The sequence below is a fragment of the Streptomyces sp. NPDC090045 genome, from assembly GCF_044747975.1.
In the GTDB taxonomy this organism is placed as follows: Bacteria; Actinomycetota; Actinomycetes; order Streptomycetales; family Streptomycetaceae; genus Streptomyces.
Genome location: NZ_JBIVFA010000001.1, coordinates 686774 through 800644, shown reverse-complemented (window position 1 = coordinate 800644; position 113871 = coordinate 686774). Strand labels below are relative to the sequence as shown.

Annotated in this window: 96 protein-coding genes (1 of these 96 running past the window's edge); 56 read left to right on the top strand and 40 right to left on the bottom strand. The window is 72.5% G+C overall.

Going from position 1 to position 113871, the window contains the following annotated elements:
• The 6 genes from ACIPYQ_RS03660 to ACIPYQ_RS03635 form a co-directional block, all read left to right on the top strand.
• Window positions 1-981 carry the 3' portion of a leucyl aminopeptidase gene (locus tag ACIPYQ_RS03660; RefSeq protein ID WP_361769589.1) on the top strand. It extends 555 nt beyond the left edge of the window, so only the last 981 of its 1536 coding nucleotides appear in the window; its start codon lies off the left edge, out of view; the stop codon is at window positions 979-981.
• Window positions 982-1276: 295 nt separating this feature from the next.
• Window positions 1277-2665: a dihydrolipoyl dehydrogenase gene (gene lpdA / locus ACIPYQ_RS03655; protein ID WP_361769587.1), complete on the top strand. Its 1389-nt coding sequence runs from the start codon at window positions 1277-1279 to the stop codon at window positions 2663-2665.
• Between the two features lie 53 nt (window positions 2666-2718).
• Window positions 2719-4497, top strand: coding sequence for a 2-oxoglutarate dehydrogenase, E2 component, dihydrolipoamide succinyltransferase (sucB, locus tag ACIPYQ_RS03650; protein WP_401245740.1), 1779 nt, complete (start codon window positions 2719-2721; stop codon window positions 4495-4497).
• Window positions 4498-4716: 219 nt separating this feature from the next.
• A complete protein-coding gene (locus ACIPYQ_RS03645) occupies window positions 4717-5340 on the top strand; it encodes a GntR family transcriptional regulator (RefSeq protein ID WP_319725692.1) in 624 nt (207 codons plus the stop codon).
• A gap of 230 nt (window positions 5341-5570) precedes the next feature.
• The gene (gene aceE, locus ACIPYQ_RS03640; protein ID WP_401245738.1) at window positions 5571-8255 is read left to right on the top strand and encodes a pyruvate dehydrogenase (acetyl-transferring), homodimeric type; all 2685 of its coding nucleotides are present in this window, start codon (window positions 5571-5573) and stop codon (window positions 8253-8255) included.
• Between the two features lie 113 nt (window positions 8256-8368).
• A complete protein-coding gene (locus ACIPYQ_RS03635; protein WP_327413589.1) occupies window positions 8369-8887 on the top strand; it encodes a DUF4240 domain-containing protein in 519 nt (172 codons plus the stop codon).
• Window positions 8888-8897: 10 nt separating this feature from the next.
• Here ACIPYQ_RS03635 and ACIPYQ_RS03630 read toward each other — a convergent pair whose 3' ends face one another.
• Window positions 8898-9668 carry an SDR family oxidoreductase gene (locus ACIPYQ_RS03630; RefSeq protein WP_361770821.1) on the bottom strand — a complete coding sequence of 257 codons (771 nt, stop codon included), beginning with the start codon at window positions 9666-9668 and terminating at the stop codon, window positions 8898-8900.
• Between the two features lie 86 nt (window positions 9669-9754).
• Here ACIPYQ_RS03630 and ACIPYQ_RS03625 point away from each other — a divergent pair, with 86 nt between their 5' ends.
• The gene (locus tag ACIPYQ_RS03625; RefSeq protein WP_401245735.1) at window positions 9755-10408 is read left to right on the top strand and encodes a TetR/AcrR family transcriptional regulator; all 654 of its coding nucleotides are present in this window, start codon (window positions 9755-9757) and stop codon (window positions 10406-10408) included.
• 57 nt (window positions 10409-10465) lie between these two features.
• Here ACIPYQ_RS03625 and ACIPYQ_RS03620 read toward each other — a convergent pair whose 3' ends face one another.
• Complete coding sequence (locus tag ACIPYQ_RS03620; protein ID WP_401245733.1) at window positions 10466-11026, bottom strand: hypothetical protein; 561 nt, start codon at window positions 11024-11026, stop codon at window positions 10466-10468.
• Between the two features lie 190 nt (window positions 11027-11216).
• The gene (gene glnA, locus ACIPYQ_RS03615) at window positions 11217-12626 is read right to left on the bottom strand and encodes a type I glutamate--ammonia ligase (RefSeq protein WP_401245731.1); all 1410 of its coding nucleotides are present in this window, start codon (window positions 12624-12626) and stop codon (window positions 11217-11219) included.
• Between the two features lie 184 nt (window positions 12627-12810).
• Here glnA and ACIPYQ_RS03610 point away from each other — a divergent pair, with 184 nt between their 5' ends.
• Window positions 12811-13278 (top strand): RDD family protein, encoded by a 468-nt coding sequence (locus tag ACIPYQ_RS03610; RefSeq protein WP_401245729.1) that lies wholly within the window; start codon window positions 12811-12813, stop codon window positions 13276-13278.
• A gap of 227 nt (window positions 13279-13505) precedes the next feature.
• On the opposite strand, the gene ACIPYQ_RS03605 is transcribed toward ACIPYQ_RS03610, so the two are convergent.
• From ACIPYQ_RS03605 to ACIPYQ_RS03585, 5 genes are all read right to left on the bottom strand, one after another.
• Entirely contained in the window at window positions 13506-14204 is a 699-nt protein-coding gene (locus ACIPYQ_RS03605) for a DUF4191 domain-containing protein (RefSeq protein WP_361763839.1), read from the bottom strand.
• 9 nt (window positions 14205-14213) lie between these two features.
• Window positions 14214-14411, bottom strand: a complete 198-nt coding sequence (locus ACIPYQ_RS03600) for a hypothetical protein (RefSeq protein ID WP_215013833.1) — start codon at window positions 14409-14411, stop codon at window positions 14214-14216.
• Window positions 14412-14654: 243 nt separating this feature from the next.
• Window positions 14655-15605: a lipoyl synthase gene (gene lipA / locus ACIPYQ_RS03595; RefSeq protein ID WP_401245727.1), complete on the bottom strand. Its 951-nt coding sequence runs from the start codon at window positions 15603-15605 to the stop codon at window positions 14655-14657.
• 110 nt (window positions 15606-15715) lie between these two features.
• The gene (gene lipB / locus ACIPYQ_RS03590; RefSeq protein WP_362242210.1) at window positions 15716-16516 is read right to left on the bottom strand and encodes a lipoyl(octanoyl) transferase LipB; all 801 of its coding nucleotides are present in this window, start codon (window positions 16514-16516) and stop codon (window positions 15716-15718) included.
• A 123-nt stretch (window positions 16517-16639) separates the two neighbouring features.
• On the bottom strand, window positions 16640-16948 hold the full coding sequence (locus ACIPYQ_RS03585; RefSeq protein WP_401245725.1) for a hypothetical protein: 309 nt from the start codon (window positions 16946-16948) through the stop codon (window positions 16640-16642).
• A gap of 173 nt (window positions 16949-17121) precedes the next feature.
• On the opposite strand from ACIPYQ_RS03585, the gene ACIPYQ_RS03580 reads away from it, so the two are divergent.
• Window positions 17122-18561, top strand: coding sequence for a regulator (locus ACIPYQ_RS03580; protein ID WP_361763827.1), 1440 nt, complete (start codon window positions 17122-17124; stop codon window positions 18559-18561).
• Between the two features lie 52 nt (window positions 18562-18613).
• On the opposite strand, the gene ACIPYQ_RS03575 is transcribed toward ACIPYQ_RS03580, so the two are convergent.
• From ACIPYQ_RS03575 to ACIPYQ_RS03565, 3 genes are all read right to left on the bottom strand, one after another.
• Window positions 18614-19885 carry an NAD(P)/FAD-dependent oxidoreductase gene (locus ACIPYQ_RS03575; protein ID WP_401245723.1) on the bottom strand — a complete coding sequence of 424 codons (1272 nt, stop codon included), beginning with the start codon at window positions 19883-19885 and terminating at the stop codon, window positions 18614-18616.
• A gap of 173 nt (window positions 19886-20058) precedes the next feature.
• Window positions 20059-20946 (bottom strand): TIGR01777 family oxidoreductase, encoded by an 888-nt coding sequence (locus tag ACIPYQ_RS03570; protein ID WP_361763822.1) that lies wholly within the window; start codon window positions 20944-20946, stop codon window positions 20059-20061.
• Between the two features lie 329 nt (window positions 20947-21275).
• Window positions 21276-22028 carry a VIT family protein gene (locus ACIPYQ_RS03565; protein WP_401245721.1) on the bottom strand — a complete coding sequence of 251 codons (753 nt, stop codon included), beginning with the start codon at window positions 22026-22028 and terminating at the stop codon, window positions 21276-21278.
• An 89-nt stretch (window positions 22029-22117) separates the two neighbouring features.
• Between ACIPYQ_RS03565 and ACIPYQ_RS03560 the strand changes: the two genes are divergently transcribed.
• Window positions 22118-23200 carry a PP2C family protein-serine/threonine phosphatase gene (locus ACIPYQ_RS03560; protein ID WP_401245719.1) on the top strand — a complete coding sequence of 361 codons (1083 nt, stop codon included), beginning with the start codon at window positions 22118-22120 and terminating at the stop codon, window positions 23198-23200.
• A gap of 23 nt (window positions 23201-23223) precedes the next feature.
• Here ACIPYQ_RS03560 and ACIPYQ_RS03555 read toward each other — a convergent pair whose 3' ends face one another.
• A complete protein-coding gene (locus tag ACIPYQ_RS03555) occupies window positions 23224-23475 on the bottom strand; it encodes a hypothetical protein (RefSeq protein ID WP_030707561.1) in 252 nt (83 codons plus the stop codon).
• Between the two features lie 107 nt (window positions 23476-23582).
• On the opposite strand from ACIPYQ_RS03555, the gene ACIPYQ_RS03550 reads away from it, so the two are divergent.
• Entirely contained in the window at window positions 23583-23954 is a 372-nt protein-coding gene (locus ACIPYQ_RS03550; RefSeq protein WP_361763815.1) for an ArsC/Spx/MgsR family protein, read from the top strand.
• A 24-nt stretch (window positions 23955-23978) separates the two neighbouring features.
• On the opposite strand, the gene ACIPYQ_RS03545 is transcribed toward ACIPYQ_RS03550, so the two are convergent.
• Entirely contained in the window at window positions 23979-24839 is an 861-nt protein-coding gene (locus tag ACIPYQ_RS03545; protein ID WP_401245717.1) for an alpha/beta fold hydrolase, read from the bottom strand.
• 64 nt (window positions 24840-24903) lie between these two features.
• On the opposite strand from ACIPYQ_RS03545, the gene ACIPYQ_RS03540 reads away from it, so the two are divergent.
• Window positions 24904-25410, top strand: a complete 507-nt coding sequence (locus tag ACIPYQ_RS03540; RefSeq protein WP_401245715.1) for a MarR family winged helix-turn-helix transcriptional regulator — start codon at window positions 24904-24906, stop codon at window positions 25408-25410.
• 47 nt (window positions 25411-25457) lie between these two features.
• The gene (locus ACIPYQ_RS03535) at window positions 25458-25991 is read left to right on the top strand and encodes a hypothetical protein (protein WP_401245713.1); all 534 of its coding nucleotides are present in this window, start codon (window positions 25458-25460) and stop codon (window positions 25989-25991) included.
• On the opposite strand, the gene ACIPYQ_RS03530 is transcribed toward ACIPYQ_RS03535, so the two are convergent.
• Window positions 25984-26922 (bottom strand): Gfo/Idh/MocA family protein, encoded by a 939-nt coding sequence (locus ACIPYQ_RS03530; protein WP_401246108.1) that lies wholly within the window; start codon window positions 26920-26922, stop codon window positions 25984-25986. The genes ACIPYQ_RS03535 and ACIPYQ_RS03530 overlap by 8 nt on opposite strands.
• A gap of 212 nt (window positions 26923-27134) precedes the next feature.
• Between ACIPYQ_RS03530 and glnII the strand changes: the two genes are divergently transcribed.
• The 3 genes from glnII to ACIPYQ_RS03515 all read left to right on the top strand — a co-directional run bounded on the left by glnII (window position 27135) and on the right by ACIPYQ_RS03515 (window position 29820).
• On the top strand, window positions 27135-28154 hold the full coding sequence (gene glnII / locus ACIPYQ_RS03525) for a glutamine synthetase (RefSeq protein ID WP_361763803.1): 1020 nt from the start codon (window positions 27135-27137) through the stop codon (window positions 28152-28154).
• Between the two features lie 88 nt (window positions 28155-28242).
• A complete protein-coding gene (locus tag ACIPYQ_RS03520) occupies window positions 28243-28881 on the top strand; it encodes a DUF6891 domain-containing protein (RefSeq protein WP_401245710.1) in 639 nt (212 codons plus the stop codon).
• A gap of 339 nt (window positions 28882-29220) precedes the next feature.
• Entirely contained in the window at window positions 29221-29820 is a 600-nt protein-coding gene (locus ACIPYQ_RS03515) for a winged helix-turn-helix domain-containing protein (protein ID WP_401245708.1), read from the top strand.
• 87 nt (window positions 29821-29907) lie between these two features.
• Here the strand turns inward: ACIPYQ_RS03515 and ACIPYQ_RS03510 are convergent, their stop codons facing one another.
• Together ACIPYQ_RS03510 and ACIPYQ_RS03505 are read right to left on the bottom strand one after the other, a co-directional pair.
• On the bottom strand, window positions 29908-31365 hold the full coding sequence (locus ACIPYQ_RS03510) for a PepSY-associated TM helix domain-containing protein (RefSeq protein ID WP_401245706.1): 1458 nt from the start codon (window positions 31363-31365) through the stop codon (window positions 29908-29910).
• A 78-nt stretch (window positions 31366-31443) separates the two neighbouring features.
• A complete protein-coding gene (locus ACIPYQ_RS03505) occupies window positions 31444-32244 on the bottom strand; it encodes a hypothetical protein (RefSeq protein ID WP_401245704.1) in 801 nt (266 codons plus the stop codon).
• A gap of 65 nt (window positions 32245-32309) precedes the next feature.
• Here ACIPYQ_RS03505 and ACIPYQ_RS03500 point away from each other — a divergent pair, with 65 nt between their 5' ends.
• The 8 genes from ACIPYQ_RS03500 to ACIPYQ_RS03465 all read left to right on the top strand — a co-directional run bounded on the left by ACIPYQ_RS03500 (window position 32310) and on the right by ACIPYQ_RS03465 (window position 40762).
• Window positions 32310-32897 (top strand): rhomboid-like protein, encoded by a 588-nt coding sequence (locus ACIPYQ_RS03500; protein WP_401245702.1) that lies wholly within the window; start codon window positions 32310-32312, stop codon window positions 32895-32897.
• Window positions 32898-32931: 34 nt separating this feature from the next.
• Entirely contained in the window at window positions 32932-33729 is a 798-nt protein-coding gene (locus tag ACIPYQ_RS03495; RefSeq protein WP_361763788.1) for a tyrosine-protein phosphatase, read from the top strand.
• Between the two features lie 79 nt (window positions 33730-33808).
• Window positions 33809-35749 carry a hypothetical protein gene (locus ACIPYQ_RS03490; RefSeq protein ID WP_401245699.1) on the top strand — a complete coding sequence of 647 codons (1941 nt, stop codon included), beginning with the start codon at window positions 33809-33811 and terminating at the stop codon, window positions 35747-35749.
• 205 nt (window positions 35750-35954) lie between these two features.
• Window positions 35955-37391 carry a hypothetical protein gene (locus ACIPYQ_RS03485; RefSeq protein ID WP_401245697.1) on the top strand — a complete coding sequence of 479 codons (1437 nt, stop codon included), beginning with the start codon at window positions 35955-35957 and terminating at the stop codon, window positions 37389-37391.
• 135 nt (window positions 37392-37526) lie between these two features.
• Complete coding sequence (locus ACIPYQ_RS03480) at window positions 37527-38423, top strand: metal-dependent hydrolase (protein WP_401245695.1); 897 nt, start codon at window positions 37527-37529, stop codon at window positions 38421-38423.
• Window positions 38420-39466: a PDR/VanB family oxidoreductase gene (locus tag ACIPYQ_RS03475; RefSeq protein WP_401245693.1), complete on the top strand. Its 1047-nt coding sequence runs from the start codon at window positions 38420-38422 to the stop codon at window positions 39464-39466. The genes ACIPYQ_RS03480 and ACIPYQ_RS03475 overlap by 4 nt, the downstream gene beginning before the upstream one ends.
• Before the next feature lie 23 nt (window positions 39467-39489).
• Window positions 39490-40191: a TetR/AcrR family transcriptional regulator gene (locus ACIPYQ_RS03470; RefSeq protein WP_401245691.1), complete on the top strand. Its 702-nt coding sequence runs from the start codon at window positions 39490-39492 to the stop codon at window positions 40189-40191.
• A gap of 34 nt (window positions 40192-40225) precedes the next feature.
• A complete protein-coding gene (locus ACIPYQ_RS03465) occupies window positions 40226-40762 on the top strand; it encodes a GNAT family N-acetyltransferase (RefSeq protein ID WP_361763770.1) in 537 nt (178 codons plus the stop codon).
• On the opposite strand, the gene pulA is transcribed toward ACIPYQ_RS03465, so the two are convergent.
• Entirely contained in the window at window positions 40749-46097 is a 5349-nt protein-coding gene (gene pulA / locus ACIPYQ_RS03460) for a pullulanase-type alpha-1,6-glucosidase (RefSeq protein ID WP_401245689.1), read from the bottom strand. The two genes, ACIPYQ_RS03465 and pulA, sit on opposite strands and share 14 nt — an antisense overlap.
• 96 nt (window positions 46098-46193) lie before the next feature.
• Complete coding sequence (locus ACIPYQ_RS03455; protein ID WP_401245687.1) at window positions 46194-47891, bottom strand: carbohydrate-binding module family 20 domain-containing protein; 1698 nt, start codon at window positions 47889-47891, stop codon at window positions 46194-46196.
• 436 nt (window positions 47892-48327) lie between these two features.
• Here ACIPYQ_RS03455 and ACIPYQ_RS03450 point away from each other — a divergent pair, with 436 nt between their 5' ends.
• Complete coding sequence (locus tag ACIPYQ_RS03450) at window positions 48328-50151, top strand: multicopper oxidase family protein (protein ID WP_401245685.1); 1824 nt, start codon at window positions 48328-48330, stop codon at window positions 50149-50151.
• 65 nt (window positions 50152-50216) lie between these two features.
• On the opposite strand, the gene ACIPYQ_RS03445 is transcribed toward ACIPYQ_RS03450, so the two are convergent.
• Genes ACIPYQ_RS03445 through ACIPYQ_RS03425 form a run of 5 tightly spaced genes read right to left on the bottom strand, consistent with a single transcriptional unit; the run spans window position 50217 to window position 56076 of the window.
• Window positions 50217-51218 (bottom strand): LacI family DNA-binding transcriptional regulator, encoded by a 1002-nt coding sequence (locus tag ACIPYQ_RS03445; protein WP_361763758.1) that lies wholly within the window; start codon window positions 51216-51218, stop codon window positions 50217-50219.
• Window positions 51215-52864, bottom strand: a complete 1650-nt coding sequence (locus ACIPYQ_RS03440; protein WP_401245683.1) for a glycoside hydrolase family 13 protein — start codon at window positions 52862-52864, stop codon at window positions 51215-51217. The genes ACIPYQ_RS03445 and ACIPYQ_RS03440 overlap by 4 nt, the downstream gene beginning before the upstream one ends.
• A gap of 47 nt (window positions 52865-52911) precedes the next feature.
• Window positions 52912-53754: a carbohydrate ABC transporter permease gene (locus ACIPYQ_RS03435; protein ID WP_361763752.1), complete on the bottom strand. Its 843-nt coding sequence runs from the start codon at window positions 53752-53754 to the stop codon at window positions 52912-52914.
• A 2-nt stretch (window positions 53755-53756) separates the two neighbouring features.
• Window positions 53757-54797 carry a sugar ABC transporter permease gene (locus ACIPYQ_RS03430; RefSeq protein ID WP_361763749.1) on the bottom strand — a complete coding sequence of 347 codons (1041 nt, stop codon included), beginning with the start codon at window positions 54795-54797 and terminating at the stop codon, window positions 53757-53759.
• Window positions 54798-54804: 7 nt separating this feature from the next.
• A complete protein-coding gene (locus ACIPYQ_RS03425; RefSeq protein ID WP_361763746.1) occupies window positions 54805-56076 on the bottom strand; it encodes an extracellular solute-binding protein in 1272 nt (423 codons plus the stop codon).
• Between the two features lie 222 nt (window positions 56077-56298).
• On the opposite strand from ACIPYQ_RS03425, the gene ACIPYQ_RS03420 reads away from it, so the two are divergent.
• From ACIPYQ_RS03420 to ACIPYQ_RS03410, 3 genes are all read left to right on the top strand, one after another.
• Window positions 56299-58485: an alpha-amylase family glycosyl hydrolase gene (locus ACIPYQ_RS03420; RefSeq protein WP_401245680.1), complete on the top strand. Its 2187-nt coding sequence runs from the start codon at window positions 56299-56301 to the stop codon at window positions 58483-58485.
• 26 nt (window positions 58486-58511) lie between these two features.
• The gene (locus ACIPYQ_RS03415; protein ID WP_361763740.1) at window positions 58512-59552 is read left to right on the top strand and encodes a LacI family DNA-binding transcriptional regulator; all 1041 of its coding nucleotides are present in this window, start codon (window positions 58512-58514) and stop codon (window positions 59550-59552) included.
• Between the two features lie 74 nt (window positions 59553-59626).
• Window positions 59627-60544 (top strand): phosphatase PAP2 family protein, encoded by a 918-nt coding sequence (locus tag ACIPYQ_RS03410; RefSeq protein ID WP_401245678.1) that lies wholly within the window; start codon window positions 59627-59629, stop codon window positions 60542-60544.
• 47 nt (window positions 60545-60591) lie between these two features.
• Here the strand turns inward: ACIPYQ_RS03410 and ACIPYQ_RS03405 are convergent, their stop codons facing one another.
• Window positions 60592-61755, bottom strand: a complete 1164-nt coding sequence (locus ACIPYQ_RS03405) for a hypothetical protein (RefSeq protein WP_401245676.1) — start codon at window positions 61753-61755, stop codon at window positions 60592-60594.
• Between the two features lie 190 nt (window positions 61756-61945).
• Window positions 61946-62497: a DUF3291 domain-containing protein gene (locus tag ACIPYQ_RS03400; protein ID WP_401245675.1), complete on the bottom strand. Its 552-nt coding sequence runs from the start codon at window positions 62495-62497 to the stop codon at window positions 61946-61948.
• A 263-nt stretch (window positions 62498-62760) separates the two neighbouring features.
• Between ACIPYQ_RS03400 and ACIPYQ_RS03395 the strand changes: the two genes are divergently transcribed.
• Both ACIPYQ_RS03395 and ACIPYQ_RS03390 read left to right on the top strand, forming a co-directional pair.
• Entirely contained in the window at window positions 62761-63213 is a 453-nt protein-coding gene (locus tag ACIPYQ_RS03395) for a hypothetical protein (RefSeq protein ID WP_401245673.1), read from the top strand.
• The gene (locus ACIPYQ_RS03390; RefSeq protein WP_401245671.1) at window positions 63213-63515 is read left to right on the top strand and encodes a winged helix-turn-helix domain-containing protein; all 303 of its coding nucleotides are present in this window, start codon (window positions 63213-63215) and stop codon (window positions 63513-63515) included. The genes ACIPYQ_RS03395 and ACIPYQ_RS03390 overlap by 1 nt, the downstream gene beginning before the upstream one ends.
• A gap of 287 nt (window positions 63516-63802) precedes the next feature.
• Here the strand turns inward: ACIPYQ_RS03390 and ACIPYQ_RS03385 are convergent, their stop codons facing one another.
• Window positions 63803-64471, bottom strand: a complete 669-nt coding sequence (locus ACIPYQ_RS03385) for a hypothetical protein (protein ID WP_401245669.1) — start codon at window positions 64469-64471, stop codon at window positions 63803-63805.
• Between the two features lie 171 nt (window positions 64472-64642).
• Here ACIPYQ_RS03385 and merB point away from each other — a divergent pair, with 171 nt between their 5' ends.
• Both merB and ACIPYQ_RS03375 read left to right on the top strand, forming a co-directional pair.
• Window positions 64643-65266: an organomercurial lyase gene (gene merB / locus ACIPYQ_RS03380; protein ID WP_401245667.1), complete on the top strand. Its 624-nt coding sequence runs from the start codon at window positions 64643-64645 to the stop codon at window positions 65264-65266.
• Window positions 65267-65738: 472 nt separating this feature from the next.
• Window positions 65739-66503 carry a CAP domain-containing protein gene (locus tag ACIPYQ_RS03375; RefSeq protein ID WP_361763719.1) on the top strand — a complete coding sequence of 255 codons (765 nt, stop codon included), beginning with the start codon at window positions 65739-65741 and terminating at the stop codon, window positions 66501-66503.
• A gap of 279 nt (window positions 66504-66782) precedes the next feature.
• Here ACIPYQ_RS03375 and ACIPYQ_RS03370 read toward each other — a convergent pair whose 3' ends face one another.
• The gene (locus ACIPYQ_RS03370; protein ID WP_401245665.1) at window positions 66783-69770 is read right to left on the bottom strand and encodes a bifunctional [glutamine synthetase] adenylyltransferase/[glutamine synthetase]-adenylyl-L-tyrosine phosphorylase; all 2988 of its coding nucleotides are present in this window, start codon (window positions 69768-69770) and stop codon (window positions 66783-66785) included.
• Between the two features lie 176 nt (window positions 69771-69946).
• Between ACIPYQ_RS03370 and ACIPYQ_RS03365 the strand changes: the two genes are divergently transcribed.
• From ACIPYQ_RS03365 to ACIPYQ_RS03355, 3 genes are all read left to right on the top strand, one after another.
• Complete coding sequence (locus ACIPYQ_RS03365) at window positions 69947-73609, top strand: PIG-L family deacetylase (protein WP_401245663.1); 3663 nt, start codon at window positions 69947-69949, stop codon at window positions 73607-73609.
• Window positions 73610-73899: 290 nt separating this feature from the next.
• On the top strand, window positions 73900-75960 hold the full coding sequence (locus tag ACIPYQ_RS03360; protein WP_401245661.1) for a PIG-L family deacetylase: 2061 nt from the start codon (window positions 73900-73902) through the stop codon (window positions 75958-75960).
• A gap of 379 nt (window positions 75961-76339) precedes the next feature.
• Window positions 76340-77263 carry a hypothetical protein gene (locus ACIPYQ_RS03355; RefSeq protein WP_401245659.1) on the top strand — a complete coding sequence of 308 codons (924 nt, stop codon included), beginning with the start codon at window positions 76340-76342 and terminating at the stop codon, window positions 77261-77263.
• A gap of 69 nt (window positions 77264-77332) precedes the next feature.
• On the opposite strand, the gene ACIPYQ_RS03350 is transcribed toward ACIPYQ_RS03355, so the two are convergent.
• Window positions 77333-78694 carry a glutamine synthetase family protein gene (locus ACIPYQ_RS03350; RefSeq protein WP_030717411.1) on the bottom strand — a complete coding sequence of 454 codons (1362 nt, stop codon included), beginning with the start codon at window positions 78692-78694 and terminating at the stop codon, window positions 77333-77335.
• A gap of 172 nt (window positions 78695-78866) precedes the next feature.
• On the opposite strand from ACIPYQ_RS03350, the gene ACIPYQ_RS03345 reads away from it, so the two are divergent.
• From ACIPYQ_RS03345 to ACIPYQ_RS03330, 4 genes are all read left to right on the top strand, one after another.
• A complete protein-coding gene (locus ACIPYQ_RS03345) occupies window positions 78867-79310 on the top strand; it encodes a hypothetical protein (RefSeq protein ID WP_401245656.1) in 444 nt (147 codons plus the stop codon).
• 53 nt (window positions 79311-79363) lie between these two features.
• Window positions 79364-80065 (top strand): DUF3105 domain-containing protein, encoded by a 702-nt coding sequence (locus tag ACIPYQ_RS03340; RefSeq protein WP_401245654.1) that lies wholly within the window; start codon window positions 79364-79366, stop codon window positions 80063-80065.
• Window positions 80062-80742, top strand: a complete 681-nt coding sequence (locus tag ACIPYQ_RS03335; RefSeq protein ID WP_401245652.1) for a DUF305 domain-containing protein — start codon at window positions 80062-80064, stop codon at window positions 80740-80742. The genes ACIPYQ_RS03340 and ACIPYQ_RS03335 overlap by 4 nt, the downstream gene beginning before the upstream one ends.
• 200 nt (window positions 80743-80942) lie before the next feature.
• Window positions 80943-81362, top strand: coding sequence for a CBS domain-containing protein (locus ACIPYQ_RS03330; protein WP_361769649.1), 420 nt, complete (start codon window positions 80943-80945; stop codon window positions 81360-81362).
• On the opposite strand, the gene ACIPYQ_RS03325 is transcribed toward ACIPYQ_RS03330, so the two are convergent.
• Both ACIPYQ_RS03325 and ACIPYQ_RS03320 read right to left on the bottom strand, forming a co-directional pair.
• Complete coding sequence (locus ACIPYQ_RS03325; RefSeq protein ID WP_401246105.1) at window positions 81347-82249, bottom strand: alpha/beta fold hydrolase; 903 nt, start codon at window positions 82247-82249, stop codon at window positions 81347-81349. The two genes, ACIPYQ_RS03330 and ACIPYQ_RS03325, sit on opposite strands and share 16 nt — an antisense overlap.
• Before the next feature lie 8 nt (window positions 82250-82257).
• Window positions 82258-82959 carry a DUF998 domain-containing protein gene (locus ACIPYQ_RS03320; protein ID WP_401245650.1) on the bottom strand — a complete coding sequence of 234 codons (702 nt, stop codon included), beginning with the start codon at window positions 82957-82959 and terminating at the stop codon, window positions 82258-82260.
• A 73-nt stretch (window positions 82960-83032) separates the two neighbouring features.
• On the opposite strand from ACIPYQ_RS03320, the gene ACIPYQ_RS03315 reads away from it, so the two are divergent.
• The 4 genes from ACIPYQ_RS03315 to ACIPYQ_RS03300 all read left to right on the top strand — a co-directional run bounded on the left by ACIPYQ_RS03315 (window position 83033) and on the right by ACIPYQ_RS03300 (window position 88759).
• Window positions 83033-83527, top strand: a complete 495-nt coding sequence (locus ACIPYQ_RS03315; protein ID WP_401245648.1) for a hypothetical protein — start codon at window positions 83033-83035, stop codon at window positions 83525-83527.
• Between the two features lie 259 nt (window positions 83528-83786).
• Complete coding sequence (locus ACIPYQ_RS03310) at window positions 83787-85394, top strand: multicopper oxidase family protein (RefSeq protein WP_401245646.1); 1608 nt, start codon at window positions 83787-83789, stop codon at window positions 85392-85394.
• A gap of 172 nt (window positions 85395-85566) precedes the next feature.
• Window positions 85567-86931, top strand: coding sequence for a DUF4190 domain-containing protein (locus tag ACIPYQ_RS03305; protein ID WP_401245644.1), 1365 nt, complete (start codon window positions 85567-85569; stop codon window positions 86929-86931).
• Window positions 86932-87004: 73 nt separating this feature from the next.
• Complete coding sequence (locus ACIPYQ_RS03300; RefSeq protein ID WP_401245642.1) at window positions 87005-88759, top strand: NAD+ synthase; 1755 nt, start codon at window positions 87005-87007, stop codon at window positions 88757-88759.
• A gap of 51 nt (window positions 88760-88810) precedes the next feature.
• Here ACIPYQ_RS03300 and ACIPYQ_RS03295 read toward each other — a convergent pair whose 3' ends face one another.
• A complete protein-coding gene (locus ACIPYQ_RS03295) occupies window positions 88811-89839 on the bottom strand; it encodes an endonuclease/exonuclease/phosphatase family protein (protein ID WP_401245640.1) in 1029 nt (342 codons plus the stop codon).
• Window positions 89840-90125: 286 nt separating this feature from the next.
• Here ACIPYQ_RS03295 and panB point away from each other — a divergent pair, with 286 nt between their 5' ends.
• The 3 genes from panB (at window position 90126) to ACIPYQ_RS03280 (ending at window position 93020) form a co-directional block, all read left to right on the top strand.
• On the top strand, window positions 90126-91004 hold the full coding sequence (gene panB, locus ACIPYQ_RS03290) for a 3-methyl-2-oxobutanoate hydroxymethyltransferase (protein ID WP_401245638.1): 879 nt from the start codon (window positions 90126-90128) through the stop codon (window positions 91002-91004).
• A gap of 145 nt (window positions 91005-91149) precedes the next feature.
• Window positions 91150-92172: an ATP-binding cassette domain-containing protein gene (locus ACIPYQ_RS03285; RefSeq protein ID WP_401245636.1), complete on the top strand. Its 1023-nt coding sequence runs from the start codon at window positions 91150-91152 to the stop codon at window positions 92170-92172.
• Window positions 92169-93020, top strand: coding sequence for an ABC transporter permease (locus ACIPYQ_RS03280; RefSeq protein ID WP_401245634.1), 852 nt, complete (start codon window positions 92169-92171; stop codon window positions 93018-93020). The genes ACIPYQ_RS03285 and ACIPYQ_RS03280 overlap by 4 nt, the downstream gene beginning before the upstream one ends.
• Before the next feature lie 56 nt (window positions 93021-93076).
• Here the strand turns inward: ACIPYQ_RS03280 and ACIPYQ_RS03275 are convergent, their stop codons facing one another.
• A complete protein-coding gene (locus tag ACIPYQ_RS03275; protein WP_401245632.1) occupies window positions 93077-96583 on the bottom strand; it encodes an AfsR/SARP family transcriptional regulator in 3507 nt (1168 codons plus the stop codon).
• A 73-nt stretch (window positions 96584-96656) separates the two neighbouring features.
• On the opposite strand from ACIPYQ_RS03275, the gene ACIPYQ_RS03270 reads away from it, so the two are divergent.
• On the top strand, window positions 96657-97451 hold the full coding sequence (locus ACIPYQ_RS03270) for a site-2 protease family protein (RefSeq protein ID WP_401245630.1): 795 nt from the start codon (window positions 96657-96659) through the stop codon (window positions 97449-97451).
• Window positions 97452-97470: 19 nt separating this feature from the next.
• On the opposite strand, the gene ACIPYQ_RS03265 is transcribed toward ACIPYQ_RS03270, so the two are convergent.
• Together ACIPYQ_RS03265 and npdG are read right to left on the bottom strand one after the other, a co-directional pair.
• Entirely contained in the window at window positions 97471-97653 is a 183-nt protein-coding gene (locus ACIPYQ_RS03265) for a hypothetical protein (protein ID WP_030723453.1), read from the bottom strand.
• A gap of 98 nt (window positions 97654-97751) precedes the next feature.
• Window positions 97752-98456, bottom strand: coding sequence for an NADPH-dependent F420 reductase (npdG, locus tag ACIPYQ_RS03260; protein WP_401245628.1), 705 nt, complete (start codon window positions 98454-98456; stop codon window positions 97752-97754).
• Between the two features lie 96 nt (window positions 98457-98552).
• On the opposite strand from npdG, the gene ACIPYQ_RS03255 reads away from it, so the two are divergent.
• A complete protein-coding gene (locus ACIPYQ_RS03255) occupies window positions 98553-99158 on the top strand; it encodes a hypothetical protein (RefSeq protein ID WP_361751723.1) in 606 nt (201 codons plus the stop codon).
• Between the two features lie 59 nt (window positions 99159-99217).
• Here ACIPYQ_RS03255 and ACIPYQ_RS03250 read toward each other — a convergent pair whose 3' ends face one another.
• Window positions 99218-99454, bottom strand: a complete 237-nt coding sequence (locus tag ACIPYQ_RS03250) for a hypothetical protein (RefSeq protein ID WP_327413666.1) — start codon at window positions 99452-99454, stop codon at window positions 99218-99220.
• Between the two features lie 72 nt (window positions 99455-99526).
• Between ACIPYQ_RS03250 and map the strand changes: the two genes are divergently transcribed.
• Together map and ACIPYQ_RS03240 are read left to right on the top strand one after the other, a co-directional pair.
• Window positions 99527-100384: a type I methionyl aminopeptidase gene (map, locus tag ACIPYQ_RS03245; protein ID WP_401245625.1), complete on the top strand. Its 858-nt coding sequence runs from the start codon at window positions 99527-99529 to the stop codon at window positions 100382-100384.
• A gap of 140 nt (window positions 100385-100524) precedes the next feature.
• Window positions 100525-101172 (top strand): heme oxygenase (biliverdin-producing), encoded by a 648-nt coding sequence (locus ACIPYQ_RS03240; RefSeq protein WP_401245623.1) that lies wholly within the window; start codon window positions 100525-100527, stop codon window positions 101170-101172.
• 24 nt (window positions 101173-101196) lie between these two features.
• Here the strand turns inward: ACIPYQ_RS03240 and ACIPYQ_RS03235 are convergent, their stop codons facing one another.
• The 4 genes from ACIPYQ_RS03235 to ACIPYQ_RS03220 are packed head-to-tail and all read right to left on the bottom strand — an operon-like array spanning window position 101197 to window position 105853.
• Window positions 101197-102309 (bottom strand): hypothetical protein, encoded by a 1113-nt coding sequence (locus ACIPYQ_RS03235; RefSeq protein WP_401245621.1) that lies wholly within the window; start codon window positions 102307-102309, stop codon window positions 101197-101199.
• Between the two features lie 24 nt (window positions 102310-102333).
• On the bottom strand, window positions 102334-103011 hold the full coding sequence (locus ACIPYQ_RS03230) for a PhzF family phenazine biosynthesis protein (RefSeq protein WP_401245619.1): 678 nt from the start codon (window positions 103009-103011) through the stop codon (window positions 102334-102336).
• Window positions 103012-103030: 19 nt separating this feature from the next.
• Window positions 103031-104440, bottom strand: a complete 1410-nt coding sequence (locus tag ACIPYQ_RS03225) for an HtaA domain-containing protein (protein WP_401245617.1) — start codon at window positions 104438-104440, stop codon at window positions 103031-103033.
• A 39-nt stretch (window positions 104441-104479) separates the two neighbouring features.
• On the bottom strand, window positions 104480-105853 hold the full coding sequence (locus ACIPYQ_RS03220) for an HtaA domain-containing protein (RefSeq protein WP_401245615.1): 1374 nt from the start codon (window positions 105851-105853) through the stop codon (window positions 104480-104482).
• Between the two features lie 116 nt (window positions 105854-105969).
• On the opposite strand from ACIPYQ_RS03220, the gene ACIPYQ_RS03215 reads away from it, so the two are divergent.
• The 6 genes from ACIPYQ_RS03215 (at window position 105970) to efeU (ending at window position 112771) form a co-directional block, all read left to right on the top strand.
• Window positions 105970-106986, top strand: coding sequence for a hemin ABC transporter substrate-binding protein (locus ACIPYQ_RS03215; protein ID WP_401245613.1), 1017 nt, complete (start codon window positions 105970-105972; stop codon window positions 106984-106986).
• Window positions 106987-107206: 220 nt separating this feature from the next.
• Window positions 107207-108319, top strand: a complete 1113-nt coding sequence (locus ACIPYQ_RS03210) for a FecCD family ABC transporter permease (RefSeq protein WP_401246103.1) — start codon at window positions 107207-107209, stop codon at window positions 108317-108319.
• Window positions 108316-109191 carry a heme ABC transporter ATP-binding protein gene (locus ACIPYQ_RS03205; RefSeq protein WP_401245611.1) on the top strand — a complete coding sequence of 292 codons (876 nt, stop codon included), beginning with the start codon at window positions 108316-108318 and terminating at the stop codon, window positions 109189-109191. Before ACIPYQ_RS03210 ends, ACIPYQ_RS03205 begins: the two co-directional genes overlap by 4 nt.
• Window positions 109192-109401: 210 nt before the next feature.
• Window positions 109402-110556 carry an iron uptake system protein EfeO gene (gene efeO, locus ACIPYQ_RS03200; RefSeq protein WP_361751745.1) on the top strand — a complete coding sequence of 385 codons (1155 nt, stop codon included), beginning with the start codon at window positions 109402-109404 and terminating at the stop codon, window positions 110554-110556.
• Between the two features lie 37 nt (window positions 110557-110593).
• The gene (gene efeB, locus ACIPYQ_RS03195) at window positions 110594-111880 is read left to right on the top strand and encodes an iron uptake transporter deferrochelatase/peroxidase subunit (RefSeq protein ID WP_361751747.1); all 1287 of its coding nucleotides are present in this window, start codon (window positions 110594-110596) and stop codon (window positions 111878-111880) included.
• A gap of 42 nt (window positions 111881-111922) precedes the next feature.
• Window positions 111923-112771 (top strand): iron uptake transporter permease EfeU, encoded by an 849-nt coding sequence (gene efeU, locus ACIPYQ_RS03190; RefSeq protein ID WP_401245608.1) that lies wholly within the window; start codon window positions 111923-111925, stop codon window positions 112769-112771.
• A gap of 4 nt (window positions 112772-112775) precedes the next feature.
• Here efeU and ACIPYQ_RS03185 read toward each other — a convergent pair whose 3' ends face one another.
• Window positions 112776-113345, bottom strand: a complete 570-nt coding sequence (locus ACIPYQ_RS03185) for a GNAT family N-acetyltransferase (protein ID WP_401245606.1) — start codon at window positions 113343-113345, stop codon at window positions 112776-112778.
• Between the last annotated feature and the right edge of the window lie 526 nt (window positions 113346-113871).

Genomic DNA, 113871 nt, shown 5'->3' with positions numbered 1-113871 from the left:
GTCGTCGCGGCCGAGGTCAACGTCGCCCGTGACCTGGTGAACACCCCGCCGAACGACCTGACCCCCGAGGCCTTCGCCGCGGTCGCCTCCGCAGCCGCGAAGGAGAACGGCGTCAAGGTCCAGGTGCTGGACGAAAAGGCCCTGGTCAAGGGCGGCTTCGGCGGCATCATGGGCGTCGGCAAGGGCTCCGAGAACCTGCCGCGCCTGGTGAAGCTCAGCTACACGCACCCGAAGGCGGAGAAGACCCTGGCCTTCGTCGGCAAGGGCATCACCTACGACTCGGGCGGCATCTCCCTGAAGCCGGCCGGCCACAACGAGACGATGAAGTGCGACATGGCCGGCGCCGCCGCCGTCTTCGCCGCCGTCGTCGCGGTCGCGAAGCTGGGCCTGCGGGTCAACGTCACCGGCTGGCTCGCGCTCGCCGAGAACATGCCGTCGGGCTCCGCCACCAAGCCGGGTGACGTCCTGCGCATGTACAGCGGCAAGACCGTCGAGGTCCTCAACACGGACGCCGAGGGCCGCCTGGTCCTCGGTGACGCGCTGACCAGGGCCTCCGAGGACGCCCCGGACGCGATCGTCGACGTCGCCACCCTGACCGGCGCCATGGTGCTCGCCCTCGGCGACCGCACCTTCGGGATCATGTCGAACGACGACGCCTTCCGCACGTCGATCCACGAGATCGCCGAGGAGGTCGGCGAGGCCTCCTGGCCGATGCCGCTCCCCGCGGAGCTGCGCAAGACCATGGACTCCCCCACCGCCGACATCGCCAACATGGGTGTCCGCATGGGCGGCGGCCTGGTGGCCGGCCTCTTCCTGCAGGAGTTCGTCGGCGAGGGCATCACCTGGGCCCACCTCGACATCGCCGGCCCCGCCTTCCACGAGGGCGCGCCGCACGGCTACACCCCCAAGGGCGGCACCGGCTCGGCCGTGCGCACCCTGGTCCGGCTGGCCGAGCGCACCGCCACGGGCGACCTGGGCTGACGGCCCGGATGTGAGACGTGACGCACCCCGGGCGCCGGTCAGGGCCCGGGGTGCGTTCGGCTTATGGCGAAACATCGGGGAACCGTACGTTTCTACGCATCGGTAACCCTCGCCTCTGACGGAAGCTCCGTCCACAGTGCGGGCCCGGCGTCCCGCGTTCCCCCGACAAATGCGAAGATGGGTTCTCGGCAGGACAGGGCCCCCACCACAGGGCCGAAGAAACAAGCGGCCGATTACCAGCCGCCGCCCGGTCACAGAGGACCGGTGCCCGGCGCACATGCATGGAGGACGTGACGTGGCGAACGACGCCAGCACCGTTTTCGACCTAGTGATCCTCGGCGGTGGCAGTGGCGGTTACGCCGCGGCGCTGCGCGCATCCCAGCTGGGTCTGGACGTTGCCCTGATCGAGAAGAACAAGCTCGGTGGCACCTGCCTGCACAACGGCTGCATCCCCACGAAGGCTCTGCTGCACGCGGGCGAGATCGCGGACCAGGCTCGTGAAGCCGCCCAGTTCGGTGTCAAGGCCTCCTTCGAGGGCATCGACATCGCGGGGGTCCAGAAGTACAAGGACGAGGTCATCTCGGGCCTTTACAAGGGCCTCCAGGGCCTGGTCGCCTCCCGCAAGGTGACCTACATCGAGGGAGAGGGCCGCCTCTCCTCCCCGACTTCCGTCGACGTGAACGGCCAGCGCATCCAGGGCCGCCACATCCTGCTGGCGACCGGCTCCGTGCCGAAGTCGCTGCCGGGTCTGGACATCGACGGCAACCGCATCATCTCCTCGGACCACGCGCTGGTCCTGGACCGCGTGCCCGAGTCCGCGATCGTCCTGGGCGGCGGCGTCATCGGCGTCGAGTTCGCCTCGGCGTGGAAGTCCTTCGGCTCCGACATCACCGTCATCGAGGGCCTCAAGCACCTCGTGCCGGTCGAGGACGAGAACAGCTCCAAGCTGCTGGAGCGCGCCTTCCGCAAGCGCGGCATCAAGTTCAACCTCGGCACCTTCTTCGACAAGGCCGAGTACACGGAGAACGGCGTCCGCGTGACGCTGGCCGACGGCAAGACCTTCGAGGCCGAGGTGCTCCTGGTCGCGGTCGGCCGCGGACCGGTCTCGCAGGGCCTGGGCTACGAGGAGCAGGGCGTCGCGATGGACCGCGGCTACGTCCTGGTCGACGAGTACATGCAGACCAACGTGCCGACCATCTCGGCCGTCGGTGACCTCGTCCCGACCCTCCAGCTCGCGCACGTCGGCTTCGCCGAGGGCATCCTGGTCGCGGAGCGTCTGGCCGGTCTCAAGACCGTCCCGATCGACTACGACGGTGTCCCGCGCGTCACCTACTGCCACCCCGAGGTCGCTTCCGTCGGCATCACCGAGGCCAAGGCCAAGGAGATCTACGGCGCGGACAAGGTCGTGGCCCTGAAGTACAACCTGGCGGGCAACGGCAAGAGCAAGATCCTGAAGACCGCGGGCGAGATCAAGCTCGTCCAGGTCAAGGACGGTGCCGTGGTCGGCGTCCACATGGTCGGTGACCGGATGGGCGAGCAGGTCGGCGAGGCCCAGCTGATCTACAACTGGGAGGCTCTGCCGGCCGAGGTCGCGCAGCTCATCCACGCGCACCCGACCCAGAACGAGGCGCTCGGCGAGGCCCACCTGGCCCTGGCCGGCAAGCCGCTTCACTCCCACGACTAATCGTCACGGGCGCGACGACCACTTCCGCACATTCGTTAGGAGCAACTGAAACCATGTCGGTTTCCGTAACCCTTCCGGCGCTCGGTGAGAGCGTCACCGAGGGCACTGTCACCCGCTGGCTGAAGGCCGAGGGCGAGCGCGTCGAGGCCGACGAGCCGCTGCTCGAGGTGTCGACCGACAAGGTCGACACCGAGATCCCGTCGCCCGTCTCCGGCATCCTGGCCTCCATCAAGGTCGCCGAGGACGAGACCGTCGAGGTCGGCGCCGAGCTGGCCGTCATCGACGACGGCTCCGGCGCCCCGGCCGCCGCCGCGGCTCCGGCTGCCGAGCCGGCCGCCGCCCCCGCCCCGGTCGCCGCTCCGGCCCCCGTCGCCGAGGCCCCCGCGGCCCCGGCTCCGGTCGCCGAGGCCCCCGCCGCCGCTGCCCCGGCCGCGTCCGGCACCGATGTCGTGCTCCCCGCCCTGGGCGAGTCCGTCACCGAGGGCACCGTCACCCGCTGGCTGAAGCAGGTCGGCGAGTCCGTCGAGGCCGACGAGCCGCTGCTCGAGGTCTCCACGGACAAGGTCGACACCGAGATCCCCGCCCCGGTCTCCGGCACGCTGCTGGAGATCCGGATCGGCGAGGACGAGACCGCCGAGGTCGGCGCCGTTCTGGCCGTCATCGGCGCCGCCGGTGCCGCCCCCGCGGCCGCCCCGGCCGCCGCCCCGGCTCCGGTCGCTACCCCGGCTGCCGCCGCACCGGCTGTCGCTGCCCCGGCTCCGGTCGTGGCCGCCCCCGCCGCTGCCGCCCCGGTCGCCGCTCCGGCCCCCGTGGCCGCGCCGGCTCCCGTGGCTGCCCCGGCTCCGGTCGCCGCTCCGGCTCCGGTTGCCGCTCCGGCTCCGGCCGCCGCGGTCTCCGCCGGTGACGAGGGCGCGTACGTGACCCCGCTGGTGCGCAAGCTCGCCTCGGAGTCCGGCGTCAACCTGTCCACGGTCTCGGGCACCGGTGTCGGTGGCCGCATCCGCAAGCAGGACGTCCTGGCCGCCGCCGAGGCCGCCAAGGCCGCCGCTGCCGCCCCGGCTCCGGCCGCTGCCGCTCCCGCCGCGAAGGCCCCGGCCGCCGTGGTCTCCGAGCTGCGCGGTCAGACCGTCAAGATGACCCGCATGCGCAAGGTCATCGGCGACAACATGATGAAGGCCCTGCACTCGCAGGCTCAGCTCAGCTCCGTGGTCGAGGTGGACATCACCAAGATCATGAAGCTGCGCGAGAAGGCCAAGGGCGCGTTCCTGGCCCGTGAGGGCGTCAAGCTCTCGCCGATGCCGTTCTTCGTCAAGGCCGCTGCCCAGGCGCTGAAGGCCCACGCGGTCGTCAACGCCCGGATCAACGAGGACGAGGGCACCATCACCTACTTCGACTCGGAGAACATCGGCATCGCCGTGGACTCCGAGAAGGGCCTGATGACCCCGGTCATCAAGGGTGCCGGTGACCTCAACCTGGCGGGCATCTCCAAGGCGACCGCCGACCTGGCCGCCAAGGTCCGCGGCAACAAGATCACGCCGGACGAGCTGTCGGGCGCGACCTTCACCATCAGCAACACCGGCTCGCGCGGTGCGCTGTTCGACACGGTCATCGTGCCCCCGAACCAGGTCGCCATCCTGGGCATCGGTGCCACGGTGAAGCGCCCGGTGGTCATCGAGACCGCCGAGGGCACCAACATCGGCATCCGCGACATGACGTACCTGACCCTGTCCTACGACCACCGCCTGGTGGACGGCGCGGACGCGGCCCGGTACCTCTCGGCCGTCAAGGCGATCCTCGAGGCCGGCGAGTTCGAGGTCGAGCTCGGCCTGTAAGGCTCACCGCACGGCACCAGCTGTCGCACCACGGCGCCCCCGCCCGGAACTTCCTCCGGGCGGGGGCGCCGTCGTCCTCCCGCCTCGGCGGTTTCCTGTAACCAGCCTCACCCGGCGTCCCTGACCGGGAACGCATCGCGTCGGCCTACTCCGCCGTATTGTCTACGCATCAGCCCCGGACCACCCCTGCACCCGCACCCAGGAGATGAACCGCCGATGATCACCCCACCCGTCGTGCACTCGCTGCGCGAGCAGATCCGCGAGCACATCGTGGAGGGGATCGTCAGCGGGCGCTGGAAGCCCGGGGAGCGGATCGTCGAGCGGCGGATCGCCGTGGAGCTGGAGGTCAGCCAGACGCCCGTACGGGAGGCCCTGCGCGAGCTGGAGACCCTGCGGCTGATCGAGTCGGCGCCGAACAAGGGCGTGCGCGTACGGAACCTCTCCGCGGCCGATCTGGAGGAGATCTACCCCGTCCGGGCCGGTCTGGAGCAGATCGCGGCCGAGCTGGCCGCGCCGCGGCTGGCGGCGGACTGCTCGGCGCTGGAGCCGCACGTGGCGGCCCTGTGGGAGGCCGACCGCACCGAGGACGGGACCGCGCAGGTGCGGCACACCGTCGGGTTCCACCGGGAGATGGTCCGGGCGGCCGGGAACAGCGTGCTGCTGCACACCTGGGAGAGCCTGGGCATCGAGGTGTTCACGGCCCTGTCGATCCGCTGGCTGGGAACCGTCCAGAAGTCGTACGCCGAGGAGCACGAGGCCCTCGTCGAGGCCTTCCGGAGTCAGGATCCGGACATCGGCCTGCTGGTGAAGCGGCACGTCCTGGGGTGCGCTCCGAGGGCGTGATCCCCAGACGATCGGCCCGTTTCACCCCCATTTGACCGGCACCGCGTGCCTTTCCGGCTGGCACGCGGTGCCGACTTTCGTCAGATGGACGTTTCTTTGTCACTTTTATTTGATCGATCATCGATCAGCGATTTACAGTCGTCGCGGACCTCAACCAGGTCCGCCAACCCTGTCCTGCCCGTCAGGGATTTTTCACCACCTCTCCATTACCCGGAAGGCGGCGCACAGCGATGTCCGACCCCGTAGGAAAGCTTCCGAGCGAGCTCGACCAGCTCCCGGACCGCGACACCGAGGAGACCGCCGAGTGGGCGGCCTCCCTCGACGCCGTCGCCAAGGCCGCCGGTACACGCCGGGCCGAATACCTGCTGCGTCGCACCCTCCAGCACGCCGAGGCCGCCGGCCTCGCGCTCCCCAAGCTGCTGGAGACGGACTACGTCAACACCATCCCCACCGCCGCGGAGCCCGAGTTCCCCGGTGACGAGGAGATGGAAGCCAAGATCACCGCGTGGAACCGCTGGAACGCGGCCGCCATGGTGACCCGCGGCTCCAAGTACGGCGTCGGCGGCCACATCGCCACCTTCGCCTCCGCCGCGTGGCTGTACGAGACCGGCTTCCAGCACTTCTTCCGCGGGAAGGAGGCCGACGGATCGGGCGACCAGCTCTACATCCAGGGCCACGCCTCCCCCGGCATCTACGCCCGCGCCTTCCTCGACGGGCGCATCTCCGAGCAGCAGCTCGACAACTTCCGCCAGGAGTCCGGCGGCAACGGCCTGCCGTCCTACCCGCACCCGCGGCGCCTGCCGTGGCTGTGGGAGTTCCCCACGGTCTCCATGGGCCTCGGCCCGCTCTCCGCGATCTACCAGGCGCGCTTCAACCGCTACCTGCAGAACCGGAGCATCAAGGACACCGCCAACTCGCACGTCTGGGCCTTCCTGGGCGACGGCGAGATGGACGAGCCCGAGTCGACCGCCGCCCTGGCCCTCGCCTCCCGCGAGCAGCTCGACAACCTGACCTTCGTCATCAACTGCAACCTGCAGCGCCTCGACGGTCCGGTTCGCGCCAACTTCCGCGTGGTCCAGGAGCTGGAGGCCCAGTTCCGCGGCGCCGGCTGGAACGTCATCAAGTCGCTGTGGGGCTCCGCCTGGGACGAGCTGTTCCAGCTCGACACCACGGGTGCCCTGGTACGCCGCCTGCGCGAGGTACCGGACGCGCAGTTCCAGACGTACGCGACCCGCGACGTGGCCTACATCCGCCAGCACTTCTTCGGCGCCAACGCCGAGCTCGTGCAGCTGGCCGGCGTGCTCTCCGACGCGAAGATCGCCGAGTGCTTCCACAGCTCCCGCGGCGGCCACGAGCCCCGCAAGGTCTACGCCGCGTACAAGGCCGCCCTGGAGCACAAGGGTGCGCCGACGGTGATCCTGGCGCAGACCGTCAAGGGCTACACGCTGGGTGCCGGGTTCGAGTCGAAGAACGCGAACCACCAGATGAAGAAGCTGACGATCGACGAGTTCAAGGACATGCGCGACCTCCTTGGCCTCCCGATCCCGGACAGCGCCTTCGCCGACGGCGTCGTGCCCTACGGCCACCCGGGCGCGAACAGCCCCGAGGTCCAGTACCTCAACGAGCGCCGCGCGGCGCTCGGCGGCCCGGCCCCGGCCCGCAAGGTCAAGCAGGTCGCCCTGCCGGCTCCGGCCGACCGTTCCTTCGCCCCGCTACTCAAGGGTTCCGGCAAGCAGGAGATGGCCACCACCATGGCCTTCGTCCGCCTCGTCAAGGACCTGATGCGGGACAAGGAGACCGGCAAGCGCTGGGTGCCGATCGTCCCCGACGAGGCCCGCACCTTCGGCATGGAGTCCCTCTTCCCGTCGGCCGGCATCTACTCGCCGCTGGGCCAGACGTACGAGCCGGTCGACCGCGACCAGCTCATGTACTACAAGGAAGCCAAGGACGGCCAGATCCTCAACGAGGGGATCACCGAGGCCGGCGCCATGGCCGACTTCATCGCCGCCTGCACGTCGTACGCGACGCACGGCGAGCCGATGATCCCCTTCTACATCTTCTACTCGATGTTCGGCTGGCAGCGCACCGCCGACCAGATGTGGCAGCTCGCCGACCAGCTCGGCAAGGGCTTCATCGTCGGCGCCACCGCCGGCCGCACCACCCTGACCGGTGAGGGCCTGCAGCACGCGGACGGCCACTCGCACCTGATCGCGTCCACGAACCCGGCGTCGCTCAACTACGACCCGGCCTTCGCGTACGAGATCGCGGTGATCGTCAAGGACGGTCTGCGCCGGATGTACGGCGAGCAGCCCGAGGACGTCTTCTATTACCTGACGGTCTACAACGAGCCGAAGGTGCAGCCCGCGATGCCCGAGGGCGTCGAGGAAGGCATCCTCAAGGGCCTGTACCGCTTCAACACGGCGGCGGACCTGGCGGAGGCGGCCCCGGCCGCGGACGCCCCGAAGGTCCAGCTGATGGCCTCGGGTACGGCGATCCACTGGATCCTGGAGGCGCAGAAGCTGCTCGCCGCCGACTGGAACGTGTCGGCCGACGTCTGGTCCGCCACCTCCTGGGGCGAGCTGCGCCGCGACGCGCTGGAGTGCGACGAGGCGCTGCTGCGCGGCGAGGTGCGCACCCCGTTCGTCACCCGCGCGCTGGAAGGCGCCCAGGGCCCGGTCCTCGCCGTCTCCGACTGGATGCGTCAGGTCCCGGACCAGATCAGCCAGTGGGTGGAGCAGGACTACACCTCGCTGGGCACGGACGGCTTCGGCCTGTCCGACACCCGTGAGGGCGCCCGCCGCCACTTCGGTGTCGACGCCCAGTCGATCGTGGTGGCCGCGCTGGCCCAGCTCGCCCGCCGCGGCGAGGTGCCGGCGTCCGCCGTCAAGGAGGCCCGGGAGCGCTACGGCCTCTGAGGCTCCGCGTGACGTGCGAAAGGCCGGTGTCCACCCCCGCGGGGGTCGGACACCGGCCTTTCGCCGTACGAGCGGTGGCGGCGCGGGGGCGCACCCGTGATGCTGGAGCGGTGATGGACGAGACGGAGTTCTGGGAGATCGTGGACCGTACCCGCGAGGCCGCCGACGGCGACCCCGAGGAACACGCCGAGCTGCTCGTGGAGCGGCTGGCCCAGCTCGACCCGGATTCCGTCCTCGACTTCGCCCGGCACTTCGAGTCGCGCTACAACCGGGCGTACACGTGGGACCTGTGGGGTGCGGCCTGGGTGCTGCTCGACGGGGCGAGCGACGACGCCTTCGACTACTTCCGCTGCTGGCTGATCGGGCAGGGGCGGGAGGTCTTCGAGGGCGGGGTGCACGATCCGGACCATCTGGCGGAGCTGCTGGGCGAGTTCGACGAGGAGATCGACGGGGACGGCGAGGAGCTGGGGTACGCGGCCGACGAGGCGTACGAGCAGCTGACCGGGGCGGTGGCACCCGACCTGGGCATCCCGCTGCAGGCGGCGGAGCCGGAGGGCGCCCCGCTGGACTTCGAGAACGAAGCCGTGCTCGCGGAGCGCTTCCCCCGGCTGTGGGACCGGTTCCGCGCTTGATCGCTCTCGATCAGTAGTGCGTGCCGCCGTCGATGCGGATCTCCGTACCCGTGATGAAGGCGCCGTCCTCGGAGCCGAGCATCGCGACGACGCCGGCCACGGTGTCGGGACCGGCGAAGCCCTGGCCGAGGGCCGGGGCGAGCTTGGCGAACAGGCTCCAGTCGGTGTCCTCGGGCAGGCCCGGGCCGTTGCCGGTGGTCATGCCGGACTCGATGGAACCGGGCGCGACGGAGACGAAGCGCAGGCCCTGCTTGCTGTACTCGGCGGCCAGCGCGTGGGTCATGGACTGGATGCCGCCCTTGCTGGCCGCGTAGGCGGACATGTAGGGGTGCGCGAAGGACGCCGAGGTGGAGCTGAAGTTCACGACGGCCGGCCGGTCGCCCGCCAGCAGGGCCGGCAGCGACTCGCGGATCATCAGGAAGGTGCCGGTCAGGTTGACCCCGATGACCTGGTTCCAGAGGTCGAGCGTGGTCTGGTGGGTGTGCGCGGAGCGCAGGATGCCCGCGGCGTTGACGAGCACGTCGATGCCGCCGAGGGCGAGCGTCGCGGCGGCCACGCCCTCCTTGACCGCGTTCTCGTCGGATATGTCCAGCACGGCGGTGGTGAGCCGGTCCTGGTGGCCGTCGGCTGCGGCGCGGTCGGCGGTGGCCTTCAGGCCGGCCTCGCTGACGTCCACGGTGTGGACCCGGCCGCCCTCGGCGAGGATGCGGTGGACGGTGGCCCGGCCGATGCCGGAGCCGCCGCCGGTGATGAGGACACGACGTCCTTCGTAACGGTTCATGGCGCGAGCGTACCGAGAGGTGGCATGTTTTGCCATGCTGTCATCACATGTCATGACCGGGGCGCGCGGGAGGTACGCTTCACCCCGTGAGATCCCCTCGCCCGTACTCCCCCCAGGCCGGCCCCGGAGCCCAGTCGCTGACCGAGCGCCGCAAAGCGGCCACCCAGCTCGACATCGCTCGCGCGGCCTGCGAACTCTTCGCCGAACACGGCCCCGACGGCACCACCGCCGAGGACATCGCCCATCGCGCCGGGGTGGCACTGCGCACGTTCTACCGCTACTTCCGCAACAAGCAGGAGGCGGTGGCACCGCTGCTCGCGGGCGGCGGTGACGCCTGGCGCGCGCTGCTCGCCGAGGAGGACCCCGGCACGCCCCTCGCCGAGGCGCTGGAGCGCGCCGTCACCCGGTCCCTGACCGAGATGCAGGCGGTGGAGGAGGGCCTGGAGGTGACCCGCGGCCTGCTGCGCGCGGCGGCGGGCGACCAGGCCCTGCGGGCCGTCTGGTACCGCGTGAACCAGGACTCCGAGGAGCACCTGGTCCCGGTCATCTCCCGGCTGGCCGGGCCGGACGCCGATCCGCTGGAGGTCCGCCTGCTCGCCGCGGCGGCCACGGACGCGATCCGTGTCGCGCTGGAGCTGTGGTCGACCACCGACGCCCCGGTCTCGGGCCCCGGCTCCCCCGCCGAGCTCGCGCTCCGGTGCCTGCGCGACCTCACCGGCGCGATGCCCCTGCTGCGCTGAGTCCAGCGCGGCAGGGACATCGGCCCGGACCCACGGCCCTACGGGGTCTGATCGGCTTCAGCGGCCACCACCCCAGCCGCCGCCGTCGCCCCCACCGCCGCCGTTGCCGCCGCCACCGCCCCAGCCACCGCCGTCGCCGCCGTTGCCGCCGCCACCGCCACCCCAGTCACCATTGCCGCCGCCACCGCCGCCGCCCCAGTCACCGTTGCCGCCACCGCCGCCGCCCCAGTCGCCATTGCCGTTGCCACCGCGGCCGTTGCCCCAGTCGCCGTTGCCGCCGCGACCGTTGCCCCAGTCGTTCCAGTTGCCGTTGCCGCCGCGACCGGAGTCGTTCCAGTTCGCGTCGTGCCAGTTGTTGTGGCGCCAGTCGGAGTCGTTCCAGTTGCTGTCGCGCCAGTAGCCGCGATCGCCGCCGACGCCTGCGTTGTCCCAGCACCAGCTGGGCCGGTCGCGCCAGTCGCGGTTGCAGCAGTAGTCCCACCGGGCGTCGGAGCGGTTCGAGGGGTACCGGTAGCAGTCGTAGCCGCCGTTCCCGCCGCCGCCACCACCGGTGACGACCGAGGCCGAGGCACTGGCGACGGGCAGCAGACCGATGGCGATTCCTGCGGCTCCGGTCATGGCTGCCGCAACGATCCTACGGCGCATTCTCATGCACCTCCGAACATGTCTCGCTTATTAGGCCTTTAGGTCATTTCCACCCTTACTCCGCCCGGGCGGCCTGTCAAAGGGAAAGGCCCCCCGCCGCTCTCCGTGGAGAGTGGCGGGGGGCCTCCCATCAGGCATGACGCTCGTTCCGAGCGATCGCGGCCTAGAGGTCGAAGTACAGCTCGAACTCGTGCGGGTGCGGACGCAGCGCGATCGGGGCGATCTCGTGCGTGCGCTTGTAGTCGATCCACGTCTCGATCAGGTCCGGGGTGAAGACACCGCCGGCCAAGAGGTACTCGTGGTCGGCCTCCAGGGCCTTGAGGACGTCCTCGAGGCTGGTCGGGACCTGCGGGACGCTCGCGTGCTCGTCGGGCGAGAGCTCGTAGAGGTCCTTGTCGATCGGCTCCATCGGCTCGATCTTGTTCTTGATGCCGTCGAGGCCCGCGAGGAGCAGCGCCGAGAAGGCGAGGTACGGGTTCGAGGACGGGTCCGGCGCGCGGAACTCGACGCGCTTGGCCTTCGGGTTCGAGCCCGTGATCGGGATGCGCATGGCGGCGGAGCGGTTGCGCTGCGAGTACACCATGTTGACCGGCGCCTCGAAGCCCGGCACCAGGCGGTGGTAGGAGTTCACCGTCGGGTTGGTGAACGCCAGCAGCGACGGGGCGTGCTTGAGGATGCCGCCGATGTAGTAGCGGGCGGTGTCCGACAGGCCCGCGTAGCCGGCCTCGTCGTAGAACAGCGGGTCGCCGTTGGCCCACAGCGACTGGTGCACGTGCATGCCCGAGCCGTTGTCACCGAAGATCGGCTTCGGCATGAAGGTCGCGGTCTTGCCGTTGCGCCAGGCGACGTTCTTCACGATGTACTTGAAGAGCATCAGGTCGTCGGCCGCGGCGAGCAGCGTGTTGAACTTGTAGTTGATCTCGGCCTGGCCGCCGGTGCCGACCTCGTGGTGCTGACGCTCGACCTGGAGGCCCTGGGCGTCCAGCTCGAGGGAGATCTCGGCGCGCAGGTCGGCGAAGTGGTCGACCGGGGCTACGGGGAAGTAACCACCCTTGTAGCGGACCTTGTAACCACGGTTGTTCTCCTCGGAGCCCGTGTTCCAGGCGCCGGCCTCGGAGTCGATGTGGTAGAAGCCCTCGTTCGCGGAGGTCGCGAAGCGCACGCTGTCGAACACGTAGAACTCGGCCTCGGGGCCGAAGAACGCGGTGTCGGCGATGCCGGTGGAGGCGAGGTACGCCTCGGCCTTCTTCGCGATGTTGCGCGGGTCGCGGCTGTAGGCCTCACCCGTGATCGGGTCGTGGATGAAGAAGTTGATGTTGAGCGTCTTGTCCTTGCGGAACGGGTCCAGGCGCGCGGTGGTGATGTCGGCGCGCAGCGCCATGTCGGACTCGTGGATCGCCTGGAAGCCACGGATCGAGGAGCCGTCGAAGGCGAGCTCCTCGGCCGGGTCGAACGCCCGCGCCGGGATGGTGAAGTGCTGCATCACACCAGGCAGGTCGCAGAAGCGGACGTCGACGAACTTGACGTCGTTCTCCTCGATGTACTGCTTCACTTCGTCGGCGTTCTGGAACATCCAACTCCTCCTACTCCCGGCCCCGGGGCAGGGCGGGCTTTATAGCTCGTGGTGCGTCAGTGCGGTGCCGCACGCTGACCCGACCATAAGCACAAGGGATTTCTCAAGCATGACCCATTTGTTTCGCACAAGTTAACCAGGGTCCCGCCGGAGTGCCGTGCGACGCCACCGGTACCGTGGTCGGGTGGACAACAGACAGGCAATCGGATCCTGGCTCTCCGGCCCCCGCGCGGCCGCCGAGGATATGGGTGTCGACTTCGGCTATCCGGGTCAGCGGCTGGGCCTGCCCCAGCAGGGGCCCGGCTCGGTGGCACGTTTCGGGCGCCGGCTCGGCGCCGTCGCGATCGACTGGATCGGCTGCCAGGTCATTGCGTACGGGCTCATCACGGGCGGCAACCTGGGCGCCGCGGGCAGCTGGACCCTCTGGCTCTTCCTGACCCTGAGCGTCCTGACGATCGGCACCGTGGGCTTCACCCCCGGTAAGCGGATCCTCGGCCTCCGGGTGATCTCGGAGAACGGCGGCCGCCTGGGCATCGTCCGGGTACTCCTGCGCACGGCCCTGCTGGCCCTGTTCATCCCCGCGCTGATCTGGGACCGCGACGGCCGCGGCCTGCACGACCGGCTGGCGCGCGCCGTCCAGGTCCGGATCTAGCGGCAGCGGGACGCGCAGCACGCGACACCACGTGACACAGGGGCGCCCCCCGGGCCGGCCCGCGCGGGGGGGGGCCCCGGGGGCGGGAGCGAAAAGACCGGGGGCGGGGGGCGGGGGTGGGGGCCGGCGGCCCCGCCGCCCCCCCCCCCGGCCGCCCCGCGGCCCCCCCCCCCCCCGCCGGCGCCGGGGGGCGCCCCTGTGTCGTATACGAAAATCAGGTGAGCGGGTCAGCGCATCTTTCCGCCGCGCGGCATCTTCATGCCCTTGGGCATGGGGCCCTTCGGCAGCGGCATGTTGCTCATGAGGTCGCCCATGGCACGCAGCTTGTCGTTGATCTCGGTGATCTGCGGACCGGCCAGCACGCGCGGCAGCTTGAGCAGGGTGGTGCGCACCTTCTTGAGCGGCACCTCGCCCTCGCCCGTACCCACGATGAAGTCGTGCACCGGCACGTCCGGCATGATCCGGGCCAGCTTCTTCTTCTCGTTCGCGAGCAGCGGCTTCACCCGGTTGGGGTTGCCCTCCGCGATCAGCACGACACCGGCCTTGCCGACGGCCCGGTGGACGATGTCCTGCTGCCGGGTCATCGCGACGGCCGGGGTGGTCGTCCAGCCACGGCCGACGTTGTCCAGTACGGCCGCGGCCGCGCCCGGCTGTCCCTCCATCTGCCCGAAGGCAGCCCGCTCGGCCCGTCGTCCGAAGACGATCGCCATCGCGAGGAACGCCACGAGGAAGCCCAGGATGCCCAGGTAGAGCTCGTGCCCGATCAGGAAGCCGATCGCAAGAAGGACACCGAAGGTGACAATTCCCACGCCCGCGACGATCAGACCGACCTTCGGGTCGGCCTTGCGCGTCATCTTGTACGTGAGGGCGATCTGCTTCAGTCGCCCAGTGTTCGCAGCAGTCTCTGCGTTTGACTTCCTCGCCATACAGCGAGTTTACGTGGCCTGCGGGGTTCGGGTAGCCGCGGCCTCAAGTACATGTTCGGTTTCGACCCGGTCCTTGGCCCTGCGGCGGTCCTCGAGCACCGCCGTCCAGGCGTTCCGGCGGGCCCCGCTCATCAGCAGGGACTCGATGCCCCGGAAGGCGTCGGAGAGGGACGGGATGGCGATGGCGCGTACGGGCGCGGCCTGCATGATGTCGATCCCTTTCACGGAACTCGCGTCGGGCAGTGCGGGGAGCGTGCGTGCGTCCTGCGGTATCTGCGTACTGCGGTGTGTGCGGTGTGTGGATCCAGCGTCACTGATTGGTGTTACCAGCGCATGACCTGTCGGTCAAACGTGACGAAACATTGACGCGGCCCGCCGGGCTCTTCCTGAAAAGAGCCTAGGGGCCGCGTCGACGCGGTGTTACCGACTAGTAAGCTTTTGTGCGCGAGTTCACACGTTCGCGGCGCGCTTCTCCATCGCCTGGTTGTAGAGACGCCCGGCCCGGTAGGAAGAGCGGACCAGCGGGCCCGACATCACACCGGAGAAGCCGATCTCCTCGGCCTCCTTCGCCAGCTCCACGAACTCGGCCGGCTTCACCCAGCGCTCGACGGGGTGGTGCCGCGGCGAGGGACGCAGGTACTGGGTGATGGTGATGAGCTCGCAGCCGGCCTCGTGCAGCTCCTTGAGGGCCTGCGAGACCTCCTCGCGCTCCTCGCCCATGCCCAGGATGAGGTTCGACTTGGTGACCAGGCCGTAGGCGCGGGCCTGCCGGATCACGTCGAGCGAGCGCTCGTAGCGGAAGCCGGGGCGGATCCGCTTGAAGATCCGCGGCACGGTCTCGACGTTGTGCGCGAAGACCTCGGGGCGGGAGGCGAAGACCTCCTCCAGCAGCTCCGGGACCGCGTTGAAGTCGGGGGCCAGCAGCTCGACCTTGGTGTGCCCGCTCTCGCGGCCCGCCGTCTGCTGGTGGATCTGGCGCACGGTCTCCGCGTACAGCCAGGCGCCGCCGTCGGCCAGGTCGTCGCGCGCGACGCCGGTGATGGTGGCGTAGTTCAGGTCCATGGTGACCACGGACTCGCCGACACGGCGCGGCTCGTCCCGGTCCAGGGCCTCGGGCTTGCCCGTGTCGATCTGGCAGAAGTCACAGCGCCGGGTGCACTGGTCGCCACCGATGAGGAAGGTGGCCTCGCGGTCCTCCCAGCATTCGTAGATGTTCGGACAGCCGGCTTCCTGGCACACCGTGTGCAGTCCTTCGCCCTTCACCAGGGCCTGCATCTTGGTGTACTCGGGACCCATCTTCGCCCGGGTCTTGATCCACTCGGGCTTGCGCTCGATGGGCGTCTGGGCGTTACGGACCTCAAGGCGCAGCATCTTGCGTCCGTCGGGTGCGACTGCGGACACGACCGGCTCCCTGTGACTTCGATTGTTCGGGCGCCCACCAGGGTACGCCCGTAATTTCGTACGCTCTTACGTCGGCCAACCTGCGAGGGTCCGGCCGCATTCCCGGGGTGTCAGGCCCCCGCTGCCGGCTCTATTTCCCGGGGCCGCAGCTCCGCCTGCTCCAGTACGTCCTTCAGGTGCCGTTCGACCACGGGCAGCACCTCGGCGATGGTGATCTCGCGGCCCAGCTCGTAGGAGAGCGAGGTCACACCGGCGTCCCGGATGCCGCAGGGCACGATCCGGTCGAACCAGGTGTTGTCCGGGTTCACGTTGATCGCGAAGCCGTGCATGGTGACGCCCTTCGCGACCCTGATGCCGATCGCGGCGAGCTTGCGGTCCTCGCGGCGCTGTCCGGCGTTGGACGGCGCGTACTCGGGGCCGTTGAGCCGGGCGTCGAACTCCTCGTCGTGCAGCCGCGGGTCGAGGTCGAGGGAGAGCCCGCCGATCATGGGGCGGTCCTCGACCGGGTCCCCGAGCACCCAGACGCCGCTGCGGCCCTCGACCCGGGTGGTCTCCAGGCCGAACTCGGCGGCGGTGCGGATCAGCGCCTCCTCCAGGCGGCGGACGTGGGCGACCACGTCGACCGGGCGGGGCAGCTTCATGATCGGGTAGCCGACCAGCTGGCCCGGGCCGTGCCAGGTGATCTTGCCGCCGCGGTCCACGTCGACGACGGGCGTGCCGTCGAGCGGGCGCTCACTGGGGTCGGTGCGCCGGCCCGCCGTGTAGACCGGCAGGTGCTCCAGCAGCAGGCAGGTGTCCTCGACCTCGTCCGCGAAGCGGGCGGCGTGCACCCTGCGCTGCTCTTCCCAGGCCCGGGTGTACTCGACGGATTCCGGTCCGAAGCCCAGATGGACAAACCCAAGCTCAGCCACCGCAGCGCCTCCTCATTGAACCTGCTGTGTGCACGTACTTCACTGAGCAAGGGTACGGCGACCCGCGCGGGCCCCTTCAGGGCCCCGGGCCGGGCTCCGGTTCGGGCCCCGCGGCGGGCCACATCAGGGCCTCGGCGGGGGCTCCGGCGCGGGCTCCAGGCCGGGCGGCGGCGGGGGCCACGGCAGCTGCTTCGGCCGGCGCCGGCCCTTCGGCGGCCGGTCCGGGTCCTCGTCGGCGCGCGGCAGCCGCCGGTGCCCCTCCGAGTGGTCGTTGACCCACCCGCACACCCCGCACGCGTACCGGCCGTCGAGCCCCGCGATGTAGGTGCCGCAGCGCCGGCACTCCGCCTCGGTCAGCTCGGGCGGGGGCAGCGGTGCGGTGGATTCGGTTCGCTCCTCGGGGAGGTGCGCCCCGTGGGGCCGAGGGGTCATGGCCCGCAGCCTATGCGTGCGGAGGGGGCCGGTCCGTAAAGAGCCCTCCGCATTCTGCACACGATCGGATGAATGTGGGGCAGAGAGGGCGGCATGAGGGAAGTTCGCCGCTACATTCACGCCGTTCACAGGGCCGGGACCCCGGTCCGTCACGTCAGGAGACCGTGGAGCCGATGACGGAACGACCTGCCCAGCGCGTCCCCAACCGGCAGCTCGCGGCGCTGATCGCGGAAGCCGGGTTCTCCAACGCCGGGCTCGCCCGCCGCGTCGATCAGCTCGGCCTGGAACACGGTCTCGATCTGCGGTACGACAAGACCTCCGTGACCCGATGGCTGCGCGGGCAGCAGCCGCGCGGGACCACCCCCGCGCTGATCGCCGAGGTCTTCACCCGGCGCCTGGGGCGGCGGCTGTCCGCGCAGGACCTGGGGCTGGACGCCTGCGCGCCCGTGTACGCGGGGCTGGAGTTCGCGGCCACCCCGGAGGAGGCCGTGGACATCGCGAGCGGGCTGTGGCGCAAGGACTCCGGTTCGCACGCCGAGCTGCGGAAGATCGCCTTCACCCCGGCCGGGCTGGTCGTGCCGAGCCGGGACTGGCTCATCGGGCGGGCCGACGAGCGGGTGGGCCGGGGCGCGGAGCAGGCGGCGGCCCGCGTCCCGGTGCAGGGGCGCGCCACGGTGCCCCGGCAGCGGCAGATCGACCGGGGCCCCGGGCAGCGGGTGACCGGCGGGGACATCGCCGCGCTGAGATCGGTGAGCGAACTGTTCCGGACCCTGGACCAGGCCTACGGCGGCGGGCACGCCCGGCAGGCGCTGGTGCGCTACCTGGAGCACGAGGCCGAGCCGATGCTCCGGGGCACCTACGGGGAGACCACCGGGCGGCGGCTGTTCTCGGCCGCCGCCGATCTGACCCGGCTCGCGGGCTGGACCTCGTACGACATCGCCGCGCACGGACTCGCCCAGCGGTACTTCGTGCAGGCCCTGCGGCTCGCGCAGGCGGCCGCCGACCGCCCCTACGGCTCGTACGTGCTGGTCACCATGAGCCGGCAGGCGGTCTACCTCGGCCACGGCCGGGAGGCGGTGCAGCTGGCCCGGGTGGCCCAGCAGGGCGTGGGCTCCGGCCCGCCGCCGGTGGTGCAGGCGCTGCTGCACTCGGCGGAGGCGCGGGGGCACGCCGTGCTCGGCGAGGTCCGGGCGTCGACGGCCTCACTGGTGCGGGCCGAGCGCGCGCTGGGCGCGGCCCGGCCCGGGGACGACGTACCGCACTGGGCGCGCTTCTACGACGAGGCACAGCTCGCGGACGAGTTCGGGCACTGCCACCGGGACCTCCAGCAGTACCGGGCGTCGGCCCAGCACGCGGAGCGGTCCCTGCAGCTGAGGGCTCCGGCGTACGCGCGCTCCCGGCTGTTCTGCCGGGTGGTGCTGGCCACGGCCCGGCTGGGGCTGGGCGAGCTGGACCAGGCGTGCGCGCTGGGCGCGGAGGCGGCGCAGCAGGCGTCGGAGATGCGGTCGGTGCGCGCGGTGGAGTACGTACGGGACTTCGAGCGGCGGCTGGAGCCGTACCGGGACGCGTCGGCGGTGCGGACCTACCGGGACCGGGTGGCGGCGTTGTCGTGACGCTGTGCGGGCCCGGCCCCCCGAGGGGGACCGGGCCCGGGCCGAGTGGTTCTCAGGCCGCCACCGGAAGTGCGGGCTCCGGGGCGGCCGGGAGCGGGATGCCGAAGTCGCGCAGGAGGGCGCCGGTGGCCCGGCGGGCCGAGCGCAGGGCGCCCTGGACGGTGTTGGTGTCGCGGTGGTCGCCGCACACGTACAGCCCGGCCAGTACCCGTACCGGGCGTCGCAGGTCGTGGGGCGGGGGCATGGCGGGGACGGCCTCCAGGGTGTGGTGGACGGCCAGCAGCTCCCACTCCCGGGTGGCGGTGTCGTAGAGCCGGGCGAGGCGCGAGGCGACCGTGCGCACGGGCGGCGGCGGCCCGAGCACGGTCGTGGTGACCAGGCTCCGGCCGGCCGGAGCCCGCGCCGGGTCGACCGCGCTCATCACGGCGGTGTGCGAGACGGGCCAGTCGGGGTCCCCGTCCAGGAGCAGCGAGCCGTCCCGGGGCAGGGGGGTGGCGGTGGCGTGGTGCAGGACGGTGACCTCGTGGAAGGCGGGCACGCGCAGGCCGGGCAGCAGCTCGGCGGCGGCGCGGGCGCCGGTGGCGAGGAGGACGGAGCGGCAGCCGAAGTCGCCGTGCTCCTCGGTGGTGACCAGGTTCGTCGCCACCGACCGGACCCGGACCCCGGTCCGGACGGTTCCGGGCGGCAGGGCGGCGGCGAGCAGGTCGGGCAGGGTCGCCGCGCCTCCCTCGGGCACCGCGAGGCGGCCGCGGGCGAAGGTGCGCAGGGCGAGGTCCGCGACCCGGCTGGAGGTGGTGAGGTGCGGATCGCGGAGCAGGGCGGCGAGCAGGGGCCGGAGCACCCCGTTGAGGGTGCGCGGCGGCAGCCCGCGCGAGCGCAGGGCGGTGTGCGCGGTGCGTTCGGGACGGGCGAGCAGCTTGTCCTCGGGCAGGGCGGCGAGCCGGCCGAGCGCGGCGCTGAGCCGGGCCTGGTCGAGGGAGCCGCTGGCCAGGGCCCGGGCCGGGGTGAGCGCCCCGGCCCGCAGCTGTTTGCCGTCGGTGTGGGCCAGGACCCCGGGCACGAAGGGGCGCAGGGTCAGGGCCTGCAGGCCGGGGGTGCGTTCGAGCTCCGTGTACGAGGTGTTGAGCAGCTGGCCGATCCGGTCCAGCCGGAACCCGTCGGCCGACTCGGTGGCCATCCGGCCGCCCGGGTCGTCCGCGGCCTCCAGGACGGTGACCGTGACTCCCGCTGCGATGAGGTGCTGCGCTGCCGCGAGTCCTGAGACTCCGGCTCCTACGATGACGACGTCCGCATGGTGCGCGGCATGGTGTGCGCTGCTGAGCACGTGCCCCTCCCCGAGGTCGGCGCGGCTGTGTGGGGATCCTCCTTCCCCCAACCGGCTCCATGGGAACCCGAGTTCGGCCGGGTATTACGGTCAACTCCGGTCGCACGACGGTCGCATCCGGGTCACAAACGGTCGCACGGCGGTCGCACGCGGCGGGGTCCCGGGCCCGTGGCTCAGAGGGCGGCGCGAATGGCCTGCTCGATGCCGGGGTCGCGGAAGACGAATCCGGACTCCAGCAGCCGGGCGGGGCGGGCCCGCTGACTGCCCAGCACGTCCCCGGAGAACTCCCCGAGCACGATGCGCAGGGCCGGCGCGGGTACGGACAGCAGCGTGGGCCGGCGCAGCACCCGGCCCATGGCCTCGGTGACCTGACGGTTGGTCAGCGGCTCGGGGGCCGTGAGGTTGACGGGGCCTTCGATGCCGGGGGTGTCGATGATGTGGCGCAGGGCCGCGACCTCGTCCCGGAGGGAGATGTACGACCAGTACTGGCGGCCGTTGCCGAGCCGGCCGCCGAGACCGGCACGGAAGAGGGGGAACATCCGGCCCCAGGCCCCGCCCTCGCGGGCGACGACCAGGCCGGTACGGGCGAACGCGGTCCGGATCCCGGCGTCCCGGGCGGGCGCGGCGGCCGCCTCCCACTCCACGCAGACCGAGGGCAGGAAGCCCTGCCCGGCGGGGGCGTCCTCGTCCACGGCCCGGTCGCCGGTGTCCCCGTAGTAGCCGACGGCGGAACCGCTGACGAGCACGGCGGGCGGCTCGTCGAGCGCGGCCGCGGCGCGGGCGATCGCGGCGGTCCCGAGCACCCGGCTGTCGCGGATCTCCTTCTTGTACGCGGCCGTCCACCGGTGGTCCCCGACCCCGGCCCCGGCCAGGTGCACGACGGCCCCGCAGCCGGCCAGGCCCGCGGGGTCGACGTCGCCGCGCGCCGGATCCCACCGCGCCTCGTCCGCGCCGACCGGCTCCCGCCGCACGAACCGCACCACTTCGTGCCCGTCTGCCCGGAGGGAGCGGACGAGTGCACTGCCGATGAGCCCGGTCGCGCCGGTGACTGCGATACGCATGCGGTCATTCTCCCTGGCGGGTGGCCGAGCGGACCAAGTGCCGTTCGCGGGCGCGGCGCGTGCCCTTCCGCCCGCCACCCCACGGCGCTCCGCGCCCGCGCCTCAAACGCCGGCGGGGCTGGAATATCCAGCCCCGCCACACCATCCAGCCTCGCGGGCGTTTGAGGAGCCGGGCACGGGGCGGAGCCCGGATCTTTCAGCCTCGCCGCACCATCCAGCCCCTCCGGCGTTTGAGGAGCGGGGTCCGGGGCGGAGCCCCGATCTTTCAGCCCCTCCGGCGTTTGAGGAGCGGGGTGCGGGGCGGAGCCCCGGGGGCGGACGGAGCACGGTCAGATCGTGCCTAGCCAGGTGCCCACCGCGTAGGTGACGGCCATGGCCAGGGCGCCCCCGGCCACGTTCCGCAGGACCGCGCGGAGCGGCGGCGCCCCGCCGAGCCGCGCGCTGAGCACCCCGCACAGCGTGAGCGCCGCCAGCACCGCGACCACCGTCACCGGCACCCGCGCCGACGCCACCGGCAGGACGATCGCCAGCAGCGGGAGCAGCGCCCCCACCGTGAACGCGACGAGACTGGCGAAGGCCGCGTGCCACGGGTTGGCCAGCTCGTCGGGGTTGATCCCGAGTTCCACCCGGGCGTGGGCCCGCAGCGCGTCCCGTTCCGTCAGCTGCTCGGCCGCCTCCCGCGCCACGTCCCGGCTGAGCCCCCGCTCGGCCAGCAGGTCGGTCAGCTCTTCGAGCTCCGCCTCCGGCTCCTCGGCCAGCTCCCGCCGTTCCAGGTCCAGCGCGGCCCGTTCCGAGTCCCGCTGCGAGCTGACGGAGACGTACTCCCCCGCCGCCATCGACAGCGAGCCCGCCAGCAGCCCGGCGACGCCCGCCGCCAGGATCGCGGAGCGGGAGGTGGTGGCCCCGGCCACACCGACGACCAGGCCCGCGGTGGAGATGATCCCGTCGTTGGCGCCGAGCACTCCCGCCCGCAGCCAGTTGAGCCGCGTACTGATCTCCGCGCTCTGCGCCCCGTCGCCCGTGCCGTGTGCCTCGATGTGTGCCTGGGTGGGCGCCTTGCCCCGGCCCTCGCTGTCTGTCACGCCACCACTGTCGTGGCACCGGCCGTACGAGGCCACCCGGCGGGCCGGTCCGGGGTGCGCGGGTCCGGCCCGGGTACCAGGGTGGAAGGGTGAAACGCGGACGCGAGGAGCCGGGCAGGCTGCGCGGGGAGCCGCCGCCGCGCTGGGCCCGGATCGCGCCCGCGGCGGCCCTGGTGGCGCTCGTGCTCGCGCAGGCGCTCACCCCGGACGCGGAGCTGGGGTTCTTCCTGGCGGGCCTGCCCCCGGTGGCGGCCTTCGCGTACGGGGCGGCCGGGACGGCGGTCTTCGCGGCCGTCGTCCTCCTGCTGCTGGGGTTGCCGGCCCTCGGCGTCGGCCATGCCCGCGGCACTGACCTGGCGACGGTGGCCGTCGTCGGGGTGCTCAGCGTGGTGATCGCCTGGGTCCGGCAGCGCCGGGACGCCCAGCTGGTGAGCGTGCGGACGGTGGCGGAGGCGGCCCAGCTGGCGGTGCTCCCGCCGGTGCCGGAGCGGGTGGGTGCGGTGCGCTGCTCGGGCCTCTACCGGGCGGCGCAGCGCGGCACCCTGGTCGGCGGTGACCTGTACGACGTACGGGCCGGGCCGCACGGCGTGCGGGCGCTGGTCGGGGACGTGCAGGGGCACGGCCTGGCGGCGGTGGGCACCGTGGCGGCGCTGCTCGGGGCCTTCCGCGAGGGCGTGATCGACGACGCCGGGCTGGCGGCGGTCGCGGGCCGGCTGGACCGGCGGCTGGTGGCGGACGCGAGGGCCGCGTCCGTCGAGCACCCGGAGCTGTTCGCGACGGCGGTGCTGCTGGAGTTCCCGCCCGGGCTGGACCTCGTGAGGATCGTGTCGTGCGGGCATCCGCCCGCCCTGCGGCTGCGCGGGGCGGCGGTGGAGGAGCTGGTGGTGGAGCCGGGCCCGCCGCTGGGCCTGGGTTTCGCGGGACCGGCGCTGCCGGCGGTGGCGGAGCTGCCGCTGCGGCCCGGGGACCAGCTGCTGCTGCACACCGACGGCGTGACGGAGGCCCGGGACGCGGCGGGGCACTTCTACCCCCTGGCCGCCCGGGTCCCCGTACTGGCACGGGACCCGGGGGGCCTGGTCGGGGCGGTGTGGCGGGACCTCGCGGCCTTCACGGACGGCGGTCCGCGCGACGACGTGGCCCTGCTGCTGCTCTCCCTGGACGGGCCGGGATGACCCGGCGGGCCGGCACCGCTCCTTTACGACTCCTTGATGAACGCGCGCACCATCTTGCAGGTGACATTGGACGGGCGGTGGATCCCCGTCCGGACGGCCATCGTCCGGATCTTCCGGTTGGTGGCGCGCCGAGGGTCGTACGTCCCCGAGTCGAGCAGGGATATCGCCAGCCGCATCGCCTTCAGACGGCGGTTGTGGCTCTCGTACCACTCGCGGGGCAGGCCCGCCGGCAGCGGCTTCTTCTTGACGGGCTGGACGGTGGTGGCAGTGGCCATCTACAGCCTCCCAAACGGTAGTTGGCTTCCTGTCGTTCTCCCTCGATTTTACCGGGGACCACTGACAAAAGCCCCTGGCCAGACAGGCCCTGGGTAGGGTTGACGGCATGGAGATCTGGATCAATCCCGCCTGTTCCAAGTGCCGCAGCGCACTGACCCTGCTGGACGCCGAGGGCGCCGACTACACGGTGCGCCGGTACCTGGAGGACGTGCCCTCCGAGGACGAGATCCGCGAGGTGCTCGGCCGGCTCGGGCTAGAGCCGTGGGACATCACGCGCACGTCGGACCCGCTGGCCAAGGAGACCGGCGTACGGGAGCTGCCGCGCGAGGAGACCGACGCGGCGCGCGGGCAGTGGATCGCCCACCTGGCCGCGCACCCGAAGCTGATCCAGCGCCCGATCATCACCGCCGAGGACGGCACGGCCGTGGTAGCCCGCTCCGAGGACGCCGTCCGCGAGGCCCTCTCCCGCAAGGCCTAGTCCGCGCCGGCCCGGCGGCGCGGACTAGGCCGCGAGCCGGCGGGCGAGCTCCCCGGCCGCCGTCAGCGGCAGTGCGTGGTGCGCGAGGCCCGGCAGGACCTCGACGCGCGCGCCCGGCAGCGCCTCGCGGGCGGCCCGGGCCGCGCGGCCGGCGTCGTGGCAGCGGGCGTGCTCCGCGAACAGGACGTCGACCCGCGCGCCCGGCCGTTGCCCGAGCGCGCCCAGGTCCGGGCGCGGCCCGGTGACCGGGCGTACGGAGGGGAAGCGGGCGGTCTCGTCCTGCAGCCGCAGCCAGGCCGGGTCGAGGGCGGCGCCGCGGGTCTCCCAGCCGAGGAAGGAGCGGATCCGCTCCGGGGTGGGCCGCACCAGTACGGGCAGCGCGCGCAGCACGTACCCGGGGCGGAGCCCGGCGAAGACCTGGGTCGGGTCGAGCAGCACGAGGCGGCCGAGCCGGGCCGGGCGCGCGGCGGCGTAGTGGGCGGCGATCCACGCCCCGTACGAGTGCCCGCCGAGCGCGACCGGCCCGCGCTGGCCGGTCGGGCCGTCCGGGCCGAGCGCGTCGAGGACCGCGTCGAGCCAGCCGACCAGGTCCGCGACGGACCGGAGCGCCCGCCCCGGCGCCGGGACGCTGAGCCCGGGGTCGCCCATCAAGTCCACGGCGTGCATCCGGTGCGTGCGGGCCGCCCCGGCGGCGGCGCAGGCACCCCACACGGTGGAGGTGGACCCGCCGCCGGGCAGCAGCACGAGCGGCGGGGCGCCGGCCGGGCCGCAGCTGTTGACGCGGGTGACCCCGTACGGGGTGGGCAGGTCGGCGGTCTCGACGGGCCCGGGCCACTGGCCGAGCACCTCGTCGTAGGCGGCGCGGAAGGAGGAGGTCCGGGACATGACGGGCTCCGATGTCTCGCTGGGCGATAATCTCGCTCAGCGAGAGATCCTAGACGGAGGCGATGTGGACGACAACCAGGCAGCTGACAACCAGGCACCCGACAACCTGCAGCTGGTGCACCTCCTGCGGGCGGTGACCGTCGAGTTCGGCCTGCGCCAGGCGGAGTTCGCCGCCCGCAACGGCATGCACGCCACCGACGTGCGGGCCCTGATCTGCCTGCTCGACGCGGCCCGCGCGGGCGAACCGGCCACGGCCGGCCTGCTCGGCGCCCGGCTCGGGCTCAATTCGGCGGGCACCACCTCCGTGATCGACCGGCTGGAACGGCTCGGCCACGTGGCCCGGATCCGCGACGAGCACGACCGGCGGCGGATCCTGCTGCGCGTGGAGCCGGCGGCGATCCGCCTGGGCCGGGAGTTCTTCGGCCCCCTGATCGACGGGGTGCTCCAGGTGCTCGACGACTTCGACCCGGCCGAACGGGCCACCGTACGCCGCTTCCTGACGGCCACCCACACCGTCTTCGCGGGGGCTGGCGCGACGGCCTTCATCTCGCCCCCACCTCGCACCTCGTAGGGTGGCATCCGTACCAAAGAGGGACGAAGCACACCAAAGGAACCGTCGTGAGCGAGCAGCAGCAGCCGCAGACCAGCCCCGGCGTACCTCCGGTCGCGCCGCGGCGGCGGGGGGCCGACTGGATGTTCGGCGGGGTGTACGGGACGGTCCTGGCCAGCGGGCTGCTGGCCGCGCTGGACCAGAAGGGCGGGGACTTCACCCCGTACTACGACGCCAGCTGGGTGCTCGTCACGGCGGCCACGGCTGCGCTCGCGCACGGCTACGCGCACCACATGGCCTCCCACCAGCAGGACTCCGCCTCGCACCGGTGGCGGCTGCTGGTCCTGGCGCTGTGGCACGAGTGGCCGATGATCGCGGCCACCCTCCCCACGGTCCTGCTGCTGGTCGCCTCGGGGATCGCCGACTGGGACTCGTACGGGGTGACCGCCGTCGGCCTCGGCCTGAACACCGCGCTGCTGTTCGCGTGGGGTTCGGTCGTGGCGCTCCGCGTGGGCTACGGGATGACCTCCGCCCTGCTGATCGGCTTGGCCGACGCCACCATCGGCCTGGCCATCATCGTGGCGAACGCGGTCATCAAGTAGCGCGGCCTCCGCGCCACCCGGGGAGCTGCGCCTCCGCCTCCGCGAGGATCTCCGTCAGCCGGGCCCCGAACTCCGCTCCGCGCGGATCGGGCACGCCCGTGCGGGCCGCGGTGAGCAGCGCGTCCAGGGCGCGGCCGTAGGCGCCCGGCACGTCGCTCCAGCCGGGCAGCTCGTACACGCCCTCGGTGCCGCGCAGTTCCAGGCCCACGCCGGCGGCGGCGCGCGGCGCGCCCAGGCTGAGGACGGCGGTGCTGGCCGCGCCGGAGGCGTGCCGCAGGGCCAGCTGGACCACGTCGGAGGGGCCGCGGGTGGCGCTGACCCCGGTGACGTCGCCGAGGACCGGGATCAGCACGGAGAGGGCGTGCGGGCCGACGTCCCACAGCCCGCCCTTGGCCTTGCGCCAGGGCGAGTCGGCGTACGCGCTGGGCGTGCCGTCGGGCGGGAAGACGGCGCCGAGCCAGTGCGCGGCCGCGGTGAACCAGCCGGAGCGCCCGGCCTGTTCCGCGACCCAGCCGGCGGTGGGCTCGGCGAAGCGCAGGGTGAGGAAGACGACGGAGGCGACGCCGTGGCGGGTGGCGGCGTCGGCGACGGCCCTGGCCTCCTCGACCGTCGTCGCGACGGGCTTGTCGAGCAGCAGGTGGCAGCCGGCGGCGGCCGCGCGCACGGCGAGCGGGGCCTGGACGTCGGGCGGCAGGGCGAAGGCCACGGCGTCACACTCGGCGAACAGCTCGTCGGGGTCTTCGTACACCTTCACGTCGTACGCGCGGGCCAGTTCGGCCGCGGCTTCGGGCCGGCGGCCCCACACTCCGACGAAGTCGGAGCCGGGGTGCGCGGCGAGGGCGGGCGCATGGGTGCGGTGGGCCCAGGGGCCCGTGCCCAGCAGCCCGACCCGCGGTCGGGGGTCTCCGGTGGGGTTCAAATCAGACGAAATGCTCACGCGTTCAGTCTGCCCCACCCGGACGGGCGCTCCGCCACCAACCCGCTCGCGCCCCGCACAACCCACCCGACCTGCGGCGTAAACCTCGGTAACACGGGGTTCACACGCGGGCAACGGAAGAGAAATCGCGGGCGGGCACGCTGCGGTCATCACCGCAGCGATGAAGCAGCGACCAGCAGCACCCGCAGAGTCTGAGGATGGGGCCCGTGAGCTACAAGGCTGAGTACATCTGGATCGACGGCACCGAGCCGACGGCGAAGCTTCGCTCCAAGACGAAGATCCTGGCGGACGGCGACGCGCTGCCGATCTGGGGCTTCGACGGATCGAGCACCAACCAGGCCGAGGGCCACGCCTCCGACCGCGTGCTCAACCCGGTCTTCTCCTGCCCGGACCCGATCCGCGGCGGGGACAACGTCCTCGTGCTGTGCGAGGTCCTGAACATCGACATGACCCCGCACGAGTCGAACACCCGCGCGCTGCTGCGTCCGATCGCCGAGAAGTTCGCCGCTCAGGAGCCGATCTTCGGCATCGAGCAGGAGTACACGTTCTTCGACGGCACCCGCCCGCTCGGCTTCCCGGTCAACGGCTTCCCGGCGGCCCAGGGCGGCTACTACTGCGGCGTCGGCTCGGACGAGATCTTCGGCCGCGACATCGTCGAGAAGCACCTGGACCACTGCCTCGCGGCGGGCCTGAGCATCTCCGGCATCAACGCCGAGGTCATGCCCGGCCAGTGGGAGTTCCAGGTCGGCCCCGTCGGCCCGCTGGAGGTCTCCGACCAGCTGTGGATCGCGCGCTGGCTGCTCTACCGCACCGCCGAGGACTTCAACGTCTCCGCGACGCTGAACCCGAAGCCGGTCAAGGGCGACTGGAACGGCGCGGGTGCGCACACCAACTTCTCCACGAAGGCGATGCGCGAGGACTACCGCGCGATCATCTCCGCGTGCGAGGCCCTGGGCGAGGGCAGCAAGCCGCTCGACCACGTGAAGAACTACGGCGCCGGCATCGACGAGCGCCTGACGGGCCTGCACGAGACCGCCCCCTGGAACGAGTTCAGCTACGGCGTCTCGGACCGCGGTGCCTCGGTGCGCATCCCGTGGCAGGTGGAGAAGGACGGCAAGGGCTACATCGAGGACCGCCGCCCGAACGCGAACGTGGACCCGTACGTCGTGACCCGCCTCATCACGGACACCTGCTGCACCGGCCTGGAGAAGGACAACCTGGTCTGACCACCCGGTCCCCCGATCCCACCCCAACGCCCGCCGAGCCCCCACAGGCCCGGCGGGCGTTGTCAGTGCCGCGTGCCACGGTGTGCGCATGACGGCGATCAGCATGCAGACGGAACGCGGCGGGCCCCACGAGCGGCCCGCGTCCGGCGGGGAGGTGGCGCCGCTCGCGCCCGAGGTGGAGCGGGAGCTGGCGGAGGCGGTGCGCGGCTGGCTGCGCTGCGGCTACGACGGGCGGGACCTGCTCGCCGAGTCCGCCGAGGAGTACCTCGTCGACGGCGACGTCCGGCCGGTCTCCCCCGCCCAGGCGGAGCTGCTGGTGGACCGGCTCTGGCGGGAGCGGGTGGCGGAGCAGGCCGGCTGGGTGGGCGAGACCGATCCGGAGCGCATCACCCGCGCGTTCACCGCGCTGGAGGGGGCGGGCATCACGGCGCGGGAGAACTTCACCTGCTGCCGCGGCTGCGGGCTCGCGGAGATCTGGGCGGACGGCGCCGAGGACGCACGCGGGTTCGTGTTCTTCCACTCCCAGTGCACCGAGGGGGCGGTGGCGGGCCACGACCTGTTCCTGCTGTACGGGGGGTTCGAGCCCGATGAGGCGCTCACGGCCTCGGTCGGGCGGGAGGTCGTCGCGGCGCTGGAGGCCGAGGGGCTCACATGGGCGTGGGACGGTTCTGCCCACGATGCGATACGGGTGGTCGGGCTGGACTGGCGGAAGCGGCTGGGGGGTTGATGGATTGTCCTGGTTTGGTGGGCGCTTGGTGTGGAATATGAGATTCCGATCCATGATATGAGACGTGGCCTGCCCGGGAGGGAGGACATCTGCTTGAATGGGGCCATGGCCAGCCATTCGCACACCTCGTCAGGTCGCAGCGACCTCGAGCCGTTCTGGCCCTCCCGTCAGGATCACGACTACGACCGGGAGTGTTGCCGCGCGAAGAACGCGCCGGCCCTCTAAAGCCTCCGGGATCTCCTTCCGACCTTCCCCCAGGCCTTCGGTCTGCGCGGTGCGACATCGATGACGTACGTACGTCTCCCTGCCGACCTCTCCGCGTGAAAGAGCTGACCACTCATGGCGAACACCCGTACCCTCACCTCCGCCTCCGCTGCGACCGCCTCCCTGACCCATCCGCCCCATCCGCGCCACCGGCTGCGATCCGTGGACCGGGACGAGGTGGCCCGGGTCGTGGACCTGCTCCCGCCCGGGGCCACCTGGCTGCCCGCGCCGCAGCACACCCTCCCGGCGCTCCCGGGGCAGCCGCCGATGGTCGGCTACCTCGTGCTCGTACCGGCCGACCAGCAGCCGCCGATCGGGTTCGCCCCGCACACCGTGGCCGCCCCGCTCGCTCCCGCCCCGTCCCCCGCCCCGGCCGCGACGGCCGTGACGGGCGACGCCCTGGTCCGCATCGACCCGGCGCAGCGCACCGCCGAGGTCGACGGCCGGGTGCTCGACCTGACGTACCTGGAGTTCGAGCTGCTGGCCCATCTGGTGCAGCACCCGCACCGGGTGCACAGCCGGGACCAGCTGGTCACCACGGTCTGGGGCTACGGCCACGTCGGCGACGGCCGGACCGTGGACGTCCACATCGCCCGCCTGCGCCGCAAGCTGGGCGCCTCCCACCGCGCTGCGATCCAGACGGTGCGCCGGGTGGGCTACAAGTACGCGCCCTGACCGGCCGGTCGACCGTACGCGGCGGGCCCGTACTCCGGGAGGGAGTACGGGCCCGCGTGCGTCAGCCGGTCAGGCGGCCGGGACGGCTCAGGCGGCCGAGGCGGCCCGGGCCGCGGCCTTGGCGCGCCGGCCCGCGACGAAGCCCAGCAGGACGTCGACCACGAGGAAGACGGCCAGGCTGATGCCGAGCAGCGGGATGAACCAGCCGACCACGGCCGTCACCGCGGCCAGCGGCAGCAGCGTGGTCGCCGGCAGCTTCCGCCAGGCGCCGCGCGGCTGCGCCCGGCCCACGGACAGCTTGCGGTCCTTCGTCGGCCGGCGCAGCCACCACATGCGGTAGCCCCAGAAGACGAGGAACATCACGGCGACGGCGAGCGCGGCCAGCGCGATCTGGTTGGCGAGACCGAAGGTCTGGCCCATGTGCAGGTCGATGCCGAAGCGGGTCATCTTGGCCAGCAGGGGGTAGTCGGCGAAGCGCAGTTCGTCCATGACCCGGCCGTCGGCGGGGTCGACCGCGACCGCGTCGAAGTGCACCGGCACCTGCTTGTCCGCCTCCTTGATCACGTACCCCTTGCCCTTGGCGGGCAGGGTCACGCGGATCGCCTCGGTGACTCCGGCGTCCCGGGCGGCGTCCACGGCCCGGTCGATGCCGACGTCGGCCGTGGGCACGGGGGCGGGCATCTGCGTGCCCTCGGGCATGGTGTGGCCCGCGTGTTCGTCGGCGCCGGACTCCGCCCCCGGGTTCAGCTTGGCGGAGACGGCCGGCGTGGCCCCGCCGAGGCTGTCCTGGAGCTCCCCGATGTTCTCGCCGGCGTACTTCGACCAGGTCAGGCCGGTGGCGGAGAGGACGACGAGCCCGGCGACGGACCACAGGCCGACGACCCCGTGCCAGGACAGGGTGCGGCGGCGGCCGGTGGCCTTGCGGTCCGGGAGGACGAGCTGGGACTTCCGCTTGCGGCGGCGGCCGATCCACAGGGCGAGCCCGCCGAGCGCGACCACCCACATCCAGCTCGCGGCGAGTTCGCTGTAGTTCCGGCCGAACTCCCCGAGCTGGAGGTTGGAGTGGAACTCGCTCAGCCAGGCGCGCAGCGGCAGCGCGTCACCGACGGTTTCGATCTGCCCGCGCACCTCGGCCGTATACGGATCGACGAACACCGTGAGGGTCTCGCCCTCCGGGAGCCCCTCGCTCTCCATGATCACCCGGGTGGTGGCCTCGGCGTCGGGGGCCGGCCACACGGACACGACCGAGCCCTCGGGTGCGGCGCCCTTGGCCGCCTCGACCTGGGCGCTGAGCGGCAGGACGCTCTCGCCGACGCGGGCGACGGTCAGCTCGTCGGAGTAGGCGATCTTCTCGGCCTGCCAGGAGGCCGCGTAGAGCAGCCCGGTGGCGGAGGCGAGGAAGAGCAGCGGGGCGATGAGCAGGCCCGCGTAGAAGTGCATGCGCAGGAGCAGCGGCCGCAGGGCGGCCCAGCCGCCGCGGCTCTTGGATATGTCGGATGGGTCGGTGTCCGGGGTCCGGACGTCCTGAACCTCGTCAAGAGACATGGTGGTTCCTCGGTGTCGGCGAAGGCATGGGGACATCGGCCCCAGGTCTCGCCACCCCTCTCGCCGAGGGGGCGCCGGTCAGGCGCGAGCAGGACGGCCGGGGGCCGTGAAGCGGGGGAACGGGCCGGATCCGGGCGGCCCGCGGCGCACCACGGCATGGGCGTGCACGGCTCCGCGCAGGCGGCGCGGCCGCTCGCAGGGCGTGGGGAAGGCGGGTGGGGCCGGTACGGCGGCCACCCGCGCCCGCACCAGGGCGAGTGCGCGGGCGAGCGGCCGGGCCGCGTGCAGTGCGGCGGCGCCCAGGACCCGGGCCAGCCGGAAGACGGCGGCCTCGCCGCGCGCCAGCCAGGCGGCGCAGAGCAGTCCGGCGAGCAGGTGCGCGGCGATCATCCCGAGGCCGCCGTGGGCGATCATCCCGGCCAGGTCGGCCATGTCGGCCATCACTCCCATGCCGGCGGTGTCCGTCATCCGGGCCGCGTCCGCCGCCCCGGCCGTCCCGGCCATGCCCGCCATGTCGGCCGTGCCCGCCAGGCCGGGGCCGCCGGCGGCCGCCGCGTCGCCCGCCTCGGCGGCGCGCATGTGGTGGTGCCCCTCCGCCGCGGGGGCGACGGCGGCGTGTCCCGCGGCCCGGCCCCCCGAGAAGACGAGGTGCAGCACGCCCTGGACGGCGAGCACGGCCGTGGTGATCCCCACGGGCCCGCGCCGCCGCCCGGCGGCGAGCCAGGCGACCCCGCCGGTCACGGCGAAAGCACTCAGAAGGCCGATCAGGGGAATATCCGTGCCGGACATGTACGAATGCCCCACCGCACCCAAAGCCACGCACACCGCCGCGAATATCGCGGCCCGCATGGCGCGCAGGGGCGCGGTTTTTTCAGACATGGCCGGGACATGTTCGCACGGGGCCCGGTGGTGTCCGCCAGAGGGCGGTATCCGATCATGGCAGCGTGAATCCAATTCCCCTGGGAGCGGTGTACGCCGGCGGAGTCCAGCTCGGGGCGTACGCCCTGGAGCGGATGGGCGCGGCGGAGCGGGAGCACCTGCTCCGCACCTGCTCGACGAACGTCGACAACCTCGCCGCCGGGCGCTGGGAGACGCTGCTGAGCAGCGCCGTCGTCGTCGAGGAGCCGATGCCCCTGCCCTACGCCCTGCTACTCGTCGCGGTCCTCGGGTACGCCGAGTACGCGTACGGCGCCTGGTGGACGGCCGCGGTGTTCCTGTTCGGGCACGCCACGGCGACCCTCCTCGTGTACGGCGCCCTGCGCAGGACGACCGATCCGGGAACCCGGGGGGCCCTGGACGTGGGGACGAGCTACGGCTTCAACGCCGTGCTCGGCGCACTGACCTCGGCCCTGCCGCGGGGGGCGGTCCGCACGGCCGCCCGGGCCGGCCTGCTCGCGCTCGCCGCGGCGCCCGTGCTGAAGCGCGGGCGGACCTTCACCGACGCCGGACACCTGGCGGCGCTCGGGATCGGCATCGGGGTCTCGCTGGCCTTCGATTGTCTTTCCGGGACGAAACATCAGAAAATTGCCTGAATCGTTGCATGACCGTACCGCTGGAGCCGCCACGATGACCGCCACTCCCTCCACCACCGTCGCCAACCTCCGCGACCTCGGTGGCACCCCGCTCCCCGGCGGCCGCACCGTCCGCCCCGGCCTGGTGCTGCGCTCCGGCCAGCTCGACCGGCTCGACCTCGACGCCGATCCGGTGGTGGCCGCCCTGGGCGTGCGGACCGTCATCGACTTCCGGACCGACGCCGAGCGCGCCGACCACCCCGACCGGATACCCGGCGGGGCCCGGCTGCTGATCGGCGACGTGCTCGCGGACAAGCTGAGCGAGGCCGGCAAGAAGCCCGCCGCGTCGCAGCTCAAGGACCTGCTGTCCGACCCGGCGGTGGCCGAGGAGCACCTGGGCGGGGGCAAGGCCCAGGCCCTGTTCGCCGAGACCTACCGGTCCTTCGTGAACTCCGGCTCCGCGCAGGCCGCGTACCGGATGCTGCTCACCGAGGCCGCCGACCCCACCGCGGGCCCGCTGCTCTTCCACTGCACGGCCGGCAAGGACCGCACCGGCTGGGGCGCGACGGTCATCCTGGCGCTGCTCGGCGCGGACGACGAGACCCTGATGGCCGAATACCTCTCCGTCAACCCTGCGGTCAAGCAGGCCTTCGCCCCGATGATCGAGGGTTTCACCGCGGCCGGCGGCGACCCGGACATCGCGCTCGCCCTGATCGGCGTCTTCCCCTCCTACCTGGAGGCCGCGCTGGACGAGGTGGCGACGCGCTACGGCTCCATGGAGAAGTACGTCCGCGAGGGACTCGGCGTCCCCGACGAGACCGTCGACGCCCTGCGCGCCCGCCTGGTGGCCTGACCCCGGCACCCCGCCAGCCGCGGGGAGGGGAGGCCCTCCGGACGGGTGACCATCCGACGATTCGCTCGTTCTGCTGAACGTGACTGCGCCGGATACCGCCACCCGCCCCCTGCCTCCCGTGTCTCCCGTGCCGCCGGACGTCGAGCAGGCCGAAGCCGCCATCGTCGAGCACTACCCGCGGCTGGTGCGGCTCGCCTATCTGGTGCTGCCGCCCGCCCTCGGCCGCAACCGGCGGGTGCTCACCGCCCACTCGCTGGTCCAGCGGGCGCTGCCGCGCGGGCGGCGGGACTCGGCGGCGGCCGCGGCGGCCGTGCAGGGCGGGGTTCCGGGCCAGCGGGCCGGGACGGACGACTCCGGCTACGCCTACGTCCGGCTGCGCGTGCTGCGCGCCGCCCTGGAGGCGGGGATTCCGCTGACCTTCCGGGCGCTGCCCCGGCGCGCGCAGCTCCCGCCACTGCTCCCCCAGGTGTGGGGGCTGCGGCTGTTCCCCCGCTCGGGCGGGGCCGAGGAGCTCGCCCTCGACCAGTGGCTGGCCACCCTCGACGGGCCCGGCCGGGCCGCCTGCGTGCTGCGGGCCCTGGAGCGGCTGCCCGAGCCGGAGGTGCTCCGGGTGCTCGACGAGGCGGGGGTGCCGGATCCGGCCGCCGCCGCCCGGGAGTCCGGGGATCCGGCGAACGACGCCCTGTTCGCCTCCCCCGAGTTCGACCCGTGCGTGCTGCAGGCCCGGCCCACCGACCTGCTGCGGCGGCGCCGGCTCGGCCGGGCCGCACTGGCCGCCGCGGCCGCCCTCGCCGTGTGCGGGGCGCTGCTCGCCCTGCCCGGCGGGGGCTGGGGCTCGGACGGGGCCACCGCCCCGCTCTACTCCCGCAACGCCGCGGCCGAGCAGGCCCTGGATCCCGGGAAGCTGGTCCGGGCCGCGCCCACGCTCTGGCGCACGTCCTCCCGTACGGACTTCTCCACCTGGCCCGCCCGCGGGGACCGCACCGACGACACCGCCCTGCTGCGCCGGGCGCTGGCGGTCTGGGCCCGGCCCGGCTCCTCCGTGGTCGTCTCGGCCACCCCGGGGTCACCCGCCGGGCCGCCGATGGGACCGGCGCAGCTGCTGTTCGCGGGCGCCGTCGACCAGGCCGTCGTGGTCCTGTTCCACGACGGCCTGCGGGTGGTCCGCTACGCCGAACCGCGCACCGGGACCGCCGGCGCGGCCCTCGACTTCGCCCGGACCGACGGGGCCTCGGCCGACACGGCGACCGCGCTGGTACTCAGCCGGGTCGACGGCAACGTCCGCTACCTCACCGCGCCCTGGGTCACCGGCGCCTCCCTGCGGGACCTGCTCAAGCCCGGCGGCCCGGCGGCGGCCCTGAAGCCGGCTCCGGACGGGGTGACCCCGCCGGTCGCGGGCCCGGCCCCGGCGGGCAGCTGTACGAGCTGGAACGCCCTGTCCCTGACCGGCGACGGCACCACCCGGCTGATCACCGACCTCGGCGAACTGACCCCGGCCCGGCTGACGTCGGGCTCACCGGGCGCCGAGCAGGACGTGACGGAGGCCGCGGAACTGGGCGACTGGTCGAAGATCGCCTGCCTGCTGCCCTCGGTCCGCTCGCACGGGGTCCACACGGTCAACGCCTGGACGTACGCGAAGCAGCCGCTGCCGGAGGGCGACGGCACGGCGACCTGGCTCTGCACCCGGGCCGAGACCTGGCAGGGCGCGGCGGACCGGGTGCAGGCGCAGTTCCTGGCCCCGGGCTCGGCGACGGCGGCGCAGGCGGCCAAGTCCGAGGGGTCCGCGGCGTGCGGGCCGCGGGAGCCGCGGGTACTGGCGGGCGTGCTGTGGAAGTCGCGGGCCGGCCAGTGGTACGTCCTGGCGGCGGGCAGTGCGCAGTTCGCCTCGCTGTCGGTGTCGGGCGGCGGGGTGAACGGGGCGGCGAACGGCAACCGGCTGGCGGTCAAGGCTCCGGCCGGCGCGCAGGTCGACCTGTCGGGCAGGCTGACGGACGGGACGAAGGCGGGAACGCTGCACTAGGCGGGGCACCGCGCAGGGCGTGGACGCCGCGCAGGGAGTGGAGACCGGGCCGGTCCGCAGAGGCGGGTGAAGATTCAACGACCAAGCCCGGTCGAGGAGTTGGCGGGATCCGGACATGACGGTCGTAGCGTGCACATGGCATGATCGGATTCCGGTTACCGATCGGTAATCCCCCACACCCCTCACCCGCCTGAAGGTCAACCACGTGCGCATGCTCGCCCGACGCCTCCTGCTCCCCGGCCTGACCGCCCTCGCGCTCGCCGCCACCGGCTGCTCCTCGACATCCCACACCGGCGCCGCCGAACCGGCCGCCCCCGCCCCCCTCACCCCGTCGGCCGACGGCACGTCCCAGCAGCTCGACGTGGCCGCGGCGCCGCAGGGCTCCCCCACACCCGCGGCCGTGTCCCGGGGCGACGGCAAGGGCAGGACCGAGAAGTCCTCGCTGAAGGTCGCCTCCTACGACGCCAAGAGCGGACGGGCCGTCATATCCACGGCCCCCGAGGGGCCCGCCGGCGCACCGTCACCGGGCAAGTCACCGGGCAAGTCACCGGACAAGGCGCCGGGCAAGTCCCCCGAGGCCGCCAAGCCCGTGGCGGCGGGCGACGTCATCGCCAGCGCCCCGGCACCGGGCGCCCCCAACGGCCTGCTCGCCAAGGTCACCGAGGTCGTCGGCAAGACCGACCGCGGCACCGAGGTGAAGACCGCCGCCACGACGCTGAACTCCGTCCTGGGCGACGACAAGGCCGACGGCAAGGTCCCCGTCGACCCGGCATCGGTGACCGTCGAGCCCCTGATGAAGGGCGTCACCTTCTCCTGGGCCAAGGGCGACGGCCTGAAGTTCGGCCCCGAGGGCGCCAAGCTGCCGCTCGGGAACCTCCGGCTCGACGTGAACGCCTCCGTCGACACCGCCCCGGACGCGCCCGCCTCGGCCGGCGCCTCCGTCTCCGGCTTCGTCCAGCTCGCCCCGCAGGTCGAGTTCCAGTACGACGGCACCCAGGGCGGCGGCGCCGGCCCGCGCGGCGCCTTCCTCGGGATGAGCGGCGACTGGTCCTCGCAGTGGAAGCTGCAGGGCCGCGCCGCCGCGAGCACCGGAGCCCCCAAGCGGATCCCCTTCGCCAAGCTGCACAGCTCCCCGGTCATCCAGGTGGGCCCGGTTCCGGTCGTCGTCAACCTCGACCTGACCTGCTACATCCAGGTGGAGGCCGACGGCCGCGTGACCCTCGACGTCCAGCAGGACGTCAAGGGCGACTTCAAGGTCGGCGGCAGCTACGCCTTCGGCAAGGGCTGGACTCCGGTCAGCACGTCGAACGTCCAGAGCACGCCGGTCCAGGCGACCGTCACCGCCACCGGCCGCGTCAAGGGCGCGCTCGGCGCCGAGGCGTCGGTCGGCCTCTACGGCGCGGTCGGCGTCACCGCCGACTTCGCCCCCTACCTGCGCGGCGAGGCCGACGCCAAGGCGACCGCGTCCAGCGACGGCAAGACCTCCCTCACGGGCGCCTGGGCGGTGTACGGCGGATTCGACCTGAGCGGCAACCTCCACCTCCAGCTGTCCCTGTTCGGCACCCCCGCCTTCGAGCGCAAGATCCCGCTGGGCTCCCTGAACCGCGAGTGGGCGCTCGCGAGCGGCAACACCGCGCGCTAGCCGCGCGGCAGCGGCGTACGGCGGCACAAGGCTGACAAGGCCGCACAAGGCGGCGACGACGGCGTACGGCGGCCCCCTGCGAGAAGTCGGCGCAGGGGGCTTCTCACCCCCAGTACCCATCAGTACATTGACACCATGTCTAATACGCCGCCCGTGCCCGCCCCCGTGGCGTCGGAACACGTGGACCTGAGGCCCCGGAACGTGTCCTTCGGCTGGGAGGACACCCCGCTCCACTGGCTGCCCGGCGAACCCTTCGCCGGCCACATGATCAATGTGCTGCACCTGCTGCTCCCCGCGGGCGAGCGCTGGTTCGTGCACGTCTACAAGCAGGTCCTCCCCCACATCAAGGACGAGCGGCTGCGCGCGGACGTGGTCGGCTTCATCGGCCAGGAGGCCATGCACGCCGCCGCGCACGACGACGTGCTCCCGCACCTGAAGCGGCTCGGGCTGGACCCCACCCCGTACACCGCGCAGGTGGACTGGCTGTTCGAGAAGCTGCTCGGGGACCGGACCCTCCCGCCGGGCCGGGCCCGGCACTGGTGGCTGATGGAGCGGGTCGCGATGATCGCGGCGATCGAGCACTACACGGCGTTCCTCGGCGACTGGATCCTGAACGCCGACGCCCTCGACCGGCGGGGCGCCGACCCCACCATGCTCGACCTGCTGCGCTGGCACGGGGCGGAGGAGGTCGAGCACCGCTCGGTGGCCTTCGACCTCTTCATGCACGTGGACGGCAACTACCGCCGCCGGGCCCGGACCTGGGCCACCGCCTTCACGGCCCTGGTCTTCCTGTGGCAGCGCGGCGTGCGCTTCTTCATGGAGAACGACCCGCAGCCGCTCGCCTCCAAGGCCTCCTTCGGACAGTTCTTCCGGGCCGGGCAGCAGGGGGTCCTGCCGTCCACCGGCGCCATGCTGAAGTCCATACCGAAGTACCTCTCCCGCACGTACCACCCCTCCCAGGAGGGCTCGACGGCCCAGGCGGTGGCCTACCTCGCCACCTCCCCCGGCGCGAACGGCGGTGTGCGGCCATGAGGCGCGCCCTCGCCGTCACGGCGGTGGCCGGCGCGGCCTGGTTGACCCGGCGCGCCCTGAACCGCCGCATCGGGACGTCCCCGCTCTGGCCCCTGCCCGCCCTGGAGACACCGGTCTCGGGCCACTCCCCGCGCCGCGCGCTGCGCGCCCTGATCGTCTCCCGTACGGAGCCGGCCGAGGGCGTGCTGCAACTGGCCCTGGAATCCCCGGACCTCCCGGCGTGGACCCCGGGCGCGCACGTGGACGTCACCCTGCCCTCGGGTCTGGTCCGCCAGTACTCCCTGTGCGGCGACCCGGCGGACGGCGGCAGGTACACGATCGCCATCCGGCGGGTCGAGGACGGCCGCGGCGGCTCCCGCGAGGCGCACGAGCAGCTGGTCGAGGGCGCCGAGCTGGAGCTGCGCCCGCCGCGCAACCGCTTCGAGCTGGTCCCGGCGGCCTCGTACGTCTTCGTCGCGGGCGGCATCGGCATCACCCCGATCCTGCCGATGCTCCGGGCCGCCACGGCGGCGGGCGCCGACTGGACCCTCCTGTACGGGGGCCGCTCGCGCGCCTCGATGCCCTTCCTGGCGGAACTCGCGGCCTACGGAGACCGGGTCACGGTCGTCCCGGAGGACGAGGCGGGCCGGCCCGACCTGGCACCGCTGGCCGCGGCGGGACCGGGCACGCGCGTCTACTGCTGCGGACCCGAGCCCCTGATGCTGGCCGTCACGGCGGCGGCCCCGGACCCGGCGGCGGTCCACCTGGAACGCTTCGCGCCGGCGGCGGCGCCCGGCCCGGCGCAGTCCTTCACCGTCGAACTCCGCCGCTCGGGACGGGTCGTCGAGGTCGCGGCGGACGAGACCACCCTGGCCGCGGTGCGCCGGGAGCTGCCCGCCACCCCGTACTCCTGCGAGCAGGGTTTCTGCGGGACCTGCCAACACCGGGTCCTGTCGGGCGCGGTGGACCACCGCGACGAGCTGCTCACGGACCGGGAACGGGCGGAGTCGATGCTGCTGTGCGTCTCGCGCGCGAAGGGGGACCGCCTCGTCCTGGACCTGTGAACGCTCCCCAGTAGGGTGTCCGCATGACAACCGGGGTGCGACGCAGGATGGGTGTCGAGGAGCGGCGGCAACAGCTGATCGGGGTGGCCCTGGAGCTGTTCAGCCACCGCTCTCCCGACGATGTGTCGATCGACGAGATCGCGGCGGCCGCGGGGATATCCCGGCCGCTCGTCTACCACTACTTTCCCGGCAAGCTGAGCCTGTACGAGGCGGCGCTGCGGCGGGCGGCCGACGAGCTGGCGCAGCGGTTCGTGGAGCCCCGGGAGGGGCCTCTCGGGGCGCGGCTGCTGCGGGTGATGGGGCGGTTCTTCGCCTTCGTCGACGACCACGGGCCGGGTTTCTCGGCGCTGATGCGGGGCGGTCCGGCGGCCGGCAGCAGCCGGGCCAACGCGATGATCGACGAGGTCCGGCAGGCGGCGTACGAGCAGATCCTCACGCACCTGGGGATCGGGCTCGCCGAGGTGCCGGCCCGGCTGGAGCTCGTGGTGCGCTCCTGGGTCTCGCTCGCCGAGTCCACGGCGCTGATCTGGCTGGACGGGCGCAGGATCCCGCGGGGCGAACTGGAACTGCAGCTGGTGCACGACTTCGCCGCGCTGGCCGCGGTGAGCGCGGCGTACGACGCGGAGATGGCGGGGATCCTCGTACGGATCCTGGCCGACGAGCCGGCCGACGGACCGTTCGGGGAACTGGTCGGGCGCTTGGCCGCGCTCGTTCCGGGCCCTTGATCATCGGCAGCACCTGATCACCGATAATGCCCGCGTGATCATTGACGACGGGATCTTGTTCCGGCGGGCCGCGGAGAAGGACGCCGGCACGCTGGTGCGGCTGTACGACCAGGCCGCCCGCTGGATGCGGAAGCACGGGATCGACCAGTGGAAGCCCGGTGACAAGGACGCCGCCCACTTCCGCTCGCGCATGGGCGACGGCGAGGTGTGGCTCGGCGGCGACACCGACGGCCGGGTGGTCGGGGCGTACGAGCTGTGGTGGTCCGACGAGGAGGCCTGGGGCGTCCAGCCTCCGGTGGCCGGGTACGTCCACCGCCTGATGGTGGAACGCGAGGCCGCCCCCGCCGGGGCCGGGCGCCGCCTGCTCGAACATGCCGAGCGGCGGATCGCCAGGACCGGACGGGAGCGGGCGCGGCTTGACTGCGTCTCCACCAACCCCCGGCTGCTCGCGTACTACCGGGGTGCGGGCTACCGGGTGGTCGGGGAGCTCCCCAACAAGGAGGGGAAGGACGGCAGGACCTACGGGGTGATCCTGCTGGAGAAGCGGCTGGACCGGCTCAGCGTCGTGTGAAGACCGAGACGGTGCGGGCGGGGACGGTGAACTCTCCTGTCGTGGTGTCGTAGGCGGACCGCCTGACCGTGGGGTCCGAGCCGGCGGCCTGGACCGGGTGCAGCCGGTAGGCGGTGCCCGCGAGGGAGGGGACGCGCTGGGGCTGGGCGGTGGGGGTGGCGTTGAAGACCACCACGAGGTCGCCCAGGGTCATGGTGATCACGCCCGGGGTCTCGTCCTTGCCCGAGAGGGGGAAGGCCAGCCGCGACTGGACCGCCTCCGCCGTGGTGAGGGCGAACTCCGGCTCGGTGGTGCGGATCTTCAGCAGGTCGCGGTGGGCGGCCGCGGTGGCGGTGATGTCCCCGCAGGTGGGGGCCGGTGCCGTCAGGAGGGGCTTCGCGTAGGGCCACTTCGCGGCGTTGTCGGGGGCCGGGGGCAGGCCCCGGCCGAAGCCGTTGCCGCCGCGGCAGTCCCACTGGATCGCGTTGAACCAGTCGCCGCTGTCGTAGGAGTTGCGGTCCAGGGACTTGGAGCGCAGCAGGTCGGTGCCCGCCTGGGAGAGGGACGGGCCCTGCGAGAGGGTGGCCGTCGCCATGGCCAGGACCTGCATGCGGGCCTTGTCCGCGGTGCTCGTGGCGGGCGGGAGCTTGTAGGTCAGGGCGTCGGCGAGGGTCTCGTTGTCGTGGGCGTCCGCGTAGGCGAGGGCGTCACCGGGGGCGGCCGCGTAGCCGGCCGGGGCGCCGTTGTAGTCCACCTCGGAGCCCTTGGTGCGGCGGCCGGTGGTGTCGGTGAAGGCGTACGAGGCGAGGTTGCCCGACAGGCCCACCTTGATCAGGTCCTGGGCGTGCAGCAGGCGGGCCTTCTGCTCGGCCGGGGTGCCGTTGGCGGGCGAGGAGTTGGGGCTGGTGAACAGACCGGAGGCGAAGCCCTGGACGCGCGGGTCCTCGTCGAAGGGGCCGCCGCCGCGGACCGCGTCGCGCGCCCGGTCGGAGAAGGTGGCGATGCCGGTCCCGGCCATGTTCTTCTGCGTGGCCTGCACGAAGCGGGCGTCGTCGGCGATCTCGCCGAAGTTCCAGCCCTCCCCGTAGAGCACGATCTTCTTGCCGTCGACCCCGTCCTTGGCGGGGGTCAGGCCGTCGAGGGCCTTGCGGACGGCCAGGATGTTGGCCTTCGGGTGGTGGCCCATCAGGTCGAAGCGGAAACCGTCGACCTTGTACTCCTTCGCCCAGGTGACGACCGAGTCCACGACGAGCCGGCCCATCATGGCGTTCTCGGGGGCGGTGTTCGCGCAGCAGGTGGAGGTGGCGACGGTGCCGTCGGCCAGCAGCCGCTGGTAGTAGCCGGGGACGATGCGGTCGAGCACGGACTTGTCCGACTGGCCGGCGGCGACGGTGTGGTTGTAGACCACGTCCATCACCGTGCGCAGTCCGGACCCGTTCAGGGACTGGACCATCCTGCGGAACTCGACGGTGCGGGCCGTGCCGTTCGGGTCGCTCGCGTAGCTGCCCTCGGGGACGGTGTAGTGCAGCGGGTCGTAGCCCCAGTTGTACGCGTCCTTCGCGGCCGCGGCCGCCACGCAGGCCTGCTGCTCCTGCGAGTCCGGCGCGTACACCGTGAGGTCGCAGGCGGGCTCGGTGCGGTCGGCGGCCTTCTCCGGGATGGTGCCGATGTCGAAGGCCGGCAGGAGGTGGACGTACGAGGTTCCGGCGGTGGCCAGGTCGCGCAGGTGCCGCATGCCCGCCGAGGCGGTGTCGGTGAAGGCGAGGTACTGGCCGGGGTGGCCGCTGGTGCGGTCCGCGACGGAGAAGTCGCGGATGTGGAGTTCCTGGATCTGGGCGGAGGTGAAGGGGACGGCCGCGGGCTTGCGCAGGGTCTTCCAGCCGGGCGGGGCGAGCTTCGGGTCGGCCAGGTCCACGGCCAGGCTGTGGGTGGAGTCCGCGGTGAGGGCGGTGGAGTAGGGGTCGGTGACCAGGTTGCGGACGATCTGTCCGGTGGTCGGGGCCCAGACGGTGACGGCGTAGCGGTACGGCTTCCCGGTCCAGGAGCGTTCGCCGCGCACCGACCAGACGCCGGTGGCGTCGTCGCGGCGCATGGCGACCGTGCGGCCGTCGAGTTCGAGGGAGACCTGCTGGGCGGTGGGGGCCCAGACGGAGAGGGTGGGGCGGCCGTCCTTGAAGACCGGGCCGAGGGCAGCGGTCGTCGCGTACAGGTCGTCCAGGACGCCGGCGAGCTGGACGCCGGTGGCGGCGAGGACGGCGCCGTTCGCGGCGCGGGCGCTCGCGACGAGCTGGCCGCGCAGGGCCTCGCGGACCCGGTCGCGGTCGCGCGGGTCGACGGTGTGCGCGCCGTACGCGGCCAGGTGCGGGAACTTCTGCTTCTGGGCGGCGGTCAGCTCGGTCCGGGCCCCCAGGCGCAGCCACTGGGCGCGGCCGGTCAGGGTGCCGTTCTCCGCCTTGACGGCGCCTTCACTGGAGGCGAGGAGCTGTACGGAGGCGGCGGCCGCGGGGGCGTTCCAGGCGAGGGTGTCGCGGTCGATCCAGACCGCCTGGGACTTGGTGAGGTCCAGGGCGGCCGAGGAGCCGGCGGGCTGCGGCAGGAGGTACTTCTCCTTTCCGCCCAGCATCCAGACCTCGTGGCCGGTGGCCTTCAGGTCCAGGGACTGGTCGGAGGGGAGGTCCTTCTCGTCGCCCTTGTGGAGGATGTAGCTCAGGCTGGTGGCGCCGGCCGCGAGCGGGACCTCGTAGACCGCGCCGTAGGAGTCGGTGCGGGCGGGGAGCAGCGGCTTGGACCAGTCGGTGGGGGTCGCGGCGCCGGTCCAGACGTGCAGGCCCCAGCCGTCGTAGGCGCCGTCGGGGCGCTGATAGTGCAGGACGGCCTTGGCCTGGTCCTGCGGCGGGTAGGCGGGGCGGTCGGTGCGGGCGGGCTCCTTGCCCTGCTCCAGCCAGATCTCGCCGGTCTTCGTCACGTCGATGGTGCGGTCGGCGGCGACGTCCTTGTTCCCGTCCTTGTCGATGACGAGGTAGCCGACGGAGGAGGCGCCGGGCTTCAGCCGGACGTACGCGAAGGCGCCGTAGGCGTCGCGGCCGGTGAAGCCGTGGCCCTCGGGCCAGGGGGTGGCTTCGCCGTCGGCGAGGTCGCCCCAGGCGTAGAGGCGCCAGTTCGCGTAGTCGCCGTCGGGGCGGTTGTAGTGGACGACGGCGTAGTCGCGCTGGGTGGCGGTGGGGGCCTCGGTGGGCGGGGCCTGGCCGGCGACGGACTCGGCGAGGGCGCTCGCGGTGCGGCCGGCGGCGTCGACCACGACGGCCTTGTAGCGCAGGGCGGTGCCGGCCGGGGCGGTGACGTGCTGGGTGACCTTGTAGGGGGCGTGGTCGGCGGAACCGAGCACCTGCCACTTGCCGTTGCCGCTCTGCGCGGCGAAGACGACCCGGTTCAGGCCGCCGCCGGTGACGTCGGCGGAGAGCTCGACGGTGCCGGCGGCGCCGGGGGCCGGGGCCTTGAGGGTGAGGGCGGGCTTGGCGGTGGGCTTGGCGGCGGGGGTCACGGCCTGGAGGACGACGGAGCCGACGGCCGGGACGGGGACGGTGAGCTTGCCGGCCGCGGAGGCACGGATGAGCGCGGTGCCGCCGTAGAGGGTGCGGTACTGGGCGCCGGCCGGGGCGTCGATCTCGACGGTGCGGGACTCGGCTCCGTTGTTGGCGGCGACCAGGTACTCGGTGCGGGTCTTGGTGTCGGTGCGGGCGAAGGCGTAGACGGAGCCGTCGGCGAAACGTTCACTCTGGACGCCGTCGCGCAGGGCCGGGTGGGCCTTGGTCAGCTTCGCGAGAGCACTGATCTGCTGGTAGAGCGGGTGTCCCGGATCGTAGGCATCGCTCGCGTGCGTGCGCGCCGTTCCGAGCTGGTCGTCGTCCAGGTAGTCGGCGACCTGCGAGGCGAAGAGCGGCTGGCGGGAGTCCTTGTCGCCGCCGGCGCCCGTGAAGCCCTGCTCGTCACCGGAGTAGATCACCGGGTTGCCCCGGGAGAGGAACATCAGCTCGTTGGCCAGCCGGTAGCGGTCCAGCAGCTCCTGCTCCCCCGCGCCCGGCCGGTCCTGCTTCAGGAAGGTGCCGAAGCGGCCCATGTCGTGGTTGCCGAGGAAGGTCACCTGCTCGTAGGCGTTGGCCTTGTCGCTGGTGTACCGGTAGTCGTCGCCCAGGACGGAGGCCAGCCGGCCGGCTCCCGCGCCCTGGGAGGCGTACGCGCGGATCGCGTCCTGCAGCGGGAAGTCGAGGGTGGCGTCGAGGCGGCCGCGGGTCACGTACGGGGAGGTGACGGCGGTGTCGGCGGAGTAGACCTCGCCGAACATGAAGAAGTCGTCACGGCCGCGCTTGGCCGCGTACTGGTCGAGGGCGGTCGCCCACTGCGTCCAGAACTCGGTGTTGACGTGCTTGACGGTGTCGATCCGGAAGCCGTCGATCCCGAAGTCCTTGACCCACTTCTCGTAGATCTTCTCCATCCCCTCGACGACCTCGGGACGCTCGGTCCACAGGTCGTCCAGGCCGAAGAAGTCTCCCTGCTCGGAGGACTCGCCTGCGAACGTGGAGTCGCCCCGGTTGTGGTACATCGTCGGGTCGTTGAGCCAGGCGGGGACCTTGAGGTTCTTCTTCGCGTCGGGCACGAAGGGCGTCCTCGGGAAGGACTCCCCGTCCACCTTGGGGAACTTCGCCTTCCCGTCGGAATAGTCCTTGTCGTCGAAGGGCACGCCGTCCTTCGTCAGGTACGGGAACGCCCCCTTCGACAGATACGAGTAGGAGGCCTCCCGGTAGTCGACGACGTCGGCGGTGTGGTTGGTGATGACGTCGAAGAAGACCTTCATCCCCTTCCCGTGCGCCGTGTCGATCAGCCGCTCCAGGTCGGCGTTGGTGCCGAAGTGCGGGTCGACCTGGGTGAAGTCGGTGATCCAGTAGCCGTGGTAGCCGGCGGAGACGTCGTCGCCCTTGCCCTGCACCGGCTGGTTCTTGAAGATCGGCGCCATCCAGATGGCGGTGGTGCCGAGCCCCTTGATGTAGTCCAGCCGGTCGGTGAGCCCCTTGAGGTCGCCGCCCTGGTAGAAGCCCTTGTCCGTCGGGTCCAGGCCGGTCTGCAGGCGGGAGCCGGTCAGGCCGCCCCGGTCGTTGCGGGGGTCACCGTTCGCGAACCGGTCCGGGAGCACGAAGTAGAACTGCTCCCGGGTCAGGTCGTGCCGGGCCGGCTCGGCGGCCAGCTTCGCGTCCGAGGGCGGGGCGGGCGGCTTCGCGGCGGCGGCAGCCGCGGCGGGGAGGGCGGGCAGGAGCGTCACGGCCAGGGCGGCGGCGAGCACTCCTGCGGCAGGGCGTATCAAGGCAGGTCTCCTTGTGTACGTGTCGCACGGATGAGGGCCGCCCGGCGGTGGCGGGGAGAAAGGGTGCCGGGCGGCCCTGGTCGGTGGAGCGGCGGCTCAGTTGCGCCAGGTGTCGGTCAGCGTGACCTTGCCGCTCGCGGGGACGGAGGCGGTGCGGTTCGCGCCGCTCTCCCAGGTGACGTTGCCGGCGGCGTCCTTGCGGACGTACTTGTACGCGAAGGACGTGCCGGCCGGGAGGGTGACGTCGAGCTTCCAGACCGGGTAGGCGGCCGCGTCGAGCTTGAGGGCGGCGCCGGTGTTCCAGGCGCCGAGCTCGGCCCGGTCACCGGTGACGTAGATGTTCTGGCCCGGAACGGTGGTGGCGTTGACGGCGAAGGAGGCCCCGGCGGGTCCGGCCGGGGTGCCCGCGCAGGTCCGGGCGTTGACGTGCAGGGCGAGGGCGGTACCGGCGCCGAGGGTGGCGGTGAACTGCCCGCCCGCGCCCACGGTGACCGCGCGCCCGCTCTGGACGTCGCAGTAGTCGCCGGCGGGAAGGGAGGTCTGGAAGGTACGGGTGAGGGCCGAGCCCTCGTGGTTGAGGGCGACGTACGCCTTGGAGCCGCGGCCGAAGGCGATCTGGTCGCCGCCGTTGTCCCACCAGTTGGCGACGGACTGGCCGCGGGCCGCGTTGCGGAAGCCGACCATGGAGGAGATCTCCCGCCAGGCGTGCTGGCACTTCCAGCCGTCGGCGTAACAGGCGTTCACCGCACCGCCGTTCGGCGGGCCGGCGTCCTTGTCGGTCCACTCGTAGCCGGAGTGCACGTCCGGGGAGCCGTAGGGCCAGGCCAGCATGAAGACGCTCGCGAGGGTGTAGGCGGAGCCGTCCTTGTAGCTGAGGGTGTCGCCGACGCGCTCGGTGTCGTGGTTGTCGACGAAGACCCCGGCCTGGCCGCTGGGCATGTGCCCCCAGGCCTCGCCGAAGTTCTTCAGGTAGGCGAGGTTCTCGTTCTGGAAGACCCGCTTGAGGTCCCGGGCGTACCGGAACTCCTGCACGTCCCCGCTGCCGAGGTACTCGCTCGGCGAGACGGCCTCGCCGGCACCGTGTATCGCCTCCTGCTTCCAGTAGACGCCGGGGTTGGTCAGCCGGGACTTGATGTTGGCGAGGTCGGCGGCCGGCATGTGCTTGGCGGCGTCGATCCGGAAGCCGTCGACGCCGAGGGAGAGCAGGTCGTTGAGGTACCCGGCGATCCGGCCCCGCACGTAGTCCTCGCCGGTGTCCAGGTCCGCGAGCTGCACGAGCTCGCAGTTCTGGACGTTGGCGCGGTCCTGGTAGTTCGAGATGGTGGCCCGGCAGTCGTCCAGGTCGGAACCGGAGTAGACGCCCGGGTAGTTGTACTTCGTGTACGAACTCCCGCCGGTCCCCGTGCCGTCGCCGGCGGCCATGTGGTTGATGACGGAGTCGGCGACGACCTTCACACCTGCGGCGTGGCAGGTGTCGACCATGGCCTTGAAGGCCGCGCGGTCGCCGAGCCGCCCGGCGATCTTGTAGCTGACGGGCTGGTACGAGGTCCACCACTGGGGCCCCTGGATGTGCTCCTGCGGGGGCGAGACCTGCACGTAGCCGTACCCGGCGGGCCCGAGCGTGCTGGTACAGGCGGTGGCCACCGAGGCGAACTTCCACTCGAAGAGGACGGCGGTGACGTCCTTGTCGCCGGGGGGCGTGGCGGCTGCCTGCGGCCCGAGGGTCGTGAGCGTGGCGGCGGCAAGTGCGGTGGTGGCGAAAAGAGTTGCAGCTCTGGCGGCTCTGGCAGGCATGCGGGGGGCCTCCTGGCGGGAGAGGTGGGGATTGGAGCGACCGTAGGGGCCAGGTAGGAGCGCTGCAAGAGTTTGCGCAAGAGATTGCAGAATTGTTTCCGAGGCGTGTCCCACCCTGCCGGACGGGGCTCCCCGGACCGGCGACAATCACTCGATCCCAATTCCTGCTCACTTACTGCCCATATGGGCTCATTGAGCGCTTCTCGAACCGGACCGGCGCGCTGTGGCAACGCCCGGGAAGCGGCGCGGTATGCCTTCGGGGACACGCGGCGTCTGCGGAAGGCTGGAGACGATGGTCGAGCGAAGGAATTTCCTCATGGCCGGTGCCGCCGGAGGTGCGGCCCTGTTCACGGGGAGCGGTCCGGGCGCACCGGCGCACGCGGATCCCGGTCCCGGCGGTCATCACGGTCACGAACCGGCGCCCACGGACCCGCCGGTGACGCAGACCCCTCCGCTGGAGAAGTTCGTCGACCCGCTGCCCGTTCCGGAGACGGCCGTCCCCGACACCTCCGCCTATCCGGGAGCCGACTACTACGAGCTCACGATGCGGCCCGGCAGCTGGCGCTTCCACCGGGATCTCGGGCCCGCGAACGTGTGGGGCTACTGGGCGAAGAACCCGCACGACCGCCACGAGCCGATCGGCATGGGCTATCTCGGCCCCACCATCAGTGTGATCAAGGACCAGCCGACGGTCGTCAAGTACCGCAACAAGCTGCCGACCACCCACCTGTTCCAGTTCGTGATCGACGCGATCCGCAGCGGGGACCCCGAACTCGCCCCGATCGCCCCGCCTCCCTACGAGAGCCAGCCGCCCTTCCCCGACAACGTGAACGTGTGGAACGTCGTGCACCAGCACGGCGGTTTCACACCGCCGCAGTCCGACGGCATGCCGCTGCACTCGTTCAGCCCGGACGGCATCCACGCCGAGTCCTACACGACCCTGGAGCCGGACCGCGTCAAGCGCAACGAGGCGATCTGCGCGTACACCAACCACGAACGCTCGTCCCTGCTCTGGTACCACGACCACGGCATGGGGATGACCAGCATCAACGTCTACGCGGGCCTGGCCGGCCTCTACCTCATCCGCGACCCCGCCGACGAGCGGCTCGGCCTGCCGCAGGGCGAGTTCGAGATCCCGCTGATCCTGCAGGACCGGACCTTCCACGCGGACGGCTCCCTCGCCTACACCATGACCCAGCGGGAGGGCGAGGACACCCCGGTCGTCAACGGGAAGGCGTACCCCTTCCTGGCCGTCGAGCCGCGGCGCTACCGGCTGCGCATCCTCAACGCCTCGAACGAGCGCTTCTGGCGGCTGCGGATCGACCCTCCCCGGGACGTGGTGCTCCAGCCCAACCTCCCGTTCTGGCTGATCGGCACCGACGGCGGCTTCCGCGCCCCGCTGCAGATGCTGAACTTCCTGATCGGACCCGCCGAACGCTACGACCTGATCGTCGACTTCAGCGGGATGCCCATGGGCTCGAAGTTCACGTTGACGAACTACCACGCACCGGTGCACTACCCCGGAGTGCCCGGCCTGGGACCGGAGATCTCGGAGGTCATGCAGTTCCAGGTCACCAAGGAGCTGTCCGGTACGGACAGGAGCACGCCGCCCAGGCAGCTCAAGCTGCCGGCGGTCGTGCCCATCGAGCCGGAACCGCAGATCCGCCGCCGGGAATGGGTCCTGTACCAGCACAAGCTCTTCAGCACCATGACGTTCAACGCGGTGCCCTTCATGGAGCCGTCCCAGGACTTCGTCAAGGCCGGTACGAGGGAGATCTGGGAGTACGTCAATCCCAACCACGACGCCCACCCCATGCACGTCCACCTCGTCAACTTCCAGGTGCTGAACCGGCAGCCGATCGACGCCGCCGCCTACCAGGCGGACTACGAGAAGTGGATCGACGGTGGCCGCAAGGCGGCGGACAAGCCGGTGCTGGCGCAGTACTTCACCGGCCCGCCGATCCCGCCGGACCCGGACGAGGCCCTGTCCTACAAGGACACGTTCAAGTCCTACCCGGAGACGGTGACCCGGATCGTCACCGATGTCTGGAGCCCGCCGATGGAGCCGATCGCGGGCATTGCGAACAGCGGAACCGAACTCCCGGCGACGTACGTCCACCACTGCCACCTCCTCGAACACGAGGACGACGACCTGATGCGTCCGTTCACGATCGTCGACCCCGACGCCCCGGACGCCCCCGAGGGGGAACCGGGCGGCGACGGCGGACACGGCGGCGGGCACGGCGGCCACGGCCACTGACGGGATCGATCACCCGACGGGCTCCCGGCGGGGCGGAACAGGCCCGCACCGCCCCGCCGGAAGGTCTACGGCGCCTGGGCCGTGGAGCCCCTGACCACCAGTTCCGGCTGGAAGACGTACTCCGTGCGCTGGACCGGGGTGCCCGAGACCGCCTCCAGGAGGGCGCCCACCGCCGCCGTCGCCATCGCGCGGACCGGCTGGCGGACCGTCGTCAGCGGCGGGTCCGTGAACGCGATCAGCGGGGAGTCGTCGAAGCCGACCACCGACACGTCCTGCGGCACCCGCAGGCCCCGCTCGCGCGCCGCGCGGATGACGCCCAGCGCCATCGGGTCGCTGCCGCACACGATGCCCGTGCAGCCGCGGTCCAGCAGGGCCATGCCCGCCGCGTGACCGCCCTCCACCGTGAACAGGGTGCGCTGGATCAGGCCTTCGGCCTCCGCGTCCGGCACGGCGGCGAGGAACCCCTGCTCCTTGCGCGCCGACGGCACGTACCGCGTCGGGCCGATCGCCAGACCGATCCTCCGGTGGCCCAGGTCCTCCAGGTGCCGCACCGCGATGTCCGCCGCCGCGCGGTCGTCCGGGGAGACGAAGGGCGCGCTGATCTGCTCGTTGAAGCCGTTGATCAGCACGAAGGGAACCCCGCGCGCGGCGAGCCGCTGGTAGCGGGCCGGGTCCGCGTGGGAGTCCGCGTGCAGGCCCGACAGGAAGACCATCCCCGTGACCCCGCGCGCCTCCAGCTGCTCCACCAGCTCGTCCTCGGTGGCCCCGCCGGGGGTCTGCGTGCACAGCACCGGCGTGTACCCGTGCCCGGCCAGCGCCTGCTCTATGACCTGCGCGAAGGCCGGGAAGATCGGGTTGGTGAGCTCCGGGATCAGCAGCCCGACCAGGCCGTTGCTGCGCCGCTTGAGCCGTACGGGTCGCTCGTAGCCCAGCAGGTCGAGCGCGGCCAGCACCTTGTGCCGGGTGCCGGCCGCGACGCCCGCCTTGCCGTTGAGCACACGGCTGACCGTCGCCTCGCTGACCTGGGCCTGCGCGGCGATGTCCGTCAGCCGGAGGGGGGAGGTCACCCCGACGTCACCTGCCACCACACCGTGGTGTCGGCCGGCAGCACGCCGTCCTCGACCGTCGCACCGCTGGACAGCAGGGCCTTGCCGGCGACGGGGAACCGTACCGCCGTGCCGGTGGTGTTGGCGGTGCAGAGGAAGTCCCCGCGGCGGAAGACCAGGACGCCGGCGGGAGCCTCCTGCCAGTCCACCGACTCGCCCGCGCCCAGGTCCGGACGCTCGCGGCGCAGCCGCAGGGCGGCCCGGTACAGCTCCAGGGTGGAGGACGGGTCGCCGGTCTGCGCCTCCACGCTCAGCTCCGCCCAGGACTCCGGCTGCGGGAGCCAGCTGCCGCCGGTGCCGAAGCCGTACGGGGCCTGCGTACCCGACCACGGGATGGGGACCCGGCAGCCGTCGCGGAAGCCGTCCTGTCCCGCCGCGCGGAAGAACGACGGGTCCTGGCGGACCTCGTCCGGCAGGTCGGTGACGTCGGGCAGGCCGAGCTCCTCGCCCTGGTAGACGTACGCCGAACCGGGCAGCGCCAGCATCAGCAGGCTCGCGGCGCGGGCCCGCCGCAGACCGAGCTCGCGGTCGCCGGGCTCGCGCAGCTGGGTGCCGAGGCCCGCGGGGTTGGCGAAGCGGGTGGCGTGCCGGGTGACGTCGTGGTTGGACAGCACCCAGGTGGTGGGGGCGCCGACGGGGCGCATCGCGGCCAGCGAGCCGTCGATGACCTCGCGGAGCGCCGTCGCCTCCCAGTCGCTGGTCAGGTACTGGAAGTTGAACGCCTGCTGCATCTCGTCGGGGCGGACGTAGCGGGCCGTGCGCTCGACGGTCGGGGTCCACGCCTCGGCGACCAGGACGCGGTCGCCCTCGTACTCGTCGAGGATCCGGCGCCAGGAGCGGTATATCTCGTGGACGCCGTCCTGGTCGAAGAAGGGCATGACGTCGTTGCCGAGCAGCTTGAGCTGGTCCCTGGCGCCGAGGTCGGGCAGGCCGGGCGCCTTGACCAGGCCGTGGGCCACGTCGACGCGGAAACCGTCGGCGCCGAGGTCGAGCCAGAAGCGCAGGATCGAGCGGAACTCGTCCCGGACGGCCGGGTGCTCCCAGTTGAAGTCGGGCTGCTCGGGGGCGAAGAGGTGCAGGTACCACTCGCCGTCCTCGACCCGGGTCCAGGCGGGCCCGCCGAAGATCGACTCCCAGTCGTTGGGCGGCAGCTCGCCGTTCTCACCCTTGCCGGGACGGAAGTGGAAGCGCTCCCGCAGCCGGGACCCGGCGCCTTCGCGCAGCGCCTGCTTGAACCATTCGTGCTGGTCGGAGCAGTGGTTCGGGACGAGGTCGACGATGATGCGCAGGCCCAGCGCGTGGGCCTCGCGGATCACGGCGTCGGCGTCGTGCAGGGTGCCGAACATCGGGTCGATGGCCCGGTAGTCGGCGACGTCGTAGCCGGCGTCGGCCTGCGGGGAGGCGTAGAAGGGGCTGAGCCAGACGGCGTCGACGCCCAGCTCCTTGAGGTAGGGCAGGCGGCTGCGGATGCCTTCGAGGTCCCCCATGCCGTCCCCGTTGGAGTCGGCGAAGCTGCGCGGATAGACCTGGTAGATCACCGCGTCTCTCCACCAGCCGGGCAGGGTGCCGGTGGAGGTGGGAAGTGCGTCGGCGAGGTGCTGGGTCATGTCGTCCTTGGAGAGGTCGGGCCGGTGATGCGGGAACAGGCGGGTGGTCAGCCCTTGGTGGCGCCTGCGGTCATCCCGGCGACGAGGTGGCGCTGGGCGAAAACGAAGAAGATCGCCGCGGGGATGGCGATGAGGACCGAGGCGGCGCTCATCGCACCCCAGTTGGAGGTGTACTGGGTGACGAAGGTCTGCAGGCCGCCGGCCAGCGTGAGGTTCTCCTCGCCGACCATGAAGGCGGAGGCGTACGCGACCTCGCCCCAGGCGGTGATGAAGGCGTAGAAGCCGGTGACGGCGAGACCGGGCTTGGCCAGCGGCAGGATCAGCCGCCAGAAGGTGCCGAAGGGGTTGAGCCCGTCGACCCGGCCGGATTCGTCGATCTCCACCGGGATGGTGTCGAAGAAGCCCTTCATCATCCAGGCGCAGAACGGCACGGCGATGGTGAGGTACGTGATGATCAGACCGACCGGCTGGTTGAGCAGGCCGAGGTCGCCCATCAGGTTGTAGAGCGGCACGATGAGGATGGCCATGGGGAACATCTGCGTGATGAGCAGGGTCCACATGAGCGGCTTCATGCCGGGGAACTTGAAGCGGCTGACCGCGTATCCGGTGGTGGCGGCGATGAACACACCGAGGACGGTGGTGACGCCGGCGACCAGGACGGAGTTCGCGAACCAGCTGAGGAAGTGGCTCGACTCCAGCAGGTACGTGTAGTTGCCGAGCGACGGTTCCTTGATGAAGTCCGTGGTGACCGCGTGCTCGGCGGGCTTGAGCGAGGTCAGCAGGATCCACAGCACCGGGAACACGGCGATGACGGACGCGCCGAGCAGGGTGAGGTGCAGGCCCGCGGAAGCGAGCGGGGAGCGGCTGCCCCGGGTACGAGCGTTGGTCATGGTCACCACACCTCTCCCTGCTTGCGCAGCGAGCGCCGGTAGACCAGCGCGAAGATCATGAGCAGGGCGAGGATCAGTACGCCCCACGTGGCGGAGCCGGCGAAGTCGCGCGGGCTCGACACGAAGGCCTCGCGGAAGGCCTGGGTCACCAGGATCTCGGTGGAGTCGCCCGGTCCGCCCCGGGTGAGCAGGAAGATCACCGGGAACATGTTGAAGGTCCAGATGGTGGAGAGCAGGATCACCGTCATGCTCACCGCGCGCAGGCCGGGCAGGGTGATGTGCCGGAACCGCTGCCAGGCGCTCGCGCCGTCCATCTCGGCGGCCTCGTAGAGCTCACCGGGGATGGACTGCAGTCCGCCGAGCAGGGCGACCATCATGAAGGGGACGCCGAGCCAGACGTTGACGGCGACGACCGAGAACTTGGCCCAGGTCGGGTCGTCGAGCCACGGGATCGCGGCGATGCCGCCGCCGTCGAGGATCTTGTTGAGGATGCCGTTGTCGCGGTTGAAGAGGAACCGCCAGGCGAAGACCGAGACGAAGCCGGGGACGGCCCAGGGCAGGATCAGCGCCATCCGGTAGGCGGCGCGGCCCTTGAAGTCCCGGTTGAGCATGTTGGCCAGGACCAGGCCGAGCGTGAAGGTGATCGACACGCACGCGACGGTCCACATCACCGTCCACACCAGCCGCTGCAGGAACACCGGGTCGCTGAGGACGTCCACGTAGTTGTCGAGTCCGACGAACTCGTACGTCGCCTCGATGTGGCGGGCGCCGATGGTGCGCGAGACGTTGCGCTCGTTGGCGTCGGTCAGCGACAGGTAGATGCCGCGGACGAGCGGCCAGCCGATGATCACGCCGAGGACGAGCACCACCGGGGCGATCATCGTCCAGGCGTACCAGTGGGTGGCGAGGGCGCGCTTCAGCCCGCCCTTGGTCCCACCGGGGTCCTTGCTGTCAGTCCTGCGGCTCAGGCCGCGGGCGGCGACGTCGTTCTCGACGTCGTCGCCCGCGGCCTTCGCCACCGACTGGCTGGTGTGAGCAGCCATGGTTTCGTTACTTCCAGCCCTTGAGGATCTTGCGGAACTCGACGCCGGCCGTCTTGGCCGCGTCCTCCGGGCTCGACGCCCCGGTGATCGCCTTGGTGTATTCGACCTTCAGCGGCTCGAAGAGGGAGCCGTTCTCCGGGATCCAGGCGCGCTCGACGGCCTTGTCCACGGCCGGCTTGAAGAACTGGACCATCTCGCTGCTCTTGACGTCCGGCTGCTCGTAGGCGGCGGTACGGGTCGGCAGCAGGCTCAGCTCCTTGGCGGACTGCACCTGGACCTCCTGCGAGGTCATGTACTCGACGAAGGCGTGCGCGGCGGCCCGGTTCTTGGAACCGGCGTAGACGCCGAGGTCGTGGCCGCCCTGCGGGGCGCCGGCCTTCGCGGAGCCGGCCGGGACGGCGGCGATGCCGAGGTTGGCCTTGTCCTTGAACTGGTCACCGGCGTAGGTGTCGGCGACGGCCCACGGACCGTTGATCATCATGGCGGCCTCGCCGGACTTGAAGGCCGTCTGCATGTTGGTGTAGCCGTCCGTGGCGTTGGTGATCGCCGCACCGGAGGTGACCAGGTCGCGGGCGGTCTTGAAGGCCTTGACGCCCGCCGCGTTGTCGACGGTGACCGTCTTGTTCTTCGCGTCGACGAGGTCGCCGCCCTCGCCGTAGATCAGCGGGAGGAACCAGTAGGAGTCGTCGCCGCGCAGGTAGAGAGCGGCCTTGCCGGTCTTCCCCTTGATGGCGGCGGCGGCGGTCTTCAGCTCCTCCAGCGTCTTGGGGGGCTGGACGCCGGCGTCGGCGAGCATCTTCTTGTTGTAGAAGAGGCCGAGGGTGTCGATGACCTGCGGCACGGCGTAGGTCTTGCCCTCGTACTTGCCGCTGGCCGCGGCCTGCGGCAGGAACTCGCTGTCGACCTTCTTCGCCATGTCCGCCGGGACCTCGTCGAGGTAGCCGAGGGAGGCGAAGTCCGCGACCCAGCCGACGTCGGCGCGGATCACGTCAGGAGCGTCGGAGCCGCTGCTGAAGGCGTTCTTGACCTTGTTCTGCGCGTCGCCGTACGGGACGTTGACGTACTTGACGGTCACCTTCGGGTGCTTCGCGGTGAACGCCTCGGCGATCTTCTGGAAGCTGGCCTTCTCCGCGTCGTTCGCGGTGTCCCACCACGTGACCGTGCCGGAAAGCTCGCCGCCGGCCTTGACCTCACCGTCGTCCTTGGTGTCCCCACCGCAAGCCGTCGCCGCGAGCGCCAGGGTCGCGACCAGCGCGGTGGCCGCTATGCCACGCCGCATATGAACTCCTTCGATGATCCCGGCCGCGCCCTCGCGGTCCTGAGTTGCCAGGAACGTAACAAGACTGAAAGAGGACCGAAAGAGCTTGCGCAAACTTTCTGCAAGCGGAGGCGATCGTTACACCCGTGTGTCCGTACGGTTGCCGCAGCTTGCTGTTAGTTCGAGTCACCTTCGACTGCCCGGGCCCGCAACCAGGGGGTGTGTACCCGCGTTGACCCCGATATGACCCACGAGTCGACGGCCGTCCAGCTTGCAAGCTCTTCCAGCAACGCGACCGCGAGCGGTGGCTGGTGGCGCGATGCAGTCATCTACCAGGTGTACGTGCGCTCCTTCGCCGACAGCGACGGCGACGGCGTCGGCGACCTGCGCGGGGTCCGCTCCCGCCTCCCCCACCTCGCCCGCCTCGGGGTCGACGCCGTGTGGCTCACCCCCTTCTACGTCTCCCCCCAGGCGGACGGCGGCTACGACGTCGTCGACTACCGGGCCGTCGACCCGCTCTTCGGGGACCTCTCCGACGCCGACGAGCTCGTCCGGGCCGCGCACGAGCTGGGGCTGCGGGTCATCGTGGACGTGGTGCCGAACCACACCTCCGCGCAGCACCCGTGGTTCCGCGCCGCCCTCGCCGGGGATCCGGCGGCGCGGGCGCGGTACCTCTTCCGCCCGGGGCGGGGGGCCGACGGCTCGGAGCCCCCGAACGACTGGGAGTCGATCTTCGGCGGCCCGGCGTGGACGCGGGTCCCGGCGCCGGCAGGCGATGGAGGCACCTCCCGGCCGGAGGCGGGGGGAGAGTGGTACCTGCACCTCTTCGCCCCCGAGCAGCCGGACCTGGACTGGGACCACCCGGAGGTCGCCGCCGAATTCGCGTCCGTCCTGCGCTTCTGGCTCGACCTCGGCGTCGACGGCTTCCGCGTCGACGTGGCCCACGGCATGGTCAAGGCCCCGGGCCTGCCGGACATCGGCCGGGGCGCGCAGGCCACCCTGATCGGGACCGAACCGCTCCCCTTCTTCGACCAGGACGGGGTCCACGAGATCCACCGCGGGTGGCGCCGGCTCCTGGACTCCTACGAGGGCGACCGCATCGGCGTCGCCGAGGCCTGGGCGCCCACCTCCGAGCGCCTCGCCCTGTACGTCCGCCCCGACGAACTCCACCAGGCCTTCAACTTCCGCTTCCTCAATTGCCCGTGGGACCCCGCCGCGATGCGCACGGTCATCGACGAGTCCCTGGCCGCCACCACCTCGGTCGGCGCCCCGACGACGTGGGTGCTGTCCAACCACGACGTCGTACGCCATGTGACCCGGTACGGGGGCGGAGCCCGCGGCCTGGCCCGGGCCCGGGCCGCCGCCCTCCTGATGCTGGCCCTCCCCGGCTCGGCCTACCTCTACCAGGGCGAGGAACTGGGCCTCCCGGAGGTTTTGGACCTCCCGGACGAATCCCGCCGCGACCCCGCCTTCCGCCGCGGGCGCCGCCCGCAGATCCCCGAAGCCCCCGCCGGAACCGGCACCCAGGCCGAGACCCCGAACCGGGCCGATGCCGCCACCGAACCGGCCACCGCACCGCAGGCCGGACCAGGCGCCGGCCCCGCCGCTGCCACGCACGCGGCCACGAGCCGGACCGCCTCCGTGTCCGCACAGGCCGGACCCGCCGGCGGACCGCAGACCGGGGCGGTCAACGGAACGGGGGCCGGGCCGATTACCGGACCGCAGGCCGGGGCCGGCACTGGACCGCAGGCCGGAACGGGCGCCGGGCCGCAGGCCCAGGGATGCGCCGGGCCGCAGGCCGGAGCAGGTGGCGCGCCGGGGGCCAACCCGCAGACCGGGCCGGAGGCCGACCGGCAGGGCGAGCCGCAGGCCGGGCCGGGCACCGGGCCCGAGGCCCGGCGGGGTGCCGGACCGCAGGTCGATCCGCAGACCGGGCCGGAGGTCAATCCGCAGACCGGGCCGGAGGCCGACGGGCAGGACGGGATGCGTGACGGGTGTCGGGTGCCGATTCCCTGGTGTGGTGCGGAGCCGCCGTACGGCTTCGGGCCGACCGGGAGCTGGCTCCCGCAGCCCGCCGGCTGGGGCGGGCTCACCGTCGCCGCCCAGACCGGCGACCCCCACTCCACCCTGGAGCTCTACCGCGCCGCCCTGGAACTGCGCCGGGCGATGCCCGGCCTCGGCGCCCCGGAGGCCGGCACCGGCACCGGTCCCGCCGCCGAAGCCCCGTACCGCTCGGGGATGCACTGGCTGCCCGCGCCCGAGGGGGTGCTCCTCTTCACCCGCCCCGGTTTCGCCTGCACCCTCAACAGCCGCCCCGACCCGGTCGAGCTTCCCGCGCCCGGACGTCCCGTACTTTCCAGCTCCCCCGTGGAGACGGACGGCCGCACCGTCCGCCTTCCGCCGGATTCGTGCACGTGGTGGGCAATTTGAGCCTCCGCCCGGTACAGTCCAATCCCGTGACCGCACGGCTAGCCGACATCGCAGCCCAGGCGGGGGTCAGCGAAGCCACAGTCAGCCGCGTGCTCAACGGCAAGCCCGGTGTGGCCGCCGGCACCCGTGAATCCGTACTGGCCGCGCTCGACGTACTCGGCTACGAACGGCCCGTACGCCTGCGCCAGCGCAGCGCCGGGCTCGTCGGTCTGATAACGCCCGAACTGGACAACCCCATCTTCCCGGCGCTCGCCCAGGTCATCGGTCAGGCCCTGACCCGGCAGGGGTACACGCCGGTGCTGGCCACGCAGACGCCCGGCGGGTCCACCGAGGACGAGCTGACCGAGATGCTGGTCGACCGCGGGGTCTCCGGGATCATCTTCGTCTCCGGCCTGCACGCCGACACCACGGCCGATATGGGCCGTTATGACCAACTCCGCGGGCAGGGCGTCCCGTACGTCCTGATCAACGGCTTCTCCGACAAGGTGCAGGCCCCCTTCGTCTCCCCCGACGACCGCGCCGCGATGGTCCTGGCCGTCACCCACCTCACCGCGCTCGGCCACACCCGCATCGGCCTCGCGGTCGGCCCGAAGCGCTTCGTGCCGGTCCTCCGCAAGATCGAGGGCTTCCGGCTCGGCATGAAGGAGCGGCTCGGACTCGGCGAGGCCGAGGTCGAGGAGCTCATCCAGCACTCCCTCTACTCGCTGGAGGGCGGCCAGGCCGCCGCGGCCGCGCTGATCTCGCGGGGCTGCACGGCAGTGGTGTGCGCGAGCGACATGATGGCGCTCGGTGCGATCCGGGCCGCCCGCCAGCAGGGGCTTCGGGTGCCGCAGGACGTGTCGGTGGTCGGCTTCGACGACTCCCCCCTCATAGCGTTCACGGACCCGCCGCTGACCACCATCCGCCAGCCCGTGCAGGCAATGGGGCAGGCGGCGGTGCGGACCCTGCTGGAGGAGATCGGCGGTACGCCGGCCCCGCACAGCGAGTTCGTGTTCCTGCCGGAACTGGTGGTGCGCGGCTCCACGGCCTCCGGCCCGGGGCAGCGGCGCGCGGCGTCTCGTACCTGAGACGGACCGGCTGCGCCGAAGACCGTCCCGAGGGATGATCGGAGGCGAGAGCGCATCTGGCAGACTCTCTCCCCATGGGTGAATCGAGCGTGAAGACACTGGAAACTCCCCCAGCTACCGCCGGGGGTACCCCCAGTACGGATGTCTCCTCACCCACTGCGGTCGAGACGGAGACCCGCCCGGGTTCCGACAGTGCCGTCCTCTCCCGGCTGCGCGCCCCGCGCCGGCCGCGGATCTGGTTCGAGGTCCTGCTCATCGCGGTGAGCTACTGGACGTACTCGCTGATCCGGAACGCCGTGCCCGAACAGAAGACGATCGCCCTGGCGAACGCCGACTGGATCTGGGGGGTGGAGCAGGACCTCGGCATCGCCATCGAGGAGTCGGTCAACCACGCCGTCAACTCCGTGACGTGGCTGATCGTGGGCATGAACTACTACTACGCCACGCTCCACTTCATCGTGACCATCGGCGTGCTGGTCTGGATCTACCGTTTCCATCCGGGGCGGTACGCCGCCACGCGCCTGGTCCTCTTCGCCACCACCGGTGTCGCCCTGGTCGGCTACTACTTCTACCCGCTCGCGCCGCCCCGGCTGATGAACGGGCAGAACTTCGTCGACACCGTGCTGGTCCACCACACCTGGGGCTCGATGGCCTCCGGGAACCTCAAGCAGATGTCGAACCAGTACGCTGCGATGCCGTCCATGCACATAGGGTGGTCGCTCTGGTGCGGGCTGACGATCTTCGCGGTCGCCTCGGCCCCCTGGGCCCGCATCCTGGGTCTGCTCTACCCGACGGCGACCCTCGTCGTCATCGTGGCCACCGCCAACCACTTCTGGCTCGACGCCGTGGGCGGCATGATCTGCCTGGCCTTCGGCTACACGGTCTCGCGGTCCTGGTACGGCTCGATGCCGCACCGCCTGCCGCGCCACCCGCAGCCCGCCGGTCCGCACCCGGCGGCGGAACTGCTGAACCGCTTCCGGACCCGCGCCTGAGGACCTTTGCCTGAAGACCCGCGCCTGCGGACCTGCCCCGGTCCGGGTCACCAGCCGCGCAGCCCCCGTAGCCGCACCCGCCCGACGGCCGGCACGAGCTCCGTTCCGGGGGTGGCCGTACCCGGAGCGATCCGCTTCAAGGCCTCGGTGAGGGTGCGGGTGTAGGACGTGTCGATCAGGATGCGCGTGGTCTCGTAGGGGTCGCTGAGACGTTCCTCCGCGGCCAGGATCCGGTGCAGCAGGGGCGCCGCCACGGCCGCCGGGGCGCCGATCTCCCCGAGCCGGCGCACGGCCTCCTGCGTCGGCAGGGCCTGCAGGCCCGTCCAGTCCGGATCCGCCTCCGCCAGCAGGACCGGTACGGCCGGCTCCGCTTCCCCGGTGATCCGCCAGTACGCGTGCGCGGCGAACACCCTGGTCCACGCTCCGGGCGACGACTCCATCAGGCCGCGCACGGTGTCCGCCTGCGCGGCGGCCAGCGGGCCGAGATCGGCGAGGTAGGGCAGCGCGTGGCTGCCGCTCCCCGATGTCACGGCGGCGCCGCACACGTCGAGGGCGAGGGCCGGGTCCCCGGTGACCTTCCAGTGCGCCCAGGCGGCCAACCGCGTGTGGTGACGGCCGGCCCGTGGGGCGCGGCCGGTGACGAAGTCGACGAGCCGGTTCGCCGTCCCGGCCGCGGCGGGCCCGATCCGGCCGAGAACGCGCAGGGCGTCGTAGGCGAGGTCGGTGTCGAGGAACCGGGTCACCTCGGGCACGGCGGGCGCGGCGTCGGGCCCCCAGCCCGCGAGCACTTCGAGGCCGGCCTCCGGCCGGTGGCGGGTCTTTCGCAGCACGGCCCGCACGATGGGGAGGAGCCCGGCGGCGGGCGACTCGGCCAGGACGCAGGCCCACGGGCGCTGGGTGGGAAAACCGCCGTGCTCTCCGAGACGCTGCAGGGCCGGTACCCCCCGCGGGTCACCCGTGCCCGCGAGGGCGAGCGCGAGCACCTCCACGTCACGGTCGACGGCGGTCCCGTAGAACCCCCGCCCCTGACGCAGGGACGCGGCGATCCGGTCGGCATGCCGGGCAACGGCCCGGCCCGCCTGGACCAACGCGCGATCGGCGTGGTAGCTCGACTCCCGGGAACAGACCGCCTCGACGACGGCGTCCCAGCACGCCGGATCCGGCCGCCGGTACCGGTACACGGCCTCGACGGCGAGATCCAGCCGCCTCACGAGGCGACGGCGCGGGCGACGAACCCGGCCCGGGCGGCCGTGCTGTAGCTGCTCATGTCTCCCCCAGTACCTTCGCGATGAGCGTCAGCGGCGCACGTGCACGTGGACGTGGACGTGGCGTCAGAGCCTGTGCCCGGATCATGCCATAGCGCATGTCCAGGACCTGGACCTCTTTCCACGACCCGGTGGATCAATGGCCGGTCCGGCACGCCGCTTCTTTGAGCCTGGCCGGAGTCCCCTCCGGGGCGAACGAGTGGTGGAAGGTGAAGGCGTGCGGCGCGGAGCCGTGGTCGTGGAGGTGTTCCAGCCTGGAAACCCCGTCCTGCCAGGTGGGTATCACGCCGTCGGAGACCCACCAGCACACGTAATTCGGGTGCCCGGACCTCTCGAACCAGTCGTAGCGCCTGTTCAGCGCCTCACGGTGCAGACCGGTGTAGACGGCGTCGAAGGCGGGGCGCAGGTCGGTCCAGAGTGAGAGGGTCGTGGCCAGGGCGGTGGTTTCCACCGTACGGCCCTTGTCGTACCAGGTCGGTACGGCGAACTCTCCCCATGCGCCCCAGTCCGCCTCGAAGAGCATGCCCCGGTCACCGCCTGCCGCTTCGGCACGAGCGAGGTACCCGGGGTGCTGACCGATCTTCCGGTAGACGGCCTCACCACGGTCGTAGAACTCGCGCGTGAGAGGTCCTGGATCGGCGAGAGGTAACTGCAGGACGCCGAAGGTGTACAGAGCAAGATGGGGCATACGCCTCTCCTTGGTTGGCTCAGCCTGAATGAACTCCCGTGCGACCGTGGGCGATCGCCGAAGATCAGGTGAAGGTAGCCGCCTCTGCGGCACCTGTCGAAGTTGCGTTTTCCCTGCCCAAGTGGCCTCTTGCACCGGTCGTTGCGGACAGCCCCGACGGCCACGGCGGCGCCTGCCGCCCCCACCTTCTTTCCTCTCCGGAAAGAAGTGGTACTTTCCTTACGCGCAAGTACTCGGAAGATCGACGACCAGGGACGCCACCCATGACCGCTTACGACGCCCAGACCGCCCTCGACGCCATACACCACCGCCGGGAACAGACGCTTGACGCATACGTGCGCCACGCCCAGTCCCGCCCCTACGCGATCGTCGCGGCGCTGGGCCTGTTCGCCGTGTGCTCGTCCTTCGATCTGCCGAACCCGTGGAACACCGCCGCCGTCCTGGCGGGGAACGGCCTGGTCCTGGGCGGGCTGTTCGTGCACCAGCGCCGGGCCCCCGTCCGCCGGAAGACCACCGGCTCGGAGGCGCTGTTCTACGCGGCCGTGGGGGTCCTCCTCGTCGGGCTCTTCTGGACGGTGGCGATCGGCGCCTACTTCCTCGGCCTGCCGGCGCGCCACACGCTCGCCGCGGCCGTCACCGCCCTGGCGGCCGTGGTCGGCTCGTACGCGTTGCGCCCGGTCGTCGAGAGCATCGTCCGCGGCAACGGCCACGGCTGATGGATCCCGACTTCGACGAGTTCCTGCACGTTCCGGCGCGGCTCTCGGTCGTCGCGCTCCTGGCTCCGGCCGACTGGGTGGAGTTCGGCTTCGTCCGGGACGCGGTGGACACCAGCGACTCGGCCCTGTCCAAGCAGATCGCCGCCTTGGCGGACGCCGGATACGTCGAGGTCCGGAAAACACGGACCCCCACGGGCCGGCACACCCACCTCCGCCTCACCCCGCACGGGCGCCAGGCCTTCCAGCGGCACGCCTCGGCGCTGGAGCGAATCGTGGCGGCGGCCCGCAAACCCCTGGAATAGCCGACTCGGCCTTCGCCGCCCTCGCGCCCGGCGGCGCGGTGGCGTTGTTCTGGAACCCGCAAGGGGTGCACGATGCGGAGTTGCACGCCGCCCTGGCCGAGGTGGACCGCCGGCACGGGATGGCCGGTGCCCCGCACAGTGAGCCGGCCTCCGCGCTGGGCAGGGCTGCCCGGCCGGCCCGAGGAGGAGTGCCGGCGCTACCGCATCCTGCACTCCGACCGGCGCGAGCAGATTCTCGCCGAGACCGCTCAGGCCCTGGACGCCCACGGGGGCGGCATCGGCGTGTTTCAGGAGGCTGCGGCGGCCTTCTGGATGCGGGGGACGAAGAGCTGGGCCAAGGAGTGGACGGTGTCCGGATCCAGGGAGCTGCCTCCCCCGTCCTCCAGCCTCACCTGGGCGATGACCGTGCCCAGGCACATCGTGAGGTTCAGGCCGTCCAGGCCACCGGCGTTGCGGTAGTACGCGTGCCCCTCGACGCTGGGGACCGGCGCCACTTCCGCCTTGGTGTACTTGGCCGACCAGTCCTTCTCCTTGCGGCACGCGGCCCCGGCGGCCGTCTTGTCGGCGTAGGACTGGATGTCGAAGTACGCGAACTCGCCGAACGCCTCGAACTTCACCGAGCCGTTCGCGATGCGGGTGCAGTCCCAGTGCGTGTCCGGACCGCACTCCGCCGCGGACTTGGGCTGCTCCTCGACGTTCGCGCGGCCGGTCTTCGGCTTCCAGCCCTTCATCGACTCCGGGTCGGGAAGGGCCTGCCGGAAGCGGTCCTCGGTCTTGAACACGGTGTCGAAGTCCACCGCGCCGCCCTTCGGCTTGCCCGCATCCGCTCCCGTGCCCGCGGTCGCGCCTGCAGTCGCGCCTGCCGTCGGATCGGAGCCGCCTCCGCAGGCGGTGGCGAAGGCCGCCAGCGCCATCAGGACCGCCGCCGTCGAACCGCTGCCCGACCTCAACTGCATTCCCGTTCCCCCTGGTTCGCCGCCAGCCCATCAGGCTGCCGCATGATCGGATGATCATGGCAGCCATCCCCGAACGAATGAGACGGGGGTGGCCCCGGACGCGTCGCTCCGCGCTCCCTCGGGCCGAGAGCGAGGCTCGCTCCACGGGAAAGGACCGACAAGAGGACCGACATGCCGAGTGCTCGCGTGCAGCAGCTGTCCGACCAGCTGGTCGCCAAGTGGACCTCGCCGCAGGGCGTCGAACTGATGGCCGCGGGGGCCGTCCTGGTCGGCGGCCTCCTCGCGTACGGGCCGCTCAGCCTCCAGGAGGCCGGCGGGCTGCTGGACTGGCCCGCCGACGAGGTCCTGGACCGCTTCCACGCCATGGAGTTCGACCTGGAGACCGACGACCGGGGCCGCGTCATCGGCGCGGGCGTCTCCCTCGACGACCGGCGTCCCCACTCCATGCAGCTCCAGGGCCAGCTCGTCCACGGCTGGTGCGCCATGGACGTGCTGATGTTCCCCGTCGTCCTCAAGGAGCCGGCGAGTACGGTCACCTCGCGCTGCGCCACCACCGGCGAGCCGATCACGCTCACCGTCACCCCGGACGGGGTGCTCGACCTGAGTCCCTCCACCGCGGCGGTCACCCTCGCTCCCGCCACGGGCGCGGATATCCGGGAAGTCTTCTGCGACCGCGTGAACTTCTATGCCACCGCGCATCTCGCCGAGGCGGCCGTGGAACGCGACAGCGATCTGGCCGCCTGCTCCGTCGACGAGGCCTGGGCCCTCGGCAAGCGCCTCGCTGATCTTTTCTGACCCTCTGGGCAATTCCTCCGAATGCCGCCGCGAGAAAAGGGAACGCTCTCGGCACGCTCTTCACCGCGCCCCCGGACGCCGCGATCCGATGCACGGTTGCGTGACATGCGTCACGGTGCGCACCTCGGCGCCGGACTCCTTCCCGGGCGCGCCACGTCATCGACATTTCGACATTTGTCCGTTTTGGATTCGACATTCCCCTCTCCGGCGGGAACGGAATCCGCGCTACCGCCCGACTTGTCGTCGACTTCCCTGGTCACGGGCGCTCCTGAAGACACATCACATGGTTGTGCAAGTGACCTGATCGTGACCATGCACGATCATCGGCCCGTTTCAAGCCGGGTGCCGAATGCCCCGCGTGCACGCGAAGAGGAAACTTGCCAGGTCATTGGCGGGCTTCTAAGAATGTCGCTATTCCGGCGTCCCGCAGTTCCGGCGCCGGGAGCTTCGCGATCACCGAATGAGGTCACGCATGCAGAAGCATCGGAAGAATAAGCCGTACCGGAAAATAGTCATCGGCGTCGGCGCCCTCGCGATCGTGGGTGTTCCCACGGCCGCCATGGCCTGCTTCGACACGGACGACAGCGGCCGGACCCGTAACGCGAGCCACCAGGGCCAGCGCCCGTGGCAGTACGCGCCCTCGGCCGCGCCGAGCACCCCGGCGGCCCCCGTGGACGTCCCGACGGCGCCGAGCAGCCCCCCGGCCGCCGAGCCGAGCAGCCCCGAGGCGGCCCCCGCGCAGCCGGTCGTCCAGACCTCCCCGCCCGCGCAGCCGAAGCCGGCGAAGCCGCCGGTCGCCACCAAGAAGCCGCAGGCGCCCCAGCCCCCGAAGACCTCGGCCCCGTCGGCGCCGCCGGCCTCCGGCTCCGTCGCCGCCGTCCTCGCCCTCGTGAACCAGGAGCGCGCCGCCGCCGGATGCCCGGCCGTCGCCCTCAACGCGAAGCTCACGAAGGCCGCGCAGGACCACAGTGCGGACATGGCCTCCCACAGCAACATGTCCCACACCGGCTCCGACGGCTCCGACCCGGGCGCGCGCATCACCCGCGCCGGGTACACGTGGAGCACGTACGGCGAGAACGTCGCCTACGGCTACAGCACGCCCGAGAAGGTCATGGAGGGCTGGATGAACAGCCCCGGCCACCGGGAGAACATCCTGAACTGCTCCTTCAAGGAGATCGGTATCGGCCTGGCGCAGCCCGGCAACTACTGGACCCAGGACTTCGGCACGGCGCGCTGACGCCGCGGCCGGGCACCCGGGAGAGCGGGGCGCGGGCCCCCCCCCGGGGGGCGGGGGGCCGGGGGGGGGGCCCCCCCCCCGGGCCCCCCCCGCCCCCCGGGGGGGGCCCCCCCCGGCCCCCCCCCGGGGCCCCCCCCCCCGCCCCGCCCCCCCCCCCCCCCCCCCCGCCCCCCCCCCGGGGGGCCCGCCCCCCGGGGCCCGCCCCCCCCCCCCCCCCGCGGGGGCCGGGCCCCGCTGCGGTATGCCCTCGCGCACGGCGAACCGCGCGCCCGGGAGCGGCTACGCCCCGTAGAACAGCTCTTCGACCACCGCCCGGGCACGGCGGGTGATGCGGCGGTAGTCGTCCAGCATCTCCCCGACCGTGCCTTCGGCGTATCCGAGGTAGCGGCCGACCGCCGCGAGTTCGCGGGCCTCCGACGGGAAGGTGTCCCCGGCGCGGCCGCGGACCAGCATCACGGCGTTGCGGACCCGGGTCGCCAGCACCCAGGCCTCGTCCAGGATCTGCGCCTCGTCGGTCGGGATCAGTCCGGCCGCGTGGGCCGCCGCGAGCGCCTCGCGGGTACGGGTGGTCCGCAGGCCCGGTTCGGCCCAGGCGTGCTGCATCTGGATCAGCTGCACGGTCCACTCGACGTCGCTGAGGCCGCCGCGGCCGAGCTTGGTGTGCAGGGTCGGGTCGGCGCCGCGCGGCAGCCGCTCCGACTCCATACGGGCCTTGAGCCGGCGGATCTCGCGTACGGCGTCCTCCCCGAGGCCCTCCATCGGGTACCGCAGCGGGTCGATGAGCTCGATGAAGCGGTCTCCGAGATCGGCGTCGCCCGCGACGGGTTCGGCGCGCAGCAGGGCCTGGCTCTCCCAGGTCAGTGACCAGCGCCGGTAGTAGGCGGCGTAGGAGGAGAGCGTGCGCACCAGCGGGCCGGAGCGGCCTTCGGGGCGCAGGTCTGCGTCGATGAGCAGCGGCGGGTCGGTGGTGGGCAGCTGGAGCAGCCTGCGCATTTCGGCGATGACGGTCTGGGCGGCCTTCGCGGCCTCCTGTTCGTCGACGCCCTCGCGGGGTTCGTGGACGAAGAGGACGTCGGCGTCGGAGCCGTAGCCGAGCTCGTGCCCGCCGAAGCGGCCGACGCCGATCACGGCGAAGCGGGTGGGCAGGGTGTCGCCGTAGTGGCTGTGGACGGCGGCGCGCAGGGCCCCGGCGACGGTGGCGGCGGTGAGGTCGGAGACGGCGCCGCCGACCCGGTCGACGAGGGCGCCGTGGTCCTCCTCGGCCGGGTTGTCCTCCGTACCGTACGAGCCGATGATGTCGGCCGCGGTGGTGCGGAACAGCTCGCGGCGGCGCACGCCGCGGGCGGCGGCGACGGCGGCCTCGGGGTTCTCGGCGCGGCCGACGGCGGCGAGGACCTCCTGCTCCAGGGCCTCGTGCGTACGGGGCTGCAGGCCTTCGGGGTCGCCGAGCAGGGCCACGGCCTCGGGGGCGCGCATCAGCAGGTCGGGGGCGAGGCGCCCGGCGGACAGGACGCGGGCGAGGTTCTCGGCGGCGGCGCCCTCGTCGCGGAGCAGCCGCAGGTACCAGGGGGTCTTGCCGAGGGCGTCGGAGACCTTGCGGAAGTTCAGCAGGCCGGCGTCCGGGTCGGCGGAGTCGGCGAACCAGCCGAGCATCACCGGCAGCAGGGTGCGCTGGATGGCGGCCTTGCGGGTGACGCCCGAGGCGAGGGCTTCGAGGTGGCGCAGGGCCGAGGCCGGGTCGGCGTAGCCGAGGGCTTCGAGGCGCTGGCCGGCGGCGCGCGGGGAGAGCCGGGTCTCGCCGGGGGTGAGCTGGGCGACGGCGTCGAGCAGCGGCCGGTAGAAGAGCTTCTCGTGCAGGCGGCGGACGACGGAGGCGTGCCGGCGCCAGGCCTTGTTGAGTTCGGCGACGGGCTCGGTGCGCAGCCCCATGGAGCGGCCCAGGCGCCGCAGGTCGCTCTCGTCCTCGGGGACGAGGTGGGTGCGGCGCAGCCGGTAGAGCTGGATGCGGTGCTCCATGGCGCGCAGGAAGCGGTACGCGTCGTGCAGCTGGGCGGCGTCGGCGCGGCCGACGTAGCCGCCGGCGGCGAGGGCGTGGAGGGCGTCGAGGGTGGTGCCGGAGTGCAGGGTGGCGTCGCTGCGGCCGTGCACCAGCTGGAGCAGCTGGACGGCGAACTCGACGTCGCGCAGGCCGCCGGGGCCGAGTTTGAGCTCGCGGTCGACCTGGGCGGCGGGGATGTTGTCGACGACGCGGCGGCGCATCTTCTGGACGTCGGACACGAAGTTCTCGCGCTCGGCGGCCTGCCAGACCAGGGGCGTTATGGCGTCGATGTACTGCCCGCCGAGGTCGGGGTCGCCGGCCACGGCGCGGGCCTTGAGGAGGGCCTGGAACTCCCAGGTCTTGGCCCAGCGCTGGTAGTAGGCCATGTGGGAGGCGAGGGTGCGGACGAGGGGCCCGTTGCGGCCCTCGGGGCGGAGGTTGGCGTCGACGGGCCAGATGGTGCCCTCGACGGTGGTCTCGGAGCAGATCCGCATGAGGTGGGAGGCGAGGCGCGTGGCGGCCTGGATGCCCTTGCCCTCGTCCGTGCCGTTGACCGCCTCCCCCACGAAGATCACGTCGACGTCGGAGACGTAGTTGAGCTCGTTGCCGCCGCACTTGCCCATCGCGATGACGGCGAGGCGGCACTGCGCCGCGTCCTCGGGGGCGGCGGCGGAGGCGACGCGCAGGGCCGCGCGGAGGGTGGCGGTGGCGAGGTCGGCGAGCTCGGCGGCGGTCTCGGCGACGTCGATGGTGCCGCAGACGTCCCGGGCGGCGATGGAGAGCAGGCAGCGGCGGTAGGCGACGCGCAGGGCGACGGGATCGTGCGCGTCCGCGAGCCCGCTCTCGAACTCGGCGAGCCCGGGGTGCAGGTCGGCGGCCTCGTAGGTGACGAGGGTCAGCCAGTCCCGGGGATGGCGGGCGAGGTGGTCGCCGAGGGCCTCGGAGGCGCCGAGCACGCCGAGGAGGCGGTCGCGCAGCGGTTTGGCGCTGACGAGCGTGTCGAGGAGGCCGGGCAGCTCGCCGGACGGCTGCGCCTCGGCGAGGCGGACGAGCCCGAGGAGGGCGAGGTCGGGGTCGGCGGTCGCCCCGAGGGCGTCGAGCAGCACCGGATCGGCGCGTACGGCCGCCAGCGCTTCGGCGTCGAGGAGCCGGGCCGCGGCGGAGGGGTCGGTGAAACCGCTGCGGAGCAGCCGGATGAAGGTGCTGCTCCTGCGTCCCGGGACTGTCATCCCGCCGCCTCCTGCGGTTGTCGCTGCCACTGCCCTGGCGTACCTGGGGTGAGCGTATCCGGAGCAGGCGTTCGACTCACCGGCAGTACCATGACGGGGATTATCGGATTATCCGAATATTTGATGTGTGATGCGTGTTGGGGCCCGCTCCCCGCCGACCGGCCACGAGGAGCCCGATGTCCGACGGACACCCCCGCCCCGGCTGGAACGGCCGGCCGGAGGCCTGGCCGTCGCCCGGCGGGCCCGAGGACGACCAGACGTACGAGGCCCACCAGCCCTACCAGACCCACCAGGCCGATCCCTTCCAGCCCTACCCGGCCCACCCGACCCACCACTCTCACCAACACCCGTACGCGTTGCACCAGTCCGAGCCGGGCCACGCACCGTACGAGGCCGAGCGCGCCCCCGCGCACGACGAGCCCGGCCACGCCTACGCACCTCAGCAGCCCCACCAGGCCTACCCGTACCAGGAGCCGGGGCCTGCCCAGCAGGCGTACCCGCACCACGGGTCCGAGCCCACCTGGCAGGCCTACCCTCCCCGGGGGCTGGGGCCGACCCAACAGGCCGACGTGCACCAGGGGTCGGGGCCGACCCGGCAAGCCGACGTGCACCACGGGGCGGGGCCCGCCCAGCAGGCCGACCTGCACCACGGGGCGGGGCCCGCCCAGCAGACCCACCCGCACCAGGGGTCGGGGCCGACCCGGCAAGCCGACCTGCACCACGGGGCGGGGCCCGCCCAGCAGGCCTACCCGCACCACGGGTCGGAGCCCACCCGGCAGGCCCACCAGGCCCATTGGACCCACGAGGCCGGGCAGGCCTACCCGCCGCAGGGGGCCGAAGCCCACGCGTACCCGCCTCAGGGGGCCCAGCAGGCCCGACACTCCCACCTGCCCCACCAGGCGGGCGGGCCCGAGGCGTACGGGCCTCAGCAGGCCGGGGTGAACCGGGCCTACCGGCCCGGGCAGGCCCAACAGGGCCCGCAGGCCCACCCGTACGAGGGGGCGGAGCCGGCCCGGCACGGCCATGTGCCCCACCCGGCCGGGGAGGCCGGGCCCCACGGGCCCCACGGGCCCCAACAGACCCAGCAGGCCCACCCGTACCACCAAGCCGGCCCGACCCAGCACGCCTACCGAGCCGAGCAGAACCACCCTCCGCACGGAGCCGAGGCCCACGGGTACCCGGCACACGAGGCCGAGGCCCACGCGTACCCGCCTCACGGAGCCCAGCAGACCCACCAGGCCCACCCGTACCCCGGGGCCGAGCAGGCCTCCCACGCGTACGCGCCCCAGCAGGCCGGGGAGGCCGGGGACCACGGGCCCCAGCAGACCCATCAGACCCACCAGGCCGACCTGCACCACGAGGCGGAGCCGACCCCGCACGTCTACCCCTCTCCCCGGGCCGAACAGGCCGCGGCGCACCGGCAACAGCAGGTCCCGCAGGGAGCCCCGCCCCGCCGGGCCCGCCGGGCCGATGCGGCCCAGGAGGCTCCGGAGGCCGAGGTTCTGGAGGCCGAGGGTCCGGCCGGCGGGCGGAAGGCCGCGCGGCTGGCCCGTGAGGCCGAAGGTACCGGTGGCGGCGGCCGGCGCGGCCGCGCAAAGGCCCCCGCCGCGCCGCAGACCGCACGCGGGCGCCGCCGCGCCGGCGGCAAGGACGGCTCCGGCAACGGGAACGGCTCCGGCCACGGCTCCGGGGACGGGCCCGGCAACGGGGACGGTCCCGAGCCGGCCGGCGGCCGCGCTGCGCTGCCGAACCCCCGCCACCGCCGGGCCCGCCTCGTCAAGGCCGTCGCCCTCCTCGCCGCCACCGCCGCCTGCGGCATGCTCGTGCTCCGCGGCAACGAGGCCCTGGACGGCCTCGCCTCCACCGCCGACCCCGACAGCGCGGCCTCCGCCCCCGCGGCCGTCGCCGACGCGCCGGACCCCGGCCGGGTGCTCCAGGTCATCGCGCACCCCGACGACGACCTGTACTTCATGAATCCGGACCTCCATTACTCCATATCCGCCGGTCACCCCGTGACCTCGGTCTACCTCACCTCCGGCGAGGCGGACGGCATCAACGCGGGCGCCGCCAAGGAGGCCACCACCGCCCCCAACAAGGCCGCCTACGCCGAGGCCCGCCAGAACGGCATCCGCGCGGCCTACGCCAAGATGGCCACCGGCGACCGCAGCAGCGCCTGGAAGCGCACCGTCGTCCCGACGAAGGGCGGCGGCCACGCCGAGGTCGACGTCCTCGTCGCCAAACCCCAGGTCAACCTGGTCTGGCTGCAACTGCGCGAGTCCGGCCACGGCTACGCCGACGTCCCCGAGAGCCTGCACGGCCTGTGGGACGGCAAGGTCGCCCGGCTGGATTCGATGCTCGCCTCCGGAACGCCCGTCAAGCAGAGGTTCTCGTACTCGAAGGACCAGGTCGTCCAGAGCCTCGTCGGCGTGCTGGAGCAGTACAAGCCGACCACCGTCCGGTCCCAGGACCCGACCCCCGGCCGGTTCCCCGACACCAAGCGGTACACCGACCACCAGGACCACTTCTACGGCGCCCGCTTCGTGCAACTGGCCACCGCCGCCTACGCGAAGGACGTCAAGGACCGCCCGCACTTCGCGGTGCAGAACTACCTCGGCTACTTCAACGGCTCCCTCCCCAGCGCGCTGGACCCGGACGAGGCCAAGGAGAAGCTGGACATCCTCGACACCTACGCCTGGCTCGACCGGCAGAACCACTGCGGCAGCGACGCGGGCTGCGGCGACCTCAAGGTCGCCGACCATCCGGCCGGCAACCGGTGGTCGGACTCCATCAACTACGCCCGCGGCAACAGCACCACCTGGCTGACCTCCGACAAGGAGCACGGGCTGTGGGCCTTCAAGGTGCTCGACGGCCAGGTCGCCGTCTGGCACCGGCCCGGTCTGGTCGGCCGCTGGAAGGGGCCGGACCTGCTGCCCGGCACCGGCATGGACCCGGGCGTCGGCACCGTCACCCTCAAGGACGGCCGGATAGCGGTCTTCGGCACCCGCACCTCCTTCGGCGCGAAGCCCACCGACTACAAGCGCGAGGTCGTCCACACCGTCCAGAAGGGGGCGGGGTCCGAGGAGTTCGGGGAGTGGCAGTCGCTCGGCACCCCCGAGACCGCGGACGAGAACTGGACCTCCGACATCAGCTCCCCGGCCGTCTCGATCGACGGCACCGGGCAGCCCGCCGTGTACGTCCGCGACGGTGCGTACACCCTGCGCGGCCGGGTGCAGCAGGCGGACGGGAGTTGGGGGCCCTGGGAGAAGTACGGCGGCGCCGATCTGCACGGCACCCCGGCCACGGCGACCGACGGAGCCGGGCGGCGCATGGTGTTCTCCGCCACCTCCAAGACGGTGGTGGGCTGGGTGCAGCCGAAGCCGGGCGCCCCGCTGGGCCCGGTCACGCCCACGGGGCTGCCGGACACCACGCTCCCGCTGACCGCGGAGGGGCGCGAGGGCGGGGTGCGGCTGTGGTTCCGCAAGCCCGGGTCGGGCAACGTCCGTACGGCCCTGATGACGGGCGACGGCGGGCTGAAGCTGAACAACATGACCGACCTCGGCGGGCTCCAGGGCTTCGGCTCGGTGACGGCGAGCGGTCACGTGCTGGCGGGCCGCTCGGCGGGCGGGCAGCTGGGCGCGGAGGTCGGCCCGGGCCGGCCGTGGGAGCGGTCCCCGCTGATGTTCGTGGGCGCGCCCTCCTCCGTGATGACCGGGAAGAGCATGGTCAGCCTGGCGGTGGTGGGGCTCGACGCGCGGCTGTACGTGACCTCTTCGGCCGACGCGCCGGACGCGTACCTGGCGCCGTGGCAGCCGGTGGGGCCGCGCAACACGGCCCCGTAGAAGGGCCCTTGTAGACGGAGGCCTCAGAACGGGGGCGCGGAAAAGGGGCGCGGGAAGGGGGCGCCGAAAGGGGCGCAGACGGAAGACGCGGAAAGGGGCCAGAGGCGGACGAAGCGCCTCCACATCCCCCTCGCATACCGGGATCAAAGCCCTATACGACGCCGTCACATCCGGTCGCTTTCGGAAAGTGGCAGTCATCGGCCGAATCGGTGAACCAAGTTCCCCGATTTGGCCTCTCTCTGACTGCTCAAGCGGTTTCTCCGCCCGGACCGAACCCAAGGCGTGACCCGATGCCCGTGACCCGTCGCCGCTTCGCGGCCCTGCTCACCGTGCTGACAGCCGGCGCCACCGGCGTGCTCTCCGTGGCCACCGGCCAGCAGACCTCGGCCGAGGCCACCCAGGAGAAGGGCCCGACCGCCGCCCTGCCCGCGAGCGTCACCGCCGGGTCGGTCGTCCAGGTCGTCGCACACCCCGACGACGACCTCTTCTTCATGAACCCGGACCTCAGCCGTTCCCTGATGGCCGGCACCCAGGTCACCACCGCGTACCTCACCTCCGGCGAGTCCGACGGCCGCAACGAGGCCGGCGGCGGCGCGGCCAAGGACCCCGAGCAGCCCGCCGACCGCACCCACTACGCGGAGGCCCGGCAGAACGGCATCCGCTCCGCGTACGCCCAGATGGCCACCGGCGACCGCACCAGCGCGTGGAAGCGCACGGTCATACCCACCGACGGTGGCGGCCGGGCCGAGCTCGACGTCCTCATAGCGAAGCCGCAGGTCAACCTGGTGTGGCTGATGCTGCGCGAGGCCCGCAGCACCGGCGGGGACAACCCCGAGAGCCTGCGCGGCCTGTGGGACGGCCGGATAACCGCGCTGGACGCCCAGCTCACCTCCGGCACCCCGGTCAAGCAGCCGTTCTCGTACACGAAGGACCAGCTCGTCCAGTCGATAGCCGGAGTCCTGGACCGGTACCGGCCGACGACGATACGGATGCAGGACCCGACGCCGAACCGGTACGGGGACAACGGCCGCTACACCGACCACCAGGACCACATGTACGGGGCGCGCTTCGTGCAGGCCGCCACCGCCGCCTACGCCGCCCAGGTCCAGCGCCGCCCCCACTTCTCGGTGCAGAGCTACCTCGGCTACCACAACAGCACCCTCCCCCACTCACTGGACCCGCAGACGGCCGAGACGAAGACCGGCTACCTGCGGACCTACGCCTGGCAGGACCACCAGGACCACTGCGGCAGCCCCTCGGGGTGCGGCGACCGCAAGGTCGCGGGCAACCCGACCGGGCGCAACTGGGCCCAGTCGCTGCGCTACACCCGCGCCGACAGCACCTCCTGGCTGACGCAGGGAACGGCCGGCCGCCTCTGGGCGTTCGCCGCGCTCGACGGGCAGATGGCGTACTGGACGCGGGGACCCGGCGGCGACTGGGCGGGCCCGGTCCTCCTCCCGGGCACGGGCATCGACCCGGGCGCGGCCACCGCCCGGCTCCCCGACGGGCGCATCGCCGTCCTCGCCACCCGGACCGCCTTCGGCTCCGTTCCCACCGACTACCGGCGCGACGTCGTGTACGCCGTCCAGTCCGCGCCCGACGGCCCGTTCGGACCGTGGCAGTCGCTCGGCACTCCCGAGCGGAGCGACCAGGAGGGCACCTCGGCGATCAGCGCCCCGGCGGCCGCCGTGGACGCGCAGGGCCTCCTCACGGTCTACGTTCGCGACTCCCGCCGCACCCTGCGCGCCACGGACCAACTGCCGGGCGGTGGCTTCTCCCCCTGGCAGCGCCTGGGCGGCGAGGACCTGCAGGGCGACCCGGTGACGGCGGTCGACACCGCCGGCCGGCGCCACGTGTACGCCACCACCACCAAGTCGGTCCTGGCCTGGACCCAGCCCGCCCCGGGCTCCGCACTGGCGGGCCCCTCGCCGACGGGCCTGCCCGCCACGACGGTCCCCCTCTCCGCCTCCCCGGACGGCGCGGGCGTCCGCCTGTACTTCCGCCGCCCGGACTCCGGCGTCGTACGCACCGCCCTGGTCACGGCGGGCCCCACGGCCAGGCCCCAGGTCTCCAGCGTCGCCGAGGCGGGCGGCCGCGCCGGCTACGGCGGGGTCGGCGCCGCGGGCCGCCTCGTCGCGGGCCGCGGCGAGAACGGCACCATCAGCACCACGGGCCTCGGCGGCCCCCCTGCCTGGGTGGAATCCCGCATGCTCTTCGCAGGCGCCCCCTCAGCCGTCCTCGAACCCACGGGCACCACGACAACAGCCGTCCTGGGCCTGGACGCCGAACTCCACACGACAACCACCCCCACCACCCCCACCCGCCCCACCTGGCACCGCGCGGTCCACTGAGCCGACGCCTTGCCTTGAGCAATCGATTGACACCCAAGTGACTTGTGTCACTAACCTGTTGACCTATGACCACCTTGGGGGGGGCGGGCGCACTGGCAGGGGGGCGTATCGCGGTTTCAAGACCGCGAAGCGCGTTTTCCACCAGCGGTCCCTACTGGCCGACATCCGATACCGAGCAGTTGTCGAGGCCCTCTATCCGGGCCGCAAGCGGGACGATCCGATCCCGTCCACCATCTCCCAGGCAGCGAAGCTGCTGTGTGACGAGCTGGACTACGTCGAGATCCCGGAGGAACGCAGTCGCGGGTTCATGAGGGGCATGCGGCGCCGGATCCAGGAGAACGTGACCCACGGCATCCGATTCCCGGAATGGCGTGCCGGCATGCACACCACGTTCTTCAGGCGTCTCACCCTCTGGGGGCAGCGGGTCGCCGAGAGCGAGAAGGGAGGCGAAGCCCTCGACCTCGCGGGGATCCCGCCCGACCCGCAGCGGGCGGCCCTGTTCGGCCGACGGTTCTCCGTGGCCACCTACGGGCTCCTGATCGACTCGCGCGGGCCCTCCGATGACGAGGAAACCCTCCGCATCGAGATGGCGAACGAGATCCTCCACGGGATGTCGGACGACGCCCGCGTCGAGCGCTACCGGCTGCTCCAGGACGCCGTCAATTCGCTGGCCACCGGCCTGTTGACCATGGCCACGAGTTACCTGGGCTTCGGCCAGAGCATCGAAGACGCCCTCGCCCTCAGCGGTGCGACCTTCGCCCTCGCGGCCAGTGTCATCACCGTTCGGCACCTCGGTTCTCCGGCGATGAGCGAGAAGGCACAGGAGGCCCGCCGGCAGGCACGGAACTGGCTCTTCTCGCTGCACGCATGGATGGTCGGATATGTCCTCTGGGGGCGGGGAGCCGTACAGAGGGGCGAGTACGAGGGGATCGACCAGCTGGCCTACATCGTGCGCTGCCTGGCCACGCACGACGCGGAGATCCCGGACCTGCCGAGGGACCCGGACATCCAGGAGGACCTCGTCCTCCTGATCGAGAACTCGGAGAGAGCTGGCGACACCGAGCTGACCGCGGCGTTGATGCGGCTCCAAGGCGTCCTGCGCTGGAGAAGCGAGCACCTCGGTTCGGCCATCGGCAACCTCATAGCCATCGTTCAGAACATTCCCGACTTCGGGGAGGAGATCAGCCCCCCGATCATGCTGACCGCCGGCGAACCGGACCGACCCGAACTACCGCCCCCTCGGCGGGAAGCCACTCCCGACGAGGAACCACGCCCGGGAATCCCGCCTTCCCGAACCGAGTGAAGCCGTCAAGAACAAGCGGCCCCCGACCACGTCGGGGGCCGCTCCCTTGGCCGTGTCAGCGGCCGGTGGTCAGAGCACCGGGAGGTTTTTGCGGAGTTCGAAGGCGGTGACCTCCGAGCGGTATTCCTCCCATTCCTGCTTCTTGTTGCGGAGGAAGAAGTCGAAGACGTGTTCGCCGAGGGTTTCGGCGACCAGTTCGCTGCGTTCCATCAGGGAGATGGCCTCGCCGAGGTTCTGGGGGAGGGGTTCGATGCCCATGGCGCGGCGTTCGGCGTCGGAGAGGGCCCAGACGTCGTCGTCGGCGCCCGCCGGGAGTTCGTAGCCCTCCTCGATGCCCTTGAGGCCGGCCGCCAGGAGGACGGCGTACGTGAGGTACGGGTTGGCGCCCGAGTCGATCGAGCGGACCTCGACGCGGGAGGAGCCCGTCTTGCCCGGCTTGTACATCGGGACGCGGATCAGGGCGGAGCGGTTGTTGTGGCCCCAGCAGATGTACGAGGGGGCCTCGCCGCCCGCGCCGGCGCTGCGGGAGGAGCCGCCCCAGATGCGCTTGTAGGAGTTGACCCACTGGTTGGTGACCGCCGCGGTCTCGGCGGCGTGCTTGAGCAGGCCCGCGATGAAGGAGCGGCCCACCTTCGAGAGCTGGTACTCGGCGCCCGACTCGTAGAAGGCGTTGCGGTCGCCCTCGAAGAGGGAGAGGTGGGTGTGCATGCCCGAGCCCGGGTATTCCGAGAAGGGCTTCGGCATGAAGGTGGCCTGGACGCCCTGTTCGAGGGCGACCTGCTTCATGACGAGGCGGAAGGTCATGATGTTGTCGGCCGTGGAGAGCGCGTCGGCGTAGCGGAGGTCGATCTCCTGCTGGCCGGGGGCGCCCTCGTGGTGGCTGAACTCGACCGAGATGCCCATCGATTCGAGCATGGTGATCGCCTGGCGGCGGAAGTCCATGCCCACGTTCTGCGGGGTGTGGTCGAAGTAGCCGGAGTTGTCGGCCGGGACCGGGCGGGTGCCGTCCAGCGGCTTGTCCTTCAGCAGGAAGAACTCGATCTCCGGGTGGGTGTAGAAGGTGAAGCCCAGGTCGGAGGTCTTGGCCAGGATGCGCTTGAGGACGTAGCGCGGGTCCGCGAAGGACGGGGAGCCGTCCGGCATGAGGATGTCGCAGAACATCCGGGCGGTCCCGGGGGCCTCGGCGCGCCACGGCAGTATCTGGAACGTGCTGGGGTCCGGCTTGGCGATCATGTCGGACTCGTAGACCCGTGCGAAGCCCTCGATCGCGGAGCCGTCGAAGCCGATCCCCTCGTCGAAGGCCTGCTCCAGCTCCGCGGGGGCGACCGCGACGGACTTGAGGAAGCCCAGTACGTCGGTGAACCACAGGCGCACGAAGCGGATGTCGCGCTCCTCAAGCGTCCGGAGGACGAATTCCTGCTGCTTGTCCATGCCTTCATCCTCGCAGTTCAGACGGCCTGTGCACCACCGCCTCACGGGTCGGGGCACAGTCGGGCCGGCCCAGTATCGCCAGTGGTGGTTTCCGCCACATTACGCACCCGGGAAAGCTCGCGGCACCCCCGCACTGACCTCGGAGCGGTCATGAGCATTACCATCTGCGCCCATGGGGGGCCTGCAGTGCGTGCGGCCGGGGCGTCGGGGACGTCCCGGGCTTCGGCGCGCCCTCCCGCCGGCGGTCTTCGGCACGCTGGTCGGGGCGCTGGCCGGGGTGCTGGTCGTCGCACTGACCGGCGCGCTGTTCCTGTGTGCGTCCCGGCCGGGCGAAGCCCCCGTGTCGCACCACGGAAGCGTCCAGGCGGGCGCGCGGGCCGAGCCGTGGGCGCACGGCACGGCGCACGCCGTCTGCGTGTCCCCGTACGACCTGCCCGGCTGCTCGTCCCTGGCGCACGTGACCCCGGGCGTCCTGCCCGTGCCGCCGCCCGCCGTGACCGTGCCGGGCGGCGAGCCGCCGCCCGCCGCCGAGGCTTCCGGGGCGGGCCGGATCCGGCCGCCCGAACCGCTCGCGCGCGCCCCCGACCTGCATGCCCTCCAGGTGCTGCGGACCTGACGGGTCCGGTTTTGCGTTCCACCCACCCCCCTCAGCAGAAGGAACCAGGGCACATGGCCAGCAAGTCCGGCAGGACCCCCCAGCACACCGACCCGCACTCCCGCCAGGCGCGCATAGCCGAGATGCGCCGCGCCGACAAGATTCGGGAGCGCCGCAACAAGGCCATCGCGATCACGACCTCGACGGTCATCGTCGCCGGTCTGGTCGGATTCGGCGCCTGGGTGCTGATCGAACAGAAGCAGACCGAGCAGCGCAAGAAGGAGGCCGCGGAGCAGATCCGCAAGGAGGCCGAGGAGGTCCGCCAGAAGCCCGTCGAGGGCGAGCAGCTCTGGGACGCGAAGAGCCTGGGCCGCAACCACGTCGAGACCCCGGTGAAGTACGAGATGAACCCCCCGGTCGGCGGTGACCACCACCCCCGCTGGATGAACTGCAACGGCGACGTCTACAAGAGCCCGCTGCCCGAGGTGAACGCCGTGCACTCGCTGGAGCACGGGGCCGTCTGGGTCACGTACAACGAGAAGGCCGCCAAGGCCGACGTGGACAAGCTCGCCGCGACCGTCGGCAAGACCCCGTACACGCTGATGAGCCCGGTCAAGGAGCAGACCGGCGCGATCATGCTCAGCGCGTGGGGCAAGCAGCTGACCGTGGAGACGGCGGACGACCCGCGGGTGAAGCTGTTCTTCACCAAGTACGTACAGGGCGATCAGACCCCCGAACCGGGCGCGGCCTGCACGAGCGGGCTGACCGCCAAGTGACCGGCCGCACCCCCCGTACGTACTGGGTCGCGGGCACGGCCGTCCTGCTGGCGCTGCTGTTCGCGGCGGCGGCCACGGTCGCCGCCGCCAACGGCGATCCCGGTGCGGCGCGCCCCCGGACCGCCCCCGCCACCCCGGGGCTCCACTCCCCGGACGCAGGCTTCGCCCGGGACATGGCGGTGCACCACCAGCAGGCGGTGGAGATGTCGTTCATCGTGCGGGACCGCACAGAGGACGAGCCGGTCCGCACCCTCGCCTACGACATCGCCAACACCCAGGCCAACCAGCGGGGCATGATGCTCGGCTGGCTGGACCTGTGGGGGCTGCCGAAGGTGGTGGCCGACGAGCCCCCGATGTCGTGGATGGGGACCTCCGGAGGTCACGGAGACCATGCGGGTCACGGCGCCGCCAAGCCCGGCGCGCTGATGCCCGGCATGGCCACCAAGGAGGAGCTGGAGCAGCTGGGAGCCGCCTCCGGGCGGGACGCCGAGGTGCTCTTCCTCCAGCTGATGACCGACCACCACAAGGGCGGCGTCGCGATGGCCGCGGGCTGTGCGCAGCAGTGCGTGACCCCGGTCGAGCGGGCGCTGGCCCAGGGCATGGTCGACGCGCAGCGCTCGGAGATCACCCTGATGACGGACATGCTCGGGAAGCGCGGGGCTGCGCCGCGCGGGTGACCGGACACGCGCCGGGCCGGTGACCGGACGCGCGCCGCGCGGGTGACGGGACACGCCCGTACGGTGGTGGGAGGGCGCCCTCTCACCCGTACGGGCGTGTGCTCCCGCGCGTGGAGTCGCACGACGAGCCCTGGGCGGGGGACGCCGAGGCGGGCGCAGCCGCGCCCCGCCGCTCGTACGGCGCTCAGGAGGTTGATGCGATGACCACCGCCGGAGAGATCATGCACAAGGGGGCCCAGTGGATCCCCGCCACCGAGACCCTGGACCGGGCCGCCCAGCTGATGAGCGAGCTCAATGTGGGCGCGCTGCCCATCAGCGACTCCGAGGAACGGCTCTGCGGGATCCTGACCGACCGCGACATCGTGGTCGGCTGCGTGGCCAAGGGCCGCGACCCGTCGAAGATCACGGCCGGTGACATGGCCCGGGGCACGCCGCGCTGGATCGACGCGGGCGCGGACGTCTCCGAGGTCCTGGAGGAGATGCAGAGCCACCAGATCCGCCGGCTGCCGGTGATCAGGAACAAGAAGCTGGTCGGCATGATCAGCGAGGCCGATCTGGCCAAACACCTCTCCGAAGAACAGATCGCGGGCTGGGCCGAGAAGGTCTACGCGAGGAGCTGACCGCCGGCGTTGCGGACCGCCCGGGCCACCTGGTCCGGGCGGTCGAGCATGACCAGGTGCCCGGCGGGCTCGGCGACCTCGAAGCGGGCCCCCAGCACGTCGGCGAGATCCGCCTGGCGGGCCAGCCAGCGCAGGGCGGAGCGAGCGGCCGAGCCGTCGTGACCGGCGAGGACGGTGGCGGGGGCGGTCAGCGGGTGCGTCCCGCGCAGGGCGAGCAGCTCGGCGGCCATGTCCGGGTAGCGGGAGTTCTCCAGCAGGGCGCCGCGCCAGACGCGGCCGGTGCGGTAGCACCGGCGTACGAGGTCCCGTGCGGCCGGGTCGGGGCCGCCGGTGCGGGAGGCCCGTACGGTGGCGCGCCGGGCCAGTGGCCCCAGCGCGGCCGGCAGCCCGGCGGCGGTCACCGCCCGGCCGAGCGCACGGGCGGCGCCGGTGCGCAGCGCGGCGGGCAGCACCGTACGGGGGTCCTCTTCCACGCTGCCGTCGAGGAGGACCAGGGCGGCGGTGCGCCGCGGGTACAGGCGGGCGAACGCCTCGGCGTGGAACGCGGCGATCGAGTGCCCGACGACGGTGACCGGGCCGGTGCACCCCAATGCGTCCAGCAGGCCGGCGATCCGGCGGGCCTCCCCGGCGGTGGTGGGCGGCTCGGCGGCCGGGCCGCTGAGGCCGTGGCCGGGCCGGTCGAAGCGGACGACGGTGCGGCCCGAGGCGGCGAGCAGCCCGGCGACCGCGTCCCAGTCGAACCAGGCCATGGCGAGCCCGGCGCTGAGCACGCACACGGGACCCCGGCCCTCGACGACGACGTGCAGCGGCACCCCGTCCACGCGGACGAACCGGCCGGTGCCGCCGCTCGCGTGCGGGTTCGCGCACGGCGTCGCGTACGACGTCATGTGCGGCGTCATGTACGGCCTTCCTTGTGGACCGAGTAGGCGAGCAGGCCGAGCCAGAGCGCCACGAGCAGCACCTGGAGCCGCTGTCCGGCGCCGAGGGCCCAGGTCCCGCGCCCCGCGGTGAACATCGCGATGGCGGTCAGCGTCCACGCGGTGGCGAGCAGTTCGAGGGTGACGAGCGCGGGGCCGTAGCGGGCCAGCGGGGCGAACCAGCCGTAGCGGCGGGCGGCGACGGTCAGGGCCACCAGGCCGACGAGGGCGCCGGTCATGGCGAGGCTGCTGCTGACGGCATGGGCCCGGTGGGTGGCGGGGACCAGGCCGGCGGTCTCCAGGGCGGCGCATTCGGGGTCCACGGTGGGCGTGCAGCTCAGCGGCAGCCAGGCGTCGGCGGCGGTGGCCGCGCCGAAGAGGGTGACCCCGGCCCAGCCGACGACCGCCCAGAGGCGGCGCGACTCGGCGTACTTCAGCAGCCGGGACAGGGCCAGCAGTCCGCCGGCGAAGGCGAGCATCCCGGCGGTGAAGTCGGTGGCCCGGAAGAGGCCGCCGAGCGGCTGGTCCTGGGCGGCGAGCTCGCTCACGTACGTCTTGATGGGGTTGAGACCCGTGGAGAGGACGACTTCGAGGACCCACGCGGTGTAGGCGGCGCCTGCGAGACCGATCAGGGCGGCGACCGGCCAGGCGGTCCGCGGAGAGAGGCCATGTGGGGACATAGTGTGACTAATCCTAAGCAGACCCGGGGGTCGGTCCTATGATCGGATACCCACCCCGGGTAGGGTTTCGGCCATGACGCGCAGTGCTGAGCGAGCCGCCCCGGGTTCCCGGGTGCTGCTGCTCGCCGCGCTGCTGCTGGGCATCGTCACCATGCACACCCTGGGTCATCCGTCCGCCTCCCATGCCATGGAGGACGTGTCCACGGCCCACTCCGTTGCCTCGGCCGGGTCACCCGGTCCCGCGGCGGACGGTGGCGCGCACCACACCCCGGCGCACGAACCGGCCCCGGCCCAGGCCCCGGCACCGGGCCTGGAAGCGGGCCTGGAAGCGGGCCTGGAACCGGCGCAGACCGCCGGGACGCAGTGGCCCGGTACCGGCATGGACCCCATGTCCGTCTGCTCCGCCGTGCTCGCGGGGCTCGTCATCCTGTACCTCGGCGCCGGACCGGCCGGCTCCCGCGACACCGCGCCGCTCGGGGGCGCGGCCCGCATACCGGGCCGGTCCGGTGGCCCGGATCCGCCCTCGCCCCGCGAGCTCCTCACCCGGCTGGCGGTCCTGCGGGTATAGGCCCGGCCCCGGCCGTCGCCTCCACGTGCCCGTACGTCCGTACCCCCACATTCCGGTACGCCCGCATGCCGGTACGTCCCTACGCCCGTACACGCCCGCATGCCCTCGTGCCCGTACGCAGTGGCACCCGCACGTCCGCGGTGCCCCGCTCCCGTACCCCGTACCCCGGCATGTCCGTACGCCCATGCGCCCGTACGCCCGCGAGGCGGCGCCGAACCGCGCCCATGAATCCGTAACACCAGACCCACGAGGTGCTCCCATGCGCTCTCTTCCCACCCGTCGCGCCGTACTCGGCGCATCCGCGGCCCTCGCCGGCTCCGGACTGCTCGCCGCCTGCTCCGGCTCCTCCGGCACGGACCACGGCTCCATGAACCACGGCGGCTCCGCCGCCGACGGCCCCGAGGGGTACGTGGACCCGGCCGGGCCCGAGGTCCGCGCCGCCGAGGCGGCCCGCAAGGCGACCGGCCCGCTCACCGAGGTCAAGGTCACCGCCACCGCCACCCCGCTCGACCTCGGCGCCGGGCGGACCGTCCGCTCCTGGGCGTACGGGGACAAGCTGCCGGGCCAGGAGATCCGGGCCACCGCGGGCGGCACCCTCTCCCTCACCCTGGCCAACAACCTCCCCGAGGCCACCTCCCTGCACTGGCACGGGCTCGCGCTGCGCAACGACATGGACGGGGTCCCGGGGCTGACCCAGCGGGACATCGCCCCGGGCGGATCCTTCACGTACAAGTTCGCCGTCGCGCAGCCCGGGACGTACTGGTTCCACCCGCACACCGGGGTCCAGCAGGACCGTGGCCTCTACGCCCCGCTGATCATCGAGGACCCGAAGGAACCCCTCTCCTACGACAAGGAGTGGGTGGTCGTCCTGGACGACTGGATCGACGGAGTGGACGGCGCCACTCCGGAAGCCGTCCTCGCCGAGCTCCGCAAGGGCATGAACGGGGACGGGAACGGCAACGGAGGCGGAGGCGGCGGGGGCCACGCCGGGCACGGCGCCCCGCCCGCCCCGGGTGCGAGCCGCCCCGGCGGCCGCTCCCACGTCCTCATGGGCGCCGACAGCGACATCCTCGGCAAGGACGCGGGCGACGTCGCCTACCCCTACTACCTGATCAACGGCCGGGTGGCGGAGGATCCGTCGGTCTTCACCGCCCGCCCCGGGGACCGGATCCGGCTGCGCATCATCAACGCCGGCGGGGACACCGCCTTCCGGATCGCCCTCGGCGGCCACGAGCTGACGGTCACCCACACCGACGGCTACCCGGTGGAACACCTGAAGACGGGCTCCCTGCTCCTGGGCATGGGCGAGCGGTACGACGTCCTGGTCACCGCCCAGGACGGGGTGTTCCCGCTCACCGCACTGGCCGAGGGCAAGGGGCAGTCGGCGCTGGCCGTGCTGCGCACCGGGTCGGGTGCGGCGCCCACGGCCGCGACCCGGCCGGCCGAACTGGACGCGCGGCCGCCGGCGGCGGACGCGTTCAAGGCCGCCGGTGCGGCCGTACTGGCCTCGCGCGAGCCGGACCGTACGGTGCAGCTCCGCCTGACCGGCTCCATGACCCGGTACAACTGGGCCTTCGACGGCAAGCCGTACACACCGGACCAGCGGCACCCGGTGAAGGCGGGCGAGCGGGTCCGGCTGGAGTTCCGCAACGCGACGCCGATGTGGCACCCGCTGCACCTGCACGGCCACACCTTCGCCCTGGGCACAGAGGCGGGCGGGGCGCGCAAGGACACCGCGATCGTCCTGCCGGGCGGGCGGCTGACGGCGGACTTCGACGCGGACAACCCCGGGCTGTGGATGGTCCATTGCCACAACGTCTACCACTCGGAGTCCGGAATGATGACGGTGCTGGGCTACCAGCTGTAGGCGGCGGCCGTACGGTCCCGGGCCGGCCCATGCGGCGGGCCGGCCCGGGACCCCGCCCGGGACCCGGTCCGACCCCGCCCGGGCCCGGGCGGGAATTCGGACGGGTGCGAGCCGCGGGCATGGCACCCTTGCGGTGATCACAGCAGCTGCGACAAAGGACGCCACCGCCGGTATGAGCACCCCGCCGAACCCGCCCAGCACTCCCGCCGAGCCCCCGACGGAGCCGGCGGACACCCCGATACCCGAGACCGCCTCCGTACCGGCGCCCGCGCAGCCGCTGTCGCTCGACAAGACCCCGGCCCCGGCGGCCCCCGAGGCTCCCGCGGCATCGGCCGCCCCCGAGGCGTCGGCCACCTCGGAGCCCCCGGCCCCCGCCGACGCGCCGGCAGCTCCTGCTCCCGCGGCTTCCGCCACCCCCGTTGCTCCCGCGGCTGCCGAAGCGCCCGCCGCCCCGGCAGCCCCGGCGGCCCCCGAGGCCCCGGCAGCCCCGGTGGACTCTGCCGCCCCCCAGGCCCCGGCCGCCCCCGCCCCGTCGCAGTTCGCCCCGCCCGCGCCGTCGCCGTTCGCCACCCCCGCCCCGGGCTCGACGTCGCCGTTCGCCAGCCCCGCCCCCGGCACCACGTCGCCGTTCCCCATGCCCGCCCCGGGCGCGCCGACCGTGCCCGTCGCCCCGGCCGCCGGCATGCCCGGCGCCCCCGCCTGGGGCCAGCCCGGCTTCGGCGCGGGCCCGTACGGCGGATACCCGCAGCCGAAGGCGCCCACCAACGGGCTGGCCGTCGCCGCCGTGATCGTCGCCAGTCTGGGTGTCATGGCCGCCGTCGTGCCCTTCTTCTTCTGGCTCGGCGCCCTGATGGCCGTCGTCGCCACGGGACTCGGCATCGGCGGCGTCGTCCGCGCCAACAAGGGCGCCCCGAACAAGACGATGGCCGTCGTCGGCACCGTCCTCGGCGTGCTCGGCCTCGCCGCCTCGGTCGGCGGTTTCTTCCTCACGGCCGCCATCATCGAGGACACCCCCAGTCGGTACGAGCGGGGCATCGACATCGGCGAGGACGACATGGACCTGGAGGGCCTCTACCCCAGCGGTGAGCCCTGGCCGTCCGCGTCCCGGTCGCCCTCGCAGGTCCCGGGCCTGACCAGCGCGCTGCCGTTCGGCGAGACCTTCACCTACCCGAACGGCGTCAAGGTGACCCTGTCGGCGCCGACGAAGTACGAGCCGAAGGGCATCATCGCCCGCGAGCGGGTGAAGAACGCGATCCAGCTGACGATCACCATCACCAACGGTTCGTCCTCGCCGCACGAGGTCATCTACGCCGTGCCCAGCGTCCGCGACGAGCACGGCATGACCGCCGACATGGTCTTCGACAGCAGCGGCTCCGGCGGCAGGGTGCCGAAGATGATCGAGGGGTCCATCCTGCCGGGCGCGTCCGCCAGCGGGGTCGTGGCCTTCGAGCTCCCCGAGGGCACCAAGAGCATCACCGCGAACATCTCCGCGGGAACCCGGCTCGAGGACGTGAAGTACGCCGGCCCGATCGGCTGACGAGGCAGTTCCCCCAAGGGAAAACAAGCGGGGCCCAGGACATCGCGTCAGAAAGACGATTAGACTGGGCCCCGTGCCTCAACTACGCCTCGCTCTGAATCAGATCGACTCGCACGTCGGCAACATCGCCGCCAACGCCGACTCGGTCGTGCACTGGACCCGGCACTCCGCCGAGCAGGGTGCCCACCTGGTGGCGTTCCCGGAGATGATGCTGACCGGGTACCCCGTCGAGGACCTCGCCCTGCGCGGCTCCTTCGTCGAGGCCTCCCGCGCCGCGCTGCGCGGGCTCGCGGAGCGGCTGGCGGCCGAGGGCCTCGGCGAACTGCCGGTCGTCGTCGGCTACCTCGACCGCACCGAGAAGGCCGTTCCCCGGCTCGGCAAGCCGGCCGGCTCCCCCGAGAACGCGGCGGCCGTGCTGCACCGCGGGCGGGTCGTCCTGCGCTTCGCCAAGCACCACCTGCCCAACTACGGGGTGTTCGACGAGTTCCGGTACTTCGTGCCGGGCGACACCCAGCCCGTGATCCGGGTGCGCGGCGTCGACGTGGCCCTGGCCATCTGCGAGGACCTCTGGCAGGAGGGCGGCCGGGTCCCGGCCACCCGCTCCGCCGGGGCCGGACTGCTGATCTCCGTCAACGCGTCCCCGTACGAGCGCAACAAGGACGACCTGCGCCTCGAACTGGTCCAGAAGCGCGCCCAGGAGGCCGGCTGTACCCTCGCCTACCTGGCCATGATCGGCGGCCAGGACGAGCTGGTCTTCGACGGCGACTCGATCGTCGTCGACGCCGGCGGCGAGGTCATCGCCCGCGCCCCGCAGTTCTCCGAGGGCTGCGTCCTGGTCGACCTCGACCTGCCCGCCGCCCGCGCCGACGCCCCCGAGGGCGTGGTGGACGACGGGCTGCGCATCGACCGCGTGATCCTGTCCGAGGAGCCGGTGGAGCCGTACGAGGCCGTGGTCACCGGCGGTTACGCCGACCGCCTCGACGACGACGAGGAGGTCTACGACGCGCTGGTCGTGGGCCTGCGCGCGTACGTGAAGAAGAACGGGTTCCGCTCCGTCCTGATCGGGCTCTCCGGAGGTATCGACTCCGCCCTCGTCGCCGCCATCGCCTGCGACGCGATCGGCGCGCAGAACGTGTACGGGATCTCGATGCCGTCGAAGTACTCCTCGGACCACTCCAAGGGGGACGCGGCCGATCTGGCCGAGCGGACCGGCCTGAACTTCCGGACCGTGCCGATCGAGCCGATGTTCGACGCGTACATGGGCTCGCTGGGCCTCACCGGCCTGGCCGAGGAGAACCTGCAGTCCCGGCTGCGCGGCACCATGCTGATGGCGGTCTCCAACCAGGAGGGCCACATCGTGCTGGCCCCGGGCAACAAGTCGGAGCTGGCCGTGGGCTATTCCACGCTCTACGGCGACTCGGTGGGCGCGTACGGCCCGATCAAGGACGTCTACAAGACGGACGTCTTCCGGCTCGCGCAGTACCGCAACCGGGCCGCCGCCGAACGCGGCGAGGCCCCGCCGATCCCGGAGAACTCCATCGTGAAGCCGCCGAGCGCCGAACTGCGCCCGGGCCAGGTGGACACCGACTCGCTGCCGGACTACCCGGTGCTCGACGCGATCCTGGCCCTGTACGTGGACCGCGACCAGGGCATGGAGGCGATCGTGGAGGCCGGCTTCGACCGTGAGCTGGTCGCCCGGACCCTGCGGATGGTGGACACGGCGGAGTACAAGCGCCGCCAGTACCCGCCGGGCACGAAGATCTCCGCGAAGGGCTTCGGCAAGGACCGCCGGCTGCCCATCACGAACGGCTGGCGCGAGCAGGCGTAACCGCCGCCCGCGTCGGCTCTGGCCGTCAGCTCTGCCCGGCGGGTGCGTGCGTCAGGGCTTGACCGTGACCCGGGCGGCGACCGGAAGGTGGTCGCTGCCCGTGCGCGGCAGGGTCCAGGAGGCCTCCGGCCGGATCCCGCGGACCATGATCTGGTCGATCCGGGCCATCGGGAACTGCGCCGGCCAGCTGAAGCCGAAGCCGTCGCCCGCCGCGCCCTGGGTGGAGCGCATCTGCGAGGTCACCTCGGACAGGGCGCGGTCGTTCATGGTGCCGTTGAGGTCGCCGAGCAGGATGACCTTCTTCAGCGGTTCTGCGGCGAGGGCGGCGCCCAGCGCGTCGGCGCTGTCGTCGCGCTGGTTCGCGGTGAAGCCGGCCTTCAGCTTGACCCGGACCGAGGGCAGGTGCGCGACGAAGGCGGCGACCTTGCCGTGCGGGGTGTCGACGGTGGCGCGCATGGCGCGGGTCCAGCCCATCCTGATGTCGACGGGCGCGCTCGCGCTCAGCGGGTACTTGCTCCACACGCCGACGGTGCCCTCGACCGAGTGGTACTTGTACGTGCCCGCCAGGGCCTTCTCGTAGACGGGGACGGCGCTCCCCTTGAGCTCGGTCAGGGCCAGGATGTCCGCCCCGGACTTGGCGACCGATTCGGCGGTGCCGCGCGGGTCGGGGTTGTCGGCGTCGACGTTGTGGGTGGCGACCACGAGGTTGCCGCCGGAGCCGGACTTGTCGGTGACCAGGCCGCCGAAGAGGTTCACCCAGACCGCGCCGGTCAGCACGAGCGCGATGAGCGCGGTCGCGGACTTGCGGAAGACGGCGCCGGCCAGCAGGAGCGGGACGGCCAGGCCCAGCCAGGGCAGGAAGGTCTCGGTGAGGCTGCCGAGGTTGCCCACGTCGTTGGGCAGCTCCGCGTGGAAGATCATCACCAGCGCGATCAGTACGGCGATCGCGGCGAGCACCCATCCCCGCCGCCAGATCCCGGGGTCCTTGCGCAGTTCGGCCAGCCGGCGCCGGAAGCGGGATCCGGAGGGCTCGGGCTCCGAGCCGCCGTTCCCCGATTCCGTCATGTACGCCTGTGCCATGCCACTGCCCTCACTGCCGCGCTCGCGCTCCGTCCCCGCCCCTTGACCCTAGGCGATGCACGAAGCCTTCCGTGTCGTACGTCACGACCGTCCGTCGCGGTCGTACGTCCGGGAGGACGAACGGCCGTGCGCACCGGGTTCCGCTTGTCACGAAACGCGCACATTGGATCCTCCTGGCCGGGTGTGGGCCCCACCACTTCCGCCTGTGGCCCCGCGGATGCCACCATGGTGGGTGAGTCCGGGGACGCCGTGAGGGCGCCTCGAGATGACACAAGGAGCAGTTGCAATGACGCATGCCGTTTCGCCTGCCCGCGAACCCGCAGCAGCATCTCCGTCGCACGCACCCACCCTGTACGGAGGCACGGGCACCCGGCGCATCACCGTCCGCGACCTGACGCTCGCCAAGGAACGCGGCGAGAAGTGGCCCATGCTCACCGCCTACGACGCCATGACCGCGTCCGTCTTCGACGAGTCCGGCATCCCGGTCATCCTCGTCGGCGACTCCATGGGCAATTGCCACCTCGGCTACGACTCCACCGTCCCGGTGACGATGGACCAGATGACCATGCTGTCGGCGGCCGTCGTACGGGGCACGAGCCGCGCCCTGGTCATCGGCGACATGCCGTTCGGCTCGTACCAGGAGGGCGCCGTGCAGGCGCTGCGCAGCGCCACCCGTCTCGTGAAGGAGGCGGGGGTCGGAGCGGTGAAGCTGGAGGGCGGCGAGCGCTCGCTGGCCCAGACCGAGCTGATCGTGCAGTCCGGCATCCCCGTCATGTCCCACCTGGGCCTGACCCCGCAGTCCGTCAACGCCATGGGCTACCGGGTGCAGGGCCGCGGCGACGAGGCCGCGCACCAGCTGCTGCGCGACGCGAAGGCGGCGCAGGACGCGGGCGCCTTCGCGGTGGTGCTGGAGCTCGTCCCGGCCGAGCTGGCCGCCGAGGTCACCCGGTCCCTGCACATCCCGACGGTCGGCATCGGCGCCGGCTCGGAGTGCGACGCGCAGGTGCTGGTGTGGACCGACATGATGGGCCTGACCGGCGGGAAGCTGCCGCGGTTCGTGAAGCAGTACGCGAACCTGCGGGCGACCATGGGCGACGCGGCGAAGGCCTTCGCCGAGGACGTGGTCGGCGGAACGTTCCCGCAGGAAGAGCACGCCTTCCACTGATGAGATGAGCGGCCGCTCCGGCGGCCCGCCGGCCCCCGTGGCCCGCTCCACCGACAGCCCGCCGACCGTGTGCCGGCGGGCTGTCGTATGCCTGTCGTACGTTTGTCGGTCGGCTGTCGGTGCTTTGTCAGTGACGGGTGGTCCCATGGTGGACATGACGCGAAACGACAAGAAGCCCAACGCCGTGGAGGTACGGGGGCTGGTCAAGCACTACGGCGAGACCAAGGCCCTCGACGGCGTGGACCTGGACGTCCGCGAGGGCACGGTCCTCGGAGTCCTCGGCCCCAACGGCGCCGGCAAGACCACCCTCGTGCGATGCCTCTCCACCCTGATCACCCCGGACTCCGGCACGGCCGTCGTCGCCGGGTACGACGTGGTCCGCCAGCCCCGCCAGCTGCGCCGCACCATCGGCCTCACCGGCCAGTACGCCTCGGTCGACGAGAAGCTCTCCGGCTGGGAGAACCTCTACATGATCGGGCGGCTGCTCGACCTCTCCCGCAAGGACGCCCGCCGCCGCGCGGACGAGATGCTGGAGCGGTTCTCCCTGACCGAGGCGGCCAAGAAGGCCGCCATGAACTACTCCGGCGGCATGCGCCGCCGGCTCGACCTGGCCGCCTCCCTGATCGGCAACCCGGCCGTGCTCTACCTGGACGAGCCGACCACCGGTCTCGACCCCCGCACCCGCAACGAGGTGTGGGACGAGGTCCAGCGGCTGGTCGCCGAGGGCGCCACCGTGCTGCTCACCACCCAGTACATGGAGGAGGCCGAGCAGCTCGCCAGCGAGCTGACGGTCATCGACCGCGGCAAGGTCATCGCCAACGGCAAGGTCGACGAGCTGAAGGCGCGCGTCGGCGGACGCACCCTGAAGATCCGCCCCGTGGCCTCCGCCGACCTGCCGGGCATGGCCCGCGCGCTGGCCGAGGCCGGACTGGACGGCGTGGCCGGCACCCAGGCCGTTCCGGACGAGGGCGTGCTGCTGGTCCCGATCCTGAGCGACGAGCAGCTGACCGCCGTCGTCGGCCTGCTGGCCGCCCGCGGGTACGCCATCGCCGACCTCGGCACCTACCTGCCCAGCCTCGACGAGGTGTTCCTCGCCATCACCGGCCAGAAGCCCCTCTCCGTCGAGGACTCCGTTCCCACCGAGAAGACCGAGGAGGTCGCGGCATGAGCACCGTAACCACGACGAAGCCCGCTCCCACCGCGCCCGGTCCGGCCTCGGTGGTCGCACACTCCGGCGAGGGCCGGATCGGCCTGCGGGCCAACCTGCGGCACATCGGCGCCCTGGTGCGCCGCAACGCCCTGCAGATCAAGCAGGACCCCGAGTCGATGTTCGACGTCCTGTTCATGCCGATCATCTTCACGCTGCTGTTCGTGTTCGTCTTCGGCGGCGCCGTCTCCGGCAAGGGCAACCAGGGCCAGTACGTCAGCTACCTGGTCCCGGGCCTCATGGCCATGATGGGCATGAACATCGCCATGGCGGTGGGCACCGGGGTCAACGACGACTTCAAGAAGGGCGTGATGGACCGGTTCCGGTCCATGCCGATCGCCCGGTCGTCCGTACTCCTCGCCAAGATCGTCGTCGAGATCGGCCGCATGCTGATCGCCATCTCGATCCTGCTCTGCGTGGGCTTCACCCTCGGTCTGTCGATCGACGGCTCGATCCTGGACCTGTTCGCCGCCATCGGCCTGTCGGTCGTCTTCGGCGCCTCGCTGATGTGGATCTTCATCCTGCTGGGTCTGACCATGAAGACCGCGCAGGCCGTCCAGGGCATGGCGATGCTGGTCCTGATGCCGCTCCAGTTCGGCAGCTCCATCTTCGCCATGCCGTCCACCATGCCGGGCTGGCTGCAGGCCTTCACGGACTACAACCCGCTGTCCAACCTGGCCGACGCGGCCCGGGCCCTGATCAACGGAACGCCGGTGGGCGACTCGGTGTGGATGACCCTGGCCTGGTCGGTCGCCATCACCGCGGTCACCATGCCGCTCGCGGTACGGAAGTTCCGCCAGAAGACCTGATCCGCGGACCGGTCCGTTCGGATCGCGTCCCGGACGGACACCGGCCGGGGGCCGGGTCAGATGAGGGCGGTGGCCTCCTCCATGGTGAGGCCGCCGCCTTCGGCGTACGCCTTCTCGAAGGCCGCGTCGCCGAGCGCCGCCCGCGTCAGCTCCTCGACGAGGGCGGCGTCCTCGCGTTCCATGGTGATCGGGAAGTGCCGGGGCGGCAGATGGGTACGGTAGGCGCCGAGCAGCCGGACGGCGTCGTACGTGCGCCGCGGGCCGCCCAGCGAGACGAGGGAGACGGCCCCGGTCAGCAGGTACACGGCGGGCAGCTGCGGGGCGACCATCATCACGAGCGGGTCCCGGACCCGGTTCGTGGCCTCGCGGATCCGCACCAGCGCCTCCTCGTACGCACCCTCCCGGTTGTCCAGCCAGGCCGTCGTGGCGAGGAGGAACACGTCGAAGACGGCGTACGCGCCGAGCGCGAAGTCCTGGCGCAGCGCCTCGATCTGGGCCCGGGCCTCGACGATGCGGCCGGTACGGCCCAGGAGGCCCGCGAGGAACATCCGGGCGGCGGGCATGGCCTCGTTGCCGTACCCCTGCCACCGTGCCGTGATCTCGGTGAGGATCTCCTCGGCCTCTTCGGCCTCCCCGTTCTCGACCAGCGTCCCGGCCATCCGTACGCGCAACACCGTCACCTGGGCGTGGGCGCCCAGGCGTTCGGCATGCACGATCGCGGCCCGGAAGTCCTCGGCGGCCAGCGCGTACATGCCGCGCTTCTCCCGGGACTCGGCGCGCGCGGACAGCGCCTCGGCGCAGCCCCAGTCGTCGCCGAGCTCGCGGAAGAGGGCCAGGCTCTCCTCGGCGTCGCGGGAGGCGTCGCCGGCCCAGTCCGCCCGGTTGGCGAGGATGTTGGCCCGCAGCTGCAGGGCGGAGGCGAGCTCCCAGCGGTAGCCGAAGGCACGGGCGGTCTGAACGGTGTCGTCCACGACGCGCTGCAGCAGCCCGGGGTCGCCCGCGATCATGACGGCGTAGATCCAGAGGGAGGAAGGGGTCCGGCAGGTCTGCGGCAGCCCGGGCCGGTAGGCGGCGAGCACGCCGTCGATCTGGGCGCGGACCTCGGGGGTGTCCCAGGTGTCGCTGTTCTGGTCGCGGGCGGCCAGCCGGATCAGCTGGATGCCGCGCCAGGCCTCGGTGAGCAGTTCGCCGGTGTACGGCGGGGGCGTGTCGACGATCCGCCCGTGGACGGGCTCGGCGGGGACGACGGGCGCCGCGAAGGGGTTGGGGCCGAGCGCGGCGGCCGCCTCGGACCAGTGCCGGGACTCGGTGCCCAGGTCGTGCATGTGCCAGTGCCAGCCCAGGGAGTGGACGAGGCACAGCACTTCGTCGACGTCGCGGGCGGCGACCGCGCGGCGCAGGGCGGTACGGATGTTCTCGTACTCGGCGGCGAGCAGCTCGGTCGCGGCCCGCTGGCCGTGCCCGCGGAGCAGGGGTTCGTTGGTACGGGCCAGTTCGCGGTAGTGGACGAGGTGGCGGCGCTCGGTGTGCTCGCGGTCGCCCTCGGCGGCGGCGAGGCGCTCGGTGGCGTACTCGGCGACGGTCTCCAGGAGGCGGTAGCGCATGCCGGAGCCGTCGGGGCCGGGGGCGGCGACGACGAGGGATTTGTCGACGAGGGAGCCGAGGACGTCGGCGGTGTCGTAGGACGGGTCGGCGCAGACGGCCTCGGCGGCGGCGAGGTCGCAGCCGCCGGCGAAGACCGACAGGCGGCGCAGGACGGTGCGCTCGGGCTCGTCGAGGAGGTCCCACGACCAGTCGACGACGGCCCGCAGGGTCTGCTGCCGCGGCAGGACCGTACGGGCACCACTGGTCAGCAGCCGGAACCGGTCGTCGAGCCGGTCGGCGATCTGGCGCGGGGTGAGCAGCCGCAACCGGGCGGCGGCCAGCTCGATGGCGAGCGGCAGACCGTCCAGCCGCCGGCAGATCTCCGCCGCCGCGGCCGGATCGTCGTCCGTACGGAACCCCGGCCGGGCCGCGGCCCCACGGTCACCGAGCAGCCGCAGCGCCACGGGATCGGGCAGCGGCTCCACCGGACGCAGCGACTCCCCCGGCACCCCCAGGGGCTCCCGGCTCGTCGCGAGGATCTGCACGCCCGGACAGCGCGCCAGGAGCTCCTCCGCCAACTCGGCGGCCGCACCGATCACATGCTCGCAGTTGTCGAGCAGCAGCAGGAGCCGCTGCCGTGCGCAGTGCTCGGCGAGCCGGTCCAGAGGGGCGTCGCCGGTCCGGTCGGTCAGGGCGCGCAGCTCCTCGGCGGCGGCGCCGCGCAGCTTGGTCTCCCGGGCCCCGAGCGCGGCGAGCGCGGCCTCGGCGACGTCCTCCGGGTCGTCGACGGGGGCCAGCTCGACGAACCACACCCCGTCGGGCCATCCGCCGTGCGCGCCGTGCGCCTCGGCGGCCTCCTGCGAGAGCCGCGTCTTGCCGGCCCCGCCGGGCCCGAGGAGCGTGACGAGGCGCGCCCGCGCGAGATCGTCCCCGATGACCCGGATGTCGTCCTCACGGCCGACGAAGGTGGTGAGCCGGGCCCGCAGGTTCCCGCTGCCCCGTCCGGCCTGCCGGGACGCCTCGGGCGCCGACGACGGGTACGGATACGGGCCCGGCCCGGAGCCGGCGCCCCGGCCCGGCTGCGCCGGATGCCCGCCCGGGGCGGGGGCGCCCTGCTCGGGCCGGGCCGGTCGCGCGGCGGCACCGGCGTCCGCCGGGTACTGGCCGCTGCCCGGGGGCTGCGCCCAGGGCTGCACGGCCTCCACGGCGGAGCCTTGTGCGGGTGCGCCGGGCCGGACCGGTTGCGCGGCGGCACCGGCGTCGGCCGGGCCGGGGGTGAGGAGTTCGGTGTGCAGGGCGCGCAGGGCGGGGCCCGGGTCCGTGCCGAGCCGGGCCGCCAGGTCCCGGCGTACGGCGTCGTACGCGGCCAGCGCCTCCGCCGGGCGGCCCGCGTCGCGCAGCGCCCGGATGCGCAGGGCCTGCAGCGGCTCGTCCAGCGGCTGCTGCGCGCACAGCGCGGTCAGCTCCGGCAGGGACCGCTCGGCCCCGCCCAGGGCCAGGGCCGCCGCGAGCCGGCCCCGGCGCGCGTCCATCCGTACGGCCTCCCAGCGCGCGGCCTCCGCGCCGGGGTCCGGCAGGTCGGCGAGGGCCGGTCCGCGCCAGAGGGCGAGGGCGTCCTCGTATCGTGCGGCGGCCTCGGCCGGGTCCGGGGTCTCGGCCGCGGACCGGGCGAGGCGCTCGAAGCGGTACAGGTCGACGTCCTCGCGTTCGGCGGCGAGCTGGTAGCCGCCCTCCGCGGAGCGCACGGCCGCGTGCCCGAGGGCCCGCCGCAGCCGGGCGACGAGCGCCTGCAGGGCGGCCACCGCATCGGCCGGCGGGTCGCCGTCCCACACCTCGGAGACCAGCAGCGCGGCCGGCACCACCCGCCCCGGCCGCAGCGCGAGCGCGGTCAGGAGCGCCCTCAGGCGCGCTCCGCCGACGCCGACGGGGGTCCCGTCGTCGTGGATGGCCTGGGCGGTGCCGAGAATTGCGTAACGCACCGGCCCATTGTCCCCGTACCCCGCCCCGGCCCCGAACCGTTTTCCCTCAGGCGGCCGGGATAGGTTTCCCGGCATGGGTCATCAGGGCAGCCGCGGCGAGCGGCGGATCAGTTCGGTATTCCTCGGCATCTTCGCCGTCATGGCCGTCACCGGCTGGGCCGTGTGGACGGGGTACTCGACGAGCACCGGGCTCGCCGTGTTCCTCTTCGTGACGTCGGCGTGGGTCGTCTCCCTCTGCCTGCACGAGTACGCGCACGCCCGCACGGCCCTGCACGGCGGCGACCTCTCGGTGGGCGCCAAGGGCTATCTGACGCTGAATCCGCTGAAGTACACGCACGCGCTGCTCAGCATCGTGCTGCCGGTGCTCTTCGTGATCCTGGGCGGGCTGGGCCTGCCCGGCGGCGCCGTCTACATCGAGCGCGGCCGGATCCGGGGGCGCTGGAAGCACAGCCTCATCTCGGCGGCGGGCCCGCTCACCAACGTGGCGTTCGCCCTCATCTGCACGGCGCCGTTCTGGCTGGACGCCCTCGACGGGGTGCCGATGCCCTTCCGGTACGCGCTCGCCTTCCTGGCACTGCTCCAGGTCTCCGCGGCGATCCTGAACTTCCTGCCGGTACCGGGCCTCGACGGCTACGGGGTCATCGAACCCTGGCTGTCGCACCGGGTGCGCCGCGAGGTGGAGCCGCTGGCACCGTTCGGCCTGATCGCCGTCTTCGCGCTGCTGTGGATCCCGGAGGTCAACATCTTCTTCTTCGGCGTGGTGCGCGACCTGCTGTCCGCACTGGGCGTGTCGGCCCTGGAGACGGACTGCGGCCACGCCCTCTACCGCTTCTGGCAGGACGCCGGCAGCTTCTGCGAGGCCCCCTGACCCGGCCCCGCCCGGCCGCCTACGAGGTCCGCGCGGCCTTCTCGGCCTTCGCCTTGCGCAGGTAGTACCAGGCCAGGTTGGACGTGAGCCCCGCGAGCAGCACCCAGACGATCCCGAGGAAGCTGCCCTCCACGAAGGCGACGACGGCCGCGGCCACCGCAAGAACGCAGACGACGACGGCGAAGACGGCAAGGCGGGGCATGGGAAGAGCTCCTCGGGAACACTGAACGGCGTCGAGCCCCTCCAGTGTCCCCCATGCCCCGCAGTGCTGCCGTAAGGGCGCGGTCCGGCCGCCCCGGCTCAGACGTCCGTGATGCGCAGGCCTGCGTGGGCCTTGTAGCGGCGGTTCGTGGAGATGAGGTTGGCGACCAGGGATTCGACCTGGTGGGCGTTGCGCAGGCGGCCCGCGAAGACGCCGCGCATGCCGGGGATGCGGGCGGCGAGGGCCTGGACGAGGTCCGTGTCGGCGCGGGATTCGCCGAGGACCATCACGTCGGTGTCGATCTCGTCGATCGACTCGTCCTGGAGCAGGACGGCCGAGAGGTGGTGGAAGGCGGCCGTGACGCGGGAGTCGGGGAGGAGGGCGGCGGCCTGCTGGGCGGCGCTGCCCTCTTCGACCTGGAGGGCGTAGGCGCCCTGCTTGTCGAAGCCCAGCGGGTTGACGCAGTCCACGACGAGCTTGCCCCCGAGGTCCTCGCGCAGGGCTTCGAGGGTCTTGGCGTGGCCCTCCCACGGCACCGCGATGATCACGATGTCGCTGCGGCGCGCGCACTCGGCGTTGTCCGCGCCCTCCACCCCGAGGCCGAGTTCGTCGGCGGCGGTCCGGGCGCGGTCGGCGGCGCGGGAGCCGATGATCACCTTCTGGCCGGCCCTGGCGAGCCGGTAGGCGAGGCCCCGGCCCTGGTCGCCGGTGCCGCCGAGGACGCCGACGACGAGGCCGGACACGTCCGGCAGCTCCCACGGGTCCTTGACCGGCGGCTTCTGCGTGCTGTCTGAGGAAGTCATGGGGGCGAGGGTACTGCCGGGTAGGCCACAGTCGAAGGGGAGGGAACGCTCCCGTACGGCTGCCCCGCGTGCCGTTCATGCGGCAGGATGCCCGATATGGATGCCGTGAGGGTCGCGCTGCTGCGCGAGGTGCTCGCCGGTACGCAGTGGCCGGGCGCCGCCCGCCGCTTCGCCGGTTCGCTGCGCCGGTCCGTCGTACCGGCCGGCGGGAACCTGCTGCTGGTGGGGACCGAGGGCTACGAGCCCTGGCATCTGGCGGCGCACCTGGTGGACGAGGCCGCCTGGTCGGGGCTGCCGGAGCTGGCGCCCACGCTCGTACGCCACCGGGTGCGGCCCGGGGAGCCGCCGCACCTGTCGGTGGGGCTGGGCAGGCTGGCGGCGGCCCGGCGCGGGCACACGCTGCTGGTGGTGGCGCCCGGGGAGCCGGGCGAGGGGCTGCTGGAGCGCGTCCACGAAGTCCGGCGCGCGGGGGCGACCGTACTGTCCCTGGACGGCGGGGATCCGGATCTGGGGACGCTCGCGCACGAGGTACTGTCGGTGCCGGAGGCCGGCGCCGAACTGGACCTGGACACGGTGCAGCACCTGGTCAGCGCGGCGGCCGGGGAGAACGGGCTGCCGGCGCAGCGCGGGCCGCGCCGCTTCCGGGACCGGCTGGCGCGGCTGGCCGACCAGTTGACCGCGCCGCCGCCCAGCCGCTGGTAGCCGGCACCGCGGGTACCGCGGGCGTCGCCCGGCCACTGGTGGCCCGTGGCCGCGGATCGTCAGGAGGGCGTGCCCTCTTCTTCCTCGCGGGTCTTGTCGTTCCACTTGGGGTCGTTCTGCCATTCGAGGTTGCGTTCCTGCGCCGTCTCCATGGCGTGGCCCGCCGCCTCCGGCGTCTCGTACGGGCCGAAACGGTCCTTCGCCGGGCACTCGGGGCCTTCTTCGACCTTGTTGTGGACGAGGCAGTAGTACCACTCGCCCGCTTTGCCCACCTGGCGCTTCTTGAACAGGGCCATCGTTGTCAGGCTCCTCTCGTTACCGCTCTCTGCCGCCATGCTGCCCCATCCCCGCTGGATACACTCGCTCGTATGTCTGGCCAGTCGCTGCTCGTACCAGGCGAGCTTTCTCCCGTCCGTTCCGTTCCCGGAAACATCCGCCGGCCCGAGTACGTGGGCAAGCCCGCGCCCACTCCGTACACCGGACCGGAGGTGCAGACGTCCGAGACCATCGAGGCCATGCGCATCGCCGGCCGGATCGCCGCCCAGGCGATGGAAGAGGCCGCCAAGCTGATCGCGCCGGGGGTGACCACCGACGAGCTCGACCGGGTCGCCCACGCCTACATGTGCGACCACGGCGCCTACCCCTCGACGCTCGGCTACCGCGGTTTCCCGAAGTCGCTGTGCTCCTCCGTGAACGAGGTCATCTGTCACGGCATCCCGGACTCCACCGTCCTGCGCGACGGCGACATCGTGAACCTCGACGTGACCGCCTACATCGGCGGGGTGCACGGCGACAACAACGCCACCTACCTGTGCGGGGAGGTGGACGAGGAGTCGAAGCTGCTGGTCGAGCGGACCCGCGAAGCACTGAACCGCGCCATCAAGGCCGTCAAGCCGGGCCGTCAGATCAACATCATCGGCCGGGTCATCGAGTCGTACGCCAAGCGCTTCGGCTACGGCGTGGTCCGGGACTTCACCGGCCACGGCATCAACTCCTCCTTCCACTCCGGCCTGATCATTCCGCACTACGACAGCCCGCACGCCACGACCGTCATCGAGCCCGGCATGACCTTCACCATCGAGCCGATGCTGACCCTGGGCACCCACGAGTACGACATGTGGGCGGACGGCTGGACCGTCGTCACGAAGGACCGCAAGCGGACCGCGCAGTTCGAGCACACGCTGGTGGTGACGGACTCGGGGGCGGAGATCCTGACCCTGCCGTAGCCGGATCCCGGCCGGATCCCCGGGGCGGATTTTTTTACCGACAAGACGTCGGGAACACATTGACTTAGGCAAGCCTAAGTAGGAGTATCAGGCGTGGCGGCACTGCCGCCACGCCTGTTTCCTCTTCCTGGAGGTCCGCCTTGGACGCCTTCTCTACGGTCATCCGCGTCGCGTCGCACGAGCAGCACACCGAGGCCGAGACGTCGACCTTCATGAGCGACCTGCTCGGCGGACGGCTCGGCGTGGACGCGTACACGCGCTACACCGAACAGCTGTGGTTCGTGTACCGGGCCCTGGAGGATGCGGCCGAGTCCCTCAGGAACGACCCGGTGGCCGGCCCGTTCATCCAGCCCGAGCTGATGCGCGTCGCCGAGATCGAGCGCGACCTCGCCCACCTGCTGGGCCCGGACTGGCAGGAGAAAGTGGTGGCGCTGCCCGCGACGCAGGCGTACGCCGCCCGCGTGGCCGAGTGCGCGGCCGAGTGGCCGGGCGGGTACGTCGCCCACCACTACACCCGCTACCTGGGCGACCTCTCCGGCGGCCAGATCATCCGCGACAAGGCCGAGCGCACCTGGGGCTTCGAGCGCAAGGGCGACGGCGTCCGGTTCTACGTCTTCGCGGACATCTCCAACCCGGCGGCCTTCAAGCGGACCTACCGCGAGCTGCTGGACGCGATCGCCGCGGACGACCTGGAGAAGCAGCGCATCATCGACGAGTGCAAGCGCGCCTTCGACTTCAACGGCGCGGTCTTCCGCGAGCTGGGCGAGGAGTTCCGGCTCAGCGCGTAGCCCGGCGGGTGCCGGGCCCCCAGGTCAGCGGAGCCGGCGCAGCGCCTGCGCCTCGGCCCGTTCCACCGGCGCCCTGCCGTGCACGTGCACCAGGGCCAGGTGGAACAGGGCCGGGGCCACCGGCGCCCAGCGGTGGATCCGGTCGGGGCGCAGCAGGTAGCGGGTCACCTCGGCCGGGCGGAAGGGGACGTACTCGACGGCCTGGTGCTCCCAGCGGTCGGGCACTCCCCTGCTCATGCGCGTCCGGAGCCGCTCGCCCGTCAGCTCGGTCAGCCGGGCGTAGTAGTGGGCGCTCCAGGCGCGCTTGTCGACGTCCAGCACGAAGGCCAGCAGTGAGAGCGTGAACTCGTGCGGCTCCAGCGAGAGTTCCTCGCGCATGCCGCGGCGCGCGGCGGCGTGCAGGTCGGGAGCGCCCCGCCCCGACGAGTCGATGTGCCGCGAGAGCCCCTCGTTGACGGAGGAGTTCCACATGCCCGGCGCCGTACGCACCCGCTCGCTGCGGTGGCTCACGACGAGCAGGTGGTCGGCGGTGACCACGGCGATGTTGACGCCGAAGCTGCACTGCAGGAAGGCCGGGGCGGCCAGCGGCCGTCCGGGGTCGAGGTAGCGGGTCCGCGGCGTGTCCCCGTCCGCGAAGCGGCGGTCCAGCTGCTGGGCCGCGAGGAAGGTGTAGTAGTCCGTGGGCCGCAGCCGCAGGTGGATCTCCGCCTGCTCGTCGAGGGCGGTCCGCGAGACGTCGAGGGACTCGACGGCGTAGCGCGGCCCGTTCCACACCGGGACCCGGTCGCCCGTCTCGCGCACCCGGTCCTCCTCGGCCGCGATCTCCTCCCGCCAGGCCGCCATCTCCGCGGGCAGTTCGGCGTCGCCGTCCAGTACCTGGATGTGGACGGACCCGGGCGAGATCACCGAGTGCCCGTCCCCGTCGACGACGAGGGCGGAGGTGCGCAGGGGGCCGAGGGCGAAGGTGGACCAGGCCCCGCCCTGCTGCGCCTCCCGGAAGGTGATGCTGCGCACCATTCCCGCCGACCGGCGGCGGATCTTGCACCACGCGTTCTGCAGGCCCTGTTGGAACAGTGTCGCGAAGACCACCCCGAGGATGGCGCCCACCACTCCGTTCCCCACGTCTATTCCGCTCACGCGCCGCAGCCTAAACGCAAACGATCACCTGTGGGGGACGGCCGGGGTCACCGTGCGGGCGAAGCGGACGCGGCCGCCGATCTCGACGGTGCCGTCGGGGCCGGGGGCGGTGAGGATCTGGGAGCCGGCGCCCTGGGTGATGTTCAGGGCGCGGTTCAGCTGGGCCGTCAGCAGGATCGCCGCCGAGCCGGTGGCCTCGTCCTCGGCGATGATCCCGTCGGGGCGGCGCGGGAAGCCGCGGGCCCGCACGCGGCCCGCCGTCTCGTCCTCCCAGGCCCAGGCGTAGAGCCAGCCCTCGCCCGGGGGCGGGGCCGGGAGCGCCTCGACCTCGGCGACGGATCCGTACTGTTCGGTCCGCTTGCCCTCGACCCACTCGGCGCGGGCCGTGATCCAGGTGAACTCCCCGTCGTCCCGGGCCCATACGGATCCGGCGGGCGGCTGGAGCTCTTCGATGTCCAGCAACCACGCGACCCCGACCAGCGGATGTCCGGCGAAGGACATCCGCGTGCCGGGGGTGCGGATGTCGACGACCCCGCGCTCGGGGTCGTCGACGAACACCGTCTCGCTGTAGCCGAGTTCGGCGGCCAGCGCCTGCCGGGACGCGTCGTCGGGGCAGGTCCGGCCGTCGCGTACGACACCGAGCAGGTTGCCGTACCGGCCGTCACCCGCGCAGAAGACCTTCAGTACGTCGAGATCGTTCACGCGGGAATTCAAGCACGGCTCAGACCTGGGCCGTGCGCCGCCTGCGCGCGAGGAACATCGCGCCCGCGCCGGCCGCGATCACCACGCCGGAGGTGGTGAGCAGGGCCGTGGCCGGGATCTCGGCGCCGGTGTTGGCGAGGTTGCCGCCGACGGAACCGCCGCCGGCGCTACCGCCGGTCGTGCCGGTGCCGCCCGTGGTGCCCGTACCGCCGGTGGTGCCGCCCGTGGTCGTCGGCAGGGTGGCGTCCTTGTTCACGGCCACGGCGAAGGTGAGCGGGTCGATGGCGTCGCCCGCCTTGTACATGGAGCCGGTGGTGTCGTTGGCGAAGGCTTCCGCGCCCTCGGCGGTGAAGGCGGCCGGGACGGCGTTCAGGGCGAGCACGCCGTTCTTGGTCTTGTAGTCGGTCTTCGACAGGTCGAGCGTGGCGAAGGGGACGGCCGTCTTGCTGCCGGAGGCGTTCTTGACGTCCAGGTACAGGGTGCCGGTCTTGCCGGTGGCGTCGACGCGGGGGTTGGCGAAGGTCATGTCGATGCCGTGGGCCGCGTACTGGAAGCGGAGGTTGCCCTCGAAGGAGGCGTTCAGCTTCTTCTTCTTGACGTCCAGCTCACCCTTGCCGAAGGCGAAGTCGTAGAGGTCGCCGTTCTTGGCGGCCCCGCCGGCCGGGGTGATCGAGCCGGCGCCCAGCACGTACCTGCGGAAGGACTCCTTCACGCCCCACGTCAGCTTGCCGCTGAGGACCTTCTGCACGCCGTCGGCCGGAGCGGTGGGCTGCGGGGCGGTGGGCGTGGGCTTCGTGGGGGTGGGCTTCGGCGGGGTGGGCTCGGGGTCCGGGGTGGGCTGCTTGAATTCCAGCTTCGCGGTGAGCGGGTCGCCCGCCTTGTTCTCGTAGCCCGGCGAACCGAGCGCGTCGGCCGCCTCCTTGGTGAGCGTGGTCGCCAGGTTGGTCATCGCCTGGCCGGCGAAGGCCACCTTGGCCAGCGGCACGTCCTGGGTCGTCGTGCCGGACTTGGTGACGTCCGCGGTGAGGTTCTTGGTGCCGGTGTCGATACGGATGTCCGAGAGCTTGACCTCGAAGCCGTGGCCGGTCGGCGGGGCGGGCGAGGAGAAGGTGACACTGCCCCTGAAGGCCGCCTTCACCACGTGGCCGCCGGCCGGGTCGTACTGCCCGGTCGGCTCGACGAAGCGCAGCGTGCCGTCCTCGTTCTGCTTGGCACCGTCCGCCACGGTGATGGTGCCCTTGGCCATGCCCGTCACGTAGGCGCGGTAGCTCGCGAGCACGCCCCAGTCGAGGGAGCCGCCGATGATCTCCATCGGCTGGGTCGGGGGCCCTCCGGCGGCCTGGGCGGGCAGGACGAAGGCGGTGGTGCCGAGTGCGGCGGCCGTGAGGACGGCGGCCGCGAGGGAGATCGGGCGGCGGATGGACGACATGGCTGGGTACTCCTGGGGAACAAGAAGAGGGAAGGGGGACTACTCGGCGGCGGTCGTACGCCGCTTGCGGACCACCAGGAAGGCGGCGCCGCCGGCCAGGACCAGTACGGCCACGGCCAGGGCGATGAACAGCCCGGTGCCGGAGGACTGCTCGGCCTTCGCGGCGGGAGCGGGCTCGGCGGCCGACGGCGCGGGCGCGGGCGAGGCCGTGGAGCCCAGGTCGGGCAGGGCCGGCAGCTTCGCGGTGGCGTCGAGGGCGACGGCGAGCGAGACGGGGTCCATCTCCGTGCCGGCCTTGTACATGGAGTTGAAGGCCTGCGATCCGCCCTCGGTGAGGACGGCCGGCGCTTCGGTCAGGGTGGCCAGCCCGCCCTCGGTCTTCAGGCCCTTGGCGTCGAACTCCACCAGCGGGACGGCGTTCTTCGTCTCGCCGCCGGTGGTCACGTCCGCGGACAGGACGCCCTTGCCGTTCTCCACCTTGACGCCCACCTTGCCGAGCTTGAGGTCCAGATGGGCGCCGGTGAACTGGACGGTGCCGGCGAAGGCCGCGTCAAGGGTGCCCTTTCCGCCGTCGTACGCGCCCTTGCCCTGCGGGAAGCGGAACAGCGCGCCGCCGTCCTGGGCCCCCTCGGCGAGGGTCCACTTGCCCTGGCCGACCGAGCCGGTGACGTACTCGCGGAAGGTGCGGCGCACGCCCCAGTCGACGGCGGCGTCGGCGAAGGCGCCCTGCGTCTGCGGGGCCTGCGTCGTGGCGCCCGGCTGCGGGGTCGCCGACGGCGAGGGCTCCGCGGCCGGGGCGGACTTCACGTCGGCGGAGAGCGAGACGGGGTCGAGCTGCGTGCCGGCCGCGTAGTAGCCGGCGAAGGCCTGGGCGCCCTGCGCGGTGAGGGTGGCCGGGATGTTCGTGAGGGTCAGCGGGCTGGCGCCGCCCTTCATGTTGATGCCGCCGAGGCCGAGCGTGGCGAAGGGCACCTGGGACTGGTTGCTGACCGCGCCGGTGTCCTTGGCCTTGCTGGAGACGTCCACGTACAGGGTGCCGCTGCCGCCGCTGATCTTCACGGTGGGGCGGCTGACGGTCATGTCCAGCTCGTAGACGCCGTCGGGCTTCTGGTGTCCCTGGAAGGTCACCCCGCCCGCATAAGAGGCTTCGAAGGTGCCGGTGCCCGGGTCGTAGGAGCCGGCCGCCGAGTGGAAGCGGAACAGGCTGCCGCCGACCGTGGCGGCTCCGTTCTTCAGCTTGAAACTGCCTTTTGCGACCGGACCGGTGACATAACTCTGGAAAGACGATTTGATACCCCAGTCGAGCCGACCCCCCTGCACGGTGCCCGCGTGGGCGGCGGTTGCCGGGAGCAGGGCCCCCAACAGGGCCGCCAACAGCGTGACGGCGAACGCGCGGACGGGTCTAGCGGACATGAATGTCCCCTCCTGGGTCTGGCTAAGCAAGGTTAGGCTAACCTAAGCTACTCACGACCGGGTTCGTAACCCCCCGGTCCCCAGAACCTCAGTCGGACGATCAGGACGGTGCCTTCGTGCCTACGCCCGCCGCGTCACACCGCATTCCCCGTCTCGCAGTCGCCGTGGCAGCACTGGCACTCGCGCTGACGGGCTGCGGAGGTACGGCCACCACCCCGGGCTCATCCGCCCCCCGCGCAGCCGCCGTCCCGGACCGGGTGGAACCACTCGCCCCGGCGCCGCAGCCCGCGCTGCCCGTGACGGTGCCCTCGGCCGACGGCGCCCAGGTCACCATCACCTCCGCGGACCGGGTCGTCCCGCTGACCGGCAGCCTCAACGAGATCGTCCACACCCTCGGCCTCGGCAAGCAGGTCGTCGCCCGGGACATCACCGCCACCTTCGAACAGGCCGCCGCCCTGCCGGTGGTGACACGTGGCCACGACGTCTCCGCCGAGAGCGTGCTGTCGCTGCGCCCGACCCTCGTCATGGCGGAGACCACCAGCGGCCCCGCGGAAGCGATCCAGCAGATCCGGGACGCGGGCATCCCCGTCCTCGTCGTCGCCCCGGCCAAGTCCCTGGACGACGTACCGAAGCGCATCGACACGGTCGCCACCGCCCTGGGCGTCAAGGACGCGGGCACCCAGCTGAACCAGCGCACCGCCGACCGGATCACCGCAGCCCGCAAGGACATTCCGGCCGCTTCCGGAAAGAAGCCCCGGGTGGCCTTCCTCTACCTCCGCGGCACCGCCTCCGTCTATCTGCTGGGCGGCTCGGACTCCGGCGCCGCCTCCCTGCTGGAAGCGGCCGGCGCGGTCGACACCGGCAAGGAGTCCGGCCTCGGCAAGGACTTCACCCCGATCACCAGCGAGGCCCTCGCGGCCGCCGCCCCCGACGCCATCCTGGTCATGTCCAAGGGCCTCGAATCGGTCGGCGGCATCGACGGCCTGGTGAAGATCCCGGGCGTCGCCCAGACCCCGGCCGGCATGGACCGCCGCGTGGTCACGGTCGACGACGGCGTCCTCCTCAACTACGGCCCCCGCACCGACCAGGTCCTGTCCTCCCTGGTCACCCAGCTCTACGGCAAGGCCGCCTGAAGTGCCCCTCTACGACCCAACGCACCCCACCACCGGCTCCGACGGGCCCACGGCGGCGGCCAGCCCTCCCCCCGCTCCCGCAGGGGACGGGCGTGCGCAGGGGCGCTCCCCGCAGGGCGCCGAACGCAACGAGGCTCGGCCCGCCGACCCCCCGTCACGTTCGGCGTCCGAGGAGACGCCCCGGAGCACGCCCGGCCCCACCCCTCCGACCGCCCCCGGCCTGGGCAAAGGCACGGGTAAAGACACGGGCAACGGCACGGCCCCGCCAGCCCCCGGCACGGGCAGCGCCGCCCCCGCCAAGCGGCGCAGCCAACGGGCCCTGGTCCTCACCGCGGCCCTGGTAACGGCCCTGCTCCTGCTCGCCCTCGTCTCCGCCGGCACCGGCGCCTACCGCATCGCCACCCCCGACGTACTCGCCTCCGTCCAGCACCGCATCGGCCTCGGCGGAGCCCCCCTCAACCGCGTAGGCGAGAGCGTGCTGTGGAACGTACGCCTCCCCCGCGTCGTCCTCGCGCTGCTCGTCGGCGCCAGCCTCGGCTGCGCGGGCGCCCTCATGCAGGGCGTCTTCGGCAACCCCCTCGCCGAGCCCGGCGTCATCGGCATCTCGGCCGGCGCCGCCGTCGGCGCGGTCGCCGCCATCGGCCTCGGTCTCAGCTTCTTCGGCAACTGGACGATCACCGTCTGCGCGTTCATCGCGGGCCTGATCACCGTCAGTTCCGTCTACCTCCTCTCCCGCAACGGCGGGAAGACCGAGGTCGTCACGCTCATCCTCACCGGCATCGCCGTGAACGCCTTCGCCGGCGCCCTCATCGGCCTGTTCGTCTTCTTCGCGGACAGCGGCCAGGTCAACCAGATCACCTTCTGGCAGCTCGGCTCCCTCGCCCAGGCCACCTGGCCCAAGGTGCTCGCCGTCCTGCCCTGCGCCCTCGCCGGCCTGCTGATCGCCCCCTTCTACGCCCGCCGCCTCGATCTGCTCTCCCTCGGCGAACGCCCGGCCCGCCACCTCGGCATCGACGTCGAGCGGCTGCGTCTCTCCCTCATCCTGGTCGTCGCCCTGCTGACCGCCGCCGCCGTGGCCGTCGCCGGGGTCATCACCTTCATCGGCCTGCTCGTCCCGCACCTGCTGCGCATGGCCAACGGCCCCGGTCACCGCTTCCTCGTCCCCGGCAGCGCGCTCGCCGGAGCCGTGGTCCTCGTCGCGGGCGACCTGGCCGCACGCACCCTCGCCCAGCCCGCCGAGCTGCCGCTCGGTGTGCTGACCGCCCTGATCGGCAGCCCGTTCTTCTTCTGGCTGCTGCGCCGCACCCGCCGCAAGCAAGGAGGCTGGGCGTGACCAGCAGGCTGATCGGGCTGATCGCCCGGAACAAGCGCGTCTTCCCGCCCCGCCCCACCCCCGGCACGGCCCTCGCCGAGATCGTGGACCTGCACGTCCGCCTCGGCGGGCGCGAGGTCCTGTCGGGCATCGACCTGATCGCCCGGTCCGGCGAGGTGCTGGCGCTGGTCGGCCCCAACGGCGCCGGCAAGTCCACCCTGTTGGCCGCACTCGCCGCCGACCTGCCCGCCGCCTCCGGGGAGATCCGGATCGACGGCCGCCCGGTGGACGACTGGAGCACCCCGGATCTGGCGCTGCGCCGCTCCGTGCTCCCCCAGTCGGCCGCACTGTCCTTCCCCTTTCCGGTGGAGGACGTCGTACGGATGGGCCGCGCCCCCTGGGCGGGCACTCCCCTGGCCGAGGCCGACGAGGAGGCGGTGGCCACCGCGATGGCCGCCACCGAGGTGACGGAGTTCGCCGGCCGCCCCTTCTCGGCCCTCTCCGGCGGCGAGCGGGCCCGGGTCGCACTGGCCCGCGTACTGGCCCAGCGGGCCCCGCTGTTGCTGCTCGACGAGCCCACTGCCGCGCTCGACCTGCGCCACCAGGAACTCGTGCTGCGCATCTGCCGGGAGCGGGCCGCGGCCGGGGACGCGGTGGTCGTCGTCCTGCACGACCTGGGCCTGGCCGCCGCCTACGCGGACCGGGCCGCCGTCCTGCACGACGGCCGGATCGCCGCGGCCGGTCCGCCGGCCGAGGTGTTCGAGGACGCCTTGCTCAGCCGGGTCTACCGGCAGCCGGTGGAGGTGCTCCCGCACCCGCGCACCGGGGCCCCGCTGGTGGTCCCCGTACGCACGGCGGAACCTTCCGCGATACGGAACGAACAGCCGGTCTGAGCCCGCCTTGACCCCGGCTTGACCCGGCCATGGGGCGGCCGTGGAGGGCCCGTGACAGGCCCGTGTCCGGCCGCCGTACGTCACCGAAAGGTGAGAGCTGTATCACTGGACGCCTGGGTATCGGTCAGGTAAGCCTCGGTTAAGTTAGGTCCGCCTCACCGGCCTCTCCCCCTTGGGACGGCCCCTTCGTCCGACGCCCAGGAGCCCGCCATGCGCCCCGCCCGTCTCACCGTCATCGCCGCCGCATCCGTCGCGGCCGCCCTGACCGCCGTCACCGGCTGCTCGCAGAAGAGCGACGCCGGCGGGGACGACGTGATCAAGGTCGCGGCCTCCGACAGCGCCTGCGACGTGTCGAAGACGGAGTTCCCGTCGGGCAAGGTGCAGATCGACGTCGAGAACAAGGGCTCGAAGGTCACCGAGGTCTACGTCCTCTTCCCGGACGCCCGCATCGTGACCGAGCGCGAGAACATCGGCCCCGGCACCAAGGCCTCCATCACCGCCGAGATCAAGGCGGGCGACTACGAGATCGTCTGCAAGCCCGGCATGAAGGGCGACGGCATCGCCAAGAAGGTCAAGGCCACCGGCAAGGGTGGTGGCGAGGAGAAGCGCAGCCCCGAGGCGGACGCCGCGGTCGCCGCCTACCGCGCCTACGTGGTCGCGCAGGCCGACGAGACCCTCCCCAAGGCCCAGGCCTTCGCCGACGCGGTCAAGGCCGGCGACATCGAGGGTGCCAAGAAGCTGTACGCCGCCTCCCGCATCGGCTGGGAGCGCACCGAGCCGGTCGCCGAGTCCTTCGGCGACATCGACCCCAAGGTCGACGTCCGCGAGGACGGCCTGGAGGCCGGCCAGGACCCGGCGAAGGACTGGACCGGCTGGCACCGTCTGGAGAAGGCCCTGTGGGCCGACCAGAAGATCGGCGACGACGAGAAGAAGCTCGCCGACACCCTGATGGCGGACCTGACCGACTGGCAGAAGAAGGTCGGCACGGCGGAGATCACCACCAGCTCGATGGCCAACGGCGCCAAGGAGCTCCTCGACGAGGTCGCCACCGGCAAGGTCACGGGCGAGGAGGAGCGTTACTCCCACACCGACCTGGTCGACTTCAAGGCCAACATCGAGGGCGCGGAGAAGGCGTACGAGCTGCTGAAGCCGCTCGCGACGAAGAACGACCCGGAGCTCGCCAAGCAGCTGGACACCCAGTTCGCGGCGATGACGGTGCTGCTGGACAAGTACCGCACGGACAAGGCGTCCTACGAGTTCACCTCGTACGAGAAGCTCGGCGACGCGGAGAAGAAGGAGCTCTCGGACGCGGTCAGCGCCCTCGGCGAGCCGCTCTCCAAGCTCGCCGCCGCGGTCACGAAGTAACGGCAGGGACAGGGACAGAGGCAGGCGGGAGAGCACCATGACCGAGTCGCAGTCAGAGCCGGCGGCGCAGCCGCAGCAGGCGGTCGACGAGTCCCCGGCCACGCCCTCGCGGCGGGCCGTCCTCGGCTGGGGCGGGGCCGGGCTCGCGCTCGGCGCGGCCGCGGCCGGCGGCGCCGCGGCGGCCTTGGGCGGCGGGTCGGACATGGTCTCGGCCGCCGCGGCCGGGGGCGCCGTGCCCTTCCACGGCGAGCACCAGGCCGGCATCGCGAGCGCCGTGCAGGACCGTCTGCACTTCGCGGCCTTCGACGTGAAGACGAAGAGCCGCGAGGAGCTGATCCAGCTCCTCAAGGAGTGGACCGAGGCGGCCCGCCGCATGACGGCCGGCCGGCCGGTCGGCGAGGGGGGCTTCGGCGGTCTCCCGGAGGCCCCGCCGGACGACACGGGCGAGGCGCTCGGTCTGAAGGCCTCCCGCCTCACCCTGACCGTCGGCTTCGGTCCGGGCCTGTTCGCCAAGGACCGGTTCGGCCTGGAGGGCAAGCGCCCCGAGGCCCTGATCGACCTGGAGCTGTTCCCCGGCGACAACCTGGACCCGGCCCGCTCCGGCGGCGACCTGTGCGTCCAGGCCTGCGCCGACGACCCGCAGGTCGCCGTGCACGCCATCCGCCAGCTCGCCCGCATCGGCTTCGGCAAGACCGCGGTGCGCTGGTCCCAGCTGGGCTTCGGCAAGACCTCGTCGACCACGCCCGAAGAGCAGACCCCGCGCAACATGATGGGCTTCAAGGACGGCACCCGGAACATCTCGGGCACCGACAAGGCGGCCCTGGAGAAGCACGTGTGGGTCGGCGCGGGCGACGGCAGCGACTGGATGACCGGCGGCTCCTACCTGGTGGCCCGGCGGATCCGCATGAACATCGAGATCTGGGACCGCACCTCCCTGCAGGAACAGGAGGACATCTTCGGCCGCGACAAGGGCGAGGGCGCACCCGTCGGCAAGTCCAAGGAGCGCGACGAACCGTTCCTGAAGGCGATGAAGCCGGAGGCGCACGTCCGCCTGGCGCACCCGGACACCAACAACGGTGCGACGATCCTGCGCCGCGGCTACTCCTTCACCGACGGCACGGACGGTCTCGGCCGCCTCGACGCGGGCCTGTTCTTCCTCGCCTACCAGCGGGACGTGCGCAAGGGCTTCGTCCCGATCCAGCGCAGCCTGGCGAAGGCCGACGTCCTCAACGAGTACATCCAGCACGTGGGTTCGGCGATGTTCGCCGTCCCGCCGGGCGTCCGCGACAAGGACGACTGGTGGGGCCGGACGCTGTTCGCGTAGTCCCCGTCCCCCCGTCGTAGCGCCTGGAGAGGAACCACCGCCGTGTTCGGCAACTATCTGATCGGCCTGCGCGAGGGGCTGGAGGCCAGCCTGGTCGTCTGCATCCTCGTCGCGTACCTGGTGAAGACCGGGCGCCGGGACGCCCTGCGTCCCGTGTGGATCGGCATCGGGATCGCGTGCGGGCTCTCGCTGATCTTCGGCGCGATGCTCGAATTCGGCAGCCAGGAGCTGACCTTCGAGGCGCAGGAGCTCCTCGGCGGCAGCCTGTCCATCATCTCGGTGGGCCTCGTGACGTGGATGGTCTTCTGGATGAAGCGCACCGCGCGGCATCTGAAGGCCGAGCTGCAGGGCAAGCTCGACGCGGCCCTCGCCATGGGCACCGGCGCGCTGGTCGCGACCGCCTTCCTGGCCGTCGGCCGCGAGGGCCTGGAGACCGCGCTGTTCGTGTGGGCGTCGGTACGGGCCAGCGGCGAGGGCTCCTCGGCCCCGCTGATCGGCGTACTGCTGGGCATCGCCACGGCGATCGTGCTGGGCTGGCTCTTCTACCGGGGCGCCCTGAAGATCAATCTGGCGAAGTTCTTCAAGTGGACCGGCGCCATGCTGGTGGTCGTGGCCGCGGGCGTGCTCGCGTACGGGGTCCACGACCTGCAGGAGGCCCGCTTCCTGGACGGCCTGGGCGACAAGGCCTTCGACATCACCGGGACGGTCCCGCCGGACAGCTGGTACGGGACACTGCTCAAGGGCGTCTTCAACTTCCAGCCGGACCCCACCGTCCTGCAGCTCACGGTGTGGACGCTGTATCTGGTCCCCGTGCTGGCCCTGTTCCTCGTCGACCGCAGCCGCCCGGCGAGCCCGAAGAAGCAGCCGGCGGACGCCGCACCCGCGAACTGACCGCTCACCACAGCCTGTCGGTGTGTCCCGGGTGGAGCGGTACGCGGACTCCGGTGAAGGCCGCGCGGTCCCGGCCCGGGTCGTCCGTGAAGAAGGCCGCCAGCACCACCTTGTCGAAGCCGGGGGCGTCGGTGGCGAGCGGCTCCGGATCCCCGGGGGCGTCGCCCAGCAGCACTGTGCCGGGCAGCTGCGCGAAGCCGGCCGCCTCGTAGAACGGCGCGAGCGGGCGGTCGCAGCTGAACAGGGCGAGGTCCACGGCCGGGTCCGCCGCGAGCTCGGCGCGGGCCGCCGCCACCAGGCGGGCGCCGTGTCCCCGGCCGCGCAGCGCGGGCCGGGTCACGACCGCGCTCAGCCCGGCCGCCCGGTAGGTCCGCCCGGCGAGCCGGACCTCCTTGAACAGCAGCGCGAGCGAGGCGGCCACTTTGCCGTCGGCGGCCAGCAGGAGCAGGGCACGCGGAGCCAGAGCCGGATCGTGCCCCGACCCCGCCCCCGGCCAGACCTCGTCCTCCAGCGCGGCCACCTCCCGAGCCAGCCCCGCCGGCAGCTCAGCCTCGGCAAATCCGACCACCCTCATCGACGACCCTCCGTGTAGAACTGCAGCACCGCTGCCAGGGGCTCCGCCCCCGGACCCTCCCCCAGACTTCGTCCGGGGGGACCCCCAGCTCCTCAAACGCCGGCGAGGCTGAAAGACCGGGGCTCCGCCCCGCACCCCGCGCCTCAATCGCCGGCGAGGCTGGAATTGCCCTGCGGGCACTCCAGCCCGCGCGGCAAACCCGGCGACCCAAAGCGATTCGCGAGCCGATCGGGCGGACGGCAGCAGCCAAATCCAGCCCCTCCGGCGTTTGAGGAGTGGGGGTCCCCCCGGACGAAGTCTGGGGGAGGGTCTGGGGCGGAGCCCCAGCAGCGGCGCCTCGGCTGCAAGTCAGAGCCCCGGCGGCGGCGGGCGGGCCGTCATCCGAGCAGACCTCGGGCGGAGCCCCGGCGGCGGCGGGCGGGCCGTCACCCGAGCAGACCTCGGGCGGAGCCCCGGCGGCGGCGGGCGGGCCGTCACCCGAGCAGACCTCGGGCGGAGCCCCGGCGGCGGCGGGCGGGCCGTCACG

What these genes read in the sequence shown, in the direction of transcription:
- ACIPYQ_RS03430 (WP_361763749.1), bottom strand. Translation starts at nt 54,797, where the DNA reads ATGGCTGCTCACACCAGCCAGTCGGTGGCGAAGGCCGCGGGCGACGAC.
- sucB (WP_401245740.1), top strand. Translation starts at nt 2,719, where the DNA reads ATGTCGGTTTCCGTAACCCTTCCGGCGCTCGGTGAGAGCGTCACCGAG.
- ACIPYQ_RS03315 (WP_401245648.1), top strand. Translation starts at nt 83,033, where the DNA reads ATGACGCGCAGTGCTGAGCGAGCCGCCCCGGGTTCCCGGGTGCTGCTG.
- efeO (WP_361751745.1), top strand. Translation starts at nt 109,402, where the DNA reads ATGCGCCCCGCCCGTCTCACCGTCATCGCCGCCGCATCCGTCGCGGCC.
- ACIPYQ_RS03400 (WP_401245675.1), bottom strand. Translation starts at nt 62,497, where the DNA reads ATGCCCCATCTTGCTCTGTACACCTTCGGCGTCCTGCAGTTACCTCTC.
- merB (WP_401245667.1), top strand. Translation starts at nt 64,643, where the DNA reads ATGCCGAGTGCTCGCGTGCAGCAGCTGTCCGACCAGCTGGTCGCCAAG.
- ACIPYQ_RS03555 (WP_030707561.1), bottom strand. Translation starts at nt 23,475, where the DNA reads ATGGCCACTGCCACCACCGTCCAGCCCGTCAAGAAGAAGCCGCTGCCG.
- ACIPYQ_RS03425 (WP_361763746.1), bottom strand. Translation starts at nt 56,076, where the DNA reads ATGCGGCGTGGCATAGCGGCCACCGCGCTGGTCGCGACCCTGGCGCTC.
- ACIPYQ_RS03225 (WP_401245617.1), bottom strand. Translation starts at nt 104,440, where the DNA reads ATGTCGTCCATCCGCCGCCCGATCTCCCTCGCGGCCGCCGTCCTCACG.
- ACIPYQ_RS03510 (WP_401245706.1), bottom strand. Translation starts at nt 31,365, where the DNA reads ATGTCTCTTGACGAGGTTCAGGACGTCCGGACCCCGGACACCGACCCA.
- ACIPYQ_RS03435 (WP_361763752.1), bottom strand. Translation starts at nt 53,754, where the DNA reads ATGACCAACGCTCGTACCCGGGGCAGCCGCTCCCCGCTCGCTTCCGCG.
- ACIPYQ_RS03385 (WP_401245669.1), bottom strand. Translation starts at nt 64,471, where the DNA reads ATGCAGTTGAGGTCGGGCAGCGGTTCGACGGCGGCGGTCCTGATGGCG.
- ACIPYQ_RS03355 (WP_401245659.1), top strand. Translation starts at nt 76,340, where the DNA reads ATGCACACCACGTTCTTCAGGCGTCTCACCCTCTGGGGGCAGCGGGTC.
- ACIPYQ_RS03255 (WP_361751723.1), top strand. Translation starts at nt 98,553, where the DNA reads ATGGATGCCGTGAGGGTCGCGCTGCTGCGCGAGGTGCTCGCCGGTACG.
- ACIPYQ_RS03280 (WP_401245634.1), top strand. Translation starts at nt 92,169, where the DNA reads ATGAGCACCGTAACCACGACGAAGCCCGCTCCCACCGCGCCCGGTCCG.
- ACIPYQ_RS03270 (WP_401245630.1), top strand. Translation starts at nt 96,657, where the DNA reads ATGGGTCATCAGGGCAGCCGCGGCGAGCGGCGGATCAGTTCGGTATTC.
- ACIPYQ_RS03515 (WP_401245708.1), top strand. Translation starts at nt 29,221, where the DNA reads ATGGCGAACACCCGTACCCTCACCTCCGCCTCCGCTGCGACCGCCTCC.
- ACIPYQ_RS03220 (WP_401245615.1), bottom strand. Translation starts at nt 105,853, where the DNA reads ATGTCCGCTAGACCCGTCCGCGCGTTCGCCGTCACGCTGTTGGCGGCC.
- ACIPYQ_RS03550 (WP_361763815.1), top strand. Translation starts at nt 23,583, where the DNA reads ATGGAGATCTGGATCAATCCCGCCTGTTCCAAGTGCCGCAGCGCACTG.
- ACIPYQ_RS03410 (WP_401245678.1), top strand. Translation starts at nt 59,627, where the DNA reads ATGGGTGAATCGAGCGTGAAGACACTGGAAACTCCCCCAGCTACCGCC.
- ACIPYQ_RS03345 (WP_401245656.1), top strand. Translation starts at nt 78,867, where the DNA reads ATGGGGGGCCTGCAGTGCGTGCGGCCGGGGCGTCGGGGACGTCCCGGG.
- panB (WP_401245638.1), top strand. Translation starts at nt 90,126, where the DNA reads ATGACGCATGCCGTTTCGCCTGCCCGCGAACCCGCAGCAGCATCTCCG.
- ACIPYQ_RS03455 (WP_401245687.1), bottom strand. Translation starts at nt 47,891, where the DNA reads ATGCCTGCCAGAGCCGCCAGAGCTGCAACTCTTTTCGCCACCACCGCA.
- ACIPYQ_RS03305 (WP_401245644.1), top strand. Translation starts at nt 85,567, where the DNA reads ATGAGCACCCCGCCGAACCCGCCCAGCACTCCCGCCGAGCCCCCGACG.
- ACIPYQ_RS03620 (WP_401245733.1), bottom strand. Translation starts at nt 11,026, where the DNA reads ATGACCGGAGCCGCAGGAATCGCCATCGGTCTGCTGCCCGTCGCCAGT.
- ACIPYQ_RS03365 (WP_401245663.1), top strand. Translation starts at nt 69,947, where the DNA reads ATGTCCGACGGACACCCCCGCCCCGGCTGGAACGGCCGGCCGGAGGCC.
- ACIPYQ_RS03185 (WP_401245606.1), bottom strand. Translation starts at nt 113,345, where the DNA reads ATGAGGGTGGTCGGATTTGCCGAGGCTGAGCTGCCGGCGGGGCTGGCT.
- glnA (WP_401245731.1), bottom strand. Translation starts at nt 12,626, where the DNA reads ATGTTCCAGAACGCCGACGAAGTGAAGCAGTACATCGAGGAGAACGAC.
- ACIPYQ_RS03285 (WP_401245636.1), top strand. Translation starts at nt 91,150, where the DNA reads ATGGTGGACATGACGCGAAACGACAAGAAGCCCAACGCCGTGGAGGTA.
- ACIPYQ_RS03325 (WP_401246105.1), bottom strand. Translation starts at nt 82,249, where the DNA reads ATGACGTCGTACGCGACGCCGTGCGCGAACCCGCACGCGAGCGGCGGC.
- ACIPYQ_RS03320 (WP_401245650.1), bottom strand. Translation starts at nt 82,959, where the DNA reads ATGTCCCCACATGGCCTCTCTCCGCGGACCGCCTGGCCGGTCGCCGCC.
- ACIPYQ_RS03265 (WP_030723453.1), bottom strand. Translation starts at nt 97,653, where the DNA reads ATGCCCCGCCTTGCCGTCTTCGCCGTCGTCGTCTGCGTTCTTGCGGTG.
- ACIPYQ_RS03340 (WP_401245654.1), top strand. Translation starts at nt 79,364, where the DNA reads ATGGCCAGCAAGTCCGGCAGGACCCCCCAGCACACCGACCCGCACTCC.
- ACIPYQ_RS03390 (WP_401245671.1), top strand. Translation starts at nt 63,213, where the DNA reads ATGGATCCCGACTTCGACGAGTTCCTGCACGTTCCGGCGCGGCTCTCG.
- ACIPYQ_RS03295 (WP_401245640.1), bottom strand. Translation starts at nt 89,839, where the DNA reads ATGGCACAGGCGTACATGACGGAATCGGGGAACGGCGGCTCGGAGCCC.
- ACIPYQ_RS03350 (WP_030717411.1), bottom strand. Translation starts at nt 78,694, where the DNA reads ATGGACAAGCAGCAGGAATTCGTCCTCCGGACGCTTGAGGAGCGCGAC.
- ACIPYQ_RS03395 (WP_401245673.1), top strand. Translation starts at nt 62,761, where the DNA reads ATGACCGCTTACGACGCCCAGACCGCCCTCGACGCCATACACCACCGC.
- ACIPYQ_RS03375 (WP_361763719.1), top strand. Translation starts at nt 65,739, where the DNA reads ATGCAGAAGCATCGGAAGAATAAGCCGTACCGGAAAATAGTCATCGGC.
- ACIPYQ_RS03330 (WP_361769649.1), top strand. Translation starts at nt 80,943, where the DNA reads ATGACCACCGCCGGAGAGATCATGCACAAGGGGGCCCAGTGGATCCCC.
- ACIPYQ_RS03310 (WP_401245646.1), top strand. Translation starts at nt 83,787, where the DNA reads ATGCGCTCTCTTCCCACCCGTCGCGCCGTACTCGGCGCATCCGCGGCC.
- ACIPYQ_RS03495 (WP_361763788.1), top strand. Translation starts at nt 32,932, where the DNA reads ATGACCGCCACTCCCTCCACCACCGTCGCCAACCTCCGCGACCTCGGT.
- ACIPYQ_RS03570 (WP_361763822.1), bottom strand. Translation starts at nt 20,946, where the DNA reads ATGCGTATCGCAGTCACCGGCGCGACCGGGCTCATCGGCAGTGCACTC.
- ACIPYQ_RS03520 (WP_401245710.1), top strand. Translation starts at nt 28,243, where the DNA reads ATGACGGCGATCAGCATGCAGACGGAACGCGGCGGGCCCCACGAGCGG.
- npdG (WP_401245628.1), bottom strand. Translation starts at nt 98,456, where the DNA reads ATGACTTCCTCAGACAGCACGCAGAAGCCGCCGGTCAAGGACCCGTGG.
- efeB (WP_361751747.1), top strand. Translation starts at nt 110,594, where the DNA reads ATGACCGAGTCGCAGTCAGAGCCGGCGGCGCAGCCGCAGCAGGCGGTC.
- ACIPYQ_RS03505 (WP_401245704.1), bottom strand. Translation starts at nt 32,244, where the DNA reads ATGTCTGAAAAAACCGCGCCCCTGCGCGCCATGCGGGCCGCGATATTC.
- ACIPYQ_RS03635 (WP_327413589.1), top strand. Translation starts at nt 8,369, where the DNA reads ATGGACGAGACGGAGTTCTGGGAGATCGTGGACCGTACCCGCGAGGCC.
- ACIPYQ_RS03605 (WP_361763839.1), bottom strand. Translation starts at nt 14,204, where the DNA reads ATGGCGAGGAAGTCAAACGCAGAGACTGCTGCGAACACTGGGCGACTG.
- ACIPYQ_RS03440 (WP_401245683.1), bottom strand. Translation starts at nt 52,864, where the DNA reads ATGACCCAGCACCTCGCCGACGCACTTCCCACCTCCACCGGCACCCTG.
- ACIPYQ_RS03360 (WP_401245661.1), top strand. Translation starts at nt 73,900, where the DNA reads ATGCCCGTGACCCGTCGCCGCTTCGCGGCCCTGCTCACCGTGCTGACA.
- ACIPYQ_RS03420 (WP_401245680.1), top strand. Translation starts at nt 56,299, where the DNA reads ATGACCCACGAGTCGACGGCCGTCCAGCTTGCAAGCTCTTCCAGCAAC.
- ACIPYQ_RS03630 (WP_361770821.1), bottom strand. Translation starts at nt 9,668, where the DNA reads ATGAACCGTTACGAAGGACGTCGTGTCCTCATCACCGGCGGCGGCTCC.
- ACIPYQ_RS03600 (WP_215013833.1), bottom strand. Translation starts at nt 14,411, where the DNA reads ATGCAGGCCGCGCCCGTACGCGCCATCGCCATCCCGTCCCTCTCCGAC.
- map (WP_401245625.1), top strand. Translation starts at nt 99,527, where the DNA reads ATGTCTGGCCAGTCGCTGCTCGTACCAGGCGAGCTTTCTCCCGTCCGT.
- ACIPYQ_RS03480 (WP_401245695.1), top strand. Translation starts at nt 37,527, where the DNA reads ATGTCTAATACGCCGCCCGTGCCCGCCCCCGTGGCGTCGGAACACGTG.
- ACIPYQ_RS03470 (WP_401245691.1), top strand. Translation starts at nt 39,490, where the DNA reads ATGACAACCGGGGTGCGACGCAGGATGGGTGTCGAGGAGCGGCGGCAA.
- ACIPYQ_RS03580 (WP_361763827.1), top strand. Translation starts at nt 17,122, where the DNA reads ATGACGGAACGACCTGCCCAGCGCGTCCCCAACCGGCAGCTCGCGGCG.
- ACIPYQ_RS03475 (WP_401245693.1), top strand. Translation starts at nt 38,420, where the DNA reads ATGAGGCGCGCCCTCGCCGTCACGGCGGTGGCCGGCGCGGCCTGGTTG.
- ACIPYQ_RS03370 (WP_401245665.1), bottom strand. Translation starts at nt 69,770, where the DNA reads ATGACAGTCCCGGGACGCAGGAGCAGCACCTTCATCCGGCTGCTCCGC.
- ACIPYQ_RS03250 (WP_327413666.1), bottom strand. Translation starts at nt 99,454, where the DNA reads ATGGCCCTGTTCAAGAAGCGCCAGGTGGGCAAAGCGGGCGAGTGGTAC.
- ACIPYQ_RS03585 (WP_401245725.1), bottom strand. Translation starts at nt 16,948, where the DNA reads ATGACCCCTCGGCCCCACGGGGCGCACCTCCCCGAGGAGCGAACCGAA.
- aceE (WP_401245738.1), top strand. Translation starts at nt 5,571, where the DNA reads ATGTCCGACCCCGTAGGAAAGCTTCCGAGCGAGCTCGACCAGCTCCCG.
- ACIPYQ_RS03545 (WP_401245717.1), bottom strand. Translation starts at nt 24,839, where the DNA reads ATGTCCCGGACCTCCTCCTTCCGCGCCGCCTACGACGAGGTGCTCGGC.